The sequence below is a fragment of the Paraburkholderia sediminicola genome (assembly GCF_046027355.1).
GTDB lineage: Bacteria > Pseudomonadota > Gammaproteobacteria > Burkholderiales > Burkholderiaceae > Paraburkholderia > Paraburkholderia sediminicola_B.
Genome location: NZ_JAQQEK010000027.1, coordinates 1 through 113,309, shown reverse-complemented (window position 1 = coordinate 113,309; position 113,309 = coordinate 1). Strand labels below are relative to the sequence as shown.

Here is a 113,309-nt window from a genome sequence, read left to right as displayed (position 1 = left end):
GGGCGGTTTGTGCTTCACTCATCTTACGGCTTCCTTGTTTCTTGAGAGCGCCCCGAACCTGTCGCTTCGCGCCTGGCCCGGCGTGTTCTCATGCGATGCGAATCCAACGGATGCGCGTAATCAGGCGAGCTTATGCCCGGTCAGGCGTTCGAGCGCTTCCTGGTACTTCTCGCCCGTCTTCGTGACGACGTCGTCCGGCAGCTTCGGCGCCGGCGGCTCTTTCTTCCACGGCTGGGTTTCGAGCCAGTCGCGTACGAACTGCTTGTCGAACGACGGCGGGTTGGTGCCGACCTGATACTGGTCAGCCGGCCAGAAGCGCGACGAATCCGCGGTCAGCGCCTCGTCCATCAGATACAGCTTGCCGTGGTTGTCCAGACCGAATTCGAACTTCGTATCCGCGATGATGATGCCGCGCGTAGCCGCGTAATCGGCAGCTTCCTTGTACAGCTTGATCGAGATGTCGCGGATCGTGGCCGACAGTTCGGTGCCGATGCGGCGCTCCATCTCGTTGTAGGTGATGTTTTCGTCGTGATGGCCCATTTCGGCCTTGGCTGCCGGCGTGAAGATCGGCTCGGGCAGCTTCTGCGCGTTCTGCAGACCTGGCGGCAATTCCACGCCGCACACCGAACCGGTTGCCTGGTAGTCTTTCCAGCCGCTGCCGGCCAGATAGCCGCGCACCACGGCTTCGACGAGGATCGGCTCGAGGCGCTTCACGACCACCGCGCGGCCCTTGACCTGCTCGACTTCGTCCGCCGCCACCACGGATTCAGGCGCGACGCCCGTGAGGTGGTTCGGCACCACATGTTTGAGTTTCTCGAACCAGAAGTTCGCCATTTCATTGAGCACGCGTCCCTTATTCGGAATCGGCTCGCCCATGATGACGTCGAACGCCGACAGACGGTCGGTCGTGACGATCAGCAACTGGTCGTTGCCCACCGCATAGTTGTCGCGGACTTTACCGCGGCCGAGTAGCGGCAGCGAGCGGAGCGTGGATTCGTAGAGGGTAGACATCGTCGTGGTTCGCTAAAAGTGAGGCAAAAAGTGTGACCGGAACAAAAGGGAAAAGCCGTTCCCCGGATGATGCGGGAACGGCGATCGAACGACAACCTGGCCAAACGGCCAGGTGCAGTGCATGTTGATAGCTTAGCGGACGACTTGCGCGAGCTCGCCTGCTTTGTACTTCTCCGCGATTTTATCAAGCGAAACCGGCTTGATCTTGCCGGCCTGGCCTTCGCAACCGAATTGCGTGTAGCGCTCGATGCAGATCTTCATCGCCGCTTCGCGCGCCGGCTTGAGGTAATCGCGCGGATCGAACTTGCCCGGGTGGGTCGCCATATAGCGGCGGATCGCGCCGGTGATGGCCAGACGCAGGTCGGTGTCGATATTGACCTTGCGCACGCCGTTCTTGATGCCTTCCTGGATTTCCTCGACCGGCACGCCGTAAGTTTCCTTCATGTCGCCGCCGAATTCGCGAATTTCAGCCAGCAGTTCCTGCGGCACCGACGACGAACCGTGCATCACCAGGTGGGTGTTCGGAATGCGCTGGTGGATTTCCTTGATGCGCTGGATCGACAGAATGTCGCCCGTGGGCTTCTTGCTGAACTTGTACGCGCCGTGCGACGTACCGATCGCGATGGCCAGTGCGTCGCATTGCGTCAGCTTGACGAAGTCGGCAGCCTGCTCCGGATCGGTCAACAGTTGTTCGCGCGTCATCGTGCCTTCCGCGCCGTGGCCGTCTTCCTTGTCGCCCTTCATGGTTTCCAGCGAACCGAGCACGCCCAGTTCCGCTTCCACCGTGATGCCGATCGAGTGCGCCGCTTCCACGACCTTGCGCGACACGTCGACGTTGTACTCGTACGAAGCGACCGTCTTGCCGTCGGCTTCGAGCGAACCGTCCATCATCACGCTGGTGAAGCCGCTGCGGATCGCCGCCATGCAGACCGCCGGCGACTGGCCGTGGTCCTGGTGCATCACGACCGGAATATGCGGATACGACTCGACGGCGGCTTCGATCAGGTGGCGCAGGAACGCTTCGCCCGCGTACTTACGCGCGCCGGCCGACGCCTGCATGATGACCGGTGCGTTGACCTTGTCGGCCGCCGCCATGATCGCCTGCACTTGCTCCAGATTGTTCACGTTGAATGCCGGAAGGCCGTAGCCGTTTTCAGCGGCATGGTCCAGCAGTTGACGCATTGATACGAGAGGCATGCTTTAACTCCATAGATTGAAACGAATTCTTGTGCCGTCGGCATCTTTTGGGCGATTTTATCGCGAAGCAAGCTGCATACCCGTTCACACATTCTCTAAAGCGCGGAGCGGTCCTTGCCGCTGCAACGCGCGATTTGAGCCTGTGCGCCGCCTCTCGCGGAGCATGGCAGCCTGCTTCGTTCAATCAGACCTGTGTCGATCGAGCAGTGTGTCGACCGGAGTTAATGCTTCAGCACTTTGTCGATCCGGAGTTAGTGGTTCAGCACTTACTCCGGTCCCACGCAGCGCGCTCCGGTCCCACGCAGAGCGATCAATACGGTTCGCCAACCCGCACGATCTTCAGCGTATTCGTGCCGCCGGCCTGACCCATCGGCTCGCCGACGGTCAGCACCACCATATCGCCGCGCGACGCGTAGCCCTTGCTGACCACGGTCTCCAACGCCTGCTGCAACGCCGTGTCGCGGTCGGTGTTGGTGTCCAGATGCAGCGAAGTCACGTTGCGGTACAGCGCCATGGCCCGCTCGCTGCCGACTCGCGGCGTGAGCGCGAAAATCGGCACATGGGTCCAATGACGCGACATCCACAGCGCGGTCGAGCCGGATTCGGTCAACGCCACGATCGCCTTCGCGCCGAGATGGAACGCCGTGAACAGCGCGCCCATCGCGATCGACTGGTCGATCCGCGTGAACGTTCGGTCGAGGAAATCCTTGTCCAGCTCCGACTGCTCCGACTTCTCGGCTTCGATACAGATCGCCGCCATGGTCTCGATGGTCTGCACCGGATACTTGCCCGCCGCCGATTCCGCCGACAGCATCACCGCGTCCGTGCCATCCAGCACGGCGTTGGCGACGTCCGACACTTCGGCGCGGGTCGGCACCGGCGCGTGGATCATCGACTCCATCATCTGCGTGGCGGTGATCACGAACTTGTTCGATTCGCGCGCCATCCGAATCATCCGCTTTTGCAGCGCCGGGACTGCGGCATTCCCCACTTCCACGGCCAAGTCGCCGCGCGCGACCATGATGCCGTCCGATGCGTCGAGGATGCCCTGCAGCGCCGGAATGGCTTCCGCACGCTCGATTTTGGCGATCATCTTCGGCTTGATGCCGAACGGCGCGCCGGCGATGTTCGCCAATTGACGGGCCATCTCCATGTCGGTGGCGTTCTTCGGGAACGATACCGCGACATAATCCACGCCGAGCGACATGGCGGTGCGGATGTCTTCCATGTCCTTGGCGGTCAGCGCCGGCGCGGACAAGCCGCCGCCCTGGCGGTTGATGCCCTTGTTGTTCGACAGCTCGCCGCCGATCTTCACGACCGTGTGGATCTCGTTGCCGATCACGCGCGATACGTTCAGTACGATCAGGCCGTCGTTGAGCAACAGCATGTCGCCCGGTTTCAGGTCGCGCGGCAGGTCTTTGTAGTCGAGACCGGCGCGCTGCTCGTTGCCGAGTTCGCAGTCGGCGTCGAGAATGAACGGCTCGCCGGCGACCAGCATGATCTTGCCGTTTTCAAATTTGCCGACCCGGATTTTCGGGCCCTGCAGGTCCGCCATGATGGCGACTTCGCGGCCGGCCTGGCGGGCCGCCTCGCGCACGAATTCGGCGCGCTGGCGGTGGTCGTCGGCGGTGCCGTGCGAGAAATTGAGCCGCACCACGTCCAGCCCTGCCTGAATCATTTGCAGCAGGATTTCCGGCGTATTGGAAGCCGGGCCGATGGTGGCGACAATCTTGGTGGCGCGATGCATGAGTCTCCTCGTCTGGGTGAGATCGCTGGAAAGAGCGCTGCGAGTCGGATGCGGAGGCTGCGCACCGAAGGATGCTGCCGGGGGCTGCGCGCCGGTTGAAACCAGCGTCGCTTTATTGAGTGAAGCGGTGTTCGAGACCAGCACGGGGGGTGCGGGTGGAGGGGCGAGTTCCTCGTCGGGGAGTTCTGCGGATGGCGAGGCGGTCTGCACAGCGTCTGCGCTGGACAATTCCGCTGCCTCGTCGGCAGTGGTCAACTCCGCGAGCGCGAGGGGCGCCCCGGATTCTTCTTGCTGCTGGCTAGCTGAGCCGACCGCGGCTTCAACCGCGGACTCGAGCGCTGCCGGCGTGGCGTCGGAGCGCGCCGCGCGCTCCCCTGCCGATTCTGCCGCGGTATTGCGCGGCTTGCCGCCGCGCGCTTTTGCAGACTTTGCCGTTGGGGAGCGCGTCGCCACGTTAAGCCCGCGATTCCAGAACTTCGACGGCGGGCAGCTTCTTGCCTTCGAGGAACTCGAGGAAGGCGCCGCCGCCTGTCGAGATGTAGCTGACCTTGTCGTGGATGCCGTACTTGGCGATCGCCGCGAGCGTATCGCCGCCGCCGGCAATCGAGAACGCCGACGACTTGGCGATGGCATCCGCCAGCGTCTTCGTGCCGTTGCCGAACTGGTCGAACTCGAACACGCCGACCGGGCCGTTCCACACGATCGTGCCGGCCTTTTCCAGTTGCGCGGCGAGCACCTTGGCCGTTTCCGGTCCGATGTCGAGAATCATGTCGTCGTCTTGAACATCGGCGACGGCCTTGACTTCGGCCTTGGCGGTCGGCGAAAACTCCTTGGCCGTAACCACGTCGGTCGGGATCGGCACCGACGCGCCGCGCGCTTTCGCGGCGTCGATGATGGCTTTGGCTTCGTTCAGCAGATCGGCTTCGGCGAGCGACTTGCCGATCTTCAGGCCGGCGGCCAGCATGAACGTGTTGGCGATGCCGCCGCCCACGATCAGCTGATCGACCTTGTCGGCGAGCGACTTGAGAATGGTCAGCTTGGTGGACACCTTCGAGCCGGCGACGATCGCCACCAGCGGACGCTTCGGCGCGCCCAGCGCCTTGCCGAGCGCTTCGAGCTCGGCGGCCAGCAGCGGGCCGGCGCACGCCACGGGCGCGTATTTGGCGATGCCATGCGTGGTGGCTTCAGCACGGTGCGCGGTGCCGAATGCGTCGTTCACGTAGATATCGCAGAGCTTCGCCATTTTCTGCGCGAGCTCGTCGGAATCCTTCTTTTCGCCCTTGTTGACGCGGCAGTTTTCCAGCAGCACGACCGAGCCCGGCGCGACGTTCACGCCGTTTTCGACCCAGTTCGCCACCAGCGGCACGTCACGTCCGAGCAGTTCGGCCAGACGCTTCGCGACCGGCGCCAGCGAGTCTTCCGGCTTGAAGTCGCCTTCGGTCGGACGGCCTAGGTGCGACGTGACCATCACGGCGGCGCCTGCATCGAGCGCGGCCTTGATGGCCGGCACGGAGGCGCGGATACGGGTGTCTTCGGTGATGTTGCCTTGATCGTCCTGCGGCACGTTCAGATCGGCGCGGATGAACACGCGTTTGCCGGATAGCTTGCCTTCGGCGATCAGATCGGAGAGACGCAATACCTTGTTCATGGGCGTGTGTGTGCGAGTTGATGAGAAGGCGGTGGCGGACGACGCGCGGTACTCAAGCGCGGTGAACTCCAGCGCTCAGGCACGGCAGCGGCTCCACTGACTCGGGTGCCGGCGGCGGGGCCGCGGCTGCGCGCGCCTTGCAGCGGCGCGCTTGTCCCGGAAACAAGCATTTTAACTGATCCACACTGCCTTCTGACCCGCGACCGGGCGAATGTCCCGTATTTGGACGATATGGCGCCGATGCCGCAACGCAGCATTTCGTGCTTCTTCAATCACATGAAGAGACGCAACAACGTAAACACCACCATTCCGACGACAATCGTGCCGAGCATGGTGCGCCGCCACAAAAACCACGCGAGACCCGACAGCGTGGCGTAGAACTCATGGTTCGACGGCGCGAACGACAGGCCGTCTGGCGTCGCCAGCACGTCCGGCAGAACTACTGCAGCGAGCGCGGCGGCCGGCGCATAACGCAGCATGCGCTGGACCCGTGCCGGCAAAACGGTGCGCTCGCCGCCGATTAGAAACATCGCGCGTGTCACGGCGGTGACGAAGGTCATGCCGAAAATGGCCAGCCAGATCTGGGTGGATGTCATCGGGAATCTCCGGCGCTGTTACGGATGCGGCGCAAGTCGGCGCGCTCGACCATCAGATCCGCGGCGCTGCCGGCAATGATTGCTGCGATCACCGCGAGGGGCAGCGCAAGCCGGTACGGCAGGTCGAACGCGAGCAGCGACACCACGCCGGCGATGGCGACCGCAACCAGCGTGGAGCGCGTCGCGATCGCCGACACCATGATGGGCAGCAACGCCAGCGTGCCCGCCAGCGCGAGACCCCAGTTATCGGGAATCAGGCTCGCCAGCAGAATGCCGGCAATCGACGACACCTGCCACGACAGCCAGCTGCAAATCGCCATGCCCCAGTAGTACGCCTCCTTGCCCGGCACATAGCCGGTCGGGAAGCTCTTCTTCTGGAACAGCAGGTAGATCACGTCGCCGTTGAAGTAGCCGAGCACGATGCGCCGCCACATCGGCAGATAGGAAAAATGCGGCGCGAGGCCGACGCTGAAGATCACGAAACGCGTGTTGACCATCGCGGCGGTGAGCAATACGGTCCAAATCGGCAGCTTGGCGGCGAGCAGCGGCAGCACCGCCAGTTGAGACGACCCGGCGTAGCACAGCAGCGACATGGTGAGCGCCTGCGGCAGTGTGAGCACCGATTTGCTCATGGCGATGCCGGTGACGAGGCCCCACGAGAAAATCGCCATCAGCGTGGGCGAATAGTCGCGCGCGCCTTCGCGGAAGGCACGACGATCGATATCTGACAGGCGAGCGAGCATTGGGGCGAAACGCGGGCGCCCAAGGGCGCTGCAACGATGGGAAGTCAGCGCCAGGTCGTCAAGCACCCGCTGGCGCATCCGGATTTGAATTATGCGTGTGCCGGATTATAGCGTCCGCAATACGGCCAAATGCCCGTTCCGTGTGCAAAAGACGTTAAAATGCGGGTCCTGGCTATGCCTGACATAGCTACGCCTAACAACGCACCCGCTGGAGAATCGTATGTCAATGGCCGACCGCGACGGCAAGATCTGGATGGATGGCAAGCTCATCGACTGGCGCGATGCCAAGATCCACGTGCTCACCCACACGCTGCATTACGGCATGGGCGTCTTCGAGGGCGTACGCGCCTACAAGACGGCGGACGGCGGCACCGCGATTTTCCGTCTGCAGGAACACACCAAGCGTCTCCTGAACTCGGCCAAGATCTTCCAGATGGACGTGCCGTTCGACCACGAGACGCTCGCCGCCGCGCAATGCGAAGTGGTCCGCGAAAACAAGCTCGAGTCCTGCTACCTGCGCCCGATCATCTGGGTCGGCTCGGAAAAGCTCGGCGTGTCGGCCAAGGGCAACACCATCCACGTGGCGATCGCCGCCTGGCCGTGGGGCGCTTACCTCGGTGAAGACGGCATTGCCAAGGGCATCCGCGTGAAGACCTCGTCGTTCACGCGCCATCACGTGAATGTGTCGATGGTCCGCGCCAAGGCGTCGGGCTGGTACGTGAACTCGATCCTCGCCAACCAGGAAGCCATCGCCGACGGTTACGACGAAGCGCTGCTGCTCGACGTGGACGGCTACGTGTCGGAAGGCTCGGGCGAGAACTTCTTCCTCGTGAACAACGGCAAGTTGTACACGCCGGACCTCGCGTCGTGCCTCGACGGCATCACGCGCGACACGGTCATTACGCTGGCGCGCGACGCGGGCATCCAGGTGATCGAAAAGCGCATCACGCGCGACGAGGTCTATACCTGCGACGAAGCGTTCTTCACCGGCACCGCCGCCGAAGTCACGCCCATCCGCGAACTCGACAACCGCACGATCGGCTCGGGCGCACGCGGCCCGATCACGGAGAAGCTGCAGTCGGGCTTCTTCGACATCGTGAACGGCAAGAGTGACAAGTACGCGAACTGGCTCACCAAGATTTAACGCGCGCTGCGCCGGGCTTCACCGGCGCACCGCACGCACCCTGCATACAACGAGAACGTCTCATGAGCGAAATCAAGGAAATGCCGCTGGTCGAACTGTCGGCAAAAGACCTGCCGGCGTATTGCCCGAATCCGGCCATGCCGCGCTGGAGCGCGCATCCGCGCGTCTTTATCGACGTCACGCACGGCGAAGCCAAGTGCCCGTACTGCAGTACGCGTTACAAGCTGCGCGACGGCGAAGTGGTCAGAGGTCATTGAACACGGCGCACTGAGCACTGATTGCTTGTGGCGCCGCTTGCCGGGTCGACTGCCCGCTTCGCTGCGGGTTGCGTTGCGGAGTTCGCTTCGTGATCGATTGCATGATGCGCGGCCTGGTCTGTCGTTCGACGGACCCGTTGCGACTGTGCAGCACACCGTGACTACGCCAACGCGAAAGCGAACGCGCGGCCCGGTCCGAAAGCAGGCACGTCACAGCAGGGCCGCTACCGCGGCGTCTTCGGCCATGCCGGAAGCACGTCACGCGGCTCGCGGCCTTTCCCCTTTTACTTATCCGAATGCCACGCGCAAAACCTGCGCGGGGTTTCGTTTCGACACCGGACACTCACTCTGATGCGTCGCGCGTTGGTTATCGCACCGAACTGGATCGGTGACGCATTGATGGCGCAGCCGCTGTTTGCGCGCCTCGTGAAATTGCATCCGCGCATCGTCATCGACGCGGTCGCACCCTCGTGGGTCGCGCCCGTGCTCGAACGCATGCCGGAAATCCGCGACGTCTACGCCACCGATCTCGCGCACGGCAAGCTGCAAATGCTGCGCCGCTGGCAGTTGGCGAGCGACCTGCGCGACGTCGGCTACGACGCCGCCTACGTGCTGCCGAACTCGCTCAAGTCGGCGCTGATTCCGTGGATGGCGGGCATTCCCCTGCGCATCGGCTATACCGGCGAAAGCCGCTACGGCCTGTTGAACGTGCGTCACGCGAATCCGCGCAAGGACGAGCGTCCGCCGATGGTCGGCCAGTACGCCGCCCTCGCCTACGCGCCCGGCGCCAAGCTGCCCGACGACCTGCCGATGCCGCGCCTCGACGCGGATCTGAACGAAGCGTCGCGCGTCTCGGCGCGCTTCAATCTCGACACGCGCGTGCCGCTGCTGGTGTTCTGTCCGGGCGCCGAATACGGCCCGGCCAAGCGCTGGCCGCCCGAGCACTTCGCGTCGCTCGCGCAAATGGTCGGCCAGTCGTTCCCGTACACGCAGATCGTCGCGCTCGGTTCGCCGAAAGACGCGCCGCTCGCGCAGGCCATCGCCGAGCGAGCGCCGAACGTGCGCAACCTGTGCGGCCAGACCGCGCTGGGCGAGGCGTGCGCGCTGATCTCGCGCGCCAATGCGGTCGTTACCAACGATTCCGGACTGATGCACGTGGCCGCCGCGCTGCGCCGGCCGCTGGTGGCCGTGTACGGTTCGACCGATCCGCGCCACACGCCGCCCTTGTCCGAGCTTGCGAAGGTACAATGGCTTCATCTCGAATGCAGCCCCTGTTTTGAGCGCGAGTGTCCGCTCGGTCATCTGAACTGCCTGAAACAGTTGAGCGCCGAGCAGGTATTCGGCGATTTGCGCGGCATGTTGCTCGCGCAACGCTGAGCCCGCCGGCACCGCTGACACTTGCACGCAACACCGCACGCCCCTGAGCGCGTCGCGTCATGTTCGCGCCTTGCGGCGCGGGCATTCTGGCGCTCGGGTGCGATGGTCCGGTGCTCCGGACTGTCCCGCTGACCGCTGTCCCGCAACCGCGCGCCGCGCACAAGAGACTGACGAGCCATGCCACGTTTTGCCCATATCTTCGAAGCCGCCGCCGACACCCTCAACGCCTATTACCAGGCCGTCGCCGAGGTCAATATCGACAGCTTGATGGGTCTGTGGATCGATGAAGAGTTCGTGAGCTGCATCTGCGCCGACGGCTCCCACCTGCACGGCCTCGACAGCATTCGCGCCGGCCTGCAGATCCAGCTCGAAACCGCGCCGGTTTCCATCGAACCGCTCGATATCCGCGTCTACGACAGCCTCGGCACCGTGGTCTATGCGATTGCGGAAGCGCACCGACCGGCTGACCCGAAGGCCACGCCCGCCATGGTCTTCACGACTTACGTGATGGTTCACGAACGCGGCGAATGGCGCATCGCGCACATTCACGCGAGTCCGATGCCCAACGAGGCCGCCAGCCAGTTCGCCACGAAGATGCGGCATGGCCAGGGGTCGCTGCACTGACGCGCGCCGCGCGTCTTACTTTTTTGTTTTGAAGCAGGCATGAGCACGCCCCGCAGGAAGTCCCTTTTGGGCACGACGCACGATCAATCCGCTCCTTCGGGCACGGCACGCGCCGCGGCCGCCGTCGAGGCGACTGTCGAAGCCACCGTCGAGCTGCTCTACCGTGCGCCGCTCTGGCTGCCGAACCGGCATGCGCAGACCATCGTTCCGTCGCTGTTCGCGCGCCGCCCCGCGGTCTCGTTTCGACGCGAGCGCTGGGACACGCCTGATGGCGACTTCATCGATCTGGACTGGGTGCAGCATGACGGCCATCAGACCGGTGCGTCGCTCGCATCCGATGCTGTGCCTCACATTCCCGCCGACACCGCCCCGCTCTTCGTGCTGTTTCACGGCCTCGAAGGCAGCTCGGGCTCGCATTACGCCGCTTCGTTGATGGCGGCCGCGCGCGAGTACGGCTGGCACGGCGTCGTGCCGCACTTTCGCAGTTGCAGCGGAGCGCTGAACCGCATGCCGCGCTTCTACCATCTCGCCGACAGCAACGAAGTCGACTGGGTGCTGCGGCGTTTGCGCGCCGCGCATCGCGGGCCGGTCGTGGCGGCCGGCGTGTCGCTCGGCGGCAATGTGCTGCTGCGCTGGCTGGGTGAACGGCGCGAGGACGCGGCGTCGGTGATCTCGGCTGCCGCGGCGATTTCGACGCCCATCGACGTGCATGCCGGCGGCCGCGCGTTGTCGCAAGGCTTCGGCCTCGTCTACACGCGCAGTTTCCTGAAGACGCTCAAGCAGAAGGCCGAACAGAAGCTGGTGCAGTTTCCTGGCCTGTTCGACCGTGACGCGATGCTGGCGAGCCGCACCATGTACGAGTTCGACAACGCGGTGACCGCGCCAGTCCACGGCTTTCGCGATACCGACGACTACTGGAGCACGGCGACCACGCGTCCGCTGCTGCCGCACATTCAGGTGCCGACGCTGGTGCTGAACGCGCGCAACGACCCGTTCCTGCCGGCTGAGGCGTTGCCGTCGCGGCATGAAGTGTCGGCGGCCGTGGAACTCGACCAACCCAAGCACGGCGGCCACGCCGGCTTTATGACCGGGCCGTTTCCGGGCCGCATCGACTGGCTGTCGCGGCGCGTGTTCGGCTATCTGGAGCGACACGTCGATCATGGATGACATCGTCAAGCAGGCCTTGGCCAAGTGGCCGAACGTACCGAGTTGCACAGGGTGGCTGATGCTGGATAGGCGCGGCAACTGGCGCATGCGCGACGAGGCCGCGCAGGCCGGCGGTTCGCCGGGCACGCCGATCCGCCATGAAGCGTTGCTCGGGTTTATCAACCGCAATTACGCCGCCGATGAGCGCGGACAGTGGTATTTCCAGAACGGCCCGCAGCGCGTGTATGTCGAGTTGGGCTATACGCCGTGGGTGGTGAGGTTGTCGGCGGATGCGGATGCGGATGCCGATGCCGGCGGCACGCTCGCTTTGCAGGACCAGGCCGGCGGCGCGTTCGAGCCCGCAGCCGTGCTCGTGGATGAAGAAGGCGGGATTCTGTTTACCGATAGCGCGACGCCGCCGAGAATCGCCGTCTTGCACGACCACGATCTCGAGGTGTTTTCCGATCACGCAACGCTGGCGGACGACTCCATGAGCGGTGAGTTTCGCTGGAACAATCAGGTTGTGTTGCCGCTGCAGGCTGTGCGGCGAGGCGACGTTGCTGTGCGGTTTAAATTTGTGCCGAGTCCGGCAGCCGCTGGCGCTTAAGCACTAGCCTGCGCACTGGCCTGCTCGATCGAGGCCGGTTCGCAAACGCGGCGAAGCTGCAGGCAAGATCTAACTTTTCTCATCCAGCCGCTCTTCCTTGTAGCGGCTCTCCATCTCATGCAGCCTCGCGTCGACGGTCGCGAGGTCGTAGTAGCCGATCGTCTTTAAATCGCGCGCGTCCTTCAATTGACGGATCGCCGAAGGCCACGCTCCCTCGAGTGCGAACTTCTCAGCCATCGCACGATGCTGCGTCAACGCGTCGCCCGTGCCCGCGCTAGCCTGGGCGAGATACAGCCACCAGGCGGGCTGATCGGGCTGGGCACGCGTCTCTTTTTGCGCAAGCGCCTGAGCATTGGCAAAGCGGTGCAAGGTCAGCAAGGTGCGGATATGCATGTCGATGGCGGCATTCGATTGCGGCCAGCGCTTCTGCGCCAGCTCGGCCAGACGCGCGGCCTCGTCGTCGCGGCCGGCTCGCCGCGCGATGTCGGCGGCCAGCACGTCGAGGCTCGGCGAACTGCGCGCCGTGCCGCCCTCGGCCTGCTCGCCCGTCGCGAACGCGGCGCGGGACGACGCCAGCGACGCCGCCGCGTCATCGTAACGCTCGAGCAGCATCTGCCCGTAGGCGATGCCGTACCAGTTCGCCGCGACGTTGACCGCCGTGCGGTCCTCGATCTCGGAGCGCAAGCGCGAAATCTCGTCGCCGTACTCGCTGCGCGAACGGTCCTGCAGCAGGCGCGACCGCGCCCGCACAAAACCATATTCGGCCGATTGATGCGGTTGCCGGTAAGGCGCGCGGCGCGCACGGTCCTCCATGTCGGCAATCCGTTCGCCAGTCAGCGGATGGGTGCGCGCATACGCCGGAATGCCCGTGTCGCTCATCGCGGCACGATCGAGGCGGCCGAAGAAGGTCGTCATCGCGTAGGGATCGTAGCCGGCGCCGGCGAGCAGCAGAAAGCCGACGCGGTCCGCCTCGTGCTCGGCGGAACGCGAGAAACGCAACTGGTTGTCGACCGCGTACGCCTGGCCGCCGATCGCAATCGCGCTGCCCAGGTCACCGCTATGCGCGAGCACGCCTGCCAGCACACCGAACAACAGGCCGGCGAGCGCCGCATAGCTGCTGCGTTCGCCGGTCGTGATCATGCGCGAGATGTGCCGCTGCAGGACGTGTCCCATTTCGTGACCCAGCACCGATGCCAACTCGGACTCGGTCTGCGTGGCCACGATCAGGCCGGTGTTCACGCCGATAAAACCGCCAGGCAGCGAGAAGGCGTTGATCTGCGGGTCGCGCACCGCGAACAGATCGAAGTCCGGACGATACCCGCCGATGTAGAGCGCGCTCGCCGCCGCGGCGAGTTTCGCGGCGACCGAGTTCAGATAGTCGCGCACGAGCCAGTCGTCGAGATAGTCGGGGTCGCGACGCAACTCGCGCATCACGCGCTCGCCGAGTTGGCGTTCGGCCTGCGGCGTAAGCGAACCGGAGCCGCCGTTGCCGAGATCGGGTAATTGCTGCGTGACGATCGGTGCGCGCCAATTGGTGTTCACACCGGTATTGCCTGAGAAGCGGCTCTGCGCGCCGCCGTATACGCCGAACACGCCTTGTGCGATATCGGGCGGCACGAGGGGATCGGCGTAGGCATCGGCCGGGCCGCTGACCAGCGGTGGCTCCGCGGGCAACGTGTTGAGCGCCATGCTCGACACGCCGTGCAATTGCGCAAACGCGCCCGGCGGCGCTGCCAGCGCGACAGACAACAACGCAGCAAGGAACCGTTTCGCACGCATCGCGAGGTCGATATGACGAAGTCGAAAAGCGACGCCCGCCGCTCGGACTAAGATAGCGGGCATAGGGCAATTGTAATCAGTCGTCGCGGGAATTCATGTGATTCGCGTCATGGCGATTCCGGCGTCCCGGCAATTACCGCGCCGCTTGCGCCGACGGCGGGCGACGACGCGCGGCGCTTTAGGCCCCGTAACCGCAGTGCCGCCGCCGTGCGGCTTTGCCGCACTGCTATGATAGGCGCCCTCTGAAGGAGCCCAACCATGCCTGAACTCACTCATTTCGATGCCGCCGGCCAGGCGCATATGGTGGACGTCGGCGGCAAGCAGGAGACCAAGCGCATCGCGGTTGCGCGTGGCTCGATTCGCATGCTGCCGGAGACGTTCGCGCTGATTCGCGACGGCAACGCCAAGAAGGGCGACGTGATCGGCATCGCGCGGATTGCCGCGATTCAAGGTTCGAAGCGCACCGCCGATCTGATCCCGCTCTGCCATCCGCTCGCGCTGACGCGCGTCAAGGTGGATTTCGAGCTCGATGACACGCTGCCGGGCGTGCATTGCACGGTTCAGGTTGAAACGCTGGGTCGAACGGGGGTGGAGATGGAAGCGCTGACTGCCGTGCAGGTCGGGTTACTGACCGTGTACGACATGTGCAAGGCGGTGGATCGCGGCATGACGATCACCGATGTGCGCGTGCTGGAGAAGCACGGCGGGAAGTCGGGGGATTGGGTGGCGGGTTGATAACTGTGTGCGTCATCGCCCCGCTCCACCTTTAAAGCTTTGAATCTCTGAAGCGAACGCGGCGGTTCATTCCTCGTCGCTGTCGTCGTCCTCATTGACGTCGCCCGGCGGCATGCCGTAGCGCTTGACCAGTTCCGCCTTGAAACCGGTCAGCGTTTTCTGCTCGTCGCAAAGCTGGTACACGTAGCTCAGTTGCGACGGCCAGTCCTTCAGTTCCGTGGCGAAAATCTTCAGGCGTTCGACAGTATCGAGTGCCGCTGCCTGATCGCCGCTCAACGCCTGCAACACCGCATACCGACGCAATACGGTTTCGCCCGGCAGCAGCGCCATCGCCTGTTTGTGCATGGCGAGCTTGTGTTGCAGATCCATCGAATTCATTGGCAAAAGCGTCGCCAGACCATATTCGCCCCACGCCTGGAACAGGAACGACGGGTCCGCGCGATATTGCTCGGCAGGACGCGAGCCGTAGTACAGCACTTCGGCGCGCGCGTAGTCGCGATACACCGGATACAGCGCGGCCAGACCGCCGAACACCACCACGGCAAACGCGCCGAACGACAGGCGTGCGGGCACGAGGCGCAGCGGTCGCGTTTCCAGCAGGCCGAACACGAACATGGCCGGCAACAGGAAGAACATGTACTGCTGCGGATATTCGACCAGCGCGTGCATGACCAGCACACCGATCAGCGCAATGCCGAACACGCGCGCCGAGCTTTGCGGCGCGCGCACCACGCGTATGAGCCAGGTAATCAGGCCGAACAGCACGATCGCGAGACCGATCAAGCCGGTCTTAGCCAGCAGGTCGATGAAGATATCGTGCGAATTGTTGGCGATCTCGACGCCACCAAGCGACTTCGCAAACTCATACTGATAGCTCGGAAATTCGCCCCAGCCGACGCCCAGCAACGGGTGCGTCTTGAACATCGTCCAGCCGTACTTCCACAGCGCGAGGCGCGGCGCGATCTGGCCGGCGTCCTGAAAACGTTCGGCGGCGGACTGTCCGAGCTCCAGGTGATAGTGAACGTTGGCCCAGCGAATCAGCGCGTTGATCACGAAAAACAGCACGGCCAGCACGATCGGAATGATCCATTGGCGATTGCTGCGGCGTAGTTGCAACGGGTCGCGGGTCTGCGCGAACGCCATCCAGAAACCCGCCACCACGATCACACCCATCTGCAGCCACGGACCACGCGACACGGTCAGCGCGAGGCCCACCGCGAAAATCGTCGACACGAGAAACCAGATGCTGACAGCAATTCGCCGCGTCTGCACGAGGAACAGCGCCCCCGCCATCGCGAACGCGATATAGGTGGCGAGGTGATTGGCCTGCGCCATGTTGCCGAACGGCCGGCGCTCGATGGTCACGTTATAGGCGACGACGAGCGGCGACACGCGCACTTCGAGGTGAAACAACTGGATGATCTGGCAGAACACCGCAAACAGCCCGCCGACGATCAACGCCCCGGCCGCCCACCGCAGCGCGGTCTCGTTGAGCTTGGCGCGCGTGAAGCCATAGCCGGCATGCGTCGCCATGAAGGCCGCCAGCAGATAGCCGCCGCCGAGCCAGTTCATCGACGGCTGCGAGACCGGCAACACCACCGACTGCGCCACCAGCAGCAGCCCGAACAGCAACGGCACCAGCGCGACTACCGGCGACGCGAACGTCACGCGCGGCTTGGCGCTCGCCACCAGCAGCACGACGCCAGCGCCGGTCAGCAGATACAGGGCAAGCGCGGTGAATTCAGCGTAAAAGGTTGGAATCGGATACGTATGGTTGACAACTGCATAAGGCAGCACCAACGCGAGAGCCAACAGAATGAAAGACAGATAGCGCGCGAAAGGGGTGGGCATCGAGTAACCGGTGGGCGTCAGCAACCGGCGCACTATACAAAAAAATTCTCCTGCTGTGCGCCGGCCGGGCTGAAATATCCCGAAAATCAGCCTTTTACGTGCGGACGACTGCGACGCCGCGCCACTCTCGCGGTCATCGCGCGCTCATGTCGCACTCGTTCATGAACGGCACTCCGGTGGGGCAAGATTCGACGGCAACGTGGGCGCATCGGCGGGTGCCGGCCCTGCGCCCGGCGCCGGCAGCGAGGACGCCGCTTTGCCGCCCGCGAAACATTCCCACGTGAGCGCGCCCGCCTGCATTCCGCCCTTGCTCAACGCGATGCGCGCAGTCGGCGCATCCACATTGTCAGGCACCGATGGCACGAGCGTAAGCGTGTTCGAACCCGCGGGCGCGACGCGCGTCGAGAACGCGACGGTGATCTGGCCGGTGTCGTCGTCGACGCGAATGGACTCGACGTTGCGGGTGGCGGGCGGCGAGGCATAACCGCCGCTGAACGCGTTGCCGCTCGCGGCATTCTCAGACACGGCCAGCCGCGCGGACGCCGCCAGCGACAGCCCCTCGCCAACGCGGCTGCGAGCCAGATAGTCCTGATACGCGGGAATCGCATAGGCGGCGATCACGCCGACGATCGCCAGCACGATCATCAGTTCGATCAGCGTGAAACCGAAGCCGAGGCGTCGGCAGGCGCGCGCAAGCCGCGCGGACCAGCCCGCTCGGCAAAATCTCGAGCGCGGGGACAGCGAGGATTGGGAGTAAGGGGAATAAGGCAAAGTGACGATCATCGGCAGGCTCCTGAAACGAAAAACGCCTGCCCCACGGATCGGGAACAGGCGTTTCAATCGTAGCGAGCGGCGTTCGTGTCAGACAGTCAGCCGAACGGCTAACGTTGCAGCGTGGTTCGATTCAAGCCGCCGCGCGATGGGCGTTGCGGCGCTTCAACAGATAACCGAGCACCACGACGAACAACGCACCGGCGATGCTCATGCCGTATTCGGCCCACGGCGTATCGAGGATCGGCCAACGGTCGCCGGCCGGGTCGTTGATGATCAGGCCGCCCGCGATCCAGCCCAGCAACCCGGCGCCGAGCGTGATGACGATCGGAAAGCGGTCGAGCAGCTTGAGAACCAGCTGGCTGCCCCACACGATCAGCGGAATGCTCACCACCAAGCCGAAAATCACCAGCGCGATCCGGTGTTCGGGATCGGCGGCCTCAGCCGCGCCCGCGATCGCGATCACGTTGTCGAGGCTCATCACCGCGTCCGCGACAATGATGGTCTTGATCGCCGACATCAGCTTGTCGGCCGGTTTGACGTTCTCATGGGGGTCATGCGCCGGCGCCATCAGGCGCACGCCGATCCACAGCAGCAACAGGCCGCCCGCGAATTTCAGCAACGGCACGTCGAGCAGCGCGACCGCGAACGCAATCAACGCCACGCGCAGCACGATGGCGCCCGCCGTGCCCCACAGCACGCCCTTCGTGCGTTGGGATGGCGGCAAATTGCGGCAGGCCAGCGCGATCACGACGGCATTATCGCCACCCAGCAGAATGTCGATGACAATAATCTGAATGACAGCGCCCCAATGGAGCGTGGCGAAGAACTCGAGCATGATTGAAAGAATAAGAAGAAATCCGACGCGCGGCCAATAAAAAAGCGGAGGAGTCTACACTCCCCCGCTTTTGAAACCGCACGCTCACGAAAGGGCTTCGTAAGCGTATCAAAAAACGCGCCGTGACAGCGCGCGAATTTCGATTTACAGCATTGCCTTCAGAAGACGCGCCATTTCTGACGGGTTCTTCGTGACCTTGATGCCGCAAGCGTCCATGATTTCCAGCTTCGCTTCAGCGGTGTCAGCACCGCCCGAGATCAGCGCGCCGGCGTGGCCCATGCGCTTGCCCGGAGGCGCCGTGACGCCGGCGATGAAGCCGACCACCGGCTTCTTCATGTTGCCCTTGATCCACTCAGCAGCGTTCGCTTCGTCCGGACCACCGATCTCGCCGATCATGATGACGGCGTCCGTTTCCGGATCGTCGTTGAACATCTTCATCACGTCGATGTGCTTCAGACCGTTGATCGGGTCGCCGCCGATACCGACTGCCGACGACTGGCCGAGGCCGATCGCCGTCAATTGGCCGACTGCTTCATACGTCAGCGTGCCCGAGCGCGACACGACGCCGATGCGGCCCTTGCGGTGGATGTGACCCGGCATGATGCCGATCTTCAGTTCGTCCGGCGTGATCGTGCCCGGGCAGTTCGGTCCGAGCAGCAGCGTCTTGCGGTTTTCGGCACGCATACGAGCCTTGAGCTCGATCATGTCACGGACGGGAATGCCTTCCGTGATACAGATCGCCAGGTCCAGATCGGCTTCGACCGCTTCCCAGATCGCAGCAGCAGCGCCTGCCGGCGGAACGTAAATCACCGACACGGTCGCGCCCGTTTCAGCCTTGGCTTCAGCGACGCTAGCGTAGATAGGAATGCCTTCGAAGTCTTCGCCTGCGCGCTTCGGGTTCACGCCTGCAACGTACGCTTCGCGGCCGTTTGCGTATTCACGGCAAGCACGCGTGTGGAACTGACCGGTCTTGCCGGTGATGCCCTGCGTGATGACCTTGGTGTCTTTGTTAATCAGAATCGACATGTATTGACCTCTGTTCGTTTGGCGTCGCGCTGTTGCGCCGCGCGGCGGGCTGTTCTCCGCCCGCGCCGCTCACGCGCCGCCATTCGTAATCCTGGTTACCTGGAAAAAGCGTCTGGCAACAGCTGCGGACTCGGCTTACGCCTTGCCCGAAGCAGCCGCGACGACCTTCTGAGCCGCTTCTTCCATGCTGTCCGCCGCGATGATCGGCAGGCCGGATTCAGCGAGCATCTTCTTGCCGAGGTCTTCGTTCGTGCCCTTCATGCGGACCACGAGCGGCACCTTCAGCGAGACGGCCTTCGACGCCGCGATCACGCCTTCCGCGATCACGTCGCAGCGCATGATGCCGCCGAAAATGTTGACCAGAATCGCCGTCAGGTTCGGGTTCTTCAGCATGATCTTGAACGCTTCCGTGACCTTCTCCGTCGTGGCGCCACCGCCCACGTCCAGGAAGTTCGCCGGTTCGCCGCCGAACAGCTTGATGGTGTCCATCGTTGCCATTGCGAGGCCGGCGCCGTTCACGAGGCAGCCGATGTTGCCGTCGAGCGAGATGTACGCGAGGTCGAACTTCGAGGCTTCGACTTCAGCCGGATCTTCTTCGTCCAGATCGCGATACGCGACGATTTCCGGGTGACGGAACAGTGCGTTCGAATCGAAGTTGAACTTGGCGTCCAGCGCGATGACCTTGCCGTCGCCGGTCAGGATCAGCGGGTTGATTTCGGCCAGCGATGCGTCCGTTTCCCAGAATGCCTTGTACAGGCCTTGCAGGATCGCGCGCGCTTGCGGCAGCGAAGCGGCGGGCACGCCGATCTTCGTGGCCAGTTCGTCGGCTTCGGCGTCTTTCAGACCGGTTGCCGGATCGACAGCGATCTTGTGGATCAGCTCAGGCGTCTTTTCCGCGACTTCTTCGACGTCCATGCCGCCTTCGCTCGATGCCATCACGACGATCTTCTGCGACACGCGATCGATCACGAGGCCGACATACAGTTCCTTCTTGATGTCAGCGCCTTCTTCGATCAGCAGACGATTCACCTTCTGGCCTTCCGGGCCGGTCTGGTGCGTGACGAGCTGCATGCCGAGGATCTGGTTCGAATACTCGCGAACCTGTTCCAGCGACTTGGCGACCTTCACGCCGCCGCCCTTGCCACGGCCACCCGCGTGGATCTGAGCCTTCACGACCCATACCGGGCCGCCGAGCTCTTCCGCGGCCTTGACCGCATCATCCACCGAGAAGACCGGCTTGCCGCGCGGTACCGCGACGCCGAATTTCCGCAGGATTTCCTTACCCTGGTACTCGTGAATCTTCATGCGTGATTCCCTTCAGTCTGAGAGTTGGATTGAACTTCGTTTCCGCTGCCGTCGTTCATGCCGGACGCGTTGCCGCCCTCGCCTGTCTGGCGGACTGCCCCGTCGCCTGACGATGCCGCGCGATCCGCTGAACGCGGCGCGTGGCCATACCAGCGCGGATAAAACTGCTGCACCGCCTCGCCGTCGAAACGCAGCGCGTGGCAGCGTCCCAGCTGGAATGGCGGTTTATCGTTGGAATGCTCGCCTGTGCTATTGGACGATTCGTCTCCCGAACCTGCGTTCGCGCCCGACGCGCCGTCACCGGTGTTCCACACTTCGCCGGCGAATGCCTGAATCGCGGCGGTCGGCAGGATCGCGCACAGCTCGGTGAGATGCGTGCAACCCGCCGTGCCGCCCAGCAAACGGGCAGACTCACGACGGAAGTTTTGGCGGAGATTGAGCCCGATGAGGGCACGGTAGGCGGGATTGCTGACCTGGCACAAACCAGGATAGGGCACCCAGTCGGACGACGCCTCGGCGTCGACGACATTGAGCTTGCGATCGATGGTGATGCGAAGCCAGAGTTCATGGATCGGCTGACCATTGGGCCGGACGCCCGACGCAAGCACCACGTCGCGCGGTTTTTCGTCGGTCAAGCACGCTTCCACATCCCACAGGCCATCGGCTCGCTCATAGGCTTCCGCTCTGATTGCGCGACGATGGCGCAACTGACGGGACACTGGCGGAGAGAGCGGCATGCGGGAAGGAAAGGCCGGATTGGAAAACCCACGAATTTTAGCATACTGGGTATTTGGGACAGGTCGGAATGCGCACGGCCGCGCCGCGCGTGGCTGAGAGCGAAACACACTGTCTCAAAGGGGTTTGCACGCGAAACAAAGCACGACGCGCTTACTCGCCGCCCCACTCCTCGTCCATTCCCTTCAGAATTTTGCCGATCGTAGCGCCCGAAAAGCCGCGCGAAGCCAGAAAGCGCTGCTGTTTTGCCCGTTCGGCGGGCGTTTCGGGAAGCCGACCGAATTTCTTTTGCCAGACGGCATGCGCACGAGCGAGTTCGGTTTCGCGCAATTGCGCGCTGGCCTCTTCGACGAGCGTCTGGTCGACCGAATGCTGCTTCAATTCGCCGACGATCCGGCTCGCGCCCAGGCGCGACGAGCGGCGATGAATCAGGCTTTCTGCGAAGCGCGAATCGGATAGCCAGTTCTCGGCTTCCAGCGAGTCGAGCACGGTATCGAGCGAGTCGGTTTCCTCGACGAACGGCTTTAGTTTGCGCGCCAGTTCGGTGCGGCTGTATTCACGGCGAGACAGATAGCCAAGCGCGCGGCCTTTCAGCGATCGTGCTGGGCGTTGGGATTTTTTGGCTTCGTCTTGCCCGGCTTTCGCTTCGCCTGGGACGCGACGCGAGCGGGTGTAGGTGGTTTCGGAGGGATCCGGGCCTACCGGCGGAGAGGATTCAAACGGCGCGCGCTGCGGATTGCGGCCCGCAGCGCGGTCATGTGCGTCGAACGATTCGAATGGATCGAACGACTCGTCGTCTTCATCACGCGGGCCGTCCGCGTGGCGTCCGGAATCGGACAACGGCCGGCCCTTGCGTATCACGTGATGGTTACTCTTCTTCGTCCGCGACTTCAGCGGCTGCGCCAGTTACGGCTTCAGCCATGGCGTTCACGCCCAGCGATTCACGGATACGGTTTTCGATCTCGCGAGCGATATCCGGATTTTCGCGCAGGAATTCACGCGCGTTGTCCTTGCCCTGACCGATACGTTCGCCACTGTAGCTGTACCACGCGCCGGCCTTGTCGACGATCTTGGCTTGCACGCCCAAGTCGATGACTTCGCCCTGACGCGAAATACCTTCGCCGTACAGGATGTCGAAAATCGCTTCGCGGAACGGTGGAGCAACCTTGTTCTTCACCACCTTCACGCGCGTTTCGTTGCCGATCACTTCGTCGTTCTTCTTGATCGAACCGATACGGCGAATGTCCAGACGCACCGACGCGTAGAACTTCAACGCGTTACCGCCCGTGGTGGTTTCCGGGTTGCCGAACATCACGCCGATCTTCATGCGGATCTGGTTGATGAAGATCACGAGGCAGTTCGTACGCTTGATCGTGCCGGTGAGCTTGCGCAGCGCCTGCGACATGAGACGCGCTTGCAGACCCGGCAGCGAGTCGCCCATTTCACCTTCGATTTCAGCCTTCGGCACGAGGGCCGCGACCGAGTCGATCACGATCATGTCGATCGAGCCCGAACGCACCAGTGCGTCGGCGATTTCGAGCGCCTGTTCACCCGTATCCGGCTGCGAAACCAGCAGGTCGTTCACGTTCACGCCGAGCTTGCCCGCGTACTGGATGTCCAGCGCGTGTTCCGCGTCGATAAACGCCGCCGTGCCACCGAGCTTCTGCATTTCGGCGACGACCTGCAACGTCAGCGTGGTTTTACCGGACGACTCCGGGCCATAAATTTCGACCACACGGCCACGCGGCAAACCGCCGACGCCCAACGCGATGTCGAGACCGAGCGATCCGGTTGAGACCACCTGGATATCTTCGACCGCCTCACCTGCGCCGAGCCGCATGACCGACCCTTTGCCGAACTGCTTTTCGATCTGCGCGAGTGCGGCAGCGAGTGCCTTGCTCTTTTCAGCAGTCAGTCCAGCCGAGCCTTTCTTGCTTTCTTCCATGAATCGTCCTTTGCTATGATGAACGGCGTCTGAGGCAGATGTGCAGCCCACTTTTGAAGGACAGCACACGAAACCCAGACACTGTATAAAAAAACAGTAGTTTTGGCAAGCACGATTCTCATGCGAACGCGCATTTTTACCGTCGCGCTGCCCAACTACCCACAATTATTTTCGGAGACCGCTGTGCGCCGGGGGACACCCCACGGTGCCGGCAAGGCCAGGCTGGCGCACCATGCGAATTCTGATTGCCGAAGACGACAGCATACTCGCGGACGGTCTGGTTCGATCACTCCGCCAATCGGCCTATGCCGTCGATCACGTGAAGACCGGCGTCGAGGCCGACACCGCGCTGTCGATGCAAACTTTCGACCTGCTGATTCTCGATCTGGGCCTGCCGCGCATGTCCGGCCTCGAGGTGCTGCGCCGCCTGCGCGCGCGCAATTCCAATATGCCGGTGCTGATCCTGACCGCCGCGGACAGCGTCGACGAACGCGTCAAGGGCCTCGACCTCGGCGCCGACGATTACATGGCCAAGCCCTTCGCGCTGAACGAACTCGAAGCGCGCGTGCGCGCCCTGACCCGGCGCGGCGCGGGCGGCGGCCCGACGGTTGTGCGGCATGGCTCGCTGTCGTTCGACCAGGTCGGCCGGATCGCCTATGTCAATGAGCAGGTGATCGATCTGTCGGCGCGCGAGCTGGGTTTGCTCGAAGTGCTGCTGCAACGGATCGGCCGCCTTGTCTCCAAGGAACAACTCGTCGATCACCTGTGCGAATGGGGTGAGGAAGTCAGCAACAACGCGATCGAGGTCTACGTGCACCGCCTGCGCAAGAAAATAGAACCGAGCGGCGTGCGCATCATCACCGTGCGCGGTCTGGGCTACTGTCTCGAGAAAGCCGCGTCAGCGGCGAGCGCGAACGCCATGACCACACCGCCGCCCGCCGAGCCCGAACCGTCCGCCTCGCCGCCGTCCGGTGCGATGCCGGCGAGCCATCACTACAAATAGAGGACACCCATGTCCGCGCGCGCAGACCGCGCCACGGCGCACGCGGCGGACCTCGACGAGGCACGCGACGAGCGCTACGCCAATCCGTTCGCCCCGCCCGACGAAACCGAAGCCGCCGCCGAGGCACGCCCGCGCTCGCTGTTCGGCGAGATTCTCGACTGGATGCTGGCGCCGCTGCTGCTGCTTTGGCCGATGAGCCTCGCGGTCACCTATCTGGTCGCCAAGTCGATCGCGAACGGCCCGTTCGACCGCGCGCTGGAAACCGACGCGTACGTGCTCGCGCGCCAGATCCATCCGGTCAACGGCGTGGCTGAACTGACGCTGCCCGACTCCACGCGCGACTTTCTGCGCGCGGACAATGTCGACAGCGTGTTCTATCAGGTGCTCGGCACGCGCGGCGAACTGGTGGGCGGCGAGCGCGACATGCCGCTGCCGCACGAGGAAGACCGCCCGCAGCCGGGTCTCGTCGAATTTCGTGACGACGTGCTGCGCGGCAACGATATCCGCGTCGCCTATACGACCGTCGAGTTTCCGCAGACGCCCGGCGCGCAGCCCGTGCTGGTGCAGGTCGCCGAGACACTCGACAAGCGCAGCCAGCTCGCCAACGACATCATCAAAGGCGTGATCCTGCCGCAGTTCGTGATTCTGCCGCTGGCGATTCTGCTGGTGTGGTTCGGCCTCTCGCGCGGCCTCGCGCCGCTGCACGCGCTGCAAGCGCATATCCGCGCGCGCCGCCCGGACGACCTGTCGCCGCTCGAGGCGCGCCGCGCGCCGCCGGAAATCGAGCCGCTCGTGACCTCGTTCAACGATCTGCTGACGCGCCTCGAACAGAACATGGAGCTGCAAAAGCGCTTTATCGCCGATGCCGCGCATCAGATGAAAACGCCGCTTGCCGGCCTGCGCACCCAGGCCGAACTGGCGCTGCGCCAGGATGCCTCCGCGGAAGTGCATCGCTCGCTCGAGCAGATCGCCACCAGCTCGGAGCACGCCGCGCGGCTCGTCACGCAACTGCTGGCGCTGGCGCGCGCGGAGAACCGCATGTCGGGGCAGGTTTTCACGCCGGTCGAGGTGACGGAGGTCGCGCGCCATGCCGTGCGCGACTGGGTTCAGGCCGCGCTCGCCAAGCAAATGGATCTGGGCTACGAAGCTCCCGAGGAGCCCGTCGAAGTGGACGGCAATCCGGTCATGTTGCGCGAAATGCTGTCGAATCTGATCGACAACGCCATCCGCTATACGCCGCCGGGCGGGCGCATTACCGTCAGGGTCAGGCATGACGCGCCGGCGCGGCTCGTGTATCTGGAAGTCGAGGATACCGGACTCGGCATTCCGGTCGCCGAGCGTTCGCGGGTGATCGAGCGCTTCTACCGGATTCTCGGCCGCGAAGGCGACGGCAGCGGCCTCGGACTCGCGATCGTCCGCGAGATCGCGACCATGCACGGCGGCGAGCTGACGATCGACGACAACGTCTATCAAACCTCGCCGCGGCTAGCCGGCACGCTCGTACGCGTCAGTTTGCACGTGCACGAACGGGGCGGGACTTACCCTAACGCGACTTGAACCCGCAAATTTACCATCTCGATATTAGGATAACTTGAGAGCAAATTAGGCGGGCTTGACGCCAGATCGCCGCGTGTTGGACAAAAACCCACAACACACGCCAAGCTGCAATTTCACCCCGCCACGTCAGTACGCCGTAAGTTTCCACTCCAATAATCGGTTCCACGGGAACGCCGTTACCGGCAGACCGCGTGCATATCAATATTGGAGACGACATATGGCTACCGTTGGCGGGCAAATCTCGCACGTGCCGATGACGCGCGAAGAGAAGCGGGTGATCTTCGCATCGTCGCTGGGTACGGTTTTCGAGTGGTACGACTTCTATCTGGCCGGCTCGCTGGCGGCCTTCATCAGCAAGAGCTTCTTCTCCGGCGTCAATCCGACAGCCGCCTTCATCTTCACGCTGCTCAGCTTCGCGGCCGGCTTCGCGGTCCGGCCGTTCGGCGCGATCGTGTTCGGGCGGCTGGGCGATATGGTCGGCCGCAAGTACACGTTCCTCGTCACGATCGTGATCATGGGCCTGTCGACGTTCCTCGTCGGCTTCCTGCCGGGCTACGCGGCGATCGGCTTTGCATCGCCGGTGATCTTTATCGCGATGCGGATGCTGCAAGGCCTCGCGCTCGGCGGCGAGTACGGCGGCGCCGCCACGTACGTGGCCGAACATGCGCCGCCGGGACGCCGCGGCTTCTACACGGCCTGGATCCAGACGACCGCCACGCTCGGCCTGTTCCTGTCGCTGCTGGTGATTCTCGGCGTGCGCACGGCAATGGGCGAGGACGCGTTCGGCGCGTGGGGCTGGCGCATTCCGTTCATCGCCTCGATCATCCTGCTGGGCGTGTCGGTGTGGATTCGTCTGCAACTGCATGAATCGCCGGTGTTCGAGCGCATCAAGGCCGAGGGCAAGACCTCCAAGGCGCCGCTGACCGAAGCCTTCGGCCAGTGGAAGAACCTGAAGATCGTGATCCTCGCGCTGATCGGCCTGACCGCCGGCCAGGCCGTGGTCTGGTACACGGGCCAGTTCTACACGCTGTTCTTCCTGACGCAGACGCTGAAGGTGGACGGCAGCAGCGCCAACATCATGATCGCGATCGCACTCCTGATCGGCACGCCGTTCTTCCTGTTCTTCGGCTCGCTGTCGGATCGTATCGGCCGCAAGCCGATCATCATGGCCGGCCTGCTGATCGCCGCGTGCACGTACTTCCCGCTGTTCAAGGCGCTGGCGCACTACACCAACCCGGCGCTGGAAACAGCGACCGCGAAGGCGCCGATCGTCGTGATCGCGAACCCGGACGAGTGCTCGTTCCAGTTCAACCCGGTCGGCACCTCGAAGTTCACGAGTTCCTGCGACATCGCCAAGAGCGCGCTCTCGAAGGCCGGCTTGAACTACGAGAACGTCGCCGCGCCGGCGGGCACGCTGGCGGAGATCAAGGTCGGCGATACGGTGATCAACACGTATGACGGCAAGGCCGCCGACGCCAAGGATCAAGGCAAGACCTTCGACAAGACGCTCGCGACGACGCTAAAGACCGCGGGTTACTCGCCGAAGGCCGATCCCTCGCAGATCAACTGGCCGATGACCGTGGTGATCCTGACGATCATGATGATCTACGTGACGATGGTCTACGGCCCGATCGCGGCAATGCTGGTGGAGATGTTCCCAACGCGCATCCGCTACACCTCGATGTCGCTGCCGTATCACATCGGCAACGGCTGGTTCGGCGGCTTCCTGCCGGCCACCGCCTTCGCGATCGTGGCGGCGAAGGGCAATATCTTTTCGGGGCTGTGGTATCCGATCGTGATCGCCCTCGTCACGTTTGTGATCGGCATGCTGTTCGTCCGGGAAACCAAGGACTCGGACATCTACGCGAAGGATTGAAACGCCAGATGACCGGAACGACTTGTTGAAAAAGTTGTGCGCCGGGGGTTGACAGCCTCCGGCGCCATCCGCATAATCTCGCTTCTTTCGGCGAATTAGCTCAGTTGGTTAGAGCGACGGAATCATAATCCGCAGGTCCGGGGTTCGAGTCCCTGATTCGCCACCAGTTGCAAGAAAAAGCCGCTGATCCGCAAGGTTCAGCGGCTTTTTTGTTTTGGCTTTCCGAACTGCAACTACAGCAACTTCAAGGAGGTTTCTTGATGACGTTCCGCACCGCCACGCTTGCCGTGGCCACCGTTTCCATCGCGTTTCTCACCGGCACTGCAGCGTTCGCCGCTCAGGCTCAGACACCGCCCGACAGTCAGTGGCGCACCAGCGCGACCACGCTCTCCACGCTGCTGCAGGACGGCTACAAGATCGTCGCTGTCGTGAATGGCGCCCATGGCAGCGCTGGGCCGGCCGACACGATTTTCGTCCAGCGCGATCAGAGCGCCTTCAAATGTATCGACCCGCAGCAGCCCGACGCGAAAACGAGAACATCCGTCGCGCCGCCGGCATGTTTCGAGCTGATGCCGCCGTCGGGAGCGTCGGGGACTCCCGAGTCGAAGTAGTCGCCACGCGGCGCGCCGAAGCGCGCCGCCTGTCACCGGTCCACCAACCGGCTCAGATTCCCCCGCACCCGCTGCAACAACGCGATCAACTGCTTCGCTTCCTCATCGGTGAAGCCGTTCAGCGCTTCGAGCGCGACTTCGTCGCCGACCTTGCGCGCCTTACCGAGCGTGCGCTCGGCCTTCGGCGTCATGTGCACCTGGCGCTCGCGGCGATCCTGCGGATTGGCAGTCCGCTCGATCCAGCCACCCTCTTCCATCCGGTCGAGCAAACGGCCCGCCGAAATCGGCGCGACCTCGAGCAGGTCCGCGAGCCGCGCCTGATTGGTGTCGCCGTAATGCGCGAGATAGGCCAGCACGCGGCACTGCGCGCGCGTCAGATCGACTGAAGACTTCGCAAGGTCGTCGAAACGCTTGCCTGTGAGGCGGCCGACGTCGGAAATCAGAAAGCCGAAGCGCTCATCGAGTTGGGTTTTCATGCGCGGATTATACGAAAGGCTTTCGTTTTTCAGCGTTGAAAAGGGCGCAATTCAGGCTCCGCATAATTCCCGATGGCAGGCGCGCGTGCAACCGATATACTAAGCATGCTTACTATATCGACGACCCCGCTCATTCATGTCTTCCGACAACCCGGCGGCCAGCGCCGCCGCGCCGCTCAACCGCCCGATGATCACCATCTCGATCATGCTGGCGACGTTGATCCAGACGCTCGACAGCACGATCGCCAACGTGGCGCTGCCGCATATGCAGGGCACGCTATCCGCGTCGCAGGATGAGATCACGTGGGTGCTGACCTCGTACATCGTCGCCGCCGCGATCGCCACGCCGCTCACCGGCTGGCTGTCCGACCGGCTGAGCGTCAAGCGCCTGCTGATCTTCGCGATCGGCGGCTTCACGGTGGCGTCGGCGCTGTGCGGTTTGTCGGAGACGCTCACGCAAATCGTCGCGTCGCGTTTGCTACAAGGGATTTTCGGCGCGTCGCTGGTGCCGCTGTCGCAGTCCATCCTGCTCGACATCAATCCGCGCGAGAAGCAGGGCCAGGCCATGGCGGTGTGGGGCATGGGCGTGATGGTCGGACCGATTCTCGGACCGACGCTCGGCGGCTGGCTCACCGACAGCTACAACTGGCGCTGGGTGTTTTTCATCAACGTGCCGATCGGCGCGTTCGCGCTGTTCGGCGTGGCGACCTTCCTGCCTTCGCGTGAGCCGAAACACGACGCGAAGTTCGACGCGTTCGGCTTCGCCACGCTTGGGCTGGCCATCGGCGCATTGCAGGCCATGCTCGATCGCGGCGAGCAACTCGACTGGTTCGGCTCGAACGAAATCGTCATCGAGGCGCTGCTCGCGGCCATCAGCTTTGCGTTTTTCCTCGTGCACACAGCCACGGTCGGCAAGAAATCGTTCTTCAAATACGAGTTGCTGAAGGACCCGAACTTCGCCACGGGGACGTTTTTCATCTTCGTGATCGGCGCGGTGATGTATGCGACGCGCGCGTTGCTGCCGCCCATGCTGCAAAACCTGATGAACTATCCGGTCGCGACCACCGGCCTCGTCACCGCGCCGAGCGGCGCGGGCACGATGGTCGCCATGCTGTTCGCCGGGCGCCTGCTGAGGCGGATCGACGCGCGGATTCTGCTGCTCACGGGCTTTCTGATCTCGGCGTTCGCGCTTTGGCAGATGATGCATTACACGATCGTGCTGTCGGAGTCTGACATCGTTTGGCCTGGGGTGATTCAGGGCTTCGGACTCGGTCTCGTGTTCGTGCCGCTGAGCGCGCTGACCTTCTCGACGCTCACGCCCGAGCTGCGCGCGGACGGTACGGCGACGTACAGCCTGATGCGCAATATCGGCAGCAGTATCGGCATTTCGATCGTGCAAACGCTGATGACGCGCAACACGCAGGTCTCGCATGCGGACCTCGCGGCGAATATCACACCGTTCAATCCCGCTATCCAGCCAATGCTCAATAGCGGATCGAACTACGGCATGGCCGCATTGAACGCGTCGATCACCCAGCAGGCGTCGATGATCGCCTATCTGAACGACTTCAAGCTGATGTTCATGGCGACGCTGCTCGTTATTCCGCTTCTGTTGTTGATCCGCCCTGGGCACAAGGCGGCGGATGCGTCGGTCGCGCATGCCGCGATGGATTGAAACGCGGCGGCCGATAGCCCCACGCCTAGCCTTCGATCCGCTCGCGCGTCACACCCAACAGTCCCGCCATCGCCGCGCGCGCCGCAACGGCGTCGCGATCGCGAATCGCTTCGAACACGGCGGTATGTTCGGCCAGCGACGCATTGAACACGTCCGCGCGTTTCGCGTTCAGACGCAGTTGCGCTTCGAGCGTGCGCTCGATCAGCGTGCCGAGCGGAATCAGCAATTCGTTGCTGCACGCGGTCAGCACGCTCAGATGAAACTGCAGATCGGCGCGCACCCATTCGTCGACATTGCGCGCCGCCACCATCGCCGCATGGGCCGCGGCGAGTGCGTGGAAGGTGTCGTCCGTGTGCGAGGCCGCCGCCAGACTCGCGGCATACGGCTCGATCATCTCGCGCATTTCCTGCAGTTTGAGCGCGAACGCCATCGGCTCGGCGACCCGCGAGTACCAGTCGAGCACGTCGACATCGAGCAGGTTCCACGCGCGTTTCGGCCGCACGCGCGTGCCCACGCGCGGACGCGATTCGATCAAGCCTTTCGACGTCAGCGTGCGCAATGCCTCGCGCAACACCGTACGGCTCACGCCGAACGTCTCCATCAACTCCGCTTCGCGCGGCAGAATCGAATCGGGCGCGTAGTCGCCGCGCAGAATCGCGGTCGCCAGCAGATGGGCGACGCGCCCATGCAGATCGTGCTGAATAGCTTTCTCCTAGCGGCCTTGCGGCGCTATCGATATTGGAACCGAGGCCGGAACGAGCGCGATTATCCGGTATCTCGACCTAGAGCCCTACTGCTTCGACGACGCCGTGCGGAGACCACGGTCTCACCACTATCTGGCCAATAGTACTATTAATAGTACTTAAACGCGCTTTGTTGTAGCATGTGAATCCTCGAAATAGTTCGCAGACGCCCAAGGCCGATGCTTTGCATGGGGCCGGAGTAAGCGCTAAAGCGCTAACTCCGGCCGACAAAGGAGACGCACACCATGAAAATCACCAAGCTCGAAACCTTCATCGTTCCGCCGCGCTGGTGCTTCCTGAAAATCGAAACCGACGAAGGTATCGTCGGCTGGGGCGAGCCGGTGGTCGAAGGCCGCGCGCATACGGTGGCAGCCGCGGTGGAAGAGCTGTCCGACTATCTGATCGGCAAAGATCCGCTTCTGATCGAAGACCATTGGCAAGTGATGTACCGGTCGGGCTTCTATCGCGGCGGCCCGATCACCATGAGCGCGATCGCCGGCGTCGACCAGGCGCTGTGGGACATCAAGGGCAAGCATCATGGTGTGCCGATTCACGCGCTGCTCGGCGGCCAGGTGCGCGACAAGATCAAGGTGTATTCGTGGATCGGCGGCGATCGTCCGAGCGACGTGGCCAACAACGCGCGCGCCGTAGTCGAACGCGGCTTCAAGGCCGTGAAGATGAACGGCTCGGAAGAGTTGCAGATCATCGACACCTTCGACAAGGTGCAAGGCGTCATCAACAACGTTGCGGCCGTGCGCGAGGCGGTCGGACCGAACATCGGCATCGGCGTGGACTTCCACGGCCGTGTGCACAAGCCGATGGCCAAGGTGCTGGCGAAAGAACTCGACCCGTACAAGCTGCTCTTCATCGAAGAGCCGGTGCTGTCGGAGAACGCCGAAGCGCTGCGCGACATCGTCAATCAAACCAACACGCCGATCGCGTTGGGCGAGCGCCTGTACTCGCGCTGGGACTTCAAGCACATTCTGTCGGGCGGCTATGTCGACATCATTCAGCCGGATGCTTCGCACGCGGGCGGCATTACCGAGTGCCGCAAGATCGCGTCGATGGCGGAAGCCTACGACGTCGCGCTCGCGTTGCATTGCCCGCTCGGCCCGATCGCACTGGCCACCTGCCTGCAGATCGACGCGGTGAGCTACAACGCGTTCATCCAGGAACAGAGCCTCGGCATCCACTACAACCAGGGCAACGACCTGCTCGACTACATCAGGAATCCGGAAGTCTTCAAATACGAAGACGGTTTCGTATCGATTCCGCAAGGTCCGGGCCTCGGCATCGAGGTCAACGAAGAGAAAGTGCGGGAGATGGCGAAGGTCGGCCATCGCTGGCGCAATCCGGTGTGGCGCCACGAGGACGGCAGCGTCGCCGAATGGTAATCGCGTGAAGGAACGCCGCCCGTGGGCGGCGTTTTTTTGCGTTGATGTTTTTGTTTTGCGCTGACGTCCCCATTCGCGGCTTGCGCGTTACGATCACGTGACGCACGGGCCGTCGCAGTAACGTAACACCTCGGACCGAACCGGCTCAAACGGGCGTTCTGCCGGCCCCTCTCCGCCCCGCACGCATCGCTGCAAAGCCTTACCCACCAAGGCTTCCATACCGTTTGTTCGGCATCAGACAGAAACATGGCCCGCTCCTTGCTCAAATGCATTCAAACGACAAATGCATCGGGGAAAATATGGGCGAATTCCTTCCAGACTATCTGCTCCGCGAACAGGCCGCCGTCGGCGCGCTGGTGGTGTTCGGCGTGCTGCGCATCCTCGGCGCGGCACTCGCATTCGAACGCGGCTGGCGCATCTCGGTCGTCGAGAAATGCTTCATCGGCGCCGCGGTGGTGTACTGCCTGCCGCAACTGTTCGATCTCCTGACGCATATGTACGGCGCGCGCGCCGCGGGCGCCGAACTCGAAGGCAAAGCCGCGGGCTGCGCCATCGCGCTCTTTTGCGCACCGATCCTCGGACATCGGCTCGGCCTCGAATAAGCGGAGGCTCACCATGCGTCTGACCAAGCATCTCATGAGGCGGGCGAAACCCGCGTTTCGCGCGGGCGACGTCCTGAAACTCAAGTCAGGCAGCCGCCCGATGACCGTCACCTGGAGCGGGCCGGTGCTGTTCGCGCCGGGCAACTGGCTGATCTGCCGATGGTTCAGCGACACCGGCGAGTTGCAGCAGGAGATGTTTCCGCAGGAGACACTGGAGCGGACAAGCCACGCACTCGCCGCCTGAAAAGAGTAGTAACGGATTGCTGGCCACCGCCAGGCGACCGTGTGTATTGCGCCGCACGCTTTTGCTGTGCGGCGCTTTTTTATGTGGCTGACATGGCGCCTGCGAGACGTTGCGGACCTGAACCCATGCGGATGCGGTTGCGGTTCAGGTGCCGTCGATCATCCTGCTCGCCTCGCGCATGACCGCGCGCCACGGCATCAACCAAGCGCCGCAAACGCCGGCACGCTATGCGACAACGCGGCCGCCGTGACGAACACGCCGATCATCGCCAGCGCTTCGAGATACAGCACGTTCACGAAGGTGTGGGCATCCATCGTCGAGGCCGTGCGGCGCAGGCGCGGCAGCGCCAAAAAGCGGTTGAGTCCGCCCAGCACAAGCGCGAGCGCGACCAGCGCAAGCTTGAGCATCAGCACATGACCCCACGTGCTGAGTTCGATTGCCTCGAACGAGCCGCCCGAGCCCCGCACCACGTTGAAGATGCCGGACAGCAGCACGAGCGCAACCGCCACCACCGACACGTTCGACACCTGAGTCGCCGTGCGGATCAACATGCCGCGCGCGGTCGAGGTGCCGAGCGCCGGCAGGACCGCGAGCCCCGCCGCCATCGCCAGACCGCCCCACACGCTGGTGACGAGCACATGCAGCGTTTGCATGGCGATCGCGGCCGAGGCCGGCCCGGCATCGGCCGCGTGACCCAGCGACGCCTTGCCCGCGGCGATCGCGATCACGGCGAGCCACAGCAGCGCGTTACGCAGCATGCCCGTATGACTGGCCATGGCCGTGCCGAGCAGCACCAACGCGCCGGCGAACGCGAGGCTCCAGCCGTAACCGACATGCGTTTGCGTCAGCACGGTCGGCACCACGCCGATGGCGGCGGGCAACGCGACGCCGCTCATCGACGCCGCCTGATACAGCAGCCAGCCGAGATCCGCGAGCGCCAGCACGACGGTGGCGGTCAGCATCGAGCGTTGCGCGCGCAACCATGCAGGACGAGCGGGCGAGATCTTCTGCTGGGCGTCCTTCGCGAGCCACGCGCCGAGCAACGACGAACCGACGGCAAACGCAAACGCGACGTTCATGAGCGCGGCCATGGCGACCTGCCCGATCCAGAGTCCGTCGATGCTCATTTGACGATAAACGCAAAGTCGCCTTGGGTACGGTGGCCGTCCGTGGCTACCGCGATCCAGTGCACCGCATAGCGGCCGGCGCTCAACTGCGGCAGCGGCAGATGCATGACCTTGGCGTCATCCTTGTCGACCTGCGACTCAGCCGGCGCGGCCGCCTTGCCGCTCGTGTCGGCAAGTGCGATCTTGCTGAAAGCCGGCTCGAGCGGCTCGGTGAAATGGATCGTCACCTCGGAGGGCGCGACGACTGCGGCGTTGGCCGCCGGCTCGCTCGAGCTCAGATGCGCATGGGCGAATGCCGTGGACGTCACAAGCAGCGCCGCGGCGCCGAGCATCGACGCTCGCAACGCCGGACGGGAAAAATTAAGTAGCTTCATGTAAGGCCGATAGCGGATGATCAGGAAAACGGTGGGCGTCGAAGCCAGGCGCATCGAAGCCGGACAAAGTCCGGCGCGCCCGGAAGTGTACGCTTCGATGGTTCGCGCGGGCGTCGGTTCAACCTGGTTTATGGATAGTTCGCCCGGGCTCGAGGCTTGCGCCGTTGATCGCGCAGACAAATTTGGGATAACAGGCAAGTCGCTCGAAGGAGTCGTGCGCGTCAAACTGTCGCATGGCTGTGACAGCCGGAACCTTCTCTAATGTGCCAAATAGTCACCATCACCCTTCGATGATAGAATGCTGCGTCGCCGCAGCGCCGGCTGCCCTTCACACCGAGCCGCTCGAAGTTCGGTCAGGTCCCCGATTTTGATGGAGTTACGCGTGTCTTCAAGACGCATTTTCCGCCCGTTGCTCGCCCTTCTGCTGATCGGCTCTGCTGGCGTCTATAGCGCTGCGAAAGCGCAGACTCAACCGAAGGCCCCCGATACGATGGAAGCGCGCGTGCAAGGCTGCACGGCCTGCCACGGCTCGCACGGCCAAGGTACCGACAACGACTACTTCCCCCGCCTCGCGGGCAAGCCGGCCGACTATCTGTACAACCAGCTGCAGAATTTCCGCGAAGGGCGCCGCAAGTACCCGCCCATGAACTACCTCGTCACGTACCTCTCGGACGACTACCTTCATCAGATCGCCACGTACTTCTCGCAACAGCGTCCTCCGTATCCGCCGCCGGCCAAGCCGACGGTGTCGTCGAGCACGCTCGCGCGCGGCCAGCAGATCGTGCTGAACGGCGACGCCTCGAAGCAGATTCCGGCGTGCGCGGCCTGCCACGGCAAGACTTTGACCGGTATGCAACCCGCTATCCCGGGTCTGGTCGGTCTGCACTCCGACTACATCAGCGCACAGCTCGGCGCATGGCGCTCGGGCTCGCGCCATGCCATCGCACCTGATTGCATGCACACCATCGCCACGCGTCTGACCGACGAAGACGTGAACGCCGTTGCCGCCTGGCTTTCCACGCAACAGGCTCCACAAAACCCCGTGCCGGCTCCGGCCCGCTCGATGAAGACTCCGCTTGCCTGCGGCAGCGAACCGCAATAAGGCACCGGGAGAGACACTCAAATGAAACGCAAGTCTTTGTTCGCCCTCTCGGCAGTCGTCGTCGTTGCGGCTGCCGCACTCGTTCCCGTCCTGTGGTCGGGCGGCGACCACCTGCATAACGGCACGGCCATGGCGGCAACGCCTGCCGACCAGGCCGCGCTGATCAAGCAAGGCGAGTATCTCGCCCGCGCCGGCGACTGTATCGCCTGCCACACGGTGCGCGGCGGCAAGCAGTTCGCCGGCGGTCTGCCCATGGCCACGCCGTTCGGCACGATGTTCACGCCGAACATCACGCCTGACGACCAGTACGGTATCGGCAAGTGGACGCAGGACGACTTCTACCGCGCCATGCACACCGGCCGCTCGAAAGACGGCAGCCTGCTGTATCCGGGCTTCCCGTTCACCAGCTACACGAAGGTCACGCGCGCCGACTCGGACGCGATCTACGCGTACCTGCGTTCGGTCACGCCGGTCAACGTGGCGAGCCGTCCGCACGAACTGAAATTCCCGTTCAACCAGCGCAACATGCTGATCGGCTGGCGTACGCTGTTCTTCCGCGAAGGCGAGTACAAGCCGGATCCGACCAAGTCGGTCGAGTGGAACCGTGGCGCGTACCTGATCGAAGGCCTCGGCCACTGCGGCATGTGCCACACGTCGATCAACGCCATGGGCGGCCCGGTGAGTTCGGCGGCATTCGCCGGCGGCCTGATCCCGCTGCAGAACTGGTACGCACCGTCGCTCACGTCGAACAAGGAAGCCGGCCTCGGCGACTGGGAAACCAAAGACATCGCCGATCTGCTGAAGACCGGCGTGTCGAACCGCGGCGCGGTGTTCGGTCCGATGGCTGAAGTGGTTCACAACAGCCTGCAGTACATGTCGGACGCGGACATCAACGCGATGGCCACGTACCTGAAGACGATTCCGCAGAAGAGCGAAGCACCGGAACCGCTGCAGCTCGAAACGTCGGAAAAGTTCGGCGGCGAACTGTTGAAGCAAGGTCAGAAGATCTACGCTGACAACTGTGCGAAGTGTCACGCGGAAAATGGCCTCGGCATGCCGCCGTCGTTCCCGCCGCTCGCGAACAACCAGTCGATTCAGATGCCGTCGGCGGTCAACCCGATCCGTATGGTGCTGAACGGCGGCTATCCGCCGAGCACGGATGGCAACCCGCATCCGTACGGCATGCCGCCGTTCGCGCAAGCGCTGTCGAATCAGGAAGTCGCGGCGGTTGTGACGTTCATCCGTATGTCGTGGGGCAACCACGGTACGGCCGTGTCACCGCAGCAAGTGTCCGATCTGCGTTCGGCGCCGCTCGACTAAGCAGCGTTCGTTGCACCCGGGGCGCGGCCTGCTAAATTCGCGGCCGCGCCCTTCGTTTTTGAAGGACCGGTATCATGGGGGGGTATTTACCCTGAGAAAACGCCGGGCCGCCCCAAGTCTTCTCACCCCCTCGGGGGGCCTGGCGCGAAGCGACAGGTTTGGGGGCTCTTATGAATCCGGGCAGGAGATAAGAATCGTGCAAGTCGGGGAGCGTTTCAACAGCATTACCCACCTCGTCGGCGCCGTGCTGTCGGTGGCGGGTCTTGCAACGCTCGTGACGATGGGCGCGCTCGACGGCGACGCGTACAAGGTGGTCAGCTTCAGCGTGTACGGTGCGATGCTGTTCGTGCTGTATGCTATCTCGACGCTTTACCACAGCGTGCGCAATCCGCGCGTGAAAGCGGTTCTGCAGAAATGCGACCATTCGGCGATCTACCTGCTGATCGCCGGCAGCTACACCCCGTTCACGCTCGTCACATTGCGCGGACCGTGGGGCTGGTCGCTATTCGGCGTAAGCTGGGGGCTTGCCGCTCTCGGCATCGTGCAGGAATTGACGCTGGGGCGACGCACCCGCAGCGTTTCGATGGTGCTGTATGTCCTGATGGGATGGCTCGCGCTCGTTGCCGTCCGCCCGCTGGTGCAAGCCTTACCGGCAGCGGGTACCGCCTGGCTCGTGGCCGGCGGAGTCATCTACAGCGCCGGCATCTACTTCTTCATCAACGACGAGCGCATCCGGCATGGACATGGTATCTGGCACCTGTTCGTACTGGCGGGCAGTCTGTGTCAATTCGTCAGTGTTGCGCGCTACGTCGCGTGACACCCCACGGCGGCGAAATGCAACTTAAGGCCAGTCAACGTGTCTGCATAGCGCGTTGAAGCATTCGGCACGCGTTTCCCGCGTGCCGCCGATTTCTCTGCGAACGGAACTGGGCTTCGGCCTCGAACACGCCAAGCGGGTGTGTTCATGCGGCATTTATACCTGCCGGGCCCATGTGTGCCGTTCGCGAAACTGCATTGCAAAGATCTTTTATGTCTTTTGATTCCCTCGGCTTGTCCGAACCGTTGGTCCGCGCTGTACACGAACTCGGCTACACCACTCCGACTCCGATCCAGACGCAAGCGATTCCCGCCGTGCTCAACGGCGGCGACCTGCTGGCCGGTGCGCAAACCGGCACCGGCAAGACCGCCGGCTTTACGTTGCCGATCCTGCAACGTCTGAACACCATGCCCGCCGTTACGACCGGCTCGGGCAAGCGCGCGGTGCGCGCGCTGATCCTCACGCCCACGCGTGAACTGGCCGCGCAGGTCGAAGAAAGCGTGCGCGCGTACGGCAAGTATCTGAAGCTGAAGTCGACCGTGATGTTCGGCGGCGTCGGCATCAATCCGCAGATCGGCGCATTGCGTAGCGGCGTGGATATCGTCGTCGCGACGCCGGGCCGTTTGCTCGATCACATGCAGCAGAAGACCATCGACCTGTCGCATCTCGAGATTCTCGTGCTCGACGAGGCCGACCGCATGCTCGATATGGGCTTCATCCACGACATCAAGCGCGTGCTGGCGAAGCTGCCGCCGAAGCGCCAGAACCTGCTGTTCTCGGCCACGTTCTCCGACGAGATCAAGACACTCGCCGACAATCTGCTCGACTCGCCGGCGCTGATCGAAGTCGCGCGCCGCAATACGACGGCGGAAACGGTCGCGCAGAAGATTCACCCGGTGGATCGCGACAAGAAGCGCGAACTGCTCACGCATCTGATCAAGCAGCACAACTGGTTCCAGGTGCTGGTGTTCACGCGCACCAAGCACGGCGCCAACCGACTTGCCGAGCAGTTGACCAAGGACGGCATCAACTCCCTGGCGATTCACGGCAACAAGAGCCAGTCGGCCCGTACGCGCGCGCTCGCTGAGTTCAAGGACGGCACGCTGCAGGTGCTGGTCGCGACCGACATCGCCGCGCGCGGCATCGATATCGATCAACTGCCGCATGTGGTCAACTACGATCTGCCGAACGTGCCGGAAGACTACGTGCACCGCATCGGCCGCACGGGCCGCGCGGGCGCGACGGGCGAAGCGATCTCGCTCGTGTGCGTCGACGAACTGCAATTGCTGAAGGACATCGAGAAGCTGATCAAGCGTCCGGTGCCGCAGGAAGTGATTGCCGGTTTCGAGCCGGATCCGACGGCGAAGCCGGAACCGATTCTGCGTCGCGGCCAAGGTGGCGGCGGCGGTGGTGGTCGTTCGCCGCGTCAGGGTCAAGGCGCACCGAAGCGTGACGGCGCGGGTTCCGCGAAACCAGCGCAGCGCTCCGGTCAGCGCCCCGCGAACGGTCAGCAGCAGCCGAAGCCGAACGGTACGAAGCCGGCCGGCAATGGCGGCCAGCCGCGTCGTGACGGTCAGCGCCACGATGACCGGCCGCGCGCCGCCGCGCACGAAGGCAGCGCCGCGCAGCATGCGCCGCGCAAGCCGCAGGGCGCCAAGCCGCAAGGCGGCAATCCGGGTGCGTTGCTGGGCGGCACGAAGCCGCGCAACGACGCGCCGCGCGGTGGTCAGCCCACGCGCAGCGGCCAGCGCGGACGTTAAGCGTCGAAACGGCCCGCTTGCCGGTCGCTGTCCTTGCGCTAAGGACTAGTGGCTGGCAGCAGCGGCCGGCGCGACCGCCACGCCTCAAAGCCGGTCACCTGCTGGTCATTGTCATTGAGCCAGATATCTATCAGCCGGCAGCAGTGGTCAGCTGCGACTTCTAAACCCCAAAGCCGCTCGCTCACCGTCCGCTGTCCTCGCATGGAGGACTAGCGCGCCGCCGCAGCGGCCGCTTGCTTCAGGTGCTCGATCTGCTGTTCCCATCGGTCGAGCACCGCTTCTCCCTCCCCTTCCAGTTCGAACGTAATACCGCTCGTCAGGCGCGCATAACGGACGCTTTGCGCCTCCGCCGTATCGATCGAACCGTGCAGATAGATGAGCCCACTGGCGTCGCCAGCGGGGGCCGCCAACGGCGTCATCAGCAACTGCACCTGATAAAACGCCTCGTCGCAGACAAAGGTGAGCGCTGCGCGTCCGCTGTGCTCAATTGCGCGCGTCGCCCTCGCTTGCGGCCACAACGCGATGCACAACGTGCGCGAATCAGGCGCGTACAACTCGCCGACACCGAGCAGCGACGTGCGCACATGGCCGTTCGTATCGACGCTCAGCAGCGACGCGGTGAAACCCATCTTGGTTGCGAGCGACGAACCGTCGAGCAACGCGCGCACGGCATCGGGCCATTCATCGAATACGTTCTGTTCGAGCGGACGTTCGGGTGCGGGGGAATCGCTCATGATGTCGATCCGGTGAGAAGTGAGCACAGCCTGCATCATGCCTTGAAAAGCAAATGGCCCGCATGAGCGGGCCATTTGCAACGCCAAACAATTACGCCAGGCGATCAGCGAAAGAACACGTGCTGCGTGATCTTGGCGAGCGGATAATGCACGCCCGGCTGAATCCGCGCCGGCAGATCGAGCGGCTTGAGCAGCATCTTCACGCACATGTCGGCCGACAGATTGCGCCGCACCAACGTATTGATCCGCGCCGCGCGTTCACGGTTATAAGTTGAGTCGTGTACGCGCTCCGGATAACGAGTCGCGAAAACGTGCCGCAAGGCGATCTCCGAGTCTTCGTTCTTGATCTCCATGACGCGGCGCATCAGCGCGCCCAGCACCGCAAGCCGGCCGTTGCCCTCGATCTTGTTGTACTTCTTGAAGTACTTGAAAAAGTGTTTGTAGTGACGCACTTCGTCGGTGCGGATGTTGTCGGTGATCTGCTTGAGCACCGGCTCGTCCGAGCATTCGCCGATCGCGCGATACAAGGTCGCCGTACCGGTTTCCACCACGCAGCGCGCGACCATCTCGAGCGCGCGGGTCTTTTCGAAGTCCTCCACGGAACAGGTCAGCGAATACTCTTCCATGAAATTGCGAAAGGCCGTGTCCCAGTCGAATTCGGGCCACACGTAAGCGATATATGTCTTGAGCGCGCGGCCATGCTGCAATTCCTCCGGCTCCCACTCCTGATTGAGCCAGGCCGAGACTTCGGGATCGCCGTTAAAAAAAGTGCTCAGATTGCTGGTGTACAGATCGGAGCCGCTTTCGATAAACGAAGACGCGCACAGCAGCAGCAGCAAATCTTCGTTGGCGACGGCCTTTTGCCGATCAATGCGGGTGAGGTCGATATCCTCGATCCGCCAGGGCATGACATGGTTCAGCTCTGTGTGCATCGTGTCTTGCTCCGAAAGCTGTATCGACTCGCGGAGCATGCTCGAAACCGCCCGCTCTCGGCCGGGCCGGTCCGCCGTGTCTGATACAGCGCCTTGAATTAGAGTTAACCCCTTGTATCTTGCATCTTAGTCGGTGTTTCGCAACTCTGCAGATAACCCAGCACAGACCATGCCGAGCCGCCGCAGTTCCAATCGCGTGATAGTCGAATCATTCGGTCGGACAAAAGCGCGGCGAGCGAGGCACAAAAAAAGCCAGCTCGAAGAGCTGGCTTGAGTCTGCGACGATGCCTCGTCAGTCAGGTTTGGCAGGGCCGGCGGGCCCTTAATTCAGCGACGCGAGGCTTGCGATCAGGCGATCTGCATGCCTTGCATCAGACGCACGCGACGCATGCGCCAAGCCACGACGACGAGCGAAAAACCCGACAGCACCGCGGCAGTCAACACGTAGTAACTTGGCGCAAGTTTGTCGCCGGTCAAATGAATGAAGGTCTCGACGATCGTGGGGGCGAAGCCGCCGAAGATCGTCACGCCGATGCTGTAACCGATTGAAAGACCCGTCGAGCGCACCTGCGTCGGAAAGATCTCGGACATCAATGCGGGCATCGGGCCGGAATACGCCGCCTTGAAAATGCCTGCCGTGCCCTGCAACAACAGCAGCCAGCCGATGGTCGGATGAGACTGCAGCAGCGCGAACATCGGATAGATCAGCGTCCCCATCAGAATCGACGTGGTTAGCATGATGCGAATCCGGCCGATGCGATCGGACAACGCGCCCATCACCGGCGAGAGCAGGAATTGCAGGCCGCCGTTGAGCACCACCACGCCGAACGATGCCGCCGCCGGCATGTGCAACTGCTTGACGGCGTACATCGGCATGTAGAGCTGCAGCACATACACGCCCACCGTGGATTGCGCGACGATGCCGACCGCGAGCAGCAGATTGACCCACTGGCTGGCGAACGACGCGTCCTTCTCTTCGCTCGCCGTCGAGCGAGCGCCGGCCGCTTCACGCGCCTCGCGCAGCGCGAGGAACTCCGGCGTCTCGTCGAGATGCGAGCGGATGTAATAGCCCACCGGGCCGACCAGCAAACCGAACACGAACGGCAGGCGCCAGCCCCAGTCATTCAGTTGCGCGGGCGGCAGCCACGCGGTCAGCAGCGAGCCAAACGCGGCTGCGGTGATCGCGGCGAGCCCCTGGCTCGCGAACTGCCAACTGGCGTAATAGCCGCGGCGCGACGCGCTATGTTCGACCATGAAGGCGGTCGCGCTGCCGAACTCGCCGCCCACCGCGAAGCCTTGCACGAGCCGCGCGAGAAGAATCAGGATCGGCGCCGCGATACCAATCGACGCATACGGCGGCATCACCGCCATCGTGAAGGTGCCGACCATCATCAGCGCGATGGCGAACGTCAGCGCCGCCTTGCGGCCCTTGCGGTCGCCGTAGATGCCTAGCACGACCGCGCCCAGCGGCCGCATCAGGAACGAAATGCCAAAAGTGGCGATGGCGAGCAGCGTGGAGAGCCACTCGTCCTGCATCGGGAAAAACTGTTTGGCGATGATGGTCGCGAAGTAGCCGTAGACCAGGAAGTCGAACCACTCGAGCGCATTGCCGACCGACGACGAAAACACGATCCGCCGCACCATCGCTTTGGAAAGCGGCGCGGGTGCAGAATGAGGGGAAGCTGTCGCCGAGGGCGAAGCGTGGGTCTGCATGATGTCTCCTGCTCTGTCTGATGCTCGGTGCCTGATGCCTGGCGGACGGGAAGCGAGCGCCGCCGGCAACCGGTGTATTTGAACTGTGCGATGCCGTTGGCGCGCCGCAGGCAATGCCCGCGGCATCGCCTGCGCACGCAGCGAAGCGCCGCCTCGCGCGTGGCTGCTTCTTCCTTAGAACCCCGCGGCCAACCCGTCACGGCGGCTGTCGCTTGCCGCCACATAGCCGCGCTCCGGATCATTGCGATCGAGCTTCCAGATGTACTGGCCGGAGCCGAAGTCCATGTACGGATCGTCGACCGACTTGATCGTGTGGCCGAGCTTCTGCAAGGCCTCGGCGGTCTTCGGATCGAGCGTCGATTCGATGTCGATCGTGAAGTCGCGATTGACCTTCCAGCGCGGCGCGTCGCACGCGGCCTGCGGCTGCTGACCGTAGTCGAGCATCCGCACGATGGATTGCAGATGGCCTTGCGGCTGCATGTCGCCGCCCATCACGCCGAAGCTCATCACTGCCTCCTGCTGGCCGTTCACCTGCTGCGTGAGGAACGACGGGATGATCGTGTGGAACGGCCGCTTGCCGCCTTCCACCACGTTCGGCGACTTCGGGTCCATCGAGAACCCGCAGCCGCGGTTCTGCATGGCAATGCCGCTATCCGGCACCACGATGCCCGAGCCGAAGCCCATGTAGTTCGACTGGATGAAGCTGACCATCATGCCGCGCTCGTCCGCCACCGACATGTAGATGGTGCCGCCGGCCTTCGGCATGCCGAAGTCGAACTGCGTGGCGCGCTTGTGATCGATCAGTTTGGCGCGCGAGGTGAGGTACGCGTCGTCGAGCATCTGCTCCGGCGTGACTTCCATGGAGCGCGGATCGGCGACGTAGCGGTAGACGTCGGCGAAGGCCAGCTTCATGGCCTCGATCTGCAAGTGCTGCGATTCGACGTTGTCGACCGCGAGTTCCTTCACATCGAATTTTTCGAGGATGCCCAGCGCGATCAGCGCCGCGATGCCCTGCCCGTTCGGCGGAATCTCGTGCACCGTGTAGCCGCGATAATCCTTGCCGATCGGCTCGACCCAATCCGCGCGGTAGTTGCGCAGATCGTCGGCGGTGAGCGCGCCGCCGCCTTCACGGGCAAACGCGGCGATCTGCTCGGCGATCTCGCCTTCGTAATACGCGCGCGGGCCCTGCTCGGCGAGCTTGCGCAGCGTCTTCGCGTGGCCGGGGAAGCGCACCAGTTCGCTCACTTCCGGCGCGCGGCCGCGCGGCATGAAGGTTTGCGCGAAGCCCGGCAGGTCCTTCAGTTCCGGCACGGCGGCCGCCCACTTATAGGCGACGATGCTCGCCACCGCGTGACCGCGCTCGGCAATTTCGATGGCCGGCTCCATCAGGTCGGCGAACGGCAACGTGCCGAATTTCTGATGCAGCGCTTCCCAGCCGGCGATCACGCCGGGCACCGTCACCGCGTCCCAGCCGCGCTTGGGTTGCTTCGCGAGACCGTTTTCCTCGCCGTACTTGCGCTTGAAGTAGTCGACGTTCCACGCCGCCGGCGACACGCCCGAGGCGTTCAGGCCATGCAGCTTCTTGCCGTCCCACACCAGCGCGAACGCGTCGCCGCCCAGTCCGCACGATACCGGCTCGACCACCGTGATGGCGGCCGCTGCCGCGATCGCCGCATCGACGGCATTGCCGCCTTTCCACAGCATGCGCAGTCCGGCTTGCGCGGCGAGCGGATGCGAAGTCGAAACGATGTTGCGCGCGAATACAGGCAGACGCGGCGTCGGGTAAGGGTTTTGCCAGTTGAAGCCAGTCATGTCGAACACTCTCGAAAGCGCGGCCCGGCTTGCGGAAAACGCCGGAAACCATTGGAAAACAGATCGAACGCGGGGTGAGACGGGGTGAAGCAAGAATCAACCGCGGAACCCCGGATTGCATCGTGATCCGGCCCAAAAAACAAATTCATTTATCAAATGAATAAATGCGTAAATAGCCTGAATGAGTCTGCGGGTCGTCGTCTCTTCTCCTATGCATGTCGCACGAGTTGGCAGACAAGGCGCGCGATGGTCTTACAATACGCTCACCCCCGTTCACGCATCACTCGCTTACCGGCTCAGCTTGGCGGGCCGGCGGCGGGCAACGCAGACGAAAAACCCACGAACCGAGACACATGACCCGAGACCCCCGCCTGACTCTCAATGCCCGGCAACAGGAACTGCTGGAGTGGGTGCAACGCGACGGCTTCGTGACCGTGGACGACCTCGCGGCCCACTTCGACGTGACGCCGCAGACGATCCGCCGCGACGTCAACTGGCTCGCCGACATGAACCTGCTGCGCCGCTATCACGGCGGCGCGAGTCTGCCGACCAGCTCCGAAAACGTCTCCTATACGGCGCGTCAGCGGATGTTCCATGACGAAAAGCGGCGTATTGCGGCGCTAGTGGCCACTCACATTCCTGATCAGGCCTCGCTCTTCATCAACCTCGGCACCACCACCGAAGAAGTGGCCCGCGCGCTCAATCGGCACCGCGGCCTGCGCGTGATCACCAACAACCTGAACGTCGCCAGCATGATGAGCGGCTATCCGGATTGCGAGGTGCTGGTGACGGGCGGCATCGTGCGGCCGTGGGACAAAGGAATCGTCGGCGAACTGGCGATCGATTTCATCCGGCAGTTCAAGGTGGACTTCGCGATCATCGGCACGTCGAGCATCGAAACGGATGGCACGCTGCGCGATTTCGACACGCGTGAAGTGCGCGTGGCCGAGGCGATCATCCAGCATGCGCGCACCGTTTTCCTCGCCGCCGACAACTCGAAATTTGGCCGTCCGGCGCTGGTTCGGCAAGGCCATCTCGATCAGATCGACGCCTTGTTTACCGACGCCGCACCGCCCGCCGAGATGATCGAGACGCTCACAGCCGCCAACTGCCAGGTGTATATCGCCGAGTGACGCCAGGCGTTCTCGGCCATGTTGCAGCGCACGCAAAACTTCGAGTGAAATCAAGGATCTGGCCGCGACTCCCAACCGCCGCTGAGGTGCCCAATTGTCAAAGGGAGAATTTACTGGGGCGGATTTGGTGTTTAACGTGCGGTTGACTACACTCCAGTTCCCCGGCGTACGTTCCGCATTCTGCGTAGCGCTGGTACGTGAAACTGTCGTATGAAGCCGTACTTCCCGCCTGATCCTTTGCGGACCTCACTGGCATGAGCCAGTCGCCGGCAAGGCCGTCCGCGTTTGCTTGACATGGAGAGAAACGATGCTGAGTCCGCATGAATTCGCCACGTTGTTACTCGTCAAGGACGCCCCCAATCAAGTCGACATGGAGCGAGAAGAACTCGACGCCCTTCTGGAACGCCAGTTGGTTCAACTCGAACGGCTCGCGTCGGGCAACGAACAATGGCGCGTGACCGAAAGCGGCGATAACGCATTGCGGGCCATCAAGCGTCTTTCCTAGTTTGCTGGTTCATCGCGTCTAGTGGCCGGACGGCGCAGTTGGCGTCCGGCGCTGTGACGGCGCGTGCTCTTGCTGCTTTGAAATCTTTCTCTTTGTGTGAAAAGCAGGACGCCGCCCGGCGTCCGCTTTGTTGTGCCCAAATCATTTACACAGTAAATTGACGCGACGGACTTTCTGCCCTCGCGCATGCCCAAAACGCTCTCCCCCGACGACATCCAGCAATTCCGTGAGGCCATGCGGCGCGTGGCCGAAAACGCATTCGCCACACGTGGCGCCGAGGGCGTTACGATGCGTGAACTGGCCAGGGAACTGGGTTGCAGCGCCATGACGCCCTATCGCTACTTCCGCGACAAGGACGAGATTCTCGCGATGGTGCGCGCCGCGGCGTTCAATCGCTTCGCGGCGCGCCTCGAAGCGGCCGCGAAGACCGCCACGGAAACGGATCACTCGGTGGTGAGCGAAGCCTACGTGGCGTTCGCACTCGACGAACCGCACGCCTATCGGTTGATGTTCGATCTGGCGCAGCAGGCAAGCGTCTATCCGGACCTCGCCACCGCCTCGCAGCGCGCGTGGCGCATGCTCGGCACGCACTTCGAGCAGCTGGTCGCAGCGGGCATTCTGGAAGGCGATCCGCAGCTCATCGGTTACGCGTACTGGGCGAGTCTGCATGGCTTCACCATGCTGGCGTTGGCCAACCAGTTGCCGTTGCCACAAGCTCAGCAGCCTGCGGGCGCCGGTAATGCGCCGACGCGCGAAGCCGTGTTCGCGCAGATTCGTCGCATGTTGTGGCGCGGTGCGCAGCCGCAGCGCGGCTAGCGCTTACTGCGCGCGAAGCGGTCCGGTTCAACGAATAGCGACAAGCGAGCGGAAAGACGGCGCTCGCGCTTAGCGCCTCAACCGTTGCGCAAAGTCGGATCGACGGCCGCGCGCCAGCTCAACGCCTTGGCCCGCTGGTCGGTAAAGAATGTCACCCACTGATTACGCAATTGCGGATCGGTGCTCGCGCCCTGGCTCGCGTAACGCTGCGCGATCGACGTCTGGAACGCGCAGAAATCGTCCTTCGACAGCTTGCCGCGCCGGTTCGCCACGTACGCGTCGAACATCGCCGCGTAGACGCCTTGCGCGTCGTTGCCGTAGTCGACCGGCTGGGCACTGCACATCTGCTGCAACGACACGAACGACGGCGCGCCCCTCGTTCCGCTCAGGCTCGGCGAGCTGACACACCCCGCGAGAAGCGTAGCGGCGCCGATCATCAAAAGTCCACGCATGAATTCACCTCGAAATGGCTGCTGCCGAGAGTATCGTCCGTGGCCGCGCGTTGCGCCACTACCCGGACAGCCGTTAGAGGATCGCCCAAACAAACCGAACTTTACTTTTTCGAATATGTTCATTAAAGTTCGAAAACGAACACTATCGGTTCGATAGACTTTCCAAACGATTTTCTGGATACGACGCAGGGGACACAGCAGGTGACGCAAGGCTCGAGATACGATTTGCTCGTCGTGGGCGGCGGGATCAACGGCGCAGGCATCGCTCGCGATGCGGCGGGCCGCGGTCTGTCGGTGCTGCTGTGCGAACAGGACGATCTGGCGGCGCACACGTCGTCGGCCAGCACGAAGCTGATTCACGGCGGTCTGCGCTATCTGGAGTACCGCGAGTTCGGCCTGGTGCGCAAAGCGCTGCAGGAGCGCGAAACGCTGCTGCGCGCCGCGCCGCACATCATGTGGCCGCTGCGCTTCGTGATGCCGCACATGCCTGATCTGCGCCCGGCCTGGCTGATCCGCGCCGGTCTCTTCCTGTACGACCATCTCGCCAAACGCGAACTGCTGCCCGGTTCGCGCGGCATCGTGATGCGCAATCATCCGGCGGGCGCGCCGCTGATCGATTCGATCAAGCGCGGTTTCGTGTACTCGGACGGCTGGGTCAACGACGCGCGCCTCGTCGTGCTGAACGCGCTGGACGCCCAGGAGCACGGCGCGAAAATTCTCACGCGCACGAAACTGCTGAGCGCCGTGCGCGCGGGCGGCGAATGGCGCGCGCAACTCAAGCGCGGGGACGGCACGATTCTGGACGTGCGCGCCGCCTCGATTGCGAACGCCGCGGGCCCGTGGGTCGGCGAACTGCTGCAAGGCGCGCTCGGCCGCGCCGCGACGCACAGCGTGCGGCTCGTGAAAGGCAGCCATATCGTCACGCGGCGTTTGTTCGAACACGACCACGCGTACATTTTCCAGAATCCGGACAAGCGCATCATCTTCGCGATTCCGTACGAACACGACTACACGCTGATCGGTACGACGGATATCGAATATCGCGGCGACCCATCGCAAGTGGCGATCAACGCCGAGGAAACGCAGTACCTGTGCGACTCGATCAATCGCTACTTCAAGCAGAAGATCTCGCCGGCCGACGTGCGCTGGACCTATTCGGGCGTGCGTCCGCTGCTCGAGGAAGAAGGCGCGGACAACCCGTCGGCGGTCACGCGCGACTACTCGCTCGAACTCGACGCGCCCGCCGGTGAAGCGCCGCTGCTGTCGGTGTTCGGCGGCAAGATCACCACCTTCCGCAAATTGGCGGAAGAAGCCGTCGACAAACTCGCGGATGCGCTGCACCACGGTGCGGCCTCGTGGACGGCCGGCGCGCCGTTGCCCGGCGGCGACATTCCGAACGCCAACTTCGAGCGCTTTCTCAGCGAATTCAAGCAGCAGCATGCATGGCTGCCGGCCGATCTGGCGCATCGCCTCGCCCGCGCCTACGGCACGCGCGTCAAGCATGTGGTCGGCAATGCGCGTTCCGTGGCCGATCTCGGCCGCGCCTTCGCGCCGGGCCTCTACGAAGCGGAACTGACCTACCTGCGCGACACCGAATGGGCGCGCAGCGCGCAGGACGTGCTGTGGCGCCGTTCGAAACTCGGCTTGCACGTCGAACCCGGCACGCTCGATTCGATCACACGCGATATCGACGCGTGGTTCGCTCGCGAACCCGAGCGACAGAGCGCATAGTCGGACATCGCCACGCAGCGCGCGCGCTGCATCCGAACGAACCGGATCGATTCACCTCTCGGCTGGACCAAGCCGGGCCGCATCGTCACATGTGTTGCTGCCCGCTTAAAACAACAAGCCGTTCCCGTCGCCGGCTATCCGTCCGGCGATTCATAAAACGCATGGAGAAGAGACAATGCAGGACCAGTACATCCTCGCGCTTGACCAAGGCACCACCAGCTCGCGCGCGATGCTGTTCGACCGGCTCGGCAATATCGTGTCGACCGCTCAGAAGGAATTCGAGCAAATCTATCCGCGTCCGGGCTGGGTCGAGCACGATCCGCAGGAAATCTGGTCGACCCAGGCCGGCGTCGCCGCCGAAGCCGTCACGCGCGCCGGCATGAACGGCACCTCGATCGCCGCGATCGGCATCACCAATCAGCGAGAAACCACCATCGTGTGGGATCGCGAAACCGGCCATCCGATCTATAACGCGATCGTCTGGCAAGACCGCCGTACCGCCGACTTCTGCGACCAGTTGAAGGAACAGGGCCTCGAGGAAAAAGTCCGCGCCAAAACCGGCCTGCCGATCGACTCGTACTTCTCGGCGACCAAGATCCGCTGGATTCTCGATAACGTCGAAGGCGCGCGCGAAAAGGCCAAACAGGGCCGCCTCGCGTTCGGCACCGTCGATAGCTGGCTGGTGTGGAATTTCACCAAGGGCGGCCTGCACGTCACCGACGTCACCAACGCGTCGCGCACGATGCTCTTCAACATCCACTCGCTGAAGTGGGACGACGAACTGCTCGAAGCGCTCGACATTCCGCGCAGCATGCTGCCGGAGGTGCGGGCTTCGTCGGAAGTGTACGGGCCGACCAAGACCACCGTGTTCGCTTCGAAGATCCCGCTTGCGGGCATCGCCGGCGATCAGCACGCCGCCCTCTTCGGCCAGATGTGCACGAAGTCGGGCATGGTGAAGAACACCTACGGCACCGGCTGCTTCCTCGTGATGAATACGGGCGACAAGCCGATCGAATCGAAGAACAATCTCGTCACCACGATTGCCTGGCAGATCGGCGACCAGATCAATTACGCGCTCGAAGGCAGCATCTTCATCGGCGGCGCCGTGGTGCAATGGTTGCGCGACGGCCTCGGCATCATCAAGAACGCCGCTGAAATCGAAACGCTGGCGCGCAGCGTGTCCCACTCCGACGGCGTGTATCTGGTGCCTGCCTTCGCCGGTCTTGGCGCGCCGCATTGGAATGCGCGTGCTCGCGGCACGCTGTTCGGCGTGACGCGCGGCACGTCCTCAGCGCATATCGCGCGCGCCGCGCTCGACTCGATCGCCTATCAATCGCTCGACGTGTTGAAGGCGATGGAAGCCGACTCCGGCATTCGCATCGGCGAATTGCGTGTGGATGGCGGCGCATGCGCGAACAATCTGCTGATGCAATTCCAGGCGGACATTCTCGGCGTCGACGCGGTGCGCCCCAAGGTGGCGGAAACGACCGCATTGGGCGCGGCCTATCTGGCCGGTCTCGCGGTGGGTTACTGGAAAGATGTCGACGAACTGCAAAACCAGTGGAAGCTCGACCGTCGCTTCACGCCCGCCCTGCCGCACGCCGACGTCAAGGAATGCCTCGACGGCTGGAAGCGCGCGATCCGCGCCGCGAAGGCCTGGGCCGATACGCCCTGAGCGCGTCGCGTCTTTCAACACTTCTCTTTCGACATACAGAAGCCGCTTATCCCGCGGCTTCCCTAATAACTATATTTCGGATAACCAACGATGTCTCCTTACATTGCTGAATTCATCGGCACAGCGCTCGTGGTGCTGCTCGGCGACGGCGCCGTCGCCAACGTGCTGCTCGCGCGGACCAAAGGCAAAGGCGCGGACCTGATCGTGATCGTCATGGGCTGGGCGATGGCCGTGTTCATCGCCGTCTACGTCACCGCGTCGTTTAGCGGCGCTCACCTGAATCCCGTCGTGACCATCAGCCTCGCGCTGGCCGGCAAGTTCGCCTGGGCCAAAGTGCCCGGCTATATCGCGGCGCAAATGCTCGGCGGCATGGCCGGCGCGCTGCTGGTGTGGATGGCGTATCGCCAGCACTTCGCTAAAGAAGGCGACGCCGACGTGAAGCTCGGCGTGTTCTGCACGTCGCCCGCGATTCGCAGCGTGCCGCACAACCTGCTCACCGAAATGATCGCCACGTTCGTGCTGATTCTGGGCGTGCTGTATCTGGCTTCGCCGCAAGTCGGTCTCGGCGCGCTCGACGCGCTGCCGGTCGGCCTGCTGGTTCTCGGCATCGGCATCTCGCTTGGCGGCCCGACCGGTTACGCGATGAGTCCCGCTCGTGATCTGTCGCCGCGTTTGATGCACGCGCTGCTGCCGATTCCGGGCAAGCGCGACAGCGACTGGCACTATGCGTGGATTCCGGTTTGCGGTCCGTTGCTGGGCGGCGCGGCGGCGGCGTGTCTGTATCTGTATCTGCACGTGCATTGATCTTTGCCGCGTATGGAGTACTCGCCTCAGGCGCACACCAGAGACGCGCCTGAGCAAAGCAGCGGAAAGCGGCGACGCCGCTCAGGCGGCGCCAAAGCACGTATCATGACGCTTTCACTTCCTGCGCATGAGCTTGCAGTTGCCTTGCCCATGCGCTTCGCTTTCCGTTTTCAGGCATGATCGACCACCTCATCTGTGACTGCGACGGCGTGCTCGTCGACAGCGAAATCATCGCTGACCGCGTGATGCTCGAAACGCTGACCGCTACCTTCCCCGGCCTCGACTTCGAACCCATCGTCAAGACGGCCTTTGGTCAGCAAACGTCGCGCTTTCTCGAAAGCATCGAGAAGTCGTTCGACATCACGCTGCCCGCGAATTTTTTCGACACTATCGAACACAACGTCGAGCTCGAGCTCGCGGCTTCGCTCAGTCCAATCAACGGTGTGCGCGATGCGTTGCAACGCGTCACGTTGCCTGCCGCCGTCGTATCGAACAGCCGCATGGCGCGTGTGAATGCGTCGGTGCGGCGCGCGGGTTTGCAGCAGATTTTCGGCGAACGCATTTTCAGCGCGGAACAGGTGGCGCGGCCGAAGCCTTATCCCGACGTGTATCTGTTCGCCGCGAAGACGCTGGGTGTCGAGCCGTCTCGATGCGTGGTGGTGGAAGACAGCGTGGCGGGTTTGAATGCCGCGCGCGCGGCGGGGATGAAGACGATCGCTTTCGTCGGCGCGAGCCATATTCCCGACGGCTACGCGGACGCGCTGCGCAAGATGGGCATGACGCGGATCATGCAACACATGGATGAATTGCCCGCGCTGGTCGAAGCGGGCGTACGCGGAGAGTTTGGCGACGTGCAGTCGTAGCGGCTCGCGGCAAAAGAAAAACCGGCTGCAAGAGCCGGCTCTTTCGCATCAGCGCTACAAGCAAGTGCGCGCCTCACCTCACGCGCGCACCCTGCTCGCCCATCAAGCCTCGTCAGCCACGCATTCGCGCGCCTGCGCCAGCGCCTGACGAAACTCCACCAATTCGGCGATGGTCAGCATCGGCAGATTGTGTTGCGCGGCGAAGCGCTCCACATCGGCGCCGCGCGTCATCGTGCCGTCCGGGTTCATCAGTTCGCACAACACGCCAGCGGGCTTCAGACCCGCGAGAATCGCGAGGTCGACCGTGCCTTCGGTGTGGCCGCGACGCGCCAGCACGCCGCCGGATTGCGCACGCAACGGGAACACGTGGCCCGGGCGCACGATATCGGCGGGCTTCGCCGTGTCGGCGATCGCGGCGCGAATCGTCGTCACGCGGTCGAGCGCGGACACACCGGTGGTGACACCATCGCGTGCTTCGATCGAAACCGTGAACGCGGTGCCGTGACGGCTTTCGTTGTTGACGGCCATCGGCGGCAGTTCGAGCGCGCGGATCTTCTCGTCGGGCAGGCACAGACAGACGATGCCGCTGCACTCGCGGATCAGCAACGCCATGGTTTCGACGGACAGACGCTCGGCGGAAACGATCAGATCGGCTTCGTTCTCGCGGTCGTGGTCGTCTTGCAGAACGACGGCGCGGCCATCGCGCATGGCTTGCAAGGCGGCGGCGATACGCGGCGGAACGGCTTCGGTGTCGAGCAGCGGGAGATCGAGGAATGCGCTATCCGCAATCGTCGACGGAGCAGGAAAAGTAGCAAAGGTCATGAATGAAACGCTCATCGCAAAAGTTGGGCGAGAAACGTTTCAGGGCATTGCAAACAGACAAAGACGCGCCGTTGAACGCCGCGCAAAGCGACGCTCGCGCACCGCCTCAACCTGCAAGCGGCGCCACGGAAACGAACATGACTATCTGCACATCTTCTTCCATCCGGACTCTAACCGTCGGCTCTGGCTTCTCACCAGATCTGCTGACCCCACTTCGGTCTTTCCGGTTCGGAAGACCGTACGACGTGGGCGCTCGCGGGCTCGCCGGCTCACGCTTTCGCGTTGCCGGCATACCGCCGGTGGGGAATTTCGCCCCGCCCTGAAGACGCACTGATTGCCGGATCGACCGGCTGGCAAAGCATACAACAGTCGCGCCGCACGTGCAGCGCAACCCTACTGATCAGACGGAAATCGCCGATTGCGAGCGGCTCCGTCCGAGAACACGGATCAGACCGGCGCGGCCTCGCGCGCCGGCTCGTGGTGCGCGGGCACGTCCCAGCGCGGCGGCGTCTCCGCCTTCAGCGTCACGCGGAACGCGCGCGCTTCCGTATCGCCGGGATTGCGCAGGCTATGCGGCTGGTCGGCGTCGAACACGATCGCGTCGCCCGTGGCCAGCAACTGGCGTTGATCGTGCACGCTGACTTCCAGCGTGCCTTCGCTCACCACCAGATTCACCGTCGTGCCCGGTGCGCGGCGCGTGCCGGCTTCGGTGTGCAACGGCGCGATACGCAGCTCGTGAAACTCGGCGGCGGTCGGCTCGGCGTCGGGATAAAGCGGCCGGGCCGAATAGCGTCCATTCGAACTGACGACGCGCGACGAGCGCTCCGCCGGTAAATGTTCGAAGCCGTTGGTCGCGTGACGCCGCAAGAAGGCCGCCACCGACACCTTCAACGCAGCGGCCACCTTACACAGCACCTTGATGGACGGCACGCTGCGCGCCGACTCGATCTGCGCGAGCATCGCGCGCGACACGCCGGACGCGCGGGCCAAAGCGTCGAGCGACAGTTGCCGCTCGGCGCGCAAACGGGCGAGATTCACGCCGACCAGATGTTCGAGTGCATCGAAGGGTTCAGCGGCACGCGGCGACGCATCGGTGTCAGCCGTGGGATCGCGAACCAGCGCAAGCGGGGAATGCATGATTGCCTCCAGGAGCGCCGCCGGACGGCGGGCAAGCGGTTAGTGGAAGCAAGATAGCATCGCGCCCCGCCGCGCCCAACGAAGTTATCTTCACACTGTTATCAGCATTGCGGAGGACGTTTTCCGCAATGCTTGTGCGAATTTTTCATAAGGGCGCAGGCGCGGCCGGTTCGCGGCCTCATGCGTCCTCACGCCCGCTGCGCCACCGTCGCCGCCGGCGCATCCATGCGCGCCGCGAACCACGTCAGCAGCAACGCCGCCACGCTGACCGCGGCCGCCACCCACGGCAAGGTATCGAGCGAATGGCCGTGATTGATCACCAGACCGCCGAGCCAGGCGCCGCCCGCATTGCCGACGTTGAACGCGCCGATGTTCAACGTCGAAGCCAGATTCGGCGCCGCAGCCGCCTTTTCGACCACGCGCATCTGCAACGGCGGCACAGTGGCGAACGCAGCAATGCCCCACACGAAGATAGTGACCGCCGCGGCCACTTGCGAATGGCTGGTGCGCGCGAAGATCGCCATCACGACCGCGAGCGCGACCAGGATGCCCATCAGCGAAGGCATCAGCGCGCGGTCAGCCAGCTTGCCACCGACTGTATTACCGATCGTCAGGCCCACGCCAAACAGCACCAGAATCAGCGTGACGCCGCGCGGCGAGAAACCGCTCACCTGCTCCAGAATCGGCGCGATATAAGTGAACACGACGAACACGCCGCCGAAACCGAGCACCGTCATCGCGAGCGCGGTCCAGACTTGCGGGTCCTTCAGCACGCGCACTTCGTGACCGAGGCCGACCGGACCGGCGTCATGACGATTCGGCACCAGCGCCGTAACGCCCACGAGCGACAGCACGCCGAACGCGCTGACGATCCAGAACGCCGCGCGCCAGCCGAACTCCTGGCCGACGAACGTGCCGAACGGCACGCCGAGCACGTTCGCGAGCGTCAGGCCGGTGAACATGAGCGCGATCGCGCTGGCGCGCTTTTCGGCCGGCACGAGCGACGCCGCCACCACCGCGCCGATGCCGAAGAACGACCCGTGCGCGAACGACGTCACCACGCGCGCGATCATCAGCACAGAATAACTGGACGCGATCGCGCACAGCGTATTGCCGACGATGAACACGCCCATCAGCAACTGCAGCGCCAGTTTGCGCGGCATTTTGCTGGTCACCACCGCGAGCAGCGGCGCACCGACCGCGACCCCGAGCGCGTAGCCGCTCACCAGCAAACCCGCCGACGGAATCGACACCGCCAGATCGTGCGCGACTTCGGGCAGCAGGCCCATGATGACGAACTCCGTCGTGCCGATCGCGAAGGCGCTGATCGCCAGCGCCAGTAATGGAATGGGCATTTTTCTTCTCCAGGATTTAAGGTTGAGCGTGATGCAGCGCCGTCACGAATTCGACGACGACGCCCGGCGCGAGCGCCACGAACAGTTGCGCCTGAGCCTCCTGCGGGCCCATCTGCGGCACATACGCGGTTTGATAATCGACACCGTGCTCACGCAGGCGACCGAGCAGCGCCTGCCATTCGGCGGCGCTCTCCAGCCGGAACGCGATGTGGTCGATACGCGGCGCCGTCCGGCCAGTCACCGCGGGCACCGTCGCGCCGATCAGGTGAATCAGCGGGCGGCCGTTCGCGTACAGCCAGTAGCCGTCGATTGAAAACGGCGGACGCGCGCCTTGAGTCAGCCCGGCAACGTCGACGAAGAAGCGTCGGGCGGTGCCGAGGTCGGCGGTGACGATCGTCGCGTGATCGAGTTGCATGGCGTGGGCGGAATCAGGGTTCTCCATGGCGGAAATTGTCGGGGCTACGCGTCGATTTGATAATTGGCGTAGCATTTGAATCATTTTCAAATCTCTTTTGAAAGATCCGCCATGGACAACCTCGGTGACATCCGCCTGTTCGTTGAAGCGGCGCAGCAAGGCAGCCTGTCGGCGGCGGGCCGCAAGATGGGTCTGACGCCGGCCGCCGCCAGTGCGCGCCTCGCCAAACTCGAGGCCGGCCTGAAAGCGCGCCTGTTCGAGCGCACCACCCGTCAACTCAGGCTCACCGACGAAGGCCGCCTCTACCTGAACTGCTGCCGTCAGGCGCTGCAATCGCTCGACGACGCCGAAGCCGCCCTGCAAGCCGGACAGGGCGTCGTGCGCGGCAAGGTGCGGGTCTCGGCGACCTCGGATTTCGGACGCAATCTGCTGATGCACTGGCTCGACGAATTCAACGCGCTGTATCCCGAAGTCACCTTCGCGCTGACGTTGTCGGACTCGCTGTCGAATCTGGTGCAGGAGGACATCGATCTGGCGATCCGCTTCGGTGTGCCGCAGGACAGTTCGCTGGTCGCGCGCAAATTGGCGCCGAACCGGCGCGTGCTGTGTGCGTCGCCGGCCTACATCGCGCGCAAGGGCGAACCGAAGGATCCGCACGATCTGGCGAATTTCGACTGCATCGTGCTGGCCACCGCCTCCGGGCTGGCGAACGAGTGGCGCTTCACGCGCGGCGACGAGGTGCAGCACTACACCGTGCCGTTCGAAGCCGCCCGCGAGACTAACGACGGCGCCGTCGCCCGCGAATGGGCGCTGCGCGGCTACGGCATCGTGATCAAGTCGATGTGGGATGTGGAAGCCGACCTGCGCGCGGACGGCCTGAAGATCCTGCTGCCGGAATGGCGTTATCCGGACGCGCCGCTGCACGCGCTCTACCATCGCAACCGCTTCATGGCGCCGCGTGTGCGCGTGCTGCTGGATTTCCTGAGCGAGCGTTTCGCGCAGGTGTCGGACGAACTGGAAGGTCTGCTGGGCTTGCCGTCGGAGCGGCCGCACGGCCGGGCAAGCGGGGAAACCGCGTCGCGCGAAGGGCTATAATATTGAGCTACGCTGCAAACGTGCACTGAAAGCGGCCCACAGTGGCCTGAAGCGCCGCCTCACGGCCCGCTCGCACGTTTCGCCCTGTTCACCTTTTAAACGACGCCCCCAGGTTACCCAGGTTAACCACTGCGACCGGCGAAATTCGATGACCAAGAAAGTTTATGTAAAGACCTTTGGCTGCCAGATGAACGAGTACGACTCCGACAAGATGGTCGACGTACTCGGCGCGGCTGAAGGTCTCGTCAAGACCGACACGCCGGAAGACGCGGATGTCATTCTGTTCAACACGTGCTCGGTGCGCGAAAAGGCGCAGGAAAAAGTGTTCTCGGACCTCGGCCGCGTGCGCGAGCTGAAGGAAGCGAATCCCAATCTGATCATCGGCGTGGGCGGCTGCGTGGCGAGCCAGGAAGGCGCGTCGATCGTGGCGCGCGCGCCGTACGTCGATCTGGTGTTCGGTCCGCAAACGCTGCACCGTCTGCCGCAAATGATCGACAAGCGCCGCGAAAGCGGCCGCGCGCAAGTGGACATCTCGTTCCCGGAAATCGAAAAGTTCGATCACCTGCCGCCGGCGCGCGTCGACGGCCCGAGCGCGTTCGTGTCGATCATGGAAGGCTGCAGCAAGTACTGCAGCTATTGCGTCGTGCCGTACACGCGCGGTGAAGAAGTGTCGCGTCCGCTCGACGACGTGCTGACCGAAATCGCGGGTCTCGCCGACCAGGGCGTGCGCGAAGTCACACTGCTCGGCCAGAACGTGAACGCTTATCGCGCCGGTCTCACACTGGGTTCGACCGAAATCGCCGACTTCGCTCAGTTGATCGAATACGTCGCGGATATTCCGGGCATCGAACGGATTCGCTACACCACGTCGCATCCGAAGGAATTCACGCAGCGCCTGATCGACACCTACGCGAAGGTGCCGAAGCTCGTCAGCCACCTGCATCTGCCGGTGCAGCACGGCTCGGACCGCATCCTGATGGCCATGAAGCGCGGCTACACGGTGCTCGAATACAAGTCCGTGATCCGCAAGCTGCGCGCGATCCGCCCTGACCTGTCGCTCTCGACGGACATGATCGTCGGCTTCCCCGGCGAGACGGAAGAAGACTTCGACAAGATGATGGCGCTCGTGCACGAGATGAAGTACGACACCAGCTTTTCGTTCATCTACAGCCCGCGCCCCGGCACGCCGGCCGCGAATCTGCACGACGACACGCCGCGCGAAGTGAAGCTCAAGCGCCTGCAACATTTGCAGGCCACCATCGAGGAAAACGTGCAGCGCATCAGCGATTCGATGGTCGGCAAGATCGAGCGCATACTGGTCGAGCGCCCGGCCCGCAAGGATCCGAACGAACTCGCCGGCCGCACCGAGAACAACCGGGTGGTGAATTTCCCGGCGCCGATTGCGTCGCACGCAAGGCTGATCGGCCAGATGGTCGACGTGAAAATCGTCAAAGCGTACCCACATTCGCTACGTGGCGAGCTCGTGCTGGTTCATGACGACGCCCCGGCCACGACCCACTAAGCGCATCGAAACCGACAGGATCGAACCACCGCCTTGAAGACCACTCAGCAGCATCTGGAATTCACCGCACCGCGCGAAGACAACGCGCGGCTCGCCAACCTCTGCGGTCCGCTCGACGAGAATCTGCGCCAGATCGAGCAGGCGCTCGACGTAACGCTGCAACGCCGTGGCCACCGCATCACGATTCGCGGGCGCGGCGCGAAATTCGCGCTCACGGCGCTCGAAAAGTTCTACGACAACTCACAGAAGCCACTGTCGGTCGACGACATCCAGCTCGCGCTCGTTGAAGTGCGTCAGCCGGCACGCCATCGCACGAACGGCAACGGGCATGGCACGGAAGCGCTCGACCCGCGCTTCCCCGGCAATCCGGATCACCCGTTCGACCAGCCCGCCGACGCCGGCGACGACGACCTCGAAGAACTCGGCCCGAAGCTCTACACTCGGCGCGCGGACCTGCGCGGCCGCACGCCGGCGCAGCGCGAGTATCTGAAGCAGATCATTTCGCACGACGTGACCTTCGGCATCGGTCCGGCCGGCACCGGCAAGACCTATCTCGCGGTGGCTTGCGCGGTGGATGCGCTCGAGCGCGATCAGGTCAAACGCATCGTGCTGACGCGTCCCGCAGTCGAAGCGGGCGAGCGTCTCGGCTTTCTGCCGGGCGATCTGGCACAAAAGGTCGATCCGTATCTGCGTCCTTTGTACGACGCGTTGTACGACCTGCTCGGCTTCGACAAGACCGCCAAGATGTTCGAGCGGCAGATGATCGAAATCGCGCCGCTCGCGTACATGCGCGGCCGCACACTGAACCACGCGTTCATCATCCTCGACGAGGCGCAGAACACCACGCCCGAACAGATGAAGATGTTCCTCACGCGGATCGGCTTCGGCTCAAAAGCGGTGGTCACCGGCGACACGACTCAGGTCGACTTGCCGCGCGGCCACAAGAGCGGGCTGATCGAAGCGCAGCAGGTGCTGGCCGACGTGCGTGGCATCGCGCTCACGCGCTTTACCAGCGCCGACGTGGTGCGGCATCCGCTGGTCGCGCGAATTGTGGAGGCGTACGATGCGCATTCGCAGAAAACCGCCAGTCCGGCGGATTCGCGCTAAAGAGCCACGACCGCAAAGACCGCCACGCACGCAACGAACGCATTACAACGAAACCGCATGAGCCGCGCCCCGAAACTGACGTTGAATCTGCAATTCCCCGCCGCCAAGACCTGGCCGGAACACAAGGCGCTGCTGCCGCGCGCCACGGTGGCCGGCTGGATCAAGGCGGCGCTCTTCGCGGACGGCGAACTGACGGTGCGTTTCGTCGATGCCGAAGAAGGCCGCACGCTGAACCGCACCTATCGCGGCAAGGATTATTCGACCAACGTGCTGACCTTCGCGTACGCCGAATCGGAAGACGATCCGGTGACGGGCGACCTGATCCTGTGCTGCCCGGTGGTCGAGAAAGAAGCTGCCGAGCAGGGCAAGCCGCTGCTCGCGCACTACGCGCATCTGCTCGTGCACGGCACGCTCCACGCCCAGGGCTACGACCACGAAGTCGAGGAAGAAGCCGAGGAAATGGAAGCGATCGAAACGGAAATCCTCGGCAAGCTCGGCTTTCCTGATCCTTACCAGTAGGCGTCGATCACCGTCGCGTCGCCAACGTCCAATCCGTTCAAAGCCCATCGTGAGCACCTCTTCCCCCGAAGCCGACACTCGAACGCCCTGCCCGGACTATCCGCCAGCACTCGGCGAATCGCGGCTCCTGACGGACGAGGAACTGCGCGCGTCGCTCGAATGCACGTTGCGCGACTGGGATCGCAAGAGCGACCTGTGGCTGTTCGGCTATGGTTCGCTGATCTGGAATCCCGGCCTGCCCACCGTCGAAGCCACCCGCTCGAAGGTCCACGGTTATCACCGCGGGCTCTACCTGTGGTCGCGCGTGAATCGCGGCACGCCCGAGCAGCCGGGCCTCGTGCTCGCGCTCGATCGCGGCGGTTCGTGCGCCGGCATCGCATTCCGGCTCGCGGCCGAAGGCTCGATGCCGCATCTCGAAGCACTCTGGCGCCGCGAAATGGCGATGGGGTCGTACCGTCCGGCGTGGCTGCCGTGCGTGCTCGCCGACGGCCGGCGCGTCGATGCGCTGGCCTTCGTGATGCGCCGCGACGTGCCGAGCTACACCGGCAAGTTGCGCGACGACGTCATCAAAACCGTGTTCGGCTGCGCGAGCGGGCGCTACGGCACCACGCTCGACTATGTCAGCCGCACAGTCCATGCGCTGCGTGAGAGCGGCATGCCTGATCGCGCGCTTGAAGCGCTGCTCGAACGGTGTCGCGAGGAAAGCCGCGAGGCAAACCTGAAAGCGGCCCGGAAAGCAGACCAGAAATAGCCGTCGCGAACGGCGCTTTTTTTCCTGGAAACGCTTTTCCGCGCGTAATCAGTTAGGATTGACCCACGCCCGCCCTCACGGCGGAGCCGCTTCACCCCAGCTTCACTCATCGCCCAGCCGGGCGGGACACGGTCCTGCCATGTGCCTGGTGTATCCTTAATGCTCTGCAACAGCGCGCCCAGTCTTGCCGGGCGCACTACCATGAACGACACGTATCCCAGTCGACGCCAAACCGACAAACCGCAGGAAAAACGCTCACTCCTCGAGCGTCTGACCGACTTCATCTCGCCTGAGCCCGACTCGCGCGCCGAACTTCTGGAAATTCTGCAGGACGCGCACGAGCGCAACCTGATCGACGCCGACTCGCTGTCGATGATCGAAGGCGTGTTCCAGGTGTCCGAACTCAGCGCGCGCGACATCATGGTGCCGCGGGCGCAAATGGACGCGATCAATATCGCGGACAATCCCGCCGAATTCATCCCTTACGTGCTGGAAAAAGCACACTCGCGCTATCCAGTCTACGAGGGCAACCGCGACAACATCATCGGCGTGCTGCTGGCCAAAGACCTGCTGCGCTACTACGCCGAAGAAGAGTTCGACGTGCGCGGCATGCTGCGCCCCGCCGTGTTCATCCCCGAATCGAAACGCCTGAATGTGCTGCTGCATGACTTCCGTGTGAATCGCAATCACCTCGCGGTGGTGGTCGACGAATACGGCGGCGTGGCCGGCCTGATCACGATTGAAGACGTGCTGGAACAGATCGTCGGCGACATTGAAGACGAATACGATTTCGACGAGGAAAGCGGCAATATCATCGCCTCGCCGGACGGACGTTTCCGCGTGCGCGCGCTGACCGAAATCGAACAGTTCAACGAAGCCTTCGGCACCCACTACTCGGACGATGAAGTCGACACGATCGGCGGCCTCGTCACGCATCACTTCGGACGGGTGCCGCATCGCGGCGAAAAAGTCCGCCTCGACGATCTGATCTTCGAGATTCTGCGCGGCGACGCCCGCCAGATTCACATGCTGCTGGTGCGCCGCGATCCGCTCGCCGGCCAGCGCGAGCGCGAAGCGCAGCACGTGCAGACCTGATCCGGTTGCGGCCGGTTCTCTCTTCGCTTCTTCAACTCGCTGTTCAACCTTTCACGCCGACCGCGCAACGATGGCCGACCCGATGACTTCCCGTTCGCGCCGCGGCGTGAGCGCTTCCGCCGCCCAGCAAACGCGCGGGCGCACGCTGCCGCGCTGGCATTACCTCGTCGCGCTGGCCGCGGGCGCGGCCAATACGCTCTCGTTCGCGCCGACGCCGCACGGTGGCTGGCTCGAACTCGCGATCTTCGCGTTCTTCTTCGCCTGGCTCACGCGCACCACCGGGTGGAAGAGCGCGGCGTTGACGGGCGGCGCATTCGGCTTCGGCAATTTCGTGACAGGCGTGTGGTGGCTCTACGTCAGCATGCATTTCTACGGCGGCATGGCGGCGCCGCTCGCCGCCGCGGCCGTCGTGCTGTTCTCGCTGTATCTGGCGGTTTATCCGGCGCTGGCGGCCGGCGTCTGGTCGTTCTGCGCCGGTCATGCGCGCAATGGCGCCGCCGTCGACGACACGCCGTTTTCGCCGACCTGGCATGGCGCGCTGGCGTTCGCGAGCGCGTGGGCGATCGGCGAATGGCTGCGCGGCACGGTGTTCACGGGCTTTCCGTGGCTCGCGAGCGGCTATGCTCAAGTGGACGGCCCGTTTGCCGGCTTTGCGCCGGTAGCGGGCGTGTATGGCGTCGGCTGGATGCTGGCGCTGGTGGCCGCGCTAATTGTGCAAGCGCTGCTACCGTTGCTGTCCTCGCGCAAAACGGACAAGAACGCCGATGCCAGCCGGAACGGCAACGGCGCGAAACCCGGCGTAGCGCGCGTCGTCGTGCCCGGCGCAATCGCGCTGGCGCTGATCGCCGCCGGCCTGCTGCTGCCGTTCGTGCAATGGACCGTGCCGGCCAACGCGCCGTTGACCGTGCGCCTGTTGCAAGGCAACGTCAAACAGGAAATGAAGTTCGAGGAATCCGGCATGCGCGCCGCGATCGATCAGTTTCAACAGATGATCACCTCGAAACCGGCCGATCTGATCGTCACGCCGGAAACCGCCATTCCTGTGCTTGCGCAGCAGTTGCCGGCGCCTTTCGCGTCGGCGGTGCGCAACTTCTCGGACTCGACCGGCAGCGCGATTCTGTTCGGCGCGATCGGCGGTACCATCACGCCGGAAGGCCAGGTGATCGACTATACGAACAGCCTGTTCGGCGTCACACCCGGCACGCGCGACGTGTATCGCTACGACAAGCACCACCTCGTGCCGTTCGGCGAATTCGTGCCGTGGGGCTTCCGTTGGTTCGTCAACCTGATGAGCATTCCGCTCGGCGATTTCTTCCGTGGCGCCCCGGTGCAGAAGCCGTTCATCGTGCATAACCAGCCGGTCGCCGTGGACATCTGCTACGAAGACATTTTCGGCGAAGAGATTGCGCGGACCATCCGCGAAAGCGGTACGCCCGCCGGCGTGCTGGTCAATTCGACCAATCTGGCCTGGTTCGGCGACACCATCGCGCTCGACCAGCATCTGCAAATCGCGCGCATGCGTTCGCTGGAAACCGGCCGCCCGATGCTGCGCGCGACCAACACCGGCATGACGGCCGCGATCGATGCGAACGGCAAGGTGCTCGGCCGCCTGACGCCGTACACGATCGGCTCGCTCGACGTCACCGTGCAAGGCACCGCAGGCAGCACGCCTTACATCACGAGCGGCAATAACACCGTGCTGGCGGTTTCGTTGCTGCTGCTGGCGTTCGGCTTTGCGTTCGGGCCGGGCATTACGCGGCGCCGCAACGGCAAGCAATAAGCCGCGATTAAGCCACGTCGATCTCGCGCGCCGCCTATATGAAAGCGGCGCGCGCGAATCGAGCCACAAAAAAACGCTGAAATAAAAAACGCGCGCCGCGGATTACCGCGAGCGCGCGTTTTAGTACCAATCAAACCTTACTGGTTCGAGGCAATACGCTGCTGAATATGCTGCGCACGCGCCGGCGACGCCGGATGCGAACTCAACATGCTCGATTTACCGCCATCCAATGCCGAGAGCTTGTTGAATGCCGTCACCAATCCCGACGGATCGAGATTCTTCTTTTTCTGCAAGTCGAACGAATAATCGTCGGCTGCGCTTTCCTGCGTTTGCGAGAATTGCGCGTTAATCAGCTTCTCGGAAAAATCGCCGAGTTGCGAACCGGACAGCGCGCCCGCCACGCCCCCCGCTGATGACGCCACGGAACGCGCCGCCGAAGTCGCATACGCGACCTGCATCGCCTTCTTCGTGTGGCCGAGCGCCACGTGGCCCATTTCATGGCCGACCACGCCGCGCACTTCGTTGTCGTTCATCATGTCCATCAAACCGCTGTAGACGCGCACGCAGCCGTTGGCCATGGCCCACGCGTTGACGTCCTTGGTCATGTACACCTTGTAGTTCACCGGCGTGCCGTTGATGTTGTCGCCCAGTTGCGCGGCAATCTTGTTCAGGCGCGTCTGGTACTTGCTGTTCGCCGCGGCAATCTTGTTTTCACTGTCCAGTTGCGCGCACGACTTGTCGGTCAGGGCGCGCACGTCGGCGTCGCTCAGCGTGGCAGCCTGAGTGGCCATCTGGCCGGACTTGATCAGCGCGGACGGATCGACGTTGCTGACATTCGAGCACGCTGCAAATAAAGCACAGGCGGAAGCGGCAATGGCAAAGCGGTACGATTTCATGTGGAAGTCTCTCTGCGATGTTATTCATTTCAGCGGCGCGCTTTTTAATGCACCACCTGTTCGCAACGGTTTCATATCGTCGGCAAAGAAGCCGGATATATAAATTGCATAAACACTTTTGCACCACGCGACAGACAAAAAAAAGCGCCTGACGAGCAGGCGCATTTTTACCACAAACGTAAGCTTTAATTCAGCTTTCTGGAAGCTTGAATGACACTATTTTGCAAACTGCCCGATATTGCGGACCACGTTAATCAAAACAGCCTCCCTCGCGTTCAATTAGTCGCTTATTCAGTCAGACGGCACCGTATCAATGAACGACTGACGCAGCGAGAGCTTCTGGAAATGTTTGTCCAGATTCGGATATGGTTCGCGCCAGTTCAATTCCGGCATGCGGAAATCCAGATAACCCAATGCGCAACCCATCGCGATATCGGCAAGCGTGTAGTGATTGCCCGCGCACCACGTCTTGCTGCCCAATCCTTGCGCCATTGCGATCAGGGCTTCGTCGATCTTGCGCTGCTGGCGCGCGACCCACGCGTCCACGCGCTGCTCCGGCGCGCGCTGCGTGCCTTCGAGGCGAATCAGCACCGCCGCGTCCAGCACGCCGTCGGCGAGCGCTTCCCAGCAGCGCACCTCGACGCGCTCGCGTCCCGACTGGGGAATCAGCTTGCCGACCGGCGAGAGCGTATCCACGTATTCACAGATCACCCGCGAGTCGAACACCGCTTCGCCATCTTCCATCACGAGGCACGGCACTTTGCCGAGCGGATTGAAGGTGTGAATGCGAGTGTCCGGCGCCCAGACATTCTCGGGCACCAGTTCGTAGTCGATCTTCTTATCGGCCAGCACGATCCGCGCTTTACGCACGAAGGGACTGGCGAGCGAACCGATGAGTTTCATCATTACCATCTGCCTTTTTCTGAATCCGGCGAAAGTATAAGTGCTTGGCGCCGTTCACGAGCGTTCAGAAGCGTCACGCCGACGCTTCGCGAGCCGCGCGGGGACTCGCTGTGGACGGATTGCAACAGCGCCGAGAGCGCGTTGGCCGCCACTTACGCAAGTATCCCGCGCAAAATAACTCCGCGCATGGGCGCTACAATCGCACGATGAACCAGCTGACCGAACCCACCATCGCCATCGACGTCTACCGCACGCGCCGTGAGCGCGTACTCGCCGCGCTGCGGGCAGCGGGTGGCGGCGTCGCCATCGTCCCCACCGCGCCGGAGGCGCTGCGCAACCGGGACGCCGACTATCCCTACCGTCACGACAGCTATTTTTACTACCTGACCGGTTTCACCGAGCCCGAAGCGTTGCTGGTGCTCGACGCCAGCGCCGCGCCCGGCGAGCCGGCTTCGGTGCTGTTCTGCCGCGAGAAAAACGTCGAGCGCGAAACGTGGGAAGGTTTCCGCTTCGGCCCGGACGGCGCGCGCGCGGCCTTCGGTTTCGACGCCGCGTTCGCCATCGGCGAAATCGACACGCAATTGCCGCGGCTGCTCGCCGACAAGCCGTCGCTGCATTACGCGCTCGGCGCCTCGGCGCAACTGGACGAACGGGTGCGCGGCTGGCTCGACGCGGTGCGGGCGCAAAGCCGTGGCGGTGTCGCCGCGCCCGCGACCGCACGCGATCTCATCCCGTTGCTCGACGAGATGCGGCTCATCAAGGACGATCACGAACTCGCCATCATGCGGCGGGCCGGGCAGATTTCCGCCCAGGCGCATCGGCGCGCCATGGCCGCGTGCCATCCGGGCGTGCGCGAGTACGAACTCGAAGCCGAACTGCTCTACACCTTCCGCAAGTTCGGCGCGCAGGCACCGGCTTATACGTCGATCGTCGCGGCGGGCGAGAACGCCTGCGTGCTGCACTACCCGGCCGGCAACGCGATTGCCCAGGACGGCGACCTGATCCTGATCGACGCGGCCTGCGAACTCGACGGCTACGCCTCCGACATCACCCGCACCTTCCCCGCGAGCGGCCGCTTCACGCCGGCGCAGCGCGAACTGTACGACATCGTGCTGGCCGCGCAGCAAGCCGCGATCGACGCCACCCGCGCCGGCGCCACCTTCGACGACCCGCACCAGGCCGCCGTGCGCGTGCTGTCGCAGGGCTTGCTCGACACCGGCATTATCGACCGCGCGAAATTCGCCTCGGTCGACGACGTGATCGCCGAACGCGCCTACGCGCCTTTCTATATGCACCGCACCGGCCACTGGCTCGGCATGGACGTGCACGACGTCGGCGACTACCGCGAACGCGGCGCGCCGCGCGACGAAGCGGGCGCGCTGCCGTGGCGCACGCTGCAGGCGTCGATGACGCTGACCATCGAGCCCGGCCTGTATATCCGGCCGACCGAAGGCGTGCCCGAGCGCTACTGGAACATCGGCATCCGCATCGAGGACGACGCCATCGTCACGCCGACCGGTTGCGAATTGATGACGCGCGACGTGCCGGTCGCCGCCGACGAGATCGAGGCGCTGATGCAGGAAGCCCGCGCGGCATATGAAACAGGGAAGTAACTCGCAATGAATGACGTTTCCCCGTCGACGGTGATCCTGAAGCCCGCCAAGGCCGGCCATCCGTTCGATTTCGACGTGACGATCGTCGGCGCCGGTCCGGTCGGGCTGGCGCTGGCCGGCTGGCTGGCGCGCCGCAGCGCGACGCGGGCGCTGAAGATCGCGCTCGTCGACGCGCGCGAGCCGGAAGATTCGATCGCCGATCCGCGCGCCATCGCCGTGTCGCACGGCAGCCGGATGATCCTGGAACCGCTGCGCTGGCCCGCCGATGCCACCGCGATCCAGCGCATCCACGTGTCGCAGCGCGGCCACTTCGGCCGCACGCTGATCGATCACGGCGAGCATGGCTTGCCGGCGCTCGGCTATGTGCTGCGTTATGGCTCGATCGTGCACGGTCTCGCCGAGGCGGTGCACGCCACCGCCGTGCATTGGTTCCGCTCCACTTCCGCTGGGGCGCCGACGCAGGAACTCGACGGCGTCACGCTGCCGATCGAAACCGCGGGCGTCACGCGTCAGTTGCGCACGCGCATTCTGGTGAATGCCGAAGGCGGTTTGTTCGGTGATCAGAAGTCGGGTAAAGGCGCGGGCAAACGCGGCGGCAAGGGCACCGGCGTGAATGTGGACGAGCAAGTCGGCCACGGCGCGGACGACGACACTGCCGACAGCCAAGCCGCCAACATCGCGGCGAAAAGCGCTGATCAGCAAACCGGCCGGGACGGCGGCGCCGCACGGCGCGCAGGCCGAGGCGCCGTCGACCCTGGCTCGCGCGACTACGGCCAGACCGCGCTGGTCGGCACGGTGACCGTATCCGCGCCGCAACCGCATGTGGCATGGGAGCGCTTCACGTCGCAAGGTCCGATCGCGTTGCTGCCGATGGGCGGCGTGCGCGGCGCCGACTACGCGCTGGTCTGGTGCTGTGCGCCCGAAGAAGCCGCACGCCGCGCGCAACTTTCCGACGAAGCCTTCCTGCGCGAACTCGGCGCCGCGTTCGGCGACCGCATGGGCCGCTTTACGCACATCAAGGGACGCGCGTCGTTCCCGTTGGGGCTGAACGCGGTGGAAACGCTGGTGAACGGTCACGTCGTCGCAATCGGCAACGCGGCGCAGACGCTGCATCCGGTCGCGGGTCAGGGCCTGAACCTGGGTCTGCGCGACGCGCACGCGCTCGCCGACGCCTTGTCGGCGGAAGGTCCAACCCCGCTCGCGCTGGCGACCTTCGCGCAGCGCCGCGCACTCGACCGGCGCATGACGATCGGCGCCACCGACACGCTCGCGCGCCTCTTCACCGTCGACTTCGCGCCGCTCGCGGTCATGCGCGGCCTCGCCCTCACCGCGCTCGAATTCCTGCCGCCGGTGAAAACCGCGCTGGCACGGCAAATGATGTTCGGACAGCGCCGCTAGGCGCGCCGCCCGCTCGCGCCGCACGGCCTTTCTGCTTCGCGCGGATGGTGCCGCGCGAGTCGCGCCGGTTCTATGAATCGGCGCACTTTCATAGAAGATTTAATGGGTTACGACAGGCACATGTCGGGTGCCGGCTATCCGTTAACGCTAAAATAGCGGTTTTCTCTCGCATTTCGCGAACGCTCCGATTGACAGAAATTGACCAATCGGCCGCGCGCGCGTCCACCGCGTCTCACGTTATGCCCACTCTCGGCTCCCACAATCTGCGTAATAACCTGTTCGTCGCGCCTATGGCCGGCGTGACCGACCGGCCGTTCCGGCAACTATGCAAACGGCTGGGCGCGGGCTATGCGGTGTCGGAAATGGTCGCCTCGAACGCGCAGTTGTGGAAGAGCGAGAAGACCATGCGCCGCGCCAATCACGCGGGCGAGGTCGAGCCGATCGCCGTGCAGATCGCCGGCGCCGATCCGGCCATGATGGCCGAAGCGGCCCGCTATAACGTGGCGAACGGCGCGCAGATCATCGACATCAACATGGGCTGCCCGGCCAAGAAGGTGTGCAACGTCGCGGCGGGTTCGGCCCTGCTGCAGAACGAGCCGCTGGTGCAACGCATCGTCGAGGCGGTGGTGGGCGCCGTGGGCGTCGGGCCCGACGCGGTGCCCGTTACGCTGAAGATCCGCACGGGCTGGGATCGCGAGAACAAGAATGCGCTGAACGTCGCGCGTCTGGCCGAGTCGGCCGGCATTTCGATGCTGACCGTGCACGGCCGCACCCGCGCCGATCTGTATCACGGCGACGCCGAATACGAGACCATCGCCGCGGTGAAGGCGGCGGTGCGCATTCCGGTGGTCGCCAACGGCGACATTACGTCGCCGCAAAAAGCACGCGAGGTATTGGCCGCCACCGGCGCCGACGCCATCATGATCGGCCGCGCGGCGCAGGGGCGCCCGTGGCTGTTCCGCGAGATCGAGCATTTCCTGCAAACGGGCGAGTTGCTGCCGCCGCCGCGCATCGACGAAATCCAGCAGGTGATGAACGAGCATCTGGAAGACCACTACGCTTTCTACGGCGAATTTACCGGTGTCCGCACTGCGCGTAAGCACATCGGCTGGTACACTCGCGGCCTTTCTGGCGCCAACGTGTTCCGGCATCGCATGAATACGCTGGACACCACGCGCGAACAACTCCTCGCCGTCAACGAATTCTTCGACGCCCAAAAGGCGATCTCAGACCGTCTCGTCTACGTCGACGAGACGCTCAACGAAAACGGCGAGCCGGACCAAACCGACCGACTAGCAGCATGAGCAAGAACAATATCGAACAATCTGTCCGCGACAGCCTGGGGATGTATTTCCAGGATCTCGACGGCTCCAATCCGCACGACGTCTACGACATGGTGATTTCCTGCGTAGAAAAACCTCTGCTCGAAGTGGTGCTCGAGCAGGCCGGCGGCAATCAGTCGCTGGCCGCCGAGTATCTCGGCATCAACCGCAATACGCTGCGCAAGAAGCTGCAACAGCATGGTTTGTTGTAGTTTCAGGCGCCCTGCCACGTTTCCCTTCGGCTTTTCGTCTTCATCATGATCAAGCAAGCGCTCATCTCCGTTTCCGACAAGTCCGGCATCGTCGACTTCGCCAAGTCGCTGTCGGACCTCGGCGTCAAGATCCTGTCGACCGGCGGCACCGCGAAACTGCTCGCGGACGCAGGTCTCTCCGTCACCGAAGTCGCCGATTACACGGGCTTCCCGGAAATGCTGGACGGGCGCGTGAAAACGCTGCATCCGAAGGTGCACGGCGGCATTCTCGCGCGCCGCGACCTGCCGGAACACATGGCAGCGCTTGAAAAGCACGACATTCCGACCATCGACCTGCTGGTCGTGAATCTGTACCCGTTCGTGCAGACCGTGTCGAAAGAAGAATGCTCGCTGGAAGACGCGATCGAGAACATCGACATCGGCGGTCCGACCATGCTGCGTTCGGCCGCGAAGAACCATCGCGACGTGACGGTGGTGGTCGATCCGGCCGACTACGCGGTCGTACTCGACGAGATGCGCGGGAACAGCAATGCCGTGTCGTACAAGACGAACTTCCGCCTCGCCACCAAGGTGTTCGCGCACACCGCGCAGTACGACGGCGCGATCACGAACTACCTGACGAGCCTGACCGACGAACTCCAGCACGCGTCGCGCAACGCTTATCCGGCGACGTTCAACCTCGCGTTCGACAAGGTGCAGGACCTGCGCTACGGCGAAAACCCGCATCAGAGCGCGGCGTTCTACCGCGACCTGTCGGTGCCGCCCGGCGCACTGGCGAACTACAACCAGTTGCAGGGCAAGGAACTGTCGTACAACAACATCGCGGATTCCGACGCGGCTTGGGAATGCGTGAAGACCTTCGACGTGCCGGCCTGCGTGATCGTCAAGCACGCGAATCCGTGCGGCGTGGCAGTCGGCGCGGATGCCAACGAAGCGTACGCGAAGGCATTCCAGACCGACCCGACCTCGGCGTTCGGCGGCATCATCGCGTTCAACCGCGAAGTGGACGAAGCAGCGGCGCAAGCCGTGGCGAAGCAGTTCGTCGAAGTGCTGATCGCGCCGTCGTTCAGCGCCGAAGCGCGCCAGGTGTTCGCGGCCAAGCAGAACGTGCGTCTGCTGGAAATCGCGCTGGGCGAAGGCCATAACGCGTTCGACCTGAAGCGCGTGGGTGGCGGCCTGCTGGTGCAGTCGCTCGACTCGAAGAACGTGCAGCCGCGTGAATTGCGCGTGGTCACGAAGCGTCATCCGACGCCGAAGGAAATGAACGATCTGCTGTTCGCATGGCGCGTGGCGAAGTACGTGAAGTCGAACGCCATCGTGTTCTGCGGCAACGGCATGACGCTCGGCGTCGGCGCGGGCCAGATGAGCCGCGTGGACTCGGCACGCATCGCCAGCATCAAGGCGCAGAACGCCGGTTTGACGCTGGCCGGTTCGGCTGTGGCGTCGGATGCGTTCTTCCCGTTCCGCGACGGCCTCGACGTGGTGGTGGCGGCAGGCGCGACCTGCGTGATCCAGCCGGGCGGTTCGATGCGCGATGATGAAGTGGTCAGCGCGGCGGATGAGCACAATATCGCGATGGTGTTGACTGGCGTGCGTCACTTCCGGCATTGATTTGGGTTTTGGCAGCGGCGCGTGTTTGTTGGTGAAACCGGGTTGCTGGTGAAGTTTGGGCTTTAGAGAAACGGCCTGGTGGAATTTTCCACCGGGCCGTTTTCTTTGGTGCGGAGCTTGTTCCGCTTGTTCTGCTTGTTCCGCTTGTTCTGCTTGTTCTGCTTGTTCTGCTTGTTCTGCTTGTTCTGCTTGTTCTGCTTGTTCTGCTTGTTCTGCTTGTTCTGCTTGTGCCGGCTGTGCCGTGCCTGTGCCGCGCTTGACGCGCCGCTCAGTCGTCCGGTTCCTTTCTCGCGTAGCCTCCGTTCACGTCCGCGTGCTGGCTGATATAAGTGCTGAGCCCCTGCCCGCTCCGCGCCAGACGCTTGAGCGCGGCGACGTGCCGTGCGCCGACGCTCGCCTCGGTGTACCAATACACCACGCCGGGCTTGAAGCGGACCGCGACGAAATCGTCGCCGATTTCATAGGCCTCGACGCCCGAGTCGCCGCTGAGATTCCTATAGCGCTCCATGTGCGAATGTCTCCTTGCAGCACACTCAGCAGTTTTTATTCCGCTGACAGCGCCGCGCGCCGACCGCCACGCGGCGCGTGTGTTGTAGTATCGCAAGCACCTGGTTTTTACCGCATTTGCGGCACCTCATGAGAATTCTCGGCATCGACCCCGGCCTGCGTGTGACCGGCTTCGGCGTGATCGACCAAAGCGGCCACAAGCTCAGCTATGTCGCGAGCGGCGTCATCAAAACCGCCGACGCCGATCTGCCGTCGCGCCTCGGCACCATCTTCGAAGGCATCTCCACGTTAATCCGGCAGCATTCGCCGGATCAGTCGGCGATTGAAAAAGTGTTCGTCAACGTCAACCCGCAATCCACCTTGCTGCTTGGCCAGGCACGCGGCGCGGCAATCTGCGGACTGGTCGCGGGCGGAGTGCCGGTCGCCGAATACACCGCCCTGCAATTGAAGCAGGCCGTGGTGGGTTACGGCCGCGCAACCAAAGAGCAGATGCAACAGATGGTGGTGCGCCTGCTCAATCTGTCCGGCGTACCCGGCACCGACGCCGCCGATGCGCTCGGCATGGCGATCTGCCACGCGCACGGCGGCACGACGCTGAGCACGTTGGGCGGCATCGCGCCTTCGCTGGCGAAGAAGGGGCTGCGCGTGAGGCGTGGACGTTTGGTCGGATAGCACGGCAAACGCGGCCCGTTGGCCGACTTCGCGCCGCGCACGCGTGGCTCATGGCTCACGGCTTACGGCTTACGGCTTACGGCTTACGGCTTACGGCTTACGGCTTACGGCTTACGGCTTACGCAAGATGGTACGCAACGCCTTTACACCGCGCATTCGCGCCGATCAATTCCGGCTAGCCAGCGCTAGACGGCAGGCCAACCCAGCGAACACCGTCCCCAGCAGATACTGCGGCAGTCGCGACGGCCGCCGCCCCGCCGACAGCTTGCGGCTCAGCTTGCTCGCCATCAGGATCACCGCGCCGTTCACGCAGAAGCCGATCAGGTTTAACACGGTGGCCAGCACCATGATCTGCAACGCGACCGACCCCGCTTCGGGCCGCACGAATTGCGGAAACAGCGCGAGGACGAACAGCGCGACTTTCGGATTCAGCAGATTGGTGAAGAGGCCCTGACGGAAAATGCGGCCAACCGGATAACGGCTCATCGACGCATTCGGCGCGAGCACCGTGCCCTGCGCACGGAACGTTTTCCAGGCGAGATAGAGCAGATACGCGGCGCCGGCAAAACGAACGACGTCGTATGCCATGGGAACTGCCAGAAAGAGTTGCGACAAGCCGAACGCCGCGGCCAACGCATGACAATACGTGCCGACCAGAATTCCCGACAGCGACGCAAAGCCCGCGGAACGCCCCTGGCTCACACTGCGCGAGGCAATCAGCAACATGTCGGGGCCGGGCGTGGCGGTCAACGCGAGACACGCGCCGGCAAACAGCGCGAGAGTGGTGAGGCTCAGCATGAAAGCTCCTTCTGGGTGAGTGGGATGAGAACCCGCCAAAAGGGATCTCAGTCTATGGGGCGGCCTCGCGCGGGTCAACCGCGATTACGCGTAACTCGCAGGCCACTCGACGCTCACGCGCTGCGCTACACTCGCCCTTTCTCTCAGGATTGAATTCGCCATGATCGGTCGCATTGCCGGCGTTCTGCTGGAAAAAAACCCGCCGCATCTGCTCGTCGACTGCAACGGCGTCGGTTACGAAGTCGATGTGCCGATGAGCACGTTCTACAACCTGCCCTCGACCGGCGAACGTGTCGTGCTGCTCACGCAGATGATCGTGCGCGAAGACGCGCACCTGCTGTACGGCTTCGGCACCGCCGAGGAACGCTCGACCTTCCGCGAACTATTGAAAATTTCCGGCATCGGCGCGCGTATGGCGTTGGCGGTGCTGTCGGGCATGAGCGTGCACGAACTCGCGCAGACCGTCACGATGCAGGACGCGGCGCGTCTGACGCGGGTGCCCGGCATCGGCAAGAAGACGGCGGAGCGCTTGCTCCTCGAACTGAAGGGCAAGATTGGCGCCGATCTGGGCGCGATGGCGGGCGCGGCGTCGGCATCCGACCACGCCTCCGATATCCTGAACGCACTGCTCGCATTGGGTTACTCCGAAAAAGAAGCGTTGGCCGCCGTCAAAAACGTGCCGGCCGGCACCGGTGTTTCCGAAGGCATCAAGCTCGCGTTGAAGGCGCTGTCCAAGGGCTGACGCGCAGCCCTCGGTTCGACATGCGAGCGACAACTGAAGCTTCGCATACGCCTGCGAGCCGCGCACCCTGGCCATTCGGCCGAGTTTCGCGGCGGGCGGCTCGCGGTACAATGAACGCATGATCGAAACCGACAAACTCGCCGCCGAGCGCATCATCGCGGCCACGCCCGTCTCGCCGAACGAAGAAGCGTTCGAGCGGGCGTTGCGCCCGCGCCAGCTCGAAGAATATGTCGGGCAGGAAAAAGTACGCGGCCAGCTGGAAATCTTTATCGAGGCCGCCAAGCGTCGCTCCGAATCGCTGGACCACGTCTTGCTGTTCGGGCCGCCGGGTCTCGGCAAAACCACGCTCGCGCACATCATTGCGCGGGAAATGGGTGTCAATCTGCGGCAAACGTCCGGACCGGTGCTCGAACGCGCCGGCGACCTCGCCGCGCTGCTCACCAATCTCGAAGCCAACGACGTGCTGTTCATCGACGAAATCCACCGGCTCTCGCCGGTCGTCGAAGAAATTCTGTACCCGGCGTTGGAGGATTATCAGATCGACATCATGATCGGCGAAGGGCCGGCTGCGCGTAGCGTGAAGCTGGATCTGCAACCGTTCACGCTGGTCGGCGCGACCACGCGCGCGGGCATGCTGACCAACCCGCTGCGCGACCGCTTCGGCATCGTGGCGCGGCTCGAGTTTTATAACGCCGAGGAACTGGCGCGCATCGTCACCCGTTCGGCGTCGCTGCTCCATGCGCAAATCCATCCGGACGGCGCATTCGAGATCGCCAAGCGCGCGCGCGGCACGCCGCGGATCGCGAACCGCTTGCTGCGGCGCGTGCGCGACTTCGCCGAAGTAAAGGCCGACGGCAACATCACCGCGCAAGTGGCCGACGCCGCGCTCAAGATGCTCGACGTGGATGCAGTCGGCTTCGACCTGATGGACCGCAAGCTGCTCGAAGCGATCCTGCACAAATTCGACGGCGGCCCAGTCGGCGTCGACAATCTGGCAGCGGCGATCGGTGAAGAACGCGACACGATTGAAGACGTGCTCGAGCCTTATTTGATCCAGCAAGGCTTCCTGCAACGCACACCACGCGGCCGCGTCGCCACGCTGCTGACGTACCGGCATTTCGGCCTCGCCGCACCCGACTCGTCGAGCGGCCTGCCCGGTCTGTGGGATTCGGCCGCAACCTGAGCCGATACACGTCACGTCGCGCGAGACCGAATCAGGATGTCCGACCAAACCAGCCAGTCCAACTCCTCCAGCGGTCTCTCGCAACTTCTCACCGGCAGGCTTCGCTCGAAGCTGGCCGCCGGGGTCACGCATCTGACAAGCGGCAGCGGTCCCACGCTCGACTACCTGTCGCCTCCGGGCGACCCGGGCCTGTTCGGGCCGGACTCCGTGTGCTGGAAAGTCCACGCCGATTTCACGTCGATGATGACGGGCGGCATCAGCGCGCTACTGCTGCAAGCGTTGCACCCGCTTGCGCTCGCCGGCGTATGGGACCATTCGACGTTTCGCACCGACATTCTCGGCCGCCTGCGCCGCACCGCGACTTTCATCGCGGGCACGACATACGGCAGCCGGCACGACGCGCTGGCGCTGGTCGAACGCGTGAAGCGCATTCATCTAGGCGTCAGCGGCGTCGCGCCTGACGGCCAGCCCTATCGCGCGAGCGAACCCGCGCTGTTGACGTGGGTGCATGTCGCCGAAGTGTCGAGCTTCATGACCGCGCACTTGCGCTATGTGAATCCGACGCTGCCCGTTGCCGCGCAGGATCAGTACTTCGCTGAAACCGCGCGCATTGCCGGGATGCTTGGCGCGTCGGATATTCCGCGCTCGCGAGCCGAGATCGACGCTTACTTGCTCGCGATGCAGCCAGGGCTCGTGGCCAGCGAGCGCACGCGCGAAGTCGTGAGGGTTCTGATGAACGCGCCCACCCCGAGCCTATCGATGCGGCCAGCCGGCGTGTTGATGTTCAACGCCGGTGTCGATCTTCTGCCCGATTGGGCACAGGCGATGTTGGGATTTCAGCGCTACGCGGCGCTTCGCCGTGCGGTGGCGAGGCCCGGTGTGCGGCTGGTGGCGCCGGTCATTCGGTGGGCGCTGGTGAATGGTGTATCGAAACGGGCACGCCGTCGTGTGGCCGCGGGCGTACGCGAGCCGGAGTAACGCGAGCGACGGCACTCGAACGCGAGCAAGCCAATCAACGACCCGGCTCCGGCACCTTCTTGAAACTGTCATCCGCACTCGGCGCATCGAGATGCGAAACATCCGCCCACGACACGATCGTCGCCTTGCCATTGTCGAAATCCACCGTGTTCACGCTCGTGTTCAGCAACGGATAGTCACGCGGCGCATCAAGCGGCAAACCGCAGGCAAAACGTCGCACGCAATCGAGCACGCCGCCATGCGCGACGCAGGCAATGCGCCCGCCGGGATGCGCGGCGACCAGCGGTTCAATCGCGTGCAGCACGCGATGGTAGAGCGTGCGTTGCGACTCGCCCTCCGGCGGCGCGAAGCCCGCATCACGCGTTTGCCAGTGTGCGTACTCGTCGGGGAAACGCAGCGCGATCTCGTCGCTGTCGTGGCCCTGGAACGCTCCGTATGAACGCTCGCGCAGGCCTTCGCGCAACTGCAGTGCCAAGCCGAGCGCATCGGCGATCGGCTGCGCGGTCTGCTGCGCGCGTTGCAGATCGCTCGAATAGATCGCGTCGAGCCGTGCGCCCTGCTTCGCCTCATCGGCCATGCGGCGCGCAAGGCGTTGCGCTTGCGCCAGCCCCGTCGTGGCGAGCGGAATGTCGATGTGACCTTGAATGCGCTTGATGCGGTTCCAGTCGGTCTCGCCGTGCCGGATGAACAGAATCTGCGTTGTCATGGGATGAAAGTGGGCGCCATTAGCCGGTTATGCCGAGCCGCTATTGTCGCAAAAGTGGCTGGAGGCTGGATGCGCGCACCATGGCGCGCATTTAAGGCCAAGGTTCAGGCGTTCGTTTGCAGCCAGAACGTGACCGGCCCATCGTTGACGAGCGACACCTGCATGTCCGCGCCGAACTCTCCGGTCTCGACGAGCGGATGCTTCGCCCGCGCGGCCGCGACGAAGTAATCGAAGAGGCGCTTGCCTTCATCCGGCGGCGCGGCCGGCGTAAAGCTCGGACGCAGGCCGCTGTTGGTGTCCGCGGCCAGCGTGAACTGCGACACGAGCAGCAAACCGCCCGCGCGCCCGGCGCCGTCGAGATTTTGCACGGAGAGATTCATCTTGCCGGCGGCATCGCTGAAGACGCGATAGCCGAGCACCTTGGCCAGCAGCCGGTCGGCGGCTGCCTCGGTGTCGCCGCGTTCGGCGCAGACGAGCGCGAGCAGGCCCGCTTCGATCGCGCCGGTCACGCGGTCCGCCACGCGCACTTCCGCGCGCCGCACGCGTTGGATCAGCGCGATCATCGGCGCGACTCCGGATGCGACGTGCGGCGCATCAGGCCGTCAGCGTGACGCGTGCAAAGCGGCGCTTGCCGACCTGCACGACATACTCGCCGGCTTCGACTTTCAGACCCTTGTCGGACACGGTCGCGCCATCGATCTTCACGCCGCCCTGCTCGATGTTGCGCAGCGCTTCGCTGGTCGACGGCACGAGGTTGGCCTGCTTGAGCAACTGGCCGATCGCGAGCGGCGCGCCCGCAAGCGTCACAGCCGGGATATCGTCCGGCACGCCACCCTTCGCGCGATGGTTGAAGTCTTCGAGCGCGCGCTCGGCATCGGCTTGCGAGTGGAAGCGCGCGACGATTTCCTGGCCGAGCATCACCTTGAAATCGCGCGGATTGCGGCCCGCTTCGATTTCCTTCCTGAAGCCGGCGATTTCTTCCATAGGCCGGAACGACAGCAGTTCGAAGTAACGCCACATCAGCACGTCGGAAATGCTCATCAACTTGCCGAACATGTCGGTCGGCTTTTCGCTGATGCCGATGTAGTTGTTCTTCGACTTCGACATCTTCTCGACGCCGTCCAGCCCTTCGAGCAGCGGCATCGTCAAGATGCACTGCTGTTCCTGGCCGTATTGCTTCTGCAGCTCGCGGCCCACCAGCAGGTTGAACTTCTGGTCCGTGCCGCCGAGTTCGAGGTCCGCGTTCAGCGCGACCGAGTCGTAGCCTTGCATCAGCGGGTACAGGAACTCGTGAATCGAGATCGGCACGCCGCCCTGAAAACGCTTGGTGAAGTCCTCGCGCTCGAGAATCCGCGCCACCGTGTAGCGCGACGCGAGCTTGATCATGCCGTCGGCGCCGAGCGGCATCGACCATTCGCTGTTGTAGCGGATTTCGGTCTTGTCGCGGTCGAGCACGAGCGCGGCCTGCTCGAAATACGTCTTCGCGTTCGATTCGATCTGTTCGCGTGTAAGCGGCGGGCGGGTGGCGTTACGACCCGACGGATCGCCGATCAATGACGTGAAATCGCCGATCAAAAAGATCACCGTATGGCCGAGATCCTGCAACTGGCGCATCTTGTTCAACACGACCGTGTGGCCGATGTGGATGTCCGGTGCGGTCGGATCGAGCCCAAGCTTGATGCGCAACGGCGTGGCCGTAGCCGCGCTCTTCGCGAGCTTTTGCGCGAATTCGTCTTCGATCAGGAGTTCGTCGACACCGCGTTTGGTGACCGCGAGGGCGTGACGGACTTCATCGGTGATCGGAAAGGCAGGGCTGGGCTTGGTGGACTCGGTGCTCATGCTGGAAACGTGAAGTCGCGAAAAAAGGAGATTGTCCCATAGATGCGCGCCGCCGCGCCCACTGACGCAGCCACAAGCGCCCCGCCGACGCACGATTTCCGCGTTCGGCGGCCTGCTGCCGGCGTCGCGACGCTTTATATTCGGCCGCGCTTCGCCCGATAATCTGCTACAACGGTTCGCAACGAACCATCGAGAGGAGCAGCAACGTGGCGCAAGACCCCGCAGACGGCGTCTACTTTGGATTGATGTCCGGCACCAGCATGGACGGCGTGGATGGCGTAGCCGTCAGGTTCGCTCAAGGTAAGCCGCCGGTGGTGCTGGCCGAGGCGTTTGTCGGCTTTGCGGCGGGCCTGCGCGACGCCTTGTTCGCGCTCCAGCAACCCGGCGACAACGAGATCGAGCGCGAGGCGCTGGCCGCCAATGCGCTCGCCACGCGTTACGCGGTGTGCTGCCACGAGTTGCTGCACGGAAGCCGCGTACCGGCCGCGGAGGTGCGTGCGATCGGCGTGCACGGGCAGACCGTGCGGCATCGGCCGGAAAAGGGTTATACACGGCAGATCAACAACCCCGCGCTGCTCGCGGAAATGATGCATATCGACGTAATCGCCGATTTCCGCAGCCGCGACGTCGCGGCCGGCGGCCAGGGCGCGCCGCTCGTGCCGGCCTTTCACGCCACCGTGTTTGGCGCGAAAAATGAAACGCGCGTGGTCTGCAATCTTGGCGGGATCAGCAATATCACGATCCTGAACGCGACGGGCAGCGTGCGCGGCTTCGACTGCGGGCCGGCCAACGCGCTCCTCGACGAATGGGCGCAGCGCCATCTCGGCAAACCTTTCGACGAGAACGGCCATTTCGCGGCGGGCGGCCAGGTGGATCGCACGCTGCTCAACGCCTTGCTCGATGAGCCCTTTTTCGCGCAACAGCCGCCGAAGAGCACCGGCCGTGATCTGTTCAATGCGGAATGGCTTGATGCGAAGTTGCAGCCTTTCGCCGGGCTTGACCCCGCCGACGTGCAAGCGACGCTGGTTGCACTCACCGCGGTGACAGTCGCGCGTGAAATCGAACGGCACGCGTCGGACGCGAGAGCGGTCTATGTCTGCGGCGGCGGCGCGCGGAATCCGGAGATTCTGAAAGCGCTGCAGCAGGCGCTGGAGGACAGCGGCGTCAGCGGCGTTCCCGTCATGACGACCGATGCGCTCGGCGTGCCGCCGAGCCAGGTCGAGCCGCTGGCGTTCGCCTGGCTTGCGATGCGCTGCGTCGCGCGTCTGCCGGGCAATCTGCCGGCGGTGACGGGCGCGTCAGCCGAGCGCGTGCTCGGGGCGATCTATCCGCGCTGATCACGGCGCGGGATTCCGCCGATCGCAATAAAAAACGGCGCCGAAGCGCCGTTTTTCACATGCTTTCGACTAACCGGCCATCACACCGAGAACGACGAGCCGCAACCACAGGTGGTCGTAGCGTTCGGGTTCTTGATGACGAACTGCGCGCCGTTGATGTCGTCCTTGTAGTCGATCTCAGCGCCCACCAGGTACTGGTAGCTCATCGAATCGATCAGCAGCTGGACGCCGCTCTTGTTCATGACGGTGTCGTCTTCGTTGACGGCTTCGTCGAAGGTAAAACCGTACTGAAAGCCCGAGCAGCCGCCGCCCTGCACAAAAACGCGCAGTTTGAGGTCCGCATTGCCTTCTTCTTCGATCAGTTGCTTGACCTTGTCAGCCGCTGCGTCGGTAAAAACGAAGGGGGCGGGCATCTCGGTCACGGGTGTATCGGTGACTGCGTTCATTCGAACTCTCCAAAAAGCTTCTAACCGCTATTGTAGGGCTGATCTCGATATCGTGCTGAAGCCCACAAAATCAATGGGTTCTTCCTGAAAATCGATGGACGGCGCGTTCTGCCGCCACCAGTCCGGCTAAGCGGGATATCTCGCCGCTTGACGACGAGTTCGTTGCTGTAACACTGAACCGCACCGAGCCGCGAAACCATGAAAAAAGCCGCCTTCGCGAAAGCGTTGGCGGCTTTTGCAGCGCTCCGACCCGAAAGCCGGCTCGCACCCGAAACGATTAACGCTTCGAGAATTGCTTCCGGCGACGTGCCTTGTGGAAGCCGACCTTCTTACGTTCGACTTCACGAGCGTCACGCGTCACGAAGCCAGCCTTCGACAGTTCCGGCTTCAGCGTTGCGTCGTAGTCCATCAGCGCGCGGGTGATGCCGTGGCGAACCGCACCGGCTTGACCCGTTTCACCGCCACCCGTCACGTTGACCTTGATGTCGAACGTGACGCCGTGGTTCGTGAGTTCCAGCGGCTGACGCACGATCATCAGCGACGTTTCGCGCGAGAAGTAATCGGCGATAGGCTTGCCGTTCACAACGATATCGCCCTTGCCTGCCTTGATGAAGACGCGTGCGACGGCGCTCTTGCGGCGGCCCGTGCCGTAATTCCAGTTACCGATCATGTGGGCTCCCCTTAGATCTCGAGCGCTTTCGGCTGTTGTGCCGAATGCGGATGCGTTGCTTCAGCGTAGACCTTCAGCTTCTTGATCATCGCGTAGCCGAGCGGGCCCTTCGGCAGCATGCCCTTGACCGCTTTCTCGAGCGCACGGCCCGGGAAGCGTTCTTGCATCTTGCCGAACGTCGTTTCATAGATACCGCCCGGGTAGCCCGAGTGGCGGTAGTACTTCTTGTCAGTAGCCTTGTTGCCCGTGACCTTCAGCTTGCCGGCGTTGATAACGATGATGAAATCACCGGTGTCGACGTGCGGAGTGAATTCAGGCTTGTGCTTGCCGCGAAGACGGTGTGCCACTTCGCTGGCGACACGCCCGAGAACCTTATCCGTCGCGTCAATCACGTACCATTCACGCGTAACCTCATGGGCTTTTGCGGAAAACGTCTTCATGATCGATCCAAAAAAATTGCTGCGCCCAATGTGTTTTTTCCTGCTTGTAGTGTGCGCATCGAGGCGCGTGCAGGCTCTCCCTGGTTCTTCCTCCGCGGGCGCGGATGCGGAAAAGCCCTGAATTATAAAGGAATTTGCTACGGCAAGTCAAAACGTACGGGAGTTTGCGCGAGATTCGCGGTAATCCGGCAGTCCGGGAGCGTGATTTTAACGCCTGAATGCACCCGAAACCGGCTTGCTTGGGCGCCGGACGAAAGATGCGGGCGAAAAAAAACCCGAACGAGCGGTTCGGGTTTAATCCACCAAAGGAGGAGGTGGAGGAGACAGAAGCAATTATATGAGCCGACCTTGTGCGACGCAAGAACATTTGCATTGCGAAATGCGATTTCATAATGCGGCAACATCGTTTGACGACCAACGTTTAGAGAATCTCCTTTTAAATCAAACACTAATTGGACACTAAACAGTCGCGCGGCCAGACATGATCTAGAGTAAAACCCCTAAACCCGTCAGGGCATTCCCGAATCGCCTGAACATGCCGCAGCGCAACACGCAAGCCGTCATCGCGCATAACTTGTGGCAAAAGTCGCCTCGGGCGGACACCCAAACACCGGGCTACAATGCCGTCTCGATATAGCGAAGCGCGGTGGAGCACAGCATGGAATGCAAAGTGAGCTGGATGGGGCAAGACGGGATGGCGTTCGCGGCCGAGACGGGCAGCGGCCATCTGGTGGCGATGGACGGCGCGCCTGAAGGCGGCGGCCGCAACCTCGCGCCGCGTCCGATGGAAATGGTTTTGCTCGGCACGGGCGGCTGCACCGCCTACGACGTCGTGATGATCCTGAAGAAAAGCCGTCAGGAAATCGCCGGTTGCTCGGTGACGCTGAAGGCCGAACGCGCCAGCGAAGATCCGAAAGTGTTCACCAAGATCCACTTTCACTTCACCGTGACGGGCAAGAATCTGAACCCGGCCACCGTGGAACGCGCGATCAACCTGTCGCACGATAAATATTGCTCGGCCTCGATCATGATCGCCAAGACGGCTGAGCTGACGCACTCGTTCGACATCGTCGCGGGCTGAACGCGGCCTTGCGGCTACTGCGACGCCGGCCCGAGCGCCCGCCGCCGCACACGCGCACAAAGAAAAATGCCGGCGTCCATCTGGACGCCGGCATTTTTTGTCAGGTGGCAAAGCAAGCCGATAAGCCGGATTCTGTGCACGCGCAACGTCCGAAGACGCGACGCGCGTGGCAGCCATTCCTCTAGGCGCGCCATTGCTGACGCGCTCAAGCTTCCTACCCGCAGACGTGACAGGGGCCCCGTCCTGCATCTCGAAGATGCTAGCCTGCCTACTTGGAATTGCTCCGGGTGGAGGTTACCGTGCCGGTCTGCCTTGCAGCAGCCGCGGTGCGCTCTTACCGCACCGTTTCACCCTTACCTGATCCCGGCTTGCGCCGGGCCATCGGCGGTTTGCTTTCTGTTGCCCTGTTCCGCGTGTTGCCACGGATGGCCGTTAGCCATCACCCTGCCCTGTGGAGTCCGGACTTTCCTCGCCCTCTTTGGCCGAAACCGCGGAGGCCGCGACTGCCTAGCCTGCTTTGCTGGGGCGGATTTTAACACCTGCCGGAGCGGCAAGCCGGTTCAGCGGCTGAAATAGCCGAATGGCCAAGGGATCCTGCGGCGCGCCTCAACGGGCTCAACGCGCGCGACGCCCCGCGCGAAACACGGAAGTGTCGTCGTAAAACGCGGGCGATTCGTTCTCCGGCCACCAGCCCGGAATGCCCAGCACAGGCAACGGCGCAAACATGCGACTTGTCAGCGCATCGGTGTTGAGCAGCGCCACGGCGACGGACTCGTCCAGCCACGCGTCTCGCTTCACGGCGTCCCACTCGAAATACGCCGCCGGCACATCGACGATCCACGCATGCCCCGTGCAGGCCTTGAATGGCCCAATCAGCTTTTCCAGCAACGCATGACCGAAGCAGCGGACCTCGCAACGTGTCCCCCACGCATCTCGTCCAGCCACCAGCAGCGTGTGCCAGTCGAACCCACGTAATGCCGCGCTCAAAGCGGGATCCGCGCAAGCGAACAGCAGTGCGTTCTCGTCGAACAAGGTCAGCGTATCGCGCACGCCGCCGCGGGTCGGACCGACGCCCAACACCTCGATGGCCGCCGACTGCCGCGCGTTCAGCGCTGCCTTGATGCGCGGAAAAGCAAACCACATCGACGCATTGAAGAAGTCGTGCAGATTGTGGCGCGTCGGCACGCAGCCGGTCGACGCGATATGCGCTTCGTACGCCGCGCCGGGCGGCAGATCGTCCTGCGCGATGAACGCGAGGCGCTGGCCGCGGCCCGTGGTCTGCCGCATCTCGGCGGCATCAGCGTTCATTTCGGCGAGCAACGCCTCGTAGCTTGTCAGCGCGGCCTGCTGCCAACGCGTGCCACGTCCAGCGAACGGTGCGAAACACGGCTTCGACCAGTCGATTCGGGCAAAGCCGGGCGGCGGCTCCGCCTCATGCGCCTGCATCTAACGCAACCTCAAACCAGGCGCCAGCCGATCGACTCGCCGCCGCGCAACGGCACGACCGGCGTATCACCAACCGGCAATTCGGCCGGCAGCGTCCATTCCTCACGACGCAGCGTGACCTTCTCCGCGCTGCGCGGCAGGCCATAGAAGTCCGCACCGAAAAAGCTCGCGAAACCTTCGAGCTTGTCGAGCGCGTTGGCTTTGTCGAACGCTTCGGTGTAGAGCTCAAGCGCGTGCAGCGCCGTATAGCAACCCGCGCAGCCGCACGCATGCTCCTTCAGCCCCTTCGGATGCGGCGCGCTGTCCGTGCCGAGGAAGAAGCGCGGATTGCCCGAGGTCGCCGCCTCGACCAACGCCACGCGATGCGTCTCCCGCTTCAGCACCGGCAAGCAGTAGTAATGCGGCCGAATGCCACCCTGGAAGATCGCGTTGCGGTTGTACAGCAGGTGATGCGCCGTGATCGTCGCGCCCAGCAGTTCCGGCGCGACGCCGGCCTCGCGGATGTAGTCCACCGCGTCTTTCGTGGTGATGTGCTCGAACACCACCTTCAGCGCCGGAAACGCGCGGCGCAACGGCGTCATGACCCGGTCGATGAACACCTTCTCGCGGTCGAACAGATCGATCGACGAATCCGTCACCTCGCCGTGCACGAGCAGCGGCATGCCCACTTCCTGCATCACCTCGAGCGTTTTGGCGCACTTCATGATGTCGGTGACGCCCGCGTCCGAGTTGGTCGTCGCGCCCGCCGGATACAGCTTCACACCATGCACGAAGCCGCTTTCGCGCGCGCGGCGGATTTCGTCGGGCGGCGTGTTGTCGGTCAGGTACAGCGTCATCAGCGGCTCGAATTTCGCGCCTGCGGGAATCGCGGCGACGATCCGCTCGCGATACGCCTGCGCCATCGCGGTGGTCGTGACCGGCGGCTTCAGGTTCGGCATGATGATCGCGCGGCCGAACTGGCGAGCGGTGTCTGGCAACACGGCGGCCAGCATCGCGCCGTCGCGGACGTGTAGGTGCCAGTCATCCGGACGGGCGAGCGTGATGGAGTCGAGAGAAGCGTTGGAAGCAGTCATGGCGGCGGGGGACGAGATTCGACGACAAAAGCCAATCTATGCGGTCAAACCGCAACGTTGCGGCATAAACACACGTCAATTTTGCTATTTGGCGTTTCTGGCTCGGTGATATGCTTGGAAAATCATCATTGTAACGGCTCGCCCCGTTCACAGGCTTACCCGCAACATGTGCCAACTTCTCGGAATGAACTGCGCCGCGCCAACGGACGTCACGTTCTCGTTCACCGGCTTTGCGGCGCGCGGCGGCGTCACCGATCACCACGCCGACGGCTGGGGCATCGCCTTCTTTGAAGACAAAGCCTGCCGCCTGTTCATCGACCATCAATCGTCGGCCACGTCGCCGATCGCCGAAATGGTCAAGCGCTACCCGATCAAATCGAAGAACACGATCGCGCATATTCGCAAGGCGACGCAGGGGCATATCCTGCTCGAAAACTGCCACCCGTTCATGCGCGAACTGTGGGGACGCCATTGGATCTTCGCGCACAACGGCGACCTCAAGGACTATTCGCCGGTATTGACGGGCGTGTATCAGCCGGTCGGCACGACCGACAGCGAACTCGCGTTCTGCGCGCTGCTCGAAGGCTTGCGCAAGGCATTTCCCGGCGCGCAGCAGCCGCCGCTCGACGAACTGTTTGCCGCGCTCGAAACGCTCACGCGCGAAATCACGCAGTTCGGCGTGTTCAATTTCCTGATGTCGAATGGCCAGGCGCTGTTTGCGCATTGCTCCACGCATCTGCACTACATCGTGCGGCGCTGGCCGTTTTCCACCGCGCATCTCGTCGACGCGGACGTGTCGATCGATTTCGCCAAATACACGACGCCCGAAGACCGCGTCGCGGTGATCGCCACCAAGCCGCTCACCGACAACGAAGTCTGGACCGCGTTCGAACCGGGCGATCTGATGATGTTCCAACACGGCGAAGTGATTGGGCGCGTCAATGTACCGGTGCCGGCTTCGGTGCTGGAAAAGCTGCGCAATCCCGCTTTGGATGCGTCGGCTTCGGCTACTACGATCGCGGCTTCGACTGAAGCGTTGCCCGAGGCAGAAGCCGAGGTCGACCTCGAAGCGGCGGACGACGCCGCCGCGTTCGAATCCTGAGCCATTGAATCACGCGGGCATTCGCTCGAATCAAATCGAATCGCCAGAAACGAAAAAGCCGCTTCTTCCGAAGCGGCTTTTTCGTTTCTGCCCGCGCCGCACCGTCTAAACGGCGCGACGCCACAGCAAACTCAGTGCAGGATCTTCGCCAGAAAATCCTTCGCGCGATCCGACTTCGGATTGGCGAAGAAGTCTTCCTTGCGGTCGTCTTCCACGATCAAGCCCTTGTCCATGAAGATCACGCGGTGCGCCACCTTCTTCGCGAAGCCCATTTCGTGCGTCACGCACATCATGGTCATGCCTTCCTGCGCGAGTTCAACCATCACATCGAGCACTTCGTTGATCATTTCCGGATCGAGCGCCGAGGTCGGCTCGTCAAACAGCATGGCGATCGGATCCATCGACAACGCGCGCGCAATCGCCACGCGCTGTTGCTGACCACCCGACAACTGCCCCGGAAACTTGTCCGCATGCGCACGCAGGCCGACGCGATCGAGCAGCTTCAGCCCTTTCGCGGTGGCTTCGTCGTTCGAGCGGCCGAGCACCTTCACCTGCGCGAGCGTGAGGTTCTGCACGATCGACAAATGCGGGAACAGCTCGAAGTGCTGGAACACCATGCCGACCTTGGCACGCAGCTTCGACAGATTGGTTTTCTTGTCGGTGAGCGACTGCCCGTTGATGACGATCTCGCCCTTCTGGAACGGCTCGAGGCCGTTGACGGTTTTGATCAGCGTGGACTTGCCCGAGCCCGACGGCCCGCACACCACCACCACTTCACCCTTTTTGACTTCCGTCGTGCAGTCGGTCAGCACTTGAAACTGGCCGTACCACTTCGAAACATTCTTGATAGAGATCATCTTGCGACCTTTTTCTGAAGACCTTTGACAAGGCTCGACGCGACCACACAGATCACGAAATAACACGCGCCCGCGAACAGTACCATCTCGACATTCGTACCGTCACGGTCGCCAATATTCGTGGCGGTGCGGAAGAAGTCGGCGAGGCTGATCACGTAGACGAGCGACGTATCCTGAAACAGCACGATACCTTGCGTGAGCAGCAGCGGCACCATCGCGCGGAACGCCTGCGGCAGCACGATCAGACGCATGGCCTGCGAGTAGCTCATGCCGAGCGCGAACGCCGCGTTGACCTGCCCGCGCGGCACCGACTGAATGCCGGCGCGGATGATCTCCGAATAGTACGCCGCCTCGAACAGCGAGAAAGCGACCATGGCCGACGCGAGGCGAATATCGATATCCGGCGACAAACCGAGCACGTTTTGCAGCACTTGCGGCACGATCAGGAAGAACCACAGCAGCACCATCACCAGTGGGATCGAACGGAAGATCGTCACGTAGCCCTTCGCGAACCACTCGAAGGGTTTGAACGACGACAGCCGCAACATCGCGAGAATGGTGCCCCAAACGATGCCGAACACAATCGCGATCAGCGTGATCTTGAGCGTGACGATGGCGCCGGTCCATAGCGTAGGCAATGCGCCCGGAATACCGCTCCAGTCGAAATGGTGCATTACTTGCCTCCGATATAGCCGGGCAACCGGGTCTTGGCTTCGACCCAGCGCATGAGTTGCATCACGACCAGATTGATCAGCATGTACGCTATCGTGACCGCGATGAACGACTCATACGTCTGCGACGTGTAGTCGACCAGTTGGCGCGCCTGAGCGGACAGATCGAGCAGACCGATCGTCGACGCCACCGCCGAGTTCTTGAAGATGTTCAGAAACTCGGAAGTAAGTGGCGGCACGATGATCCGGTACGCGACCGGCAGCAGCACATAGCGATACGTCTGCCATTGCGTGAAGCCCATGGCCAGGCCAGCGGCGCGCTGGCCGCGCGGCAACGCGTTGATACCCGAGCGCACCTGCTCGCACACGCGCGCGGCGGTGAAGAGCCCGAGACAGATGATCGACGACGAAAAAAACTGCGCGCTCGGCGGCAGTTGCTTGAACCAGTTGCCCATCGAAGCGGGCAGCAACTCCGGTATCACGAGATACCAGATGAAGAACTGCACGATCAGCGGGATGTTACGGAAAATCGCGACATAGAGCGTGCCGATGCCCGACGCCCATTTATTCGGCACCGTGCGCAGTACGCCGAACAATGAACCGACGATCAGCGCGATCACCCATGCCGACAGCGATACCGTAATCGTCACCCAGAAGCCCGACAGCAGCCAGCCCAGATACGTGGTCGGCTCGCCGGTGGAGACGGGACTCAGCAGAATGCCCCAGTTCCAGTGATATGACATGACCAAGACTCCAGCAAAAAGAAACGGAAGAAGCGCGTGGCCCCTTCCGTTTCGTTCAGCGTTTCAAAAAAACAGCTAAGGTTTAATCGATTGCCTTGTCATTCGGGCTCTTGTAGAGCGCCTTGATGTCGTCGCTTTCCGGGAAGTTCAGGTTCAGGCCCTTCGGCGGAATCGGCGATTCGAACCACTTCTTGTAGATCTGATCGGCTTCGCCCGAGGTTTCGACCTTGGCGATCGCGTCGTCGACCACCTTCTTGAATTCCGGATCGTTCTTGCGAATCATGCAGCCGTACGCTTCATGCGACTGCGGCGTGCCGACGATCACGAAATCGCCGGGGTTGTTCGACTTCGCGCGTTCGCCAGCGAGCAATGCGTCGTCCATCATGAAGGCAGCGGCGCGGCCCGTGGAGAGCGTCAGGAACGACTCGCCGTGGTCCTTCGCGCTGATGATGTTCATGCCCATGCTCTTGTCCTGGTTCATCTTGCGAAGCAGGCGCTCGGACGTGGTGCCGGCGGTCGTGACGACCGTCTTGCCCTTCAGGTCGGCCCAGTCCTTGATGCCGGAGTCTTTCTTGGTCATCAGGCGCGTGCCGATCACGAAGATCGTGTTCGAGAAGGCAGCCTGTTGCTGGCGTTCAGCATTGTTCGTGGTCGAGCCGCATTCCATGTCGACGGTGCCGTTCTGCACCAGCGGAATACGGTTTTGCGACGTGACCGGCGTGAGCTTGACCTTCAGGTTCGGCATGTTCAGCTTCTGCTTCACTGCCTCCACCACTTTCAGGGCGAATTCCTGCGAGTAGCCGATAACGTTCTGCTTGTCGTCGTAATACGAAAACGGGATCGACGATTCGCGATGACCCAGCGAAATGACACCCGTGTCCTTGATCTTTTTCAGCGTACCAGCGTCTTGCGCATGCGCGCCAACCGTAAACAGTCCGAGAGTCGCGAGCAGCAGCGCAGCTTTTTTAACCTTCATTTGTGATCTCCTTGGCAAGAACCGGCGCCAGTTTAGCAAAGTAATTATTCTGAAAGTATCGCTATAAACCATGTTGTTGCGTGTGCGCCGCTACAGGTTCGCGGCGCTTCAGGCTGGTCGGTCAACCTTTCCGCATATGCAAAGGCGGGCGGCATCGATACGATGCCGCCCGCCGGGTCGAACACGCCGTCTTGTGGACCGCGTTGAAGCAAGGAGTGGCGGCGGATCCGCGGGATAGCGGAACCGCCGTTTGAAGCGGAAAAAAAGCGGAAAGAAGCGGAAAGATCAGGGATACAGGCCGCGCAGTTCGCGCGCTTCCAGGATCCGCTTACACGCGACGATAAACGCCGCGGTCCGCACGGACACCTTCTGCTCGCTCGACACCTGCCACACCGCGGCGAATGCTTCACGCATCACACGCTCGAGGCGCTGGTTGATCTCGTCTTCCGTCCAGAAGAAGCTCGAGAAGTCCTGCACCCATTCGAAGTACGAGACGGTCACGCCGCCGGCATTCGCCACCACGTCCGGAATCACGAGGATGCCGCGATCGTGCAGGATGTCGTCCGCCGCCGTGGTGGTCGGGCCGTTCGCGCCTTCCACGACGATCTTCGTCTTGATCTTGCCCGCGTTCTTTTCGGTGATCTGGTTTTCCAGCGCCGCCGGAATCAGGATGTCCGATTCGACGGTCCAGAATTCTTCGTTGGTGACGGCGTCGGCCTCAGGGAAACCACCCACGCCGCCCGTCTTCGCCACGTGTTCGAGCAACGCGACAGCGTCGATACCGGTCGACTTGTACAGCGAGCCGGTGTGATCCTGCACCGCGACCAGCTTCGAGCCCGCTTCCTGGAACAGACGCGCCGCGATACCGCCCACGTTACCGAAACCTTGCACCGCAATGCGCGCGCCTTCGATGTCGACGCCGATACGGCGCGCGGCTTCGGAGGCCACCACGAACACGCCACGGCCCGTCGCCTCGCGGCGGCCGAGCGAACCGCCCAGCGTGATCGGCTTGCCCGTCACGACGCCCGTGGCCGTTTGGCCCTGGTTCATCGAGTACGTGTCCATCATCCACGCCATGATCTGCTCGTTCGTGTTCACGTCCGGCGCGGGAATGTCGGTATTCGGTCCGATGATGATGCCGATTTCGCTGGTGTAGCGGCGCGTCACGCGCTCCAGCTCGCCACGCGACAAGGTGCGCGGGTCGACACGGATGCCGCCCTTCGCGCCGCCGTATGGCACGTTCACCGCAGCGTTCTTCACCGACATCCACGCCGACAAGGCCATCACTTCCGACAACGTCACGTCCTGGTGGTAACGCACGCCACCCTTGCCCGGACCGCGCGACACGTTGTGCTGCACACGATAGCCTTCGAAGTGAGCGACCGTGCCGTTATCGAGTTCGATAGGCACGTCGACGACCAGAATGCGCTTCGGGCGCTTCAGGGTTTCGAGCCAGCGGGACAGGGAGCCGAGGTACGGCGCGACGCGATCGACCTGACGCAGGTAGTTGCCCCACGGGCCGAGATCGTCTTTATTCAGGTAGGAAGGAACCGACTGCAACGTTGATGCGGATTGTGCTGCGTGTGCTGCCTGTTGCTGGGATGACATGAACGCTCCGGCGTTGATCGAGTAACAGCATTGTGGAAAAACGCCGTTTTGAAATCCAATGCCGTTTCCTTATCCGATTATGTTTTTTTTGCATAACCATCAAGAAGCCGCAAATTCACGTCGTGGGGAGGCAGGATTTCAGGCCGTGCCTTGCGCCAGTTCCTCCGAGACCACCTCCCACAACTGCCGCACGAGTATCTGTCGCGCATCGTCGCTCTTCGCCACGAGCTTGTCGCGATAGAGACGGATCTCCATGGTCAGTGTGAGCTGCCCTTCCGGCGTGCCGCGTGTGGCGCGGTCAAGGCGGATCAGCTTGCCGTCGGCGACGGCGTCCTCCACCGCGCTGTGCGGCAGGAAGGCGATACCGTGCCCGGCCAGCGCCATCGCCTTGAGCCCCTCGGCCATGTCGGTTTCGTACAGCCGGTCGAGGTACAGGCGCTCCGGCGCGTTGGCCAGGATCACTTCGGTCATGCGTCCCAGATAGGCGTTCGGCGTGTAGGACAGGTAAGGCGTGGGCGCCTCGCCCGTGCCCGGCAACGTGTGACGCGGCCGGCCGGCGCGGCCGGGCGCCGAGAACGGACTGATCGGCTCGTTGCCGAGCGTCAGCATGTCGTAGCGGCCCGGATCGAGCGCGACCGGATGGCTCGGATGGTGATAGCCCATCATCAGATCGCAGCCGCCTTCGACCAGCGATAACGCCGCGTCATGCACATTCAGGGCCCGCAGGCGTGTGTGGATCGGACCGAGATGGGCTTCGATTCGCTGCAGCCAGCGTGGAAAGTAAGTCAGCGACAACGTATGCGGCACGGCGAACTCGATGGTCGCCTGCGGCGTCGCCGTATGGCCGCGCAGCAGCGCACGCGCCTCATGGAACTGCGAGAGCATCGCGAGCGCCTGCTCGTTGAACACCTGGCCGGCCGCCGTGAGCCGCGTCGGATAGACCGAGCGGTCGATCAGTTCCGTGCCGAGCCATGCCTCGAGCGCCTGAATCCGCCGGGAGAACGCCGGCTGCGTGACGTGGCGCAATTCAGCCGAGCGGCTGAAACTACGCGTTTCCGCGAGCGAAACGAAGTCTTCGAGCCATTTCAGTTCCATGCGGGGCCTGCTGCCGACGGGTGAGAGGAAGTCAGCATTCTAGTGGGTGTCGTGAAGCGGGTCGTCGTGACCGTGCGCGCGGGCGCACGATGCCGCGAACGCGAAATCGGATTGCGCCGATAGGCCGGCCGGCGGCGAGCCGCTATCTTGCTCCGCTCACGGCGCTGCGGCCAGCACGCCGCACCCTCCACCCGACTCCTTCTACGACGCGCCTTGCCGCGCGCGAGACCCCGCCATGTCCCCACTCGTTTCCATCATCACGCCGACGGCCAACCGCGAGCGTCTGCTGCCGGCCATTGCCCGCTGCGTGCTTCGCCAGCAGGTCGACTGGGAATGGCTGATCCTCGACGACAGCCGCGAGCCGAGCGCGTATATGCAAGCGCTGGCGTCGCAGGACGCACGCATCCGCTACTTTCACTCCACCACGCGCATGTCGATCGGCGCGAAGCGCAACGCGCTGATCGCCGAATCGCGCGGCTCGGTGATCGCCCATTTCGACGATGACGACCACTACGCGCCGCACTACCTCGCGCACATGGTCAGGACGATGCAGGAGAACCGCGCGGATCTCATCAAGCTGTCGGGCTTCTTCATGTATGCGCCGCACACACAATTCTTCGGCTACATGGACCTGAACGCCAAGGTAGGCCTGCACTACGAACTGAGCGGCCGTTCGGTCAGCCACATCGAATTCCACGAGAGAATGCAGATCGGCGCGGACTTCATCCTGTTCTATGGATTCTCGTATGTGTATGACAAAGCACTTGCCGCGATCTCAGCCTTCGACGACATCAACCTGTGCGACGACGAAAGCTTCATCCGGCGCGTAGTCGAGACCGGCCGCAACGTGATCGCGGTGGACGATCCGCAGGCCAGTTGCCTGCATCTGGTCCATCCCGCCTCCACCTCGCGCTGCTTCTCACGCTACTCGATGCCCGCCTTCACGTTGCCCACCCTGTTTCCCGGCTACGACGGCTATCCGGACTAGCCGTCACACAGCCGCCATGCCGGCGCCAAACGGGCGTCGCGGCGAAATCAGGGCAAACGCCGTCCGGTGGTAAAATTCGCGGTTCCCGCAGTTTCCTCCGCGTTTTCACCCTTGCATCACGCCCCCATCATGTCCGACACCCGCCCCGACACCCTGTTCGCGCTGAACGCGCTCTCCCCGCTCGACGGCCGCTACGCCTCGAAAACCGAAGCCCTGCGCGACTGGCTCTCGGAAGCCGCTTTCATGCGCAATCGCGTGACGGTGGAAATCCATTGGCTGATCGCCTTGTCGCGTGCCGGTTTCGCCGAAGTGCCGCGCTTTTCCGAAGCGTCAGAACAATTCCTGCTGCAACTGGCCGAGCGCTTCACCGCGCACGACGCCGCGCGCATCAAGGAAATCGAACGTGTGACGAATCACGACGTGAAGGCGGTCGAGTACTGGCTGAAGGAATCGGTGAAGGGTCAGGAGGAACTGGAGCGCGCGAGCGAGTTCATCCACTTCGCCTGCACGTCGGAAGACATCAACAACACGTCGCACGGCCTGATGCTGGCGGGCGCCCGTGAACACGTGATTCTGCCGGCGCTGCGCTCGGTGCATCAGCGCCTCGTCGCACTGGCTCACGCGCACGCCGAACAGCCGATGCTGTCGCGCACGCACGGCCAACCGGCCAGCCCGACCACGCTCGGCAAGGAACTCGCCAACGTCGCGGCCCGCCTGGAACGCGCGATCGACCGCATCGCGAAGGTCGAGCTGCTCGGCAAGATGAACGGCGCGGTCGGCAACTTCAACGCGCATCTGTCCGCGTATCCGGAGTTCGACTGGGAAGCGTTCTCGCGCGAAGTGGTCGAACAGCGCCTGAAGCTCACGTTCAATCCGTACACGATCCAGATCGAGCCGCACGACTACATGGCCGAACTGTTCGATGCGGTCTCGCGCGCCAACACGATCCTGCTGGATCTGGACCGCGACGTGTGGGGCTATATCTCGGTCGGCTACTTCAAGCAACGCACCAAGGCCGGCGAAATCGGTTCGTCGACCATGCCGCACAAGGTCAACCCGATCGACTTTGAAAACTCGGAAGGCAACCTCGGCCTCGCGAACGCCACGCTGCGCCATCTCGCCGACAAGCTGCCGGTCTCGCGCTGGCAGCGCGACCTGACCGATTCGACGGTGCTGCGCAATATCGGCGTCGCGTTCGGTTACTCGCTGCTCGCGTACGACTCGCTGATCCGCGGTCTGGACAAGCTCGAAGTGAATGCACAGCGTCTGAATGAAGACCTCGACAATTGCTGGGAAGTGCTGGCCGAGCCGGTGCAAACGGTGATGCGCCGTTACGGCATCGAGAATCCGTACGAGCAGTTGAAGGAACTGACGCGCGGCAAGGGCATCACGCGTGAAGCGCTGCAAACGTTCGTCAATGGCCTTGCGATTCCGCAGGACGCGAAAGACCGTTTGCTCGCGATGACGCCGGCGTCGTACATCGGCAAGGCGGTCGAACTGGCGAAGCGGATCGCTTAACCGGCTTGAGTCGTGCATCGCCTCGTGACTCGAGGCGTAAAAAAACCGCTCCTTTGAGAGCGGTTTTTTATTTGCAGCGACGAAACAAACTCACTTACGCGTTTCAACCTGCCTCAGCACTTCCACGACGATCTCTTCCGGCGACAGCTCGATGCTCACCGTGATCGCTTCGTCCGGTCCCGGTTCTTCGAGCGTATCGAGCTGGCTTTGCAGCAGCGAGGGATCGAAGAAATGGCCGGTGCGCGTGGTCAGACGCTGCTCCAGCACTTCACGCGAACCCTTCAGATACACGAAGCACACGTCCCGGTCGCCATCGCGCAAAACATCGCGATACGAGCGTTTCAGCGACGAGCATGTGAACACCGCCGTCTCACCTGCCTGCTGCTTCTCGACGATCGCCACGCGGATGGTTTGCAGCCACGGCCAACGGTCTTCGTCGGTGAGCGGAATGCCGTGGTGCATTTTCTCCTTGTTGGCGGCGCTGTGAAACGCGTCGCCGTCGGTGAACACGCAATGCAGGCGTTCCGCCAGCATTTCGCCAATTCTCGTCTTGCCGGCGCCCGACACGCCCATTGCGATCAGAATCATCAAAAACTCCTTACACGACCGTCGCGAGCGCGAAGGTCAAACCCAAGCCCATCAGTGAAATGATGGTTTCGAGGAGCGACCATGTCTTGAAGGTCTGCCCCACTGTCATACCGAAGTATTCCTTGATCAGCCAGAAACCACCGTCGTTCACATGCGAGAAGATCAGCGAGCCCGAGCCGGTGGCGAGCACCAGCAACTCCGGCTCGACATGCACGCCGCTAGCCGAAGCGATCGGTGCGACGATGCCACACGCCGTGGTCATCGCGACGGTCGCCGAACCCGTGGCCAGACGAATCAGTGCGGCCACCAGCCAGCCGAACAACAGCGGCGACAGATGCATGGCGGTTGCCACATTGACGATTTCCTTCGAAATCCCGCTATCCATCAGCACACGCCCAAACCCGCCGCCCGCGCCGACGATCAGCGTGATACCCGCGATCGGCGCGAGACAGTCGCCGCAGAATTTCTGGATCTGCTCGCGATTGAAACCGCGGCTCGCGCCGAAGGTCCAGAAGCTGACCAGCACCGCGATCAGCAGCGCGACGTCCGAATTGCCGGCGAAGTGCAGCAGATCGTTCGGCAAGGTTTTCGGCGTGGTGAAGAGATCGGCCCAGCTTCCGACCAGCATCAGGATCACCGGCAGCAGGATCGTGAGCAGCGTGATGCCGAAGCTCGGCAGTTCGCGCTTCGGTGCGGCGTTTTGTGCGCCGTTTTTGGCTTCGTCACCATGACCGAGAAATTGCGCGGCAAGCGGGTTGTCTTTCGGCAGCTTGATATAGCGGCTGATCAGCAACGCGAACAGCGGACCGGCGACGATCGCGGTCGGCACACCGACGATCAGCCCATAGGCGATGGTCCTGCCGATATCCGCGTGATACGCCTGCACCGCGAGCATCGCGGCCGGATGCGGCGGAAGCAGTCCGTGCACGACGGACAGACCCGCGACCATCGGCAAGCCGACCAGCAACAGCGACTTGTTGGTGCGCTTCGCGACGTTGAACGCGATCGGAATCAGCAACACGAAACCGACTTCGAAGAACACCGGCAAGCCGACGATGATCGCCACGATCATCATCGCCCAGTGGATGTTCTTCTCGCCAAAGAAGTTGATCAAGGTGGTGGCGACGCGTTCGGCGCCGCCCGATTCGGCCATCATCTTGCCGAGCATCGTACCCAGACCGACCACGACGGCGATGTGCCCGAGCGTATTGCCGTTACCCGTTTCGAACGATTTGACGATGGTGGCCATCGGCATGCCGGATGCAAGACCCAGCAGCAGCGACACGATGATCAGGACGAGGAACGGATAAACCTTGTAGCGCGTGATCAGCAGGATCAGCAAAGCGATGGCGATCACCGCGAAGACCAGCAGTGTGCTGCCGTGGACAGCTTCCATGAAGCTCCTCCTTTTGCGTTATTGATTGTGAGTGCGGCACAGCCAGCACCCTTGTCTCACGGCGGCCTGTGCGGCGCCTTGAAACCGGGCTGACCGCGCGGACGCTGAATTTTACTGTTTGTTGTCTGCAAACGTGCGCCAATTCCGCGCGCATATCGCAAAAGAGCCTCGCCAGGACAGCCTGAGCGGCTGTATCGACGAGGCTCCTTTGCGTAGGACCTTGATAACGGTTAGCGTGCGGGCCGCTTCAACTCAATGGGCGGGCGCGGCCAACTGGCTCGCGGCCCGCGCCAGGCGCGTGACCTCGTCCCAGTTTTGCGCAGCGAGCGCGGCTTTCGGCGTGAGCCACGAGCCACCCACGCACACCACGTTCGGCAGCGACAGGAAATGCGTCGCCGTTTCCGCCGTGATGCCGCCGGTCGGGCAGAACTTCAGATTCGGGAACGGGCCGTAAAAAGCTTGCAGCATCGGCACGCCGCCGGCTTGCTGCGCCGGGAAAAACTTCACGATCTCGTAGCCGAGTTCCAGCGCCGCGATGATGTCCGACGGCGTCATCACGCCCGGTAGCAGCGGCAAGCCCGCATCCTGCGCGGCCTTGTGCATGTCTCTCGTCAGGCCAGGAGAGACGCCGAACTGCGCGCCCGCCTTCTTGGCCTGAGCGCAATGCTCGGGCTTCGTAATCGTGCCGACACCGACCACGATGTCTTCGGCCAACTGGCTCGCGCGTTCGATCGCTTCGAGGCCTGCTGCGGTGCGCAAGGTGATTTCCAGCACCTTCACGCCGCCCGCGTGCAGCGCGCGAGATACGTGTACACCCTGTTCGACCGAGTCGAACGCGAGCACCGGAATCACCGGGCCGAGGCGCACGATATCGCTTACTGTTTTCGAGGTCATAGTCAGACTCCTTGTTCTGCAGCACTTAGCTGGCGTGAGTGGTGCTTGTGTGTTTTGCGGTGTGAGCTTTGGCCGCTTCGCCGTGATGCGCCGAACGCTCGCCCACCATCGCGCCGAATACCGACGCACCCTGCTCCGCCGGCGCCGCCGCCGCGCGGAATACACCGAACAGTTCGCGGCCGAAGCCGACTTCGTTTTCCGCTTGATGCTGCGGCACGGCACACGCACGCGCGGCCCATGCGGCTGCGTCGATCTCGATGTCGAGCACACCGGCTTCGGCGTCGATCACCAGCATGTCGCCCGTGCGCACCTTGCCGATCGGCCCTTCCAGCAACGCTTCCGGCGACAGATGAATCACCGCCGGCACCTTGCCCGACGCGCCGGACATGCGGCCGTCCGTGACCAGTGCAACATGGAAACCTTGATCCTGCAACACACCGAGCAGCGGCGTCAAACGATGCAGCTCAGGCATGCCGTTTGCCCGCGCGCCCTGGAAGCGCACGACGGCGATGAAGTCGCGCTTCAGTTCGTGCTTGTCGAACGCTTCCTGCACGGCTTCCTGCGAATCGAACACGATCGCCGGCGCCTTGACCTTGCGATGCGCCGCCGCGACCGCGGAAATCTTGATCACGCCGCGGCCGAGCTTGCCCTGCATCAGACGCAGACCGCCGTCCGGCTGGAACGGTTCCTTGATGCCGCGCAGCACCGCCGTGTCTTCGCTGGCTTGCGCGCCCGGCACCCATTGCAGCTTGCCGTCGATCAGCTTCGGCTCTTCCGTGTAGTGCTTCAGGCCCTTGCCCGCGACGGTGTTCACGTCCTCGTGCAGCAAGCCGCCTTCCAGCAGATTGCGCACCAGGAACGCGACGCCGCCGGCCGCGTGGAAGTGGTTCACGTCGGCCTTGCCGTTCGGGTAAATCTTCGCGAGCAAAGGCACCGCTTGCGACAGCGTGTCGAAGTCGTCCCAATCGATCACGATGCCCGCCGCGCGTGCAATCGCGACCAGATGCAGCGTGTGGTTGGTCGAACCGCCCGTCGCCAACAACGCGACGATGCCGTTGACGATTGCTTTCTCGTCGACCACGTGGCCGATCGGCATGTAATGGCCGCGCTCCACGGTCAGATCGAGCACGCGGCGCGCGGCTTGCGCGGTCAGCGCGTCGCGCAGCGGCGTGTGCGGATGCACGAAGGCCGAGCCCGGCAGATGCAGGCCCATCACTTCCATCAGCATCTGGTTGCTGTTCGCGGTGCCGTAGAACGTGCAGGTGCCGTGGCTGTGATACGCGGCGGCTTCCGCTTCGAGCAGCGCGTCGCGGCCGCATTGGCCGGTCGCGAAGAGCTGGCGTGTCTTGGCTTTGTCGTCGTTGGACAGGCCGCTGCCCATCGGGCCGGCCGGCACGAAAATGGTCGGGATATGACCGAACTGCAGCGCGCCGATCAACAGGCCCGGCACGATCTTGTCGCAGATGCCGAGGCACAGCGCAGCGTCGAACATGTTGTGGGTGAGCGCGACCGCCGTGCTCATCGCGATGACTTCGCGCGAGAACAGCGACAGCTCCATACCGGCATTGCCTTGCGTGACGCCGTCGCACATGGCCGGCACACCACCCGCGAATTGCGCGACGCCGCCGTTTTCACGCGCGGCCTGCTTGATGATGTCGGGGTAGTTTTTGTACGGCGCGTGAGCCGACAACATCTCGTTGTACGAGGACACGATGCCGATGTTCGGCTCGCGGATCTGCTTGATGACAAGCTTGTCGTTGCCTTCGAGGCCGGCGAAACCGTGAGCGAGATTGGCGCAGGAGAGCGCGCCGCGCGCCGGAAACTTGCCCTGCGCGTGGTGGATGCGGGCGAGATACGCCTCGCGAGTCGGCTTGCTGCGCTCAACCACGCGTTGCGTGACCTTCAACAATTGCGAATGCGGGGAAACCATCGGAGCTCCTTCGTCGCTGGCTGAGGACGGGCGGGCGTGCGCGCACTATGCCAGGTAGGTATCGCGGGAATGTCGAATCAGTTGACGACGCCATCTTAGTAGAAAAACTACATGATCGCAATGTTCTCTGGTGCTGCGCTGCGGCATACTCCGACTACGGGAAACGCCCAACCGGCTTAGCTTTCACGCATTACGCCCAAAACCTAGGGATTACACCTACCGGCTAAAATGTAGTTTTTGTACCTTCTCAGCAATCGGATATAGTCCACGCATTCTTCAGCATAGTGCGAGTTTTCCAATGATGCTGTCTCAGGTGGAAGAGATGCGCGATCAGCTACGCCCGTCCGAGCGCAAGCTGGCCGACTACGTGATCGAGGCGCCGCGCGAGGTGCTCGATCTGTCGATGACCGAGGTGGCCGCTCGCGCGGGTGTGAGCCAGCCGACCATCGCGCGGTTTTGTCATGCGCTTGGGTTTTCGGGCTTTCGCGAATTCAAGATCCGGCTGGCGCAGGGGATTGCGTCGGGGGTGCCGACCGTCTATCGGGACGTGCGCCCGGATGAAGGTGCGCCCGGACTGATCGCCAAAGTATTCGACCGCACCATCGGCACGCTGATCGAGGTGCGCAACAGCCTGTCGCCGGATAGCGTCGAAGCCGCCGTCGAGTTGCTAGCGAACGCGGCGCGCATCGAGTTCTACGGAGCGGGTGGCTCGGGCATTGCAGCGCAGGATATCCAGCACAAGTTTTTTCGGCTCGGCATGCCGAGCGTCGCGTACTCCGATCCACATACTTACTCGATGTCGGCGGCGCTACTCGGGCCCGGCGATGTCGTGGTCGCGGTATCCAATACCGGCCGGACTCGCGACATCATCGAAGCGGCGCGCTCTGCGCTCGCTCGCGGCGCGAAAGTGATCGCGATTACGCATGGCAGTTCACCGCTTGCACGGGTCGCGTCGATTTGCTTGTTCTCGAACGTGGTCGAGGAAAACGACGTGTTTTCGCCGATGACATCGCGCATGTCGCATCTGGCGATCGGCGATATTCTGGCGGTCGGTGTTGCGCTCAAGCGTGGACCCGAGTTGGTCGAGCGGGTGGGACAGGCGAAAGGAGTGATCGGCCGGCTGAGGATCGACGGCGAGGGTTGAAGAGGCGCGGATAAAAGAGGCCTGCGCAATGGCAGGCCTTCGTGGTCAAACAATACGTGTTGCTGGTTACTCGGCGAACACGCGCACATCGACGCGGCGGTTTTGCATGCGGCCTTCGGCCGTCGCATTCGACGCGACCGGATCGGCGCTGCCCAGACCTCGCGCGACGAACTGGTCGGCGTGGAGACCGCCATCGCGCAGATACTGGACGACAGCCGTGGCACGCGCCTCGGACAGTTTCAGGTTATGTGCCTCGGAACCCGTCTTGTCGGTATAACCCGTCACCGTCACGCGATGCAGGTTGACGGTTCGGTTCACGATCATGAACTGGTCGAGGTTTTCCTTGGCAATCGGGCTAAGCGTCGCGCTATCGGTTGCGAAGTTCGCGTTGCCTTGCAGCAGCAACCGAACCTGCGGGACCACCGGCTTCGCTTGCGGCTGCGGAGCCGGCTGCTGCTGAACCGGCTGAGGCACCGGCTGTTGTACGACCGGCTTGCCGCACATGAAGGTCATTTCGCGCGGAGCCTTCACGGGTGCATTGTTGTTCACGCCGTCAATTGCTTCCAGCCACGTCACAGGCTGAGCCTGACAGGTTTCCTCAGCCACACGCACGCAACTGTTCGAGCTTTCAAACAGTCCCAGGCAGCTGACCCGGTAAGTCGGCGCTTCCTGGTTCGGCGTGCTAACCGCGTGAAGCGTATAGGTCGGTCCCGACTGCGTGGTACACGCCGCAAGGAAGGTCACAAACGCGCCGAGCAATGGCGCGCGAAGATATTTAAAAAGAGTTGCGTTCATTTTTCACGAATTCCGTCATCGAGGCGGCGCTCTTGCCACGTGTTCCACGGACAAGAGCGCGCTTTCAGTTAAGTCAAAGGCAGATCCGGCTGACGGACGGGGCTCACGCCCCACCCGTCACGGCACTTACCACTGGTACGAAGCACCCACACCCACCGTCGTGCCTTGCGAGCTGGTACCCGCGCCGGCCTTCATCTTCAGGTTCTCGGTGATACGTGCCGAGACGCCGAGGGCGACAGCTTGCGAACCCTTGTACGTGCCACCGCCGATGCCGACCGCGATCGTCTTGCCTTGATCGACGTCCGGGATCATCGTCAGCGCCGTAGCGGCTGCGATACCTGCGTAGGCGCTCTTCGCGACCTGGTTGACGCTGTTCTGCACCGAGTTGATCTGCTGATCGGTGTAGTCCTTCGCCGTCATGCCAGCCGGCAGATTGCCGACCGCTGCGCCGATCGAATCGTTCAACTGACCCACGTTGACCGCGTCGGTCGTCGCCGTACCGGCCGCGACGTTGGTGACCTGGCGTTCATTGCCCGCCGAGCCCACCGACACCGTGTTCGCACGGTCAGCCACCGAGTTCGCACCCAGTGCCACCGAGTTGGCCGCGGTCGCGCTGGCGTTCGCACCCATTGCCGTGGAATGCGTGCCGCTTGCGACTGCTGCTTCCGTGTCACGGTTGCCCGCGATGTTGCTGACGTTGTTGCTCAGGTTGCTCACATTGCTGCTAACGTTGTTCACCTTCGCATCTTCCGACTGCAACTGGCTCACGTTCACCGCATCCGTCGCATTCAGACCTGCTGCAACGTTCGTGATACGCCGCTCAGCACCCGCCTTGCCGATCGACACTTCGCCGCCGGTTGCCGTAGCTGCCGAGATCGCCGTGCCACCCGCCGGCGTGAAGGCCGCCGTCGTCAGCGTCGTCGAGTTAGCCACCGAGTTCGAACCCAGTGCCACCGAGTTTGCGGTCGTCGCCGATGCCGCACCACCAATTGCCACTGCGTCCGTGCCCGTTGCCGACGAGTCCGCCAGCGTCGAGTTCGTGTGGAAATACTTGATGCCACCACCGTTGGTGATGTTGTTCAACGTGTTGCTGATGTTCGTGACATTGCCCGCGATGTTGCTGACGTTACCGCTCAGATTGCTCACGTTATTGCTAACGTTATTGACCTTCGCGTCTTCCGACATCAACTGGCTCACGTTCACCGCGTCTGTCGCTGCCGAGCCGGCTGCCACGTTAGTCACGCGACGTTCGTTGCCTGCCGAGCCCACCGACACTTCGCCGTTGGCGGTCGATGCCGTACCCGACAGGGTCGCCGTACCCGGGTTGTAGCCCGCGGCCGACAGGTTCGCCGTCGTGGTCGAGTTCGAGCCCAGCGCCACCGAGTTCGCTGCCGATGCGGTCGCGTAGTCACCGATTGCCACGGCATACGCGTTTGTAGCGCTCGAGCGCTGTCCAACTGCCAAAGAATAATCACCAGACGCTAGTGAATGCCCTCCCAAGGCTGTCCCGTTCGCTCCAGTTGATTGCGCCGCAAAGCCAAGCGCCACGCCGTCGAAGCCGCCACTCGCGGCTACGTATGAGCTAGCGCCGATAGCGATACTCTGCGCCCCCGCTGCGGTACTGAATCCTCCAAGCGCAACTGCATAACTTCCAGATGAAAGAGCATTGTAGCCAATGGCAACACCCGTTCCACCGTCATTCGTGTTCGCCGTCACCTGCGCATTGGTGCCGATGGCTTCCTGCGTCGACCTGACGACTGTCCCACCATCCAAAGCGCCTGCATACGCCGCACTGCCCGCGCCAGCACCAGCCGCCAGCAACGCCACCGCAAGTAGCTTCTTGCTACTACTCTTCTTCCCCCGGCTCTTCGCCACTTCTGACGCAGCCACATAAGTACCGGTTTTTTCATTCCAGACGGTTTTGAAAGTCTTGTTCACGTTTAATCCTGTCGAACTTTTTGATAACGGTTCTGATTTGCGGAGAACTGTTTGAGCGCTGCACGCAGATCAAGCGATTGCCGAGGGGAAAAGGCGGTTGTACGAACAAGAACTTCGGGACCGTCTCATTACCCCTTCGGTGGGTGATCCGAATATAGATTTACGTGAGACGCGCTTGAATGAGACAAGTCTTAAACGACCACAAACAGCAAAGAATCGACACCAGAGTGGGACCAGGCGTTTCTTAACAACCTTTAACAGTCGGCGATATCAATAGGAACGCGCAACAAAACAGGCCACGCATTCCAATTTTCTGCGCCTTTGATAATATAGATTAGAAAATTAGGATTTATCTTATTGCCAGACAAACCGGACCATATCGCCACTCAAGAAGGTTGTCTTTTAATAAACCGAATTTGAATTGGGAATTTTCTGAGCACGAAAACGGAATTTTAAGAATAATCCGGTTGAGTGCCGAATCCGCTATCTACAAAATCAAACACATCGTTTGAACAAACGTGTCGCATCGTCGGAACGATTGAAAACATCCACTCAAGTTGGTGGACGCCATCCCGCACCGTTCCCGCCCGATCCACCGGCCCAGCGCCGCGTCGTAGATTTCTAGACAAGGAAGAATCATGAAACGCACCGCCATCCTGACCACTGCCGCCCTAATGCTGGCATCGGTCGCAACGTATTCATACGCCGCCACTCCGGACGAAGCTGCGTTGGTCGCGCTCGAACAATCATGGGCAAAGGCGGCTTCGACGCACGACGTCGCCGTCCTGGACAAAGTGCTCGACGATTCGTATGTTGAAGTGACAGCCAACGGCACCCGTCGCGGCAAAGCCGACGCGCTTGCCGCACCCGGTCTGGCGCCCGGCGCATCCCAGTCACTCAGCGAAGTTCAGGCGACCGTCAATGGCGACATCGCTGTCGTCTCTGGTGTCAATTACTACTCCAGCGGTCCGGGCGCGCTGGCCGTGAAATTTGTCTTTACCGATATCTACGCAAAACGTCCCGACGGCTGGCGTGCCATTTCATCGCACATGGCGCGCAGGCCGATGTAGAAACGCCTATCGCGTCGGCGTCGTCACGAGCCGCGCTCAAGTTGACCACCCGAGTAGTAAACCCTTCGCGGGTATCAGCGGTCCAATGCAAAGAGGCGCGATTGAATCGCGCCTCTTTGCGTTTCCATGTCACCGAACTCACTCAATGAGCAGTCGCGATCACAAGCGGCTCGGAATCTGCGTTCACCTTTGTCGGGTCATCCCCCGCCCCCGCCAGCAACTTCGCCGCCGCACTCGCCGTAATCCGTCGATGGGCGACATCACGCGCATCGAGTGCAATCACTTGATACAACTCGCGGTCGGCTTCCACTTCCCGCTCGTACTCCTCGCACGTCTCGACAAGTAGTTCGAGCAACACCTGTCGGCTGCGTCGTTCCTGGCTCGTCAATGCAGGATTCCTATATATTGAGGCCGCAAGCGTGGCCAGTCGATTAAGTTGAGTCAGCTGCCGCTCGCATGAACTGAACGCCGACAGGGCGAGCTTTTCGTATTGCAAGGCATCAACGGGTGGACGTGAAGCGGGCTTGGCGGTTTTCTTGGACTTGCTCATGGTGCGATCTCCCAAAGACTTACCTGGATCGCCCGACACTCGCTTGGAAGGTGGGTGAGCGGGCACATGGCGGGTTAGCAGACCGGGATTTCACCAAACCGGCGAGCCTTGCGGCTCCCCACCACGGCCCGCCCATAGAACTATAGACGTGCAGCGGCTAGCGCACGACCCGCCTAGGCGGGTGTGCGGGCGAAATCTCAGGCTGCTAAACCTGACCACCGGTTGTTGCCAGTGGCTCAAGAATTATAAGTCAGCCCGCTCCGTGACAAGCCATCTCAATATAGCCTGACAGCCGCGTTGGCCGTTCGGCCTAAGACGACTCAGCAGCGAACAACAAAGCAAAAAGGGCAACCCGCCGAATCCAGCAGACCGCCCTTTCTAGTTGAACCGCGCAACCAAACCTACATAACCTTCAATACGCAGGCCTAAAACGGCTTAATCACCACCAACGCCACCGCCGCCAACATCCCCAGCACCGGCAACTCATTGAACATCCGATACCACTTATCCGTCCGCTGGTTCTCCCCACGCTCAAACGTCCGCAGCAGCACACCGCAATAACCGTGGTAAATCAAAAGCAGCACGACCACGCCAACCTTCGCATCAATCCACCCCTGCCCGCGCCCGATCCCAATCACGAGCCACAACCAGAGCCCGCACGCCAGCGCCGGCACCGCAATAAACGTCATGAAGCGGAACAGCTTACGCGCCATCGTCAACAGACGCGCCGTCGCCGCGGGCTCCGTTTCCATCGCCAGATTGACGAAGATGCGCGGCAGATAGAACAGGCCGGCGAACCAGGAGGCAATCAGAACGATGTGAAACGTCTTTACCCAAAGCATCAGCGGTCCTCTCGTACTACGTAATGGCGTCAGAATGCGCGCCGTTTCCGGCCCGCTCCCGCACAAACAGCGCCGCGTTTATTGCCGGCCTTCGCCGTGGCCGAGCACGACGTACTTGAGCGACGTCAGCCCTTCCAGACCCACCGGGCCACGCGCGTGCAGCTTGTCGTTCGAGATGCCGATTTCCGCGCCCAGACCGAACTCGAAACCATCGGCGAAACGGGTCGATGCGTTGACCATCACGCTCGCCGAATCTACTTCACGCAGAAAGCGCATGGCGCGGTCGTGGTCTTCGGTGACGATCGCATCGGTGTGCTGCGAACTGTACTCGTTGATGTGTTCGATCGCCGCGTCGATTCCATCGACCACCTTGATCGCCAGCACCGGCGCGAGATACTCGGTGCGCCAGTCTTCCTCGGTCGCATCGACCAGCGGGCCGACGCCGGCCGCCGACAACACCGCGCGCGCCGCAGGATCCACGCGCAATTCAACTTCCTTCGCGCGATACAGCTTGCCCAAAGGCGGCAGCACCTCAGCCGCGATATCGCGCGCGACGAGCAGCGTCTCCATGGTGTTGCACGTACCATAGCGGTGCGTCTTCGCGTTATCGCAAACGGTCAGCGCCTTGGCAAGATCCGCGCGATCGTCGACATACACGTGACAGATGCCGTCGAGGTGCTTGATCATCGGCACGCGCGCTTCGTTCATCAACCGCTCGATCAGGCTCTTGCCGCCGCGCGGCACGATCACGTCGACGTATTCGGTCATCGTGATCAGCTTGCCGACCGCCGCACGATCCGACGTGGCGACCACTTGCACAGCGTCTTGCGGCAAACCGGCCGCTTCCAGCCCTTCACCGATCAGCTTCGCCAACGCCGTATTGCATTCCAGCGCTTCCGAACCCCCGCGCAGAATCGTCGCGTTGCCCGACTTCAGGCACAGCGCCGCGGCGTCGATCGTCACATTCGGACGCGATTCGTAGATGATGCCGATCACGCCCAGCGGCACGCGCATCTGGCCGACCTGAATGCCGCTCGGCCGGTACTTCAGATTGCTGATTTCGCCGATCGGATCGGCCAGCGCGGCGACTTGCCGCAGACCTTCGACCATCGTCTTCAGCGCTTTGTCCGACAGCGTCAGACGGTCGATGAACGCAGCGTCGTGGCCTTTCTCGCGCGCCCGTGTGACGTCACGCGCGTTCGCTTCTTTCAGCGTTGCGGCATCGCGTTCGATAGCTTGCGCAACGGCCGCGAGCGCGGCGTTCTTTGCCGCCGTCGACGCCCGCGCCATAGCCCGCGAAGCGTGGCGGGCGCGACGGCCGAGGTCGGTCATGTACTGGTCGATATCCATGGTGATTCTCGTGATGCCGCGCACGTCGACGTGCGGCGGACAGGCAGAATTAGCGAAAGATCAAGCGATTGTAAGTCGGGCGAAGGCGCTTTGCTTGCCGACGCAGCCGAGGTTGCTCAGAGGCCGGTGCTCGTTCCATGCCGAACGTGGCAGCCGCGAATGGTCATCGGGACCCTGACGACGACATTCCCGAGATCGCCCGGCAGGCCCTCAAAGTTGCCGGACCGGGGCGCTTCGCGACGCGTTTCAGGCCGGCCTTCGCGACGGCGCGACGGAGCCTGGCCGAGGTCGAGGCGGAGGCACGGGCGAGCTTTTCGGCGAAGCCACCGTCATGGCCAGTTCGAACAAACCGTCCCACGGGTCAGGCGGCGGATCGTTGCGATGATTGCCCGGCGTACCGCCCGACAAACCCTTCACCTGCCGATCCAACCGCGCCGCCAACGCGAGCGCCTTCTCCAGCGCGCCCTCGCTCACGCGCGACAATGCCGGCCCGATCAACCGTTCACGCGGCCCCCAAACACGGTTCTCGCGCACCAGCATCGCAAGCGGCTTGCCGGCCGCAACGCCGCGTTTGATCCGCAGCAGCGTGCGCACTTCTTCGACCACGGCCCACAGTACCAGCACCGCGGCCTCGCCCTCGCCACGCAGCCCGTCGAGCATGCGCGACAAGCGGCCGACATCGCCCGCCAACATCGCTTCATTCAGCTTGAAGACGTCGTAACGCGCAACGTTGAGCACGGCGTCCTGAACCTGTTCGAAGCTCAGCGACCCAGCCGGATACAGCAACCCAAGCTTCTGAATTTCCTGATGCGCCGCGAGCAGATTACCTTCCACGCGCTCTGCGATGAACGCCAGCGCGCGCCGCCCTTCTTCGCCGGCGGCGACTCGCTGGCCCTGCGCGGCGAGCCGTTGGCCGACCCAATTCGGCAACTGCGCGCGCTCGACCGGATCGATCTTCAACGCGACGCCCGCATCGGACAAAGCCGTGAACCACGCCGACTTCTGCGTGGCCGCGTCGAGCCGCGGCAGCGTGATCATGGTGAGCACGTCGTCATTGACGGCAGCAGCGAGCGCTTTCAACGCGTCCGCGCCTTCCTTGCCCGGCTTGCCCGACGGAATACGCAACTCGACCAGTTGACGGTCGCCGAACAGCGACATCGACTGGCTCGCGCCCAGCAGCGAACTCCAGTCGAACCCGCGCTCGACCGTGAACACCGAGCGGTCGGTGAAGCCGGCCGCCCGCGCCGTGGCGCGAATACGGTCGCACGCTTCCTGCGCGAGCAGGTGCTCGTCGCCGTACACGACGTACAGTCCGGCGAGTCCCTTGGCGAGATGCGCTTCGAGCGCGTCAAGTCGCAGTTGCATGGCTACCGATCGGCGAGGTTGAACAGGTGCGGCACATTGAACACAGCACGACGCTCACAGCGGCGGCGGCGGCAACGGCGCGCGCGGCGCAACCGACGGCACTTCCTGGCCCGGCGCCGGATGCATCGATCGCACGACCCCCAGACGGCGCGTGAGCTGGTCAATCGCGTCGTTTTCCATATCGGCGAAGAGAATGTCGCTTTCAGCTGATTTCGCTTGCGAGAACTGGTCGCTATAGGTCATCGCGCGGTTCAGCGCGATCACGCTCGGCGGAATCAGCAGCGTGCCGTCCTTGGCGATCAGCGAATAGTTCATATTGAGATTCAATTGATACTCTTCGACTGCGCCTAGCGAGTTCAGCGTCAGCGTGCTGGTGCCGCGGCCTTCCGTGATCTGCAACGTGGCGTCGGCGTTCGCGACCGAGCTGACCACGACCGTGTCGCTGCCGCCTTGCACGATGCGCGTCAAGCGCGCGGCCGCCGCCGGCGAACCGCCGGCGATGAAGAGGCGTTTGAATGCGTAGTCCTGCTGGCCGCGCAGCTGGAAGCCGCAGGCGGACAACATCAGTACGCTGCAAGCCAGCGTCAAAAACGTTCTGCGAGTCACATTGGCTCCTGGTTCGCAGTAGATTCCACAGCGCGGACAAGCGCCGCCGCGCGCGGCGGCGTCCTGCCGGCTGTCATGTCTTCGTTGATCCTCACACGACCACGTTCACGAGGCGCCCCGGCACCACGACGATCTTCTTCGGCGCCTTGCCTTCGCTGAACTTCGCGACCATCTCGTGCGCGGCCGCGAGCTGTTCGATCGCTTCACGCGAGGCGTCTTTCGCTACCGTGATCGCGCCGCGCACCTTGCCGTTCACCTGCAGCACGAGTTCGATCTCGGACTGCTCGAGCGCCTTCTCGTCGACCTTCGGCCACGGCGCGTCGAGCAGCGAGCCGAGTTCGTCGGCGTAACCGAGTTCCTGCCACAGCTGGAACGTGAGGTGCGGCACGACCGGATACAGCACGCGCAGCATCACGCTGCACGTTTCGCGCAACACGGCCGGCCGGGCGCCCTTCGCGCTGTCGAGCGCGTTGAGCATCTTCATGGCGGCCGATACCACCGTGTTGTATTGCAGGCGTTGATAGTCGAAGTCAGCCTGCTTCAGCACGCTGTAGATCTCGCGGCGCAAAACTTTCTCGACGTCGCTGAGTTGAGCGGCGTCGAACGTGCCGCCCTGGCGCAGCGCGGCTTCGTTGGTCTGACTGAAGCTCCACACGCGGCGCAGGAAGCGGCTCGCGCCTTCCACGCCCGAGCCGGACCATTCGAGCGACTGCTCGGGCGGGGCGGCGAACATCACGAACAGACGCGCCGTGTCCGCGCCGTGCTGATCGATCAGCAATTGCGGATCGACGCCGTTGTTCTTCGACTTCGACATTTTTTCGACGCCACCGAGCACCACCGGCTGGCCGTCCGCGTTCAGGACGGCGCCGACCGGGCGGCCCTTGTCGTCGAACGAAACGGTCACGTCGGCCGGGTTGTACCAAGTTTTCTTGCCCGCTTCGTTTTCACGGTAGTAGGTTTCGTTAAGCACCATGCCCTGCGTCAGCAGGTTCCTGGCCGGCTCGTTAAATTTGACCAGACCCATGTCGCGCATCACCTTCGCCCAGAAGCGCGAGTACAAAAGGTGCAGAATCGCGTGCTCGATGCCGCCGATGTACTGGTCCATCGGCGCCCAGTAGTCGGTGCGCTCGTCGACCATGGTCTTCGCATCCGGCGACGCATAGCGGTAGAAGTACCAGGACGAATCGACGAAGGTGTCCATCGTGTCGGTTTCGCGCTTGGCCGCGCCGCCGCAGGTCGGGCAGGTGCAGTTCACGAACGCTTCGGACTTGGCGAGCGGATTGCCCGTGCCGTCCGGCACCAGGTCTTCCGGCAGCACCACCGGCAGATCTTTTTCCGGCACCGGCACGTCGCCGCACGCCGGGCAGTGGATGATCGGAATCGGCGTGCCCCAGTAACGCTGGCGCGACACGCCCCAGTCACGTAGACGCCACGTGATCTGCTTGTCGCCGAGGCCGAGTTCTTTCAGGTCCGCGGCGATGTGGTCCACCGCCTGTTCGTAATCGAGGCCGTCGTACTTGCCGCTGTTGACCAGCGTACCGGTCTTCTCGCCGTACCATTCCTGCCAGGCGTCCGTCGAGAATTCCTTCCCTTCGACCGCGACCACCTGCTTGATCGGCAGAGCGTATTTCTTCACGAACGCGAAGTCGCGCTCGTCGTGCGCCGGCACGCCCATCACGGCGCCTTCGCCGTAGCTCATCAGCACATAGTTGCCGATCCACACTTCGACCTGTTCCTGCGTCAGCGGATGCGTGACGTAGAAGCCGGTGGCCATGCCCTTCTTTTCCATGGTCGCGACGTCGGCTTCAGCGACGCCGCCGCGCTTGCATTCCTCGATGAACGCCTGCAATTCCGGCTTGTCTTTCGCGAGGCGCGTGGCGAGCGGATGCTCGGCGGCAATCGCGCAGAACGTGACGCCCATGATCGTGTCGGCACGCGTGGTGAACACGCGCAGCAGCTTCTGCTCGCCGTCGATCTCGTACGGGAAGCCGAAGTTCACGCCGAAGCTCTTGCCGATCCAGTTCTGCTGCATGATCTTGACGCGCTCCGGCCAGCCGAGGCCTTCGAGGTCGTTCAGCAGTTCGTCCGCGTACTGCGTGATGCGCATGTAGTACATCGGGATTTCGCGCTTTTCGACGAGCGCGCCCGAACGCCAGCCGCGGCCGTCGATCACCTGCTCGTTGGCGAGCACGGTCTGATCGACCGGATCCCAGTTGACGGTGCCGGTTTTCTTGTACGCGATGCCCTTTTCGAGCATCTTCAGGAACAGCCACTGGTTCCACTTGTAGTAGTCCGGGCTGCAGGTCGCGACTTCGCGCGACCAGTCGATCGCGAGGCCCATCGACTGCATCTGCTTCTTCATGTAAGCGATGTTGTCGTAGGTCCACTTGGCCGGCGGCACGTTGTTGGCCATCGCGGCGTTTTCCGCCGGCATGCCGAACGCGTCCCAACCCATCGGCATCAGCACGTTGTAGCCGTTCATCCGCAGATAGCGGTACATCACGTCGTTGATCGTGTAGTTGCGCACGTGACCCATGTGCAGCTTGCCCGACGGGTACGGCAGCATCGAGACGCAATAGAACTTGGGCTTGTCGGTGGTTTCCGTCGACTTGTACGCGTCGATGGCGCGCCATTGCCCTTGCGCGGCGGATTCGACGTCGGAGGGAACGTATTTTTCGTACATGGTGTGATGGGATCGCTGGGTCGGTGCTTTCGCACCGGCCGCTTTGGTGCTCTGCTGGATGAAATGGCGTCGTTTCCCCTTCTGCGGGGGAAAGGGCTGATTATACCGTCCGCGGACGGGTACGCCGCGCGGCGTGGTCGATGCGACAACGGACCCGGCTTGGCTTGGCTTGGCTTGGCTTGGCTTGGCTTGGCTT

At 63.1% G+C, this 113,309-nt stretch carries 107 protein-coding genes, 1 tRNA gene, 1 other RNA gene, 2 pseudogenes and 1 riboswitch (1 of these 112 running past the window's edge); of the genes and pseudogenes, 50 read left to right on the top strand and 61 right to left on the bottom strand.

The genetic code is table 11. The features are described 5' to 3' along the window. The 7 genes from purE to PQR42_RS34345 form a co-directional block, all read right to left on the bottom strand. On the bottom strand, nt 1-22 hold the beginning of the coding sequence (gene purE, locus PQR42_RS34375) for a 5-(carboxyamino)imidazole ribonucleotide mutase (RefSeq protein ID WP_408220573.1). It extends 497 nt beyond the left edge of the window; only the first 22 of its 519 coding nucleotides appear in the window; its start codon is at nt 20-22; its stop codon lies off the left edge, out of view. A gap of 98 nt (nt 23-120) precedes the next feature. Further along, entirely contained in the window at nt 121-1,011 is an 891-nt protein-coding gene (locus PQR42_RS34370; protein WP_012434235.1) for a phosphoribosylaminoimidazolesuccinocarboxamide synthase, read from the bottom strand. Nucleotides 1,012-1,143: 132 nt separating this feature from the next. Next, nucleotides 1,144-2,208 (bottom strand): class II fructose-bisphosphate aldolase, encoded by a 1,065-nt coding sequence (gene fba / locus PQR42_RS34365; RefSeq protein ID WP_408392542.1) that lies wholly within the window; start codon nt 2,206-2,208, stop codon nt 1,144-1,146. Between the two features lie 310 nt (nt 2,209-2,518). Beyond that, nucleotides 2,519-3,955 (bottom strand): pyruvate kinase, encoded by a 1,437-nt coding sequence (pyk, locus tag PQR42_RS34360; RefSeq protein WP_408220568.1) that lies wholly within the window; start codon nt 3,953-3,955, stop codon nt 2,519-2,521. A gap of 454 nt (nt 3,956-4,409) precedes the next feature. Continuing rightward, nucleotides 4,410-5,603, bottom strand: coding sequence for a phosphoglycerate kinase (locus tag PQR42_RS34355; RefSeq protein WP_408392545.1), 1,194 nt, complete (start codon nt 5,601-5,603; stop codon nt 4,410-4,412). A gap of 272 nt (nt 5,604-5,875) precedes the next feature. Continuing rightward, on the bottom strand, nt 5,876-6,199 hold the full coding sequence (locus PQR42_RS34350) for an AzlD domain-containing protein (RefSeq protein WP_310813994.1): 324 nt from the start codon (nt 6,197-6,199) through the stop codon (nt 5,876-5,878). Continuing rightward, nucleotides 6,196-6,942, bottom strand: coding sequence for an AzlC family ABC transporter permease (locus PQR42_RS34345; protein WP_408220563.1), 747 nt, complete (start codon nt 6,940-6,942; stop codon nt 6,196-6,198). The genes PQR42_RS34350 and PQR42_RS34345 overlap by 4 nt, the downstream gene beginning before the upstream one ends. Nucleotides 6,943-7,162: 220 nt before the next feature. Between PQR42_RS34345 and PQR42_RS34340 the strand changes: the two genes are divergently transcribed. From PQR42_RS34340 to PQR42_RS34315, 6 genes are all read left to right on the top strand, one after another. Then, a complete protein-coding gene (locus PQR42_RS34340; RefSeq protein WP_408220561.1) occupies nt 7,163-8,086 on the top strand; it encodes a branched-chain amino acid transaminase in 924 nt (307 codons plus the stop codon). 62 nt (nt 8,087-8,148) lie between these two features. Next, nucleotides 8,149-8,343: a zinc-finger domain-containing protein gene (locus tag PQR42_RS34335; RefSeq protein WP_042321180.1), complete on the top strand. Its 195-nt coding sequence runs from the start codon at nt 8,149-8,151 to the stop codon at nt 8,341-8,343. Between the two features lie 351 nt (nt 8,344-8,694). Then, on the top strand, nt 8,695-9,720 hold the full coding sequence (waaF, locus tag PQR42_RS34330; RefSeq protein WP_012434242.1) for a lipopolysaccharide heptosyltransferase II: 1,026 nt from the start codon (nt 8,695-8,697) through the stop codon (nt 9,718-9,720). Nucleotides 9,721-9,897: 177 nt separating this feature from the next. Beyond that, the gene (locus PQR42_RS34325; protein ID WP_095418314.1) at nt 9,898-10,344 is read left to right on the top strand and encodes a nuclear transport factor 2 family protein; all 447 of its coding nucleotides are present in this window, start codon (nt 9,898-9,900) and stop codon (nt 10,342-10,344) included. Nucleotides 10,345-10,383: 39 nt separating this feature from the next. Then, a complete protein-coding gene (locus PQR42_RS34320) occupies nt 10,384-11,511 on the top strand; it encodes a YheT family hydrolase (RefSeq protein ID WP_408220558.1) in 1,128 nt (375 codons plus the stop codon). Then, nucleotides 11,504-12,097 carry a DUF2946 family protein gene (locus PQR42_RS34315; RefSeq protein WP_408220556.1) on the top strand — a complete coding sequence of 198 codons (594 nt, stop codon included), beginning with the start codon at nt 11,504-11,506 and terminating at the stop codon, nt 12,095-12,097. The genes PQR42_RS34320 and PQR42_RS34315 overlap by 8 nt, the downstream gene beginning before the upstream one ends. Before the next feature lie 69 nt (nt 12,098-12,166). Here the strand turns inward: PQR42_RS34315 and PQR42_RS34310 are convergent, their stop codons facing one another. Then, nucleotides 12,167-13,876: a M48 family metalloprotease gene (locus PQR42_RS34310; protein WP_408220554.1), complete on the bottom strand. Its 1,710-nt coding sequence runs from the start codon at nt 13,874-13,876 to the stop codon at nt 12,167-12,169. A gap of 258 nt (nt 13,877-14,134) precedes the next feature. Between PQR42_RS34310 and moaC the strand changes: the two genes are divergently transcribed. Beyond that, complete coding sequence (gene moaC / locus PQR42_RS34305) at nt 14,135-14,611, top strand: cyclic pyranopterin monophosphate synthase MoaC (RefSeq protein ID WP_408220551.1); 477 nt, start codon at nt 14,135-14,137, stop codon at nt 14,609-14,611. A 66-nt stretch (nt 14,612-14,677) separates the two neighbouring features. On the opposite strand, the gene PQR42_RS34300 is transcribed toward moaC, so the two are convergent. The 8 genes from PQR42_RS34300 to recA form a co-directional block, all read right to left on the bottom strand. After that, a complete protein-coding gene (locus PQR42_RS34300; protein WP_408392548.1) occupies nt 14,678-16,462 on the bottom strand; it encodes a PglL family O-oligosaccharyltransferase in 1,785 nt (594 codons plus the stop codon). Nucleotides 16,463-16,621: 159 nt separating this feature from the next. Further along, nucleotides 16,622-17,245, bottom strand: coding sequence for a pilin (locus tag PQR42_RS34295; protein WP_408392550.1), 624 nt, complete (start codon nt 17,243-17,245; stop codon nt 16,622-16,624). Between the two features lie 121 nt (nt 17,246-17,366). Then, nucleotides 17,367-18,071: a TerC family protein gene (locus PQR42_RS34290; protein ID WP_408220545.1), complete on the bottom strand. Its 705-nt coding sequence runs from the start codon at nt 18,069-18,071 to the stop codon at nt 17,367-17,369. A 144-nt stretch (nt 18,072-18,215) separates the two neighbouring features. Beyond that, nucleotides 18,216-19,097, bottom strand: coding sequence for a succinate--CoA ligase subunit alpha (gene sucD / locus PQR42_RS34285; protein WP_085487621.1), 882 nt, complete (start codon nt 19,095-19,097; stop codon nt 18,216-18,218). 135 nt (nt 19,098-19,232) lie between these two features. After that, a complete protein-coding gene (gene sucC / locus PQR42_RS34280) occupies nt 19,233-20,402 on the bottom strand; it encodes an ADP-forming succinate--CoA ligase subunit beta (RefSeq protein ID WP_007180491.1) in 1,170 nt (389 codons plus the stop codon). Continuing rightward, on the bottom strand, nt 20,399-21,139 hold the full coding sequence (locus tag PQR42_RS34275; RefSeq protein WP_408392553.1) for a DUF2889 domain-containing protein: 741 nt from the start codon (nt 21,137-21,139) through the stop codon (nt 20,399-20,401). Before PQR42_RS34275 ends, sucC begins: the two co-directional genes overlap by 4 nt. Nucleotides 21,140-21,290: 151 nt before the next feature. Then, a complete protein-coding gene (gene recX, locus PQR42_RS34270) occupies nt 21,291-21,998 on the bottom strand; it encodes a recombination regulator RecX (protein ID WP_408392555.1) in 708 nt (235 codons plus the stop codon). Between the two features lie 7 nt (nt 21,999-22,005). Further along, on the bottom strand, nt 22,006-23,082 hold the full coding sequence (gene recA, locus PQR42_RS34265; protein WP_408220538.1) for a recombinase RecA: 1,077 nt from the start codon (nt 23,080-23,082) through the stop codon (nt 22,006-22,008). A gap of 232 nt (nt 23,083-23,314) precedes the next feature. Here recA and PQR42_RS34260 point away from each other — a divergent pair, with 232 nt between their 5' ends. From PQR42_RS34260 to PQR42_RS34240, 5 genes are all read left to right on the top strand, one after another. After that, nucleotides 23,315-24,085: a response regulator gene (locus tag PQR42_RS34260; RefSeq protein WP_408392558.1), complete on the top strand. Its 771-nt coding sequence runs from the start codon at nt 23,315-23,317 to the stop codon at nt 24,083-24,085. A gap of 9 nt (nt 24,086-24,094) precedes the next feature. After that, nucleotides 24,095-25,642, top strand: coding sequence for a sensor histidine kinase (locus PQR42_RS34255; RefSeq protein WP_408220534.1), 1,548 nt, complete (start codon nt 24,095-24,097; stop codon nt 25,640-25,642). 217 nt (nt 25,643-25,859) lie between these two features. Further along, nucleotides 25,860-27,518 carry an MFS transporter gene (locus tag PQR42_RS34250; RefSeq protein ID WP_408220531.1) on the top strand — a complete coding sequence of 553 codons (1,659 nt, stop codon included), beginning with the start codon at nt 25,860-25,862 and terminating at the stop codon, nt 27,516-27,518. Between the two features lie 89 nt (nt 27,519-27,607). After that, a tRNA-Met gene (locus PQR42_RS34245) sits at nt 27,608-27,684 on the top strand. Between the two features lie 94 nt (nt 27,685-27,778). Continuing rightward, the gene (locus PQR42_RS34240) at nt 27,779-28,129 is read left to right on the top strand and encodes a hypothetical protein (RefSeq protein WP_408392561.1); all 351 of its coding nucleotides are present in this window, start codon (nt 27,779-27,781) and stop codon (nt 28,127-28,129) included. 32 nt (nt 28,130-28,161) lie between these two features. Here the strand turns inward: PQR42_RS34240 and PQR42_RS34235 are convergent, their stop codons facing one another. Next, complete coding sequence (locus PQR42_RS34235) at nt 28,162-28,605, bottom strand: MarR family winged helix-turn-helix transcriptional regulator (RefSeq protein WP_007180479.1); 444 nt, start codon at nt 28,603-28,605, stop codon at nt 28,162-28,164. Nucleotides 28,606-28,741: 136 nt separating this feature from the next. Here PQR42_RS34235 and PQR42_RS34230 point away from each other — a divergent pair, with 136 nt between their 5' ends. Next, nucleotides 28,742-30,280 carry a DHA2 family efflux MFS transporter permease subunit gene (locus tag PQR42_RS34230; RefSeq protein WP_408220529.1) on the top strand — a complete coding sequence of 513 codons (1,539 nt, stop codon included), beginning with the start codon at nt 28,742-28,744 and terminating at the stop codon, nt 30,278-30,280. A gap of 25 nt (nt 30,281-30,305) precedes the next feature. Here PQR42_RS34230 and PQR42_RS34225 read toward each other — a convergent pair whose 3' ends face one another. After that, nucleotides 30,306-30,983 (bottom strand): FadR/GntR family transcriptional regulator, encoded by a 678-nt coding sequence (locus PQR42_RS34225; protein WP_408220579.1) that lies wholly within the window; start codon nt 30,981-30,983, stop codon nt 30,306-30,308. A gap of 285 nt (nt 30,984-31,268) precedes the next feature. Here PQR42_RS34225 and dgoD point away from each other — a divergent pair, with 285 nt between their 5' ends. The 3 genes from dgoD to PQR42_RS34210 all read left to right on the top strand — a co-directional run bounded on the left by dgoD (nt 31,269) and on the right by PQR42_RS34210 (nt 33,263). After that, nucleotides 31,269-32,417, top strand: a complete 1,149-nt coding sequence (gene dgoD, locus PQR42_RS34220; RefSeq protein WP_093635551.1) for a galactonate dehydratase — start codon at nt 31,269-31,271, stop codon at nt 32,415-32,417. 299 nt (nt 32,418-32,716) lie between these two features. Beyond that, nucleotides 32,717-33,019 carry a hypothetical protein gene (locus PQR42_RS34215; protein WP_408228219.1) on the top strand — a complete coding sequence of 101 codons (303 nt, stop codon included), beginning with the start codon at nt 32,717-32,719 and terminating at the stop codon, nt 33,017-33,019. 13 nt (nt 33,020-33,032) lie between these two features. Then, a complete protein-coding gene (locus PQR42_RS34210) occupies nt 33,033-33,263 on the top strand; it encodes a YodC family protein (protein ID WP_408392565.1) in 231 nt (76 codons plus the stop codon). Nucleotides 33,264-33,460: 197 nt separating this feature from the next. Here the strand turns inward: PQR42_RS34210 and PQR42_RS34205 are convergent, their stop codons facing one another. Together PQR42_RS34205 and copC are read right to left on the bottom strand one after the other, a co-directional pair. After that, a complete protein-coding gene (locus tag PQR42_RS34205) occupies nt 33,461-34,390 on the bottom strand; it encodes a CopD family protein (protein ID WP_408392568.1) in 930 nt (309 codons plus the stop codon). Further along, entirely contained in the window at nt 34,387-34,764 is a 378-nt protein-coding gene (copC, locus tag PQR42_RS34200) for a copper homeostasis periplasmic binding protein CopC (protein ID WP_408392570.1), read from the bottom strand. The genes PQR42_RS34205 and copC overlap by 4 nt, the downstream gene beginning before the upstream one ends. Nucleotides 34,765-35,134: 370 nt before the next feature. Here copC and PQR42_RS34195 point away from each other — a divergent pair, with 370 nt between their 5' ends. The 4 genes from PQR42_RS34195 to PQR42_RS34180 all read left to right on the top strand — a co-directional run bounded on the left by PQR42_RS34195 (nt 35,135) and on the right by PQR42_RS34180 (nt 39,763). Continuing rightward, the gene (locus PQR42_RS34195; RefSeq protein WP_168795149.1) at nt 35,135-35,866 is read left to right on the top strand and encodes a c-type cytochrome; all 732 of its coding nucleotides are present in this window, start codon (nt 35,135-35,137) and stop codon (nt 35,864-35,866) included. A 21-nt stretch (nt 35,867-35,887) separates the two neighbouring features. After that, the gene (locus PQR42_RS34190; RefSeq protein WP_408220516.1) at nt 35,888-37,186 is read left to right on the top strand and encodes a c-type cytochrome; all 1,299 of its coding nucleotides are present in this window, start codon (nt 35,888-35,890) and stop codon (nt 37,184-37,186) included. Between the two features lie 196 nt (nt 37,187-37,382). Beyond that, a complete protein-coding gene (trhA, locus tag PQR42_RS34185) occupies nt 37,383-38,003 on the top strand; it encodes a PAQR family membrane homeostasis protein TrhA (protein WP_054034457.1) in 621 nt (206 codons plus the stop codon). Between the two features lie 212 nt (nt 38,004-38,215). Then, the gene (locus PQR42_RS34180; protein ID WP_408390729.1) at nt 38,216-39,763 is read left to right on the top strand and encodes a DEAD/DEAH box helicase; all 1,548 of its coding nucleotides are present in this window, start codon (nt 38,216-38,218) and stop codon (nt 39,761-39,763) included. A gap of 209 nt (nt 39,764-39,972) precedes the next feature. Here the strand turns inward: PQR42_RS34180 and PQR42_RS34175 are convergent, their stop codons facing one another. The 4 genes from PQR42_RS34175 to ggt form a co-directional block, all read right to left on the bottom strand. Then, nucleotides 39,973-40,497: a hypothetical protein gene (locus PQR42_RS34175; protein ID WP_408219122.1), complete on the bottom strand. Its 525-nt coding sequence runs from the start codon at nt 40,495-40,497 to the stop codon at nt 39,973-39,975. A 104-nt stretch (nt 40,498-40,601) separates the two neighbouring features. Then, nucleotides 40,602-41,429 (bottom strand): ferritin-like domain-containing protein, encoded by an 828-nt coding sequence (locus tag PQR42_RS34170; RefSeq protein WP_408219119.1) that lies wholly within the window; start codon nt 41,427-41,429, stop codon nt 40,602-40,604. Nucleotides 41,430-41,777: 348 nt separating this feature from the next. Further along, complete coding sequence (locus PQR42_RS34165) at nt 41,778-43,142, bottom strand: MFS transporter (protein WP_408390732.1); 1,365 nt, start codon at nt 43,140-43,142, stop codon at nt 41,778-41,780. Nucleotides 43,143-43,316: 174 nt separating this feature from the next. Next, the gene (gene ggt / locus PQR42_RS34160; RefSeq protein ID WP_408181101.1) at nt 43,317-44,954 is read right to left on the bottom strand and encodes a gamma-glutamyltransferase; all 1,638 of its coding nucleotides are present in this window, start codon (nt 44,952-44,954) and stop codon (nt 43,317-43,319) included. A 353-nt stretch (nt 44,955-45,307) separates the two neighbouring features. Here ggt and PQR42_RS34155 point away from each other — a divergent pair, with 353 nt between their 5' ends. From PQR42_RS34155 to PQR42_RS34145, 3 genes are all read left to right on the top strand, one after another. Beyond that, a complete protein-coding gene (locus tag PQR42_RS34155; RefSeq protein WP_408219111.1) occupies nt 45,308-46,087 on the top strand; it encodes a DeoR/GlpR family DNA-binding transcription regulator in 780 nt (259 codons plus the stop codon). Between the two features lie 307 nt (nt 46,088-46,394). After that, a complete protein-coding gene (locus tag PQR42_RS34150; RefSeq protein WP_132373180.1) occupies nt 46,395-46,592 on the top strand; it encodes a hypothetical protein in 198 nt (65 codons plus the stop codon). Between the two features lie 186 nt (nt 46,593-46,778). Then, a complete protein-coding gene (locus PQR42_RS34145; RefSeq protein ID WP_408390734.1) occupies nt 46,779-47,408 on the top strand; it encodes a TetR/AcrR family transcriptional regulator in 630 nt (209 codons plus the stop codon). A 77-nt stretch (nt 47,409-47,485) separates the two neighbouring features. Here the strand turns inward: PQR42_RS34145 and PQR42_RS34140 are convergent, their stop codons facing one another. Continuing rightward, nucleotides 47,486-47,860 (bottom strand): hypothetical protein, encoded by a 375-nt coding sequence (locus tag PQR42_RS34140; RefSeq protein ID WP_408219103.1) that lies wholly within the window; start codon nt 47,858-47,860, stop codon nt 47,486-47,488. Nucleotides 47,861-48,061: 201 nt separating this feature from the next. Here PQR42_RS34140 and glpD point away from each other — a divergent pair, with 201 nt between their 5' ends. The 4 genes from glpD (at nt 48,062) to PQR42_RS34120 (ending at nt 52,933) form a co-directional block, all read left to right on the top strand. Further along, nucleotides 48,062-49,591 (top strand): glycerol-3-phosphate dehydrogenase, encoded by a 1,530-nt coding sequence (gene glpD / locus PQR42_RS34135; RefSeq protein WP_408219100.1) that lies wholly within the window; start codon nt 48,062-48,064, stop codon nt 49,589-49,591. Between the two features lie 175 nt (nt 49,592-49,766). Continuing rightward, nucleotides 49,767-51,266, top strand: a complete 1,500-nt coding sequence (glpK, locus tag PQR42_RS34130; RefSeq protein WP_408390736.1) for a glycerol kinase GlpK — start codon at nt 49,767-49,769, stop codon at nt 51,264-51,266. A 90-nt stretch (nt 51,267-51,356) separates the two neighbouring features. Next, nucleotides 51,357-52,070 carry an MIP/aquaporin family protein gene (locus tag PQR42_RS34125; RefSeq protein ID WP_132373170.1) on the top strand — a complete coding sequence of 238 codons (714 nt, stop codon included), beginning with the start codon at nt 51,357-51,359 and terminating at the stop codon, nt 52,068-52,070. Between the two features lie 176 nt (nt 52,071-52,246). Further along, nucleotides 52,247-52,933, top strand: coding sequence for an HAD family hydrolase (locus PQR42_RS34120; RefSeq protein WP_408390738.1), 687 nt, complete (start codon nt 52,247-52,249; stop codon nt 52,931-52,933). A gap of 102 nt (nt 52,934-53,035) precedes the next feature. Here PQR42_RS34120 and ribB read toward each other — a convergent pair whose 3' ends face one another. From ribB to PQR42_RS34100, 4 genes are all read right to left on the bottom strand, one after another. Then, nucleotides 53,036-53,755, bottom strand: a complete 720-nt coding sequence (gene ribB / locus PQR42_RS34115) for a 3,4-dihydroxy-2-butanone-4-phosphate synthase (protein WP_168795161.1) — start codon at nt 53,753-53,755, stop codon at nt 53,036-53,038. A gap of 147 nt (nt 53,756-53,902) precedes the next feature. Continuing rightward, a riboswitch (FMN riboswitch) is annotated at nt 53,903-54,086 on the bottom strand. A gap of 116 nt (nt 54,087-54,202) precedes the next feature. Beyond that, on the bottom strand, nt 54,203-54,892 hold the full coding sequence (locus tag PQR42_RS34110) for a helix-turn-helix domain-containing protein (protein ID WP_408219088.1): 690 nt from the start codon (nt 54,890-54,892) through the stop codon (nt 54,203-54,205). A 188-nt stretch (nt 54,893-55,080) separates the two neighbouring features. Continuing rightward, nucleotides 55,081-56,247 carry an MFS transporter gene (locus PQR42_RS34105; protein ID WP_408390741.1) on the bottom strand — a complete coding sequence of 389 codons (1,167 nt, stop codon included), beginning with the start codon at nt 56,245-56,247 and terminating at the stop codon, nt 55,081-55,083. A 16-nt stretch (nt 56,248-56,263) separates the two neighbouring features. Beyond that, nucleotides 56,264-56,662, bottom strand: coding sequence for a VOC family protein (locus PQR42_RS34100; protein ID WP_408390799.1), 399 nt, complete (start codon nt 56,660-56,662; stop codon nt 56,264-56,266). 111 nt (nt 56,663-56,773) lie between these two features. Here PQR42_RS34100 and PQR42_RS34095 point away from each other — a divergent pair, with 111 nt between their 5' ends. The 7 genes from PQR42_RS34095 (at nt 56,774) to lnt (ending at nt 64,531) form a co-directional block, all read left to right on the top strand. Then, on the top strand, nt 56,774-57,757 hold the full coding sequence (locus PQR42_RS34095; protein ID WP_408390743.1) for a LysR family transcriptional regulator: 984 nt from the start codon (nt 56,774-56,776) through the stop codon (nt 57,755-57,757). A gap of 148 nt (nt 57,758-57,905) precedes the next feature. Next, nucleotides 57,906-59,279 carry a tRNA (N6-isopentenyl adenosine(37)-C2)-methylthiotransferase MiaB gene (miaB, locus tag PQR42_RS34090; protein ID WP_408390745.1) on the top strand — a complete coding sequence of 458 codons (1,374 nt, stop codon included), beginning with the start codon at nt 57,906-57,908 and terminating at the stop codon, nt 59,277-59,279. A 33-nt stretch (nt 59,280-59,312) separates the two neighbouring features. Then, nucleotides 59,313-60,386 carry a PhoH family protein gene (locus PQR42_RS34085; protein ID WP_408219076.1) on the top strand — a complete coding sequence of 358 codons (1,074 nt, stop codon included), beginning with the start codon at nt 59,313-59,315 and terminating at the stop codon, nt 60,384-60,386. Between the two features lie 57 nt (nt 60,387-60,443). Next, nucleotides 60,444-60,905, top strand: a complete 462-nt coding sequence (ybeY, locus tag PQR42_RS34080; protein ID WP_325046010.1) for an rRNA maturation RNase YbeY — start codon at nt 60,444-60,446, stop codon at nt 60,903-60,905. 49 nt (nt 60,906-60,954) lie between these two features. Further along, on the top strand, nt 60,955-61,656 hold the full coding sequence (locus tag PQR42_RS34075; protein ID WP_408219072.1) for a gamma-glutamylcyclotransferase: 702 nt from the start codon (nt 60,955-60,957) through the stop codon (nt 61,654-61,656). 201 nt (nt 61,657-61,857) lie between these two features. After that, nucleotides 61,858-62,751, top strand: coding sequence for a CorC family transporter (locus PQR42_RS34070; RefSeq protein ID WP_091799238.1), 894 nt, complete (start codon nt 61,858-61,860; stop codon nt 62,749-62,751). 70 nt (nt 62,752-62,821) lie between these two features. Further along, nucleotides 62,822-64,531, top strand: a complete 1,710-nt coding sequence (lnt, locus tag PQR42_RS34065; protein ID WP_408390747.1) for an apolipoprotein N-acyltransferase — start codon at nt 62,822-62,824, stop codon at nt 64,529-64,531. A gap of 137 nt (nt 64,532-64,668) precedes the next feature. Here lnt and loiP read toward each other — a convergent pair whose 3' ends face one another. Continuing rightward, a complete protein-coding gene (loiP, locus tag PQR42_RS34060; protein WP_408219065.1) occupies nt 64,669-65,427 on the bottom strand; it encodes a metalloprotease LoiP in 759 nt (252 codons plus the stop codon). Between the two features lie 291 nt (nt 65,428-65,718). Then, entirely contained in the window at nt 65,719-66,333 is a 615-nt protein-coding gene (locus PQR42_RS34055) for a glutathione S-transferase C-terminal domain-containing protein (RefSeq protein WP_408239288.1), read from the bottom strand. A 203-nt stretch (nt 66,334-66,536) separates the two neighbouring features. On the opposite strand from PQR42_RS34055, the gene PQR42_RS34050 reads away from it, so the two are divergent. The 5 genes from PQR42_RS34050 (at nt 66,537) to purH (ending at nt 72,486) form a co-directional block, all read left to right on the top strand. After that, on the top strand, nt 66,537-67,943 hold the full coding sequence (locus PQR42_RS34050) for an aminopeptidase P N-terminal domain-containing protein (protein WP_408390750.1): 1,407 nt from the start codon (nt 66,537-66,539) through the stop codon (nt 67,941-67,943). Between the two features lie 6 nt (nt 67,944-67,949). Then, nucleotides 67,950-69,341: a UbiH/UbiF/VisC/COQ6 family ubiquinone biosynthesis hydroxylase gene (locus PQR42_RS34045; RefSeq protein ID WP_408219055.1), complete on the top strand. Its 1,392-nt coding sequence runs from the start codon at nt 67,950-67,952 to the stop codon at nt 69,339-69,341. 239 nt (nt 69,342-69,580) lie between these two features. Beyond that, a complete protein-coding gene (gene dusB / locus PQR42_RS34040) occupies nt 69,581-70,645 on the top strand; it encodes a tRNA dihydrouridine synthase DusB (protein WP_408219052.1) in 1,065 nt (354 codons plus the stop codon). Further along, nucleotides 70,642-70,875: a Fis family transcriptional regulator gene (locus PQR42_RS34035; protein WP_007180440.1), complete on the top strand. Its 234-nt coding sequence runs from the start codon at nt 70,642-70,644 to the stop codon at nt 70,873-70,875. The genes dusB and PQR42_RS34035 overlap by 4 nt, the downstream gene beginning before the upstream one ends. A 45-nt stretch (nt 70,876-70,920) precedes the next feature. Continuing rightward, nucleotides 70,921-72,486 (top strand): bifunctional phosphoribosylaminoimidazolecarboxamide formyltransferase/IMP cyclohydrolase, encoded by a 1,566-nt coding sequence (purH, locus tag PQR42_RS34030; protein ID WP_408390752.1) that lies wholly within the window; start codon nt 70,921-70,923, stop codon nt 72,484-72,486. Nucleotides 72,487-72,754: 268 nt separating this feature from the next. On the opposite strand, the gene PQR42_RS34025 is transcribed toward purH, so the two are convergent. Continuing rightward, entirely contained in the window at nt 72,755-72,994 is a 240-nt protein-coding gene (locus PQR42_RS34025) for a hypothetical protein (RefSeq protein ID WP_408219047.1), read from the bottom strand. A gap of 128 nt (nt 72,995-73,122) precedes the next feature. On the opposite strand from PQR42_RS34025, the gene ruvC reads away from it, so the two are divergent. Further along, nucleotides 73,123-73,665, top strand: a complete 543-nt coding sequence (ruvC, locus tag PQR42_RS34020; RefSeq protein ID WP_106284025.1) for a crossover junction endodeoxyribonuclease RuvC — start codon at nt 73,123-73,125, stop codon at nt 73,663-73,665. Nucleotides 73,666-73,830: 165 nt separating this feature from the next. On the opposite strand, the gene PQR42_RS34015 is transcribed toward ruvC, so the two are convergent. Continuing rightward, nucleotides 73,831-74,463 (bottom strand): LysE family translocator, encoded by a 633-nt coding sequence (locus tag PQR42_RS34015; protein WP_408219044.1) that lies wholly within the window; start codon nt 74,461-74,463, stop codon nt 73,831-73,833. Nucleotides 74,464-74,623: 160 nt separating this feature from the next. Here PQR42_RS34015 and ruvA point away from each other — a divergent pair, with 160 nt between their 5' ends. The 3 genes from ruvA (at nt 74,624) to PQR42_RS34000 (ending at nt 77,366) form a co-directional block, all read left to right on the top strand. Then, entirely contained in the window at nt 74,624-75,205 is a 582-nt protein-coding gene (ruvA, locus tag PQR42_RS34010; RefSeq protein ID WP_007180436.1) for a Holliday junction branch migration protein RuvA, read from the top strand. 118 nt (nt 75,206-75,323) lie between these two features. Next, on the top strand, nt 75,324-76,388 hold the full coding sequence (ruvB, locus tag PQR42_RS34005) for a Holliday junction branch migration DNA helicase RuvB (RefSeq protein WP_106284022.1): 1,065 nt from the start codon (nt 75,324-75,326) through the stop codon (nt 76,386-76,388). A 36-nt stretch (nt 76,389-76,424) separates the two neighbouring features. Continuing rightward, a complete protein-coding gene (locus PQR42_RS34000) occupies nt 76,425-77,366 on the top strand; it encodes an oxygenase MpaB family protein (protein ID WP_408390754.1) in 942 nt (313 codons plus the stop codon). 34 nt (nt 77,367-77,400) lie between these two features. Here PQR42_RS34000 and PQR42_RS33995 read toward each other — a convergent pair whose 3' ends face one another. From PQR42_RS33995 to tyrS, 3 genes are all read right to left on the bottom strand, one after another. After that, complete coding sequence (locus PQR42_RS33995) at nt 77,401-78,072, bottom strand: histidine phosphatase family protein (protein WP_408219036.1); 672 nt, start codon at nt 78,070-78,072, stop codon at nt 77,401-77,403. 104 nt (nt 78,073-78,176) lie between these two features. Further along, entirely contained in the window at nt 78,177-78,635 is a 459-nt protein-coding gene (gene dtd, locus PQR42_RS33990; RefSeq protein ID WP_408219033.1) for a D-aminoacyl-tRNA deacylase, read from the bottom strand. A gap of 31 nt (nt 78,636-78,666) precedes the next feature. Next, on the bottom strand, nt 78,667-79,911 hold the full coding sequence (tyrS, locus tag PQR42_RS33985) for a tyrosine--tRNA ligase (protein ID WP_408219030.1): 1,245 nt from the start codon (nt 79,909-79,911) through the stop codon (nt 78,667-78,669). Nucleotides 79,912-80,117: 206 nt separating this feature from the next. Between tyrS and PQR42_RS33980 the strand changes: the two genes are divergently transcribed. Beyond that, nucleotides 80,118-81,248 carry an anhydro-N-acetylmuramic acid kinase gene (locus tag PQR42_RS33980; protein WP_408390756.1) on the top strand — a complete coding sequence of 377 codons (1,131 nt, stop codon included), beginning with the start codon at nt 80,118-80,120 and terminating at the stop codon, nt 81,246-81,248. 80 nt (nt 81,249-81,328) lie between these two features. On the opposite strand, the gene erpA is transcribed toward PQR42_RS33980, so the two are convergent. The 3 genes from erpA to rplM all read right to left on the bottom strand — a co-directional run bounded on the left by erpA (nt 81,329) and on the right by rplM (nt 82,804). After that, a complete protein-coding gene (gene erpA, locus PQR42_RS33975; protein ID WP_007180424.1) occupies nt 81,329-81,694 on the bottom strand; it encodes an iron-sulfur cluster insertion protein ErpA in 366 nt (121 codons plus the stop codon). 277 nt (nt 81,695-81,971) lie between these two features. Then, complete coding sequence (gene rpsI, locus PQR42_RS33970) at nt 81,972-82,364, bottom strand: 30S ribosomal protein S9 (protein WP_011489810.1); 393 nt, start codon at nt 82,362-82,364, stop codon at nt 81,972-81,974. An 11-nt stretch (nt 82,365-82,375) separates the two neighbouring features. Beyond that, on the bottom strand, nt 82,376-82,804 hold the full coding sequence (gene rplM, locus PQR42_RS33965) for a 50S ribosomal protein L13 (protein ID WP_020069304.1): 429 nt from the start codon (nt 82,802-82,804) through the stop codon (nt 82,376-82,378). A gap of 658 nt (nt 82,805-83,462) precedes the next feature. Here rplM and PQR42_RS33960 point away from each other — a divergent pair. Next, on the top strand, nt 83,463-83,885 hold the full coding sequence (locus PQR42_RS33960) for an OsmC family protein (protein ID WP_105509556.1): 423 nt from the start codon (nt 83,463-83,465) through the stop codon (nt 83,883-83,885). Nucleotides 83,886-83,990: 105 nt separating this feature from the next. On the opposite strand, the gene rnpB is transcribed toward PQR42_RS33960, so the two are convergent. The 3 genes from rnpB to pyrC all read right to left on the bottom strand — a co-directional run bounded on the left by rnpB (nt 83,991) and on the right by pyrC (nt 86,404). Continuing rightward, nucleotides 83,991-84,404, bottom strand: an RNA gene (gene rnpB / locus PQR42_RS33955) — RNase P RNA component class A. 96 nt (nt 84,405-84,500) lie between these two features. Continuing rightward, nucleotides 84,501-85,331, bottom strand: coding sequence for a DUF3025 domain-containing protein (locus tag PQR42_RS33950; RefSeq protein WP_408390758.1), 831 nt, complete (start codon nt 85,329-85,331; stop codon nt 84,501-84,503). 11 nt (nt 85,332-85,342) lie between these two features. Further along, nucleotides 85,343-86,404, bottom strand: coding sequence for a dihydroorotase (gene pyrC, locus PQR42_RS33945; RefSeq protein WP_408219020.1), 1,062 nt, complete (start codon nt 86,402-86,404; stop codon nt 85,343-85,345). Nucleotides 86,405-86,570: 166 nt separating this feature from the next. Between pyrC and PQR42_RS33940 the strand changes: the two genes are divergently transcribed. Next, complete coding sequence (locus tag PQR42_RS33940) at nt 86,571-87,506, top strand: class II glutamine amidotransferase (protein WP_408219017.1); 936 nt, start codon at nt 86,571-86,573, stop codon at nt 87,504-87,506. A 131-nt stretch (nt 87,507-87,637) separates the two neighbouring features. Here PQR42_RS33940 and PQR42_RS33935 read toward each other — a convergent pair whose 3' ends face one another. The 6 genes from PQR42_RS33935 to PQR42_RS33910 all read right to left on the bottom strand — a co-directional run bounded on the left by PQR42_RS33935 (nt 87,638) and on the right by PQR42_RS33910 (nt 93,456). Then, nucleotides 87,638-88,363 carry an amino acid ABC transporter ATP-binding protein gene (locus PQR42_RS33935; protein ID WP_012434314.1) on the bottom strand — a complete coding sequence of 242 codons (726 nt, stop codon included), beginning with the start codon at nt 88,361-88,363 and terminating at the stop codon, nt 87,638-87,640. After that, nucleotides 88,360-89,037, bottom strand: coding sequence for a glutamate/aspartate ABC transporter permease GltK (gene gltK / locus PQR42_RS33930; protein WP_408219013.1), 678 nt, complete (start codon nt 89,035-89,037; stop codon nt 88,360-88,362). Before gltK ends, PQR42_RS33935 begins: the two co-directional genes overlap by 4 nt. Next, nucleotides 89,037-89,777, bottom strand: coding sequence for an amino acid ABC transporter permease (locus PQR42_RS33925; protein ID WP_408219010.1), 741 nt, complete (start codon nt 89,775-89,777; stop codon nt 89,037-89,039). Before PQR42_RS33925 ends, gltK begins: the two co-directional genes overlap by 1 nt. Nucleotides 89,778-89,859: 82 nt before the next feature. After that, nucleotides 89,860-90,753: a glutamate/aspartate ABC transporter substrate-binding protein gene (locus PQR42_RS33920; protein WP_132373111.1), complete on the bottom strand. Its 894-nt coding sequence runs from the start codon at nt 90,751-90,753 to the stop codon at nt 89,860-89,862. A 285-nt stretch (nt 90,754-91,038) separates the two neighbouring features. After that, nucleotides 91,039-92,361 carry a Glu/Leu/Phe/Val family dehydrogenase gene (locus tag PQR42_RS33915; protein ID WP_408219006.1) on the bottom strand — a complete coding sequence of 441 codons (1,323 nt, stop codon included), beginning with the start codon at nt 92,359-92,361 and terminating at the stop codon, nt 91,039-91,041. 138 nt (nt 92,362-92,499) lie between these two features. Then, complete coding sequence (locus tag PQR42_RS33910; RefSeq protein ID WP_408390760.1) at nt 92,500-93,456, bottom strand: LysR family transcriptional regulator; 957 nt, start codon at nt 93,454-93,456, stop codon at nt 92,500-92,502. A gap of 235 nt (nt 93,457-93,691) precedes the next feature. Here PQR42_RS33910 and PQR42_RS33905 point away from each other — a divergent pair, with 235 nt between their 5' ends. Both PQR42_RS33905 and purB read left to right on the top strand, forming a co-directional pair. After that, nucleotides 93,692-94,444, top strand: coding sequence for a glycosyltransferase family 2 protein (locus PQR42_RS33905; protein WP_408390762.1), 753 nt, complete (start codon nt 93,692-93,694; stop codon nt 94,442-94,444). 129 nt (nt 94,445-94,573) lie between these two features. Continuing rightward, nucleotides 94,574-95,962: an adenylosuccinate lyase gene (gene purB / locus PQR42_RS33900; protein ID WP_408390764.1), complete on the top strand. Its 1,389-nt coding sequence runs from the start codon at nt 94,574-94,576 to the stop codon at nt 95,960-95,962. A gap of 90 nt (nt 95,963-96,052) precedes the next feature. On the opposite strand, the gene PQR42_RS33895 is transcribed toward purB, so the two are convergent. From PQR42_RS33895 to edd, 4 genes are all read right to left on the bottom strand, one after another. Then, a complete protein-coding gene (locus tag PQR42_RS33895; RefSeq protein WP_408218994.1) occupies nt 96,053-96,550 on the bottom strand; it encodes a gluconokinase in 498 nt (165 codons plus the stop codon). Nucleotides 96,551-96,560: 10 nt separating this feature from the next. After that, entirely contained in the window at nt 96,561-97,946 is a 1,386-nt protein-coding gene (locus tag PQR42_RS33890; RefSeq protein ID WP_408390766.1) for a GntP family permease, read from the bottom strand. A gap of 252 nt (nt 97,947-98,198) precedes the next feature. Next, nucleotides 98,199-98,840: a bifunctional 4-hydroxy-2-oxoglutarate aldolase/2-dehydro-3-deoxy-phosphogluconate aldolase gene (gene eda, locus PQR42_RS33885; RefSeq protein ID WP_408218989.1), complete on the bottom strand. Its 642-nt coding sequence runs from the start codon at nt 98,838-98,840 to the stop codon at nt 98,199-98,201. 25 nt (nt 98,841-98,865) lie between these two features. Then, complete coding sequence (gene edd / locus PQR42_RS33880; RefSeq protein ID WP_408494769.1) at nt 98,866-100,770, bottom strand: phosphogluconate dehydratase; 1,905 nt, start codon at nt 100,768-100,770, stop codon at nt 98,866-98,868. Between the two features lie 298 nt (nt 100,771-101,068). Between edd and PQR42_RS33875 the strand changes: the two genes are divergently transcribed. After that, nucleotides 101,069-101,914, top strand: coding sequence for a MurR/RpiR family transcriptional regulator (locus PQR42_RS33875; protein ID WP_408390770.1), 846 nt, complete (start codon nt 101,069-101,071; stop codon nt 101,912-101,914). Between the two features lie 66 nt (nt 101,915-101,980). Here the strand turns inward: PQR42_RS33875 and PQR42_RS33870 are convergent, their stop codons facing one another. The 3 genes and pseudogenes from PQR42_RS33870 to PQR42_RS45805 all read right to left on the bottom strand — a co-directional run. Further along, complete coding sequence (locus PQR42_RS33870; protein ID WP_408390772.1) at nt 101,981-102,709, bottom strand: OmpA family protein; 729 nt, start codon at nt 102,707-102,709, stop codon at nt 101,981-101,983. Between the two features lie 126 nt (nt 102,710-102,835). Then, a pseudogene (locus PQR42_RS33865) lies at nt 102,836-104,422 on the bottom strand (YadA family autotransporter adhesin); the annotation flags it as partial. A gap of 90 nt (nt 104,423-104,512) precedes the next feature. After that, nucleotides 104,513-104,647: pseudogene (locus PQR42_RS45805) on the bottom strand (ESPR-type extended signal peptide-containing protein); the annotation flags it as partial. Between the two features lie 638 nt (nt 104,648-105,285). On the opposite strand from PQR42_RS45805, the gene PQR42_RS33860 reads away from it, so the two are divergent. Next, the gene (locus PQR42_RS33860) at nt 105,286-105,717 is read left to right on the top strand and encodes a nuclear transport factor 2 family protein (RefSeq protein ID WP_408390778.1); all 432 of its coding nucleotides are present in this window, start codon (nt 105,286-105,288) and stop codon (nt 105,715-105,717) included. 142 nt (nt 105,718-105,859) lie between these two features. On the opposite strand, the gene PQR42_RS33855 is transcribed toward PQR42_RS33860, so the two are convergent. The 6 genes from PQR42_RS33855 to leuS all read right to left on the bottom strand — a co-directional run bounded on the left by PQR42_RS33855 (nt 105,860) and on the right by leuS (nt 113,113). Continuing rightward, nucleotides 105,860-106,267 carry a hypothetical protein gene (locus PQR42_RS33855; protein ID WP_408390780.1) on the bottom strand — a complete coding sequence of 136 codons (408 nt, stop codon included), beginning with the start codon at nt 106,265-106,267 and terminating at the stop codon, nt 105,860-105,862. Nucleotides 106,268-106,692: 425 nt separating this feature from the next. Continuing rightward, entirely contained in the window at nt 106,693-107,109 is a 417-nt protein-coding gene (locus tag PQR42_RS33850; RefSeq protein ID WP_408390782.1) for a CopD family protein, read from the bottom strand. 78 nt (nt 107,110-107,187) lie between these two features. Beyond that, nucleotides 107,188-108,459, bottom strand: a complete 1,272-nt coding sequence (locus PQR42_RS33845; protein WP_408390784.1) for a glutamate-5-semialdehyde dehydrogenase — start codon at nt 108,457-108,459, stop codon at nt 107,188-107,190. A gap of 246 nt (nt 108,460-108,705) precedes the next feature. Further along, the gene (gene holA / locus PQR42_RS33840) at nt 108,706-109,824 is read right to left on the bottom strand and encodes a DNA polymerase III subunit delta (protein ID WP_408221353.1); all 1,119 of its coding nucleotides are present in this window, start codon (nt 109,822-109,824) and stop codon (nt 108,706-108,708) included. 54 nt (nt 109,825-109,878) lie between these two features. After that, a complete protein-coding gene (locus PQR42_RS33835; RefSeq protein WP_408221351.1) occupies nt 109,879-110,430 on the bottom strand; it encodes an LPS-assembly lipoprotein LptE in 552 nt (183 codons plus the stop codon). Nucleotides 110,431-110,521: 91 nt separating this feature from the next. Continuing rightward, nucleotides 110,522-113,113: a leucine--tRNA ligase gene (gene leuS / locus PQR42_RS33830; protein WP_408390786.1), complete on the bottom strand. Its 2,592-nt coding sequence runs from the start codon at nt 113,111-113,113 to the stop codon at nt 110,522-110,524. Nucleotides 113,114-113,309: the final 196 nt, after the last annotated feature.

Excerpts from the sequence above, each read along its gene's own strand:
- PQR42_RS34370 (WP_012434235.1), bottom strand. The coding sequence starts at position 1,011 with ATGTCTACCCTCTACGAATCCACGCTCCGCTCGCTGCCGCTACTCGGC.
- fba (WP_408392542.1), bottom strand. The coding sequence starts at position 2,208 with ATGCCTCTCGTATCAATGCGTCAACTGCTGGACCATGCCGCTGAAAAC.
- pyk (WP_408220568.1), bottom strand. The coding sequence starts at position 3,955 with ATGCATCGCGCCACCAAGATTGTCGCCACCATCGGCCCGGCTTCCAAT.
- PQR42_RS34355 (WP_408392545.1), bottom strand. The coding sequence starts at position 5,603 with ATGAACAAGGTATTGCGTCTCTCCGATCTGATCGCCGAAGGCAAGCTA.
- PQR42_RS34350 (WP_310813994.1), bottom strand. The coding sequence starts at position 6,199 with ATGACATCCACCCAGATCTGGCTGGCCATTTTCGGCATGACCTTCGTC.
- PQR42_RS34345 (WP_408220563.1), bottom strand. The coding sequence starts at position 6,942 with ATGCTCGCTCGCCTGTCAGATATCGATCGTCGTGCCTTCCGCGAAGGC.
- PQR42_RS34340 (WP_408220561.1), top strand. The coding sequence starts at position 7,163 with ATGTCAATGGCCGACCGCGACGGCAAGATCTGGATGGATGGCAAGCTC.
- PQR42_RS34335 (WP_042321180.1), top strand. The coding sequence starts at position 8,149 with ATGAGCGAAATCAAGGAAATGCCGCTGGTCGAACTGTCGGCAAAAGAC.
- waaF (WP_012434242.1), top strand. The coding sequence starts at position 8,695 with ATGCGTCGCGCGTTGGTTATCGCACCGAACTGGATCGGTGACGCATTG.
- PQR42_RS34325 (WP_095418314.1), top strand. The coding sequence starts at position 9,898 with ATGCCACGTTTTGCCCATATCTTCGAAGCCGCCGCCGACACCCTCAAC.
- PQR42_RS34320 (WP_408220558.1), top strand. The coding sequence starts at position 10,384 with ATGAGCACGCCCCGCAGGAAGTCCCTTTTGGGCACGACGCACGATCAA.
- PQR42_RS34315 (WP_408220556.1), top strand. The coding sequence starts at position 11,504 with ATGGATGACATCGTCAAGCAGGCCTTGGCCAAGTGGCCGAACGTACCG.
- PQR42_RS34310 (WP_408220554.1), bottom strand. The coding sequence starts at position 13,876 with ATGCGTGCGAAACGGTTCCTTGCTGCGTTGTTGTCTGTCGCGCTGGCA.
- moaC (WP_408220551.1), top strand. The coding sequence starts at position 14,135 with ATGCCTGAACTCACTCATTTCGATGCCGCCGGCCAGGCGCATATGGTG.
- PQR42_RS34300 (WP_408392548.1), bottom strand. The coding sequence starts at position 16,462 with ATGCCCACCCCTTTCGCGCGCTATCTGTCTTTCATTCTGTTGGCTCTC.
- PQR42_RS34295 (WP_408392550.1), bottom strand. The coding sequence starts at position 17,245 with ATGATCGTCACTTTGCCTTATTCCCCTTACTCCCAATCCTCGCTGTCC.
- PQR42_RS34290 (WP_408220545.1), bottom strand. The coding sequence starts at position 18,071 with ATGCTCGAGTTCTTCGCCACGCTCCATTGGGGCGCTGTCATTCAGATT.
- sucD (WP_085487621.1), bottom strand. The coding sequence starts at position 19,097 with ATGTCGATTCTGATTAACAAAGACACCAAGGTCATCACGCAGGGCATC.
- sucC (WP_007180491.1), bottom strand. The coding sequence starts at position 20,402 with ATGAAGATTCACGAGTACCAGGGTAAGGAAATCCTGCGGAAATTCGGC.
- PQR42_RS34275 (WP_408392553.1), bottom strand. The coding sequence starts at position 21,139 with ATGCCGCTCTCTCCGCCAGTGTCCCGTCAGTTGCGCCATCGTCGCGCA.
- recA (WP_408220538.1), bottom strand. The coding sequence starts at position 23,082 with ATGGAAGAAAGCAAGAAAGGCTCGGCTGGACTGACTGCTGAAAAGAGC.
- PQR42_RS34260 (WP_408392558.1), top strand. The coding sequence starts at position 23,315 with ATGCGAATTCTGATTGCCGAAGACGACAGCATACTCGCGGACGGTCTG.
- PQR42_RS34255 (WP_408220534.1), top strand. The coding sequence starts at position 24,095 with ATGTCCGCGCGCGCAGACCGCGCCACGGCGCACGCGGCGGACCTCGAC.
- PQR42_RS34250 (WP_408220531.1), top strand. The coding sequence starts at position 25,860 with ATGGCTACCGTTGGCGGGCAAATCTCGCACGTGCCGATGACGCGCGAA.
- PQR42_RS34240 (WP_408392561.1), top strand. The coding sequence starts at position 27,779 with ATGACGTTCCGCACCGCCACGCTTGCCGTGGCCACCGTTTCCATCGCG.
- PQR42_RS34235 (WP_007180479.1), bottom strand. The coding sequence starts at position 28,605 with ATGAAAACCCAACTCGATGAGCGCTTCGGCTTTCTGATTTCCGACGTC.
- PQR42_RS34230 (WP_408220529.1), top strand. The coding sequence starts at position 28,742 with ATGTCTTCCGACAACCCGGCGGCCAGCGCCGCCGCGCCGCTCAACCGC.
- dgoD (WP_093635551.1), top strand. The coding sequence starts at position 31,269 with ATGAAAATCACCAAGCTCGAAACCTTCATCGTTCCGCCGCGCTGGTGC.
- PQR42_RS34215 (WP_408228219.1), top strand. The coding sequence starts at position 32,717 with ATGGGCGAATTCCTTCCAGACTATCTGCTCCGCGAACAGGCCGCCGTC.
- PQR42_RS34210 (WP_408392565.1), top strand. The coding sequence starts at position 33,033 with ATGCGTCTGACCAAGCATCTCATGAGGCGGGCGAAACCCGCGTTTCGC.
- PQR42_RS34205 (WP_408392568.1), bottom strand. The coding sequence starts at position 34,390 with ATGAGCATCGACGGACTCTGGATCGGGCAGGTCGCCATGGCCGCGCTC.
- copC (WP_408392570.1), bottom strand. The coding sequence starts at position 34,764 with ATGAAGCTACTTAATTTTTCCCGTCCGGCGTTGCGAGCGTCGATGCTC.
- PQR42_RS34195 (WP_168795149.1), top strand. The coding sequence starts at position 35,135 with ATGGAGTTACGCGTGTCTTCAAGACGCATTTTCCGCCCGTTGCTCGCC.
- PQR42_RS34190 (WP_408220516.1), top strand. The coding sequence starts at position 35,888 with ATGAAACGCAAGTCTTTGTTCGCCCTCTCGGCAGTCGTCGTCGTTGCG.
- PQR42_RS34180 (WP_408390729.1), top strand. The coding sequence starts at position 38,216 with ATGTCTTTTGATTCCCTCGGCTTGTCCGAACCGTTGGTCCGCGCTGTA.
- PQR42_RS34175 (WP_408219122.1), bottom strand. The coding sequence starts at position 40,497 with ATGAGCGATTCCCCCGCACCCGAACGTCCGCTCGAACAGAACGTATTC.
- PQR42_RS34170 (WP_408219119.1), bottom strand. The coding sequence starts at position 41,429 with ATGCACACAGAGCTGAACCATGTCATGCCCTGGCGGATCGAGGATATC.
- PQR42_RS34165 (WP_408390732.1), bottom strand. The coding sequence starts at position 43,142 with ATGCAGACCCACGCTTCGCCCTCGGCGACAGCTTCCCCTCATTCTGCA.
- ggt (WP_408181101.1), bottom strand. The coding sequence starts at position 44,954 with ATGACTGGCTTCAACTGGCAAAACCCTTACCCGACGCCGCGTCTGCCT.
- PQR42_RS34155 (WP_408219111.1), top strand. The coding sequence starts at position 45,308 with ATGACCCGAGACCCCCGCCTGACTCTCAATGCCCGGCAACAGGAACTG.
- PQR42_RS34150 (WP_132373180.1), top strand. The coding sequence starts at position 46,395 with ATGCTGAGTCCGCATGAATTCGCCACGTTGTTACTCGTCAAGGACGCC.
- PQR42_RS34145 (WP_408390734.1), top strand. The coding sequence starts at position 46,779 with ATGCCCAAAACGCTCTCCCCCGACGACATCCAGCAATTCCGTGAGGCC.
- PQR42_RS34140 (WP_408219103.1), bottom strand. The coding sequence starts at position 47,860 with ATGCGTGGACTTTTGATGATCGGCGCCGCTACGCTTCTCGCGGGGTGT.
- glpK (WP_408390736.1), top strand. The coding sequence starts at position 49,767 with ATGCAGGACCAGTACATCCTCGCGCTTGACCAAGGCACCACCAGCTCG.
- PQR42_RS34125 (WP_132373170.1), top strand. The coding sequence starts at position 51,357 with ATGTCTCCTTACATTGCTGAATTCATCGGCACAGCGCTCGTGGTGCTG.
- PQR42_RS34120 (WP_408390738.1), top strand. The coding sequence starts at position 52,247 with ATGATCGACCACCTCATCTGTGACTGCGACGGCGTGCTCGTCGACAGC.
- ribB (WP_168795161.1), bottom strand. The coding sequence starts at position 53,755 with ATGACCTTTGCTACTTTTCCTGCTCCGTCGACGATTGCGGATAGCGCA.
- PQR42_RS34110 (WP_408219088.1), bottom strand. The coding sequence starts at position 54,892 with ATGCATTCCCCGCTTGCGCTGGTTCGCGATCCCACGGCTGACACCGAT.
- PQR42_RS34105 (WP_408390741.1), bottom strand. The coding sequence starts at position 56,247 with ATGCCCATTCCATTACTGGCGCTGGCGATCAGCGCCTTCGCGATCGGC.
- PQR42_RS34100 (WP_408390799.1), bottom strand. The coding sequence starts at position 56,662 with ATGCAACTCGATCACGCGACGATCGTCACCGCCGACCTCGGCACCGCC.
- PQR42_RS34095 (WP_408390743.1), top strand. The coding sequence starts at position 56,774 with ATGGACAACCTCGGTGACATCCGCCTGTTCGTTGAAGCGGCGCAGCAA.
- miaB (WP_408390745.1), top strand. The coding sequence starts at position 57,906 with ATGACCAAGAAAGTTTATGTAAAGACCTTTGGCTGCCAGATGAACGAG.
- ybeY (WP_325046010.1), top strand. The coding sequence starts at position 60,444 with ATGAGCCGCGCCCCGAAACTGACGTTGAATCTGCAATTCCCCGCCGCC.
- PQR42_RS34070 (WP_091799238.1), top strand. The coding sequence starts at position 61,858 with ATGAACGACACGTATCCCAGTCGACGCCAAACCGACAAACCGCAGGAA.
- lnt (WP_408390747.1), top strand. The coding sequence starts at position 62,822 with ATGGCCGACCCGATGACTTCCCGTTCGCGCCGCGGCGTGAGCGCTTCC.
- loiP (WP_408219065.1), bottom strand. The coding sequence starts at position 65,427 with ATGAAATCGTACCGCTTTGCCATTGCCGCTTCCGCCTGTGCTTTATTT.
- PQR42_RS34055 (WP_408239288.1), bottom strand. The coding sequence starts at position 66,333 with ATGATGAAACTCATCGGTTCGCTCGCCAGTCCCTTCGTGCGTAAAGCG.
- PQR42_RS34050 (WP_408390750.1), top strand. The coding sequence starts at position 66,537 with ATGAACCAGCTGACCGAACCCACCATCGCCATCGACGTCTACCGCACG.
- PQR42_RS34045 (WP_408219055.1), top strand. The coding sequence starts at position 67,950 with ATGAATGACGTTTCCCCGTCGACGGTGATCCTGAAGCCCGCCAAGGCC.
- dusB (WP_408219052.1), top strand. The coding sequence starts at position 69,581 with ATGCCCACTCTCGGCTCCCACAATCTGCGTAATAACCTGTTCGTCGCG.
- PQR42_RS34035 (WP_007180440.1), top strand. The coding sequence starts at position 70,642 with ATGAGCAAGAACAATATCGAACAATCTGTCCGCGACAGCCTGGGGATG.
- purH (WP_408390752.1), top strand. The coding sequence starts at position 70,921 with ATGATCAAGCAAGCGCTCATCTCCGTTTCCGACAAGTCCGGCATCGTC.
- PQR42_RS34025 (WP_408219047.1), bottom strand. The coding sequence starts at position 72,994 with ATGGAGCGCTATAGGAATCTCAGCGGCGACTCGGGCGTCGAGGCCTAT.
- ruvC (WP_106284025.1), top strand. The coding sequence starts at position 73,123 with ATGAGAATTCTCGGCATCGACCCCGGCCTGCGTGTGACCGGCTTCGGC.
- PQR42_RS34015 (WP_408219044.1), bottom strand. The coding sequence starts at position 74,463 with ATGCTGAGCCTCACCACTCTCGCGCTGTTTGCCGGCGCGTGTCTCGCG.
- ruvA (WP_007180436.1), top strand. The coding sequence starts at position 74,624 with ATGATCGGTCGCATTGCCGGCGTTCTGCTGGAAAAAAACCCGCCGCAT.
- ruvB (WP_106284022.1), top strand. The coding sequence starts at position 75,324 with ATGATCGAAACCGACAAACTCGCCGCCGAGCGCATCATCGCGGCCACG.
- PQR42_RS34000 (WP_408390754.1), top strand. The coding sequence starts at position 76,425 with ATGTCCGACCAAACCAGCCAGTCCAACTCCTCCAGCGGTCTCTCGCAA.
- PQR42_RS33995 (WP_408219036.1), bottom strand. The coding sequence starts at position 78,072 with ATGACAACGCAGATTCTGTTCATCCGGCACGGCGAGACCGACTGGAAC.
- dtd (WP_408219033.1), bottom strand. The coding sequence starts at position 78,635 with ATGATCGCGCTGATCCAACGCGTGCGGCGCGCGGAAGTGCGCGTGGCG.
- tyrS (WP_408219030.1), bottom strand. The coding sequence starts at position 79,911 with ATGAGCACCGAGTCCACCAAGCCCAGCCCTGCCTTTCCGATCACCGAT.
- erpA (WP_007180424.1), bottom strand. The coding sequence starts at position 81,694 with ATGAACGCAGTCACCGATACACCCGTGACCGAGATGCCCGCCCCCTTC.
- rpsI (WP_011489810.1), bottom strand. The coding sequence starts at position 82,364 with ATGATCGGTAACTGGAATTACGGCACGGGCCGCCGCAAGAGCGCCGTC.
- rplM (WP_020069304.1), bottom strand. The coding sequence starts at position 82,804 with ATGAAGACGTTTTCCGCAAAAGCCCATGAGGTTACGCGTGAATGGTAC.
- PQR42_RS33960 (WP_105509556.1), top strand. The coding sequence starts at position 83,463 with ATGGAATGCAAAGTGAGCTGGATGGGGCAAGACGGGATGGCGTTCGCG.
- PQR42_RS33950 (WP_408390758.1), bottom strand. The coding sequence starts at position 85,331 with ATGCAGGCGCATGAGGCGGAGCCGCCGCCCGGCTTTGCCCGAATCGAC.
- pyrC (WP_408219020.1), bottom strand. The coding sequence starts at position 86,404 with ATGACTGCTTCCAACGCTTCTCTCGACTCCATCACGCTCGCCCGTCCG.
- PQR42_RS33940 (WP_408219017.1), top strand. The coding sequence starts at position 86,571 with ATGTGCCAACTTCTCGGAATGAACTGCGCCGCGCCAACGGACGTCACG.
- PQR42_RS33935 (WP_012434314.1), bottom strand. The coding sequence starts at position 88,363 with ATGATCTCTATCAAGAATGTTTCGAAGTGGTACGGCCAGTTTCAAGTG.
- gltK (WP_408219013.1), bottom strand. The coding sequence starts at position 89,037 with ATGCACCATTTCGACTGGAGCGGTATTCCGGGCGCATTGCCTACGCTA.
- PQR42_RS33925 (WP_408219010.1), bottom strand. The coding sequence starts at position 89,777 with ATGTCATATCACTGGAACTGGGGCATTCTGCTGAGTCCCGTCTCCACC.
- PQR42_RS33920 (WP_132373111.1), bottom strand. The coding sequence starts at position 90,753 with ATGAAGGTTAAAAAAGCTGCGCTGCTGCTCGCGACTCTCGGACTGTTT.
- PQR42_RS33915 (WP_408219006.1), bottom strand. The coding sequence starts at position 92,361 with ATGTCATCCCAGCAACAGGCAGCACACGCAGCACAATCCGCATCAACG.
- PQR42_RS33910 (WP_408390760.1), bottom strand. The coding sequence starts at position 93,456 with ATGGAACTGAAATGGCTCGAAGACTTCGTTTCGCTCGCGGAAACGCGT.
- PQR42_RS33905 (WP_408390762.1), top strand. The coding sequence starts at position 93,692 with ATGTCCCCACTCGTTTCCATCATCACGCCGACGGCCAACCGCGAGCGT.
- purB (WP_408390764.1), top strand. The coding sequence starts at position 94,574 with ATGTCCGACACCCGCCCCGACACCCTGTTCGCGCTGAACGCGCTCTCC.
- PQR42_RS33895 (WP_408218994.1), bottom strand. The coding sequence starts at position 96,550 with ATGATTCTGATCGCAATGGGCGTGTCGGGCGCCGGCAAGACGAGAATT.
- PQR42_RS33890 (WP_408390766.1), bottom strand. The coding sequence starts at position 97,946 with ATGGAAGCTGTCCACGGCAGCACACTGCTGGTCTTCGCGGTGATCGCC.
- eda (WP_408218989.1), bottom strand. The coding sequence starts at position 98,840 with ATGACCTCGAAAACAGTAAGCGATATCGTGCGCCTCGGCCCGGTGATT.
- edd (WP_408494769.1), bottom strand. The coding sequence starts at position 100,770 with ATGGTTTCCCCGCATTCGCAATTGTTGAAGGTCACGCAACGCGTGGTT.
- PQR42_RS33875 (WP_408390770.1), top strand. The coding sequence starts at position 101,069 with ATGATGCTGTCTCAGGTGGAAGAGATGCGCGATCAGCTACGCCCGTCC.
- PQR42_RS33870 (WP_408390772.1), bottom strand. The coding sequence starts at position 102,709 with ATGAACGCAACTCTTTTTAAATATCTTCGCGCGCCATTGCTCGGCGCG.
- PQR42_RS33860 (WP_408390778.1), top strand. The coding sequence starts at position 105,286 with ATGAAACGCACCGCCATCCTGACCACTGCCGCCCTAATGCTGGCATCG.
- PQR42_RS33855 (WP_408390780.1), bottom strand. The coding sequence starts at position 106,267 with ATGAGCAAGTCCAAGAAAACCGCCAAGCCCGCTTCACGTCCACCCGTT.
- PQR42_RS33850 (WP_408390782.1), bottom strand. The coding sequence starts at position 107,109 with ATGCTTTGGGTAAAGACGTTTCACATCGTTCTGATTGCCTCCTGGTTC.
- PQR42_RS33845 (WP_408390784.1), bottom strand. The coding sequence starts at position 108,459 with ATGGATATCGACCAGTACATGACCGACCTCGGCCGTCGCGCCCGCCAC.
- holA (WP_408221353.1), bottom strand. The coding sequence starts at position 109,824 with ATGCAACTGCGACTTGACGCGCTCGAAGCGCATCTCGCCAAGGGACTC.
- leuS (WP_408390786.1), bottom strand. The coding sequence starts at position 113,113 with ATGTACGAAAAATACGTTCCCTCCGACGTCGAATCCGCCGCGCAAGGG.